This window comes from Komagataeibacter diospyri (assembly GCF_006538165.1).
Lineage (GTDB): Bacteria > Pseudomonadota > Alphaproteobacteria > Acetobacterales > Acetobacteraceae > Komagataeibacter > Komagataeibacter diospyri.
This window is the reverse complement of sequence record NZ_BDLU01000001.1, coordinates 1-94,218: the sequence shown is the minus strand read 5'-3', so window position 1 is coordinate 94,218 and position 94,218 is coordinate 1. Positions and strand designations below refer to the sequence as shown.

The following is a 94,218-nucleotide window of genomic DNA, read 5'->3' as shown; positions in this document are numbered from 1 at the left end:
GTGGCTCCATGCGTTGCAGACGGCGATGATCTCATCCTCGCACATTCCGTGCGGGGGCCGTCCACAACATCACCTCTGGCACCATGCGTGAAACAGGCACATATACATGACGTCCGAAGCATAGGGCCTTTCAATGCATCCGATATCACGGCATTTGTTATTTAATCTTATTATATATCCATGTGTTATGTAATGTAGGCCAACCAAGGGATTTTCAGGCCAGTCATAAATGCCCCGTATCCTGTTCCCATATATTGCCCAGCCACATCAGGAATTTCATTCACTTCCCATCGCTTTGGAAATGGCCCGGCTGTATCCGGAAATTAAGGTTCATATCGCCAGCCTGACGCCGGAACGCGATTCCCGCATCCGGAAACTATGCCGACTTTACCCGGAATCCCCGGTCAGTTTTGATATCCTGCATCTGCCTGCATGGCTCTGTAGTCACATAAGGCGCCACGGGCCGACTCCTCCAAGCAAAATAGCAGTGCTGTTTTTGAACAGGAATTATTTCAACAGGTTTCAGGCAGTCGTCGTTCCCGAGCGCACATCTCTCTACTTACGTAAAATGGGTGTTTTTCGTCCCCGCCTGATCTGGACCCGTCATGGCGCAGGTGACCGGGCGATCGGCTTTACCCATGACACGCGCCAGTTCGATTACATCCTGATGGCCGGACATAAAATAAAAGACCGCCTGAAGGATGCGGGCACCCTGCGTGATGGGCATTATATGACTGGTATATATGCAAAATTTGACATGGTCCGCCGACTGCATGCCAATAGCGCACCCCTGTTTTCCAATGCGCGGCCAACCATTCTCTACAATCCGCATTTCAGTGCCAGCCTGTCATCATGGCCCCGGTTTGGCATGGCTGTTCTGAAGTATTTTTCCCAACAGGAAAAATACAACCTGATCTTTGCCCCCCATTACCGGTTATTTGATACAGACCGCGCGAAAAGCCGCCGTATACTGGCACCTTATGCCGCATATCCGCATATGATCATTGACCCGGGCAGCGACCGGAGCGTGGATATGTCCTATACGCTGGCATCAGACCTGTATCTGGGTGATGTCAGTAGCCAGGTTGGAGAATTCCTTACAAAACCGCGCCCCTGCCTGTTCCTGAATGCGCACGGAATACAGTGGCGCGATAACCCGAATTATGTAAACTGGACACTGGGGCCGGTGACGGACAACGTAAGTGAACTGGACCATGCCCTTGACAGGGCATTCCTTACGCATGCAAATTTCCTTGATCGACAAAAAGAGTATATAAACGATACATTCGGGTTTGCGGCTCCGGAAGACACGGCGGCCAAAGGCGCGAAATCGATTATTGACTTTTTGAGGGTAATTGGTTGAACACCGCCCATTCGCCGTTTCAAGTTACGTCTGTGGAAGTCACATTACCGGAAATGATAAGCCTCCCGACCCCCTCCGATTCTGGTTTGCCTCGTCGTTACGGCGATTTTCCGACGTTCCCGGCGGCGCTGGATTATGCCGCCCGGGGCAAGAGCGGCTTCAACATCTACTCCGGCAAGGGCGTCCTGCTCGAAACGCTGCCTTACAGCACGTTGCGCGAACAGGCGATCGAAACGGCCAGACGCCTGCTGTCCCTTGGCCTGGAACCCGGTGACCGGGTTGCCATCGTGGCCGAGAGTGACGGCGATTTCGCCCGTATCTTCTTCGGTTGCCAGTATGCGGGCCTTGTTCCCGCCCCGCTGCCACTGCCCGTCGCATTTGGCGGCCGCGAAGGATATGTAGGGACGCTGCGTGGCATGATCGAGGGCGCGGCGGCATCCGCCGTGGTAATCGCTTCCATCATCTCGTCGTGGACGGATGAAATCACGTCGGGGCTGGACCTCAAATTCTCGGGCACGCCCTCTGAACTGCTGGAAACACCGATTACGGTCGAGGCCCTGCCCTCCGTCCAGCCAGATGACCTGTCCTACCTGCAGTTTTCGTCTGGCAGCACACGTTTCCCCATGGGAATCGCGGTAACCCAGCGTTCCGGCATGGCAAATGCGCACGCCATTGCCCTGAATGGCCTGAAGGTCCGTGAAACGGGCGATCGCTGCGTGTCCTGGCTTCCGCTTTATCATGACATGGGGCTGGTCGGTTTCTTCCTGACCCCCATGACGTGCCAGTTGAGCGTGGACATGCTGCCCACCCGTGAATTCGCGCGGCGGCCCCATGTGTGGCTGGACCTGATCAGTCGCAACCGTGGCACGATTTCCTACAGCCCGTCCTTCGGTTATGAGTTGTGCGCCCGACGCGCCACCTCGATCGAGCTGGACCTGTCGTCATGGCGCGTGGCCGGTATCGGTGGCGACATGATCCGTTATCATATCCTTGAGGATTTCGCACAGCGTTTTGCCTCCGCAGGCTTTGACAGCGGCGCCTTTACCGCCAGCTACGGTATGGCCGAAGCGACACTGGCCATCAGCTTTGCGCCACTTGGCTCGGGCATCCGGACGGATACGATCGACCTGCGTGCGCTTGAAACACGCGGCGAAGCCGTGCCGTCCAACGATCCCACCCGTGCGTTGCGCACGTTCGTCATCTGTGGAGAAGTCCTGCCGCACCACGAACTTGAAGTACGCGATCCGCAGGGGAACGTGTTGCGTGACCGTCAGGTCGGGGCCGTATTCGTGCGAGGTCCCAGCCTGATGCAGGGCTACTTCCGTCGGCCGCAGGAAACGGCGCGCGTTGTGGATGCCAATGGCTGGCTGAACACCGGCGATCTGGGGTACATGCTGGATGGACAGGTTGTCATAACCGGCCGCGCCAAGGACCTGATCATCATCAACGGTCGCAATATCTGGCCGCAGGATCTGGAATGGTCGGCCGAAACCGAAATCAGTAGCCTGCGCAGCCGCGATGTTGCCGTATTTTCGGTTGATGAGGATGAAGGCGAGAAGATCGTGGCACTCGTGCAGTGCCGCGCCTCCTCCCCAGAAGCACGTGAAACCCTGAAAACCGAAACGGCCAGCCTGTTCCGTCGACAGCACGGTGTGGATGTTTCCATCATCCTGGTGCCGCCCCATACCCTGCCCCAGACATCATCGGGCAAGCTGACACGCGCACGTGCGAAAGCCATGCTGCTGTCAGGTGCGTTTCAGCCGCTGGAAACATCATCTGTTTCCGTGGTCTGAGGAACCTGGGTCGCCCCTTTCGGGCCAGAATGTAAAGCAGGACTGGCCAAAAAACTGTTTTTCGATCATAAGACTTCCGATCAGGGGACCGATTGCAGTCCCCGCCCCGGTCGTTGATCGTGGGGCAGGCCATTCATGCTGATCCCCTGCCTGTAAGCAAGCAGGCGGGACATGCCATAAGGATGTAGGAATGAGTGAAACGGTAGCGAGCGTCTCCGCGCTGATCGTGAAGACGCTGCTGGCGAACCCCAAGGTTCCCCGTGATATCAATGGCAGCAGCAAGATCGTTGAAGATCTGGCCTTTGATTCACTGGCCGTCATGAATTTTGTCATGGAAATCGAGGATACGCTCGACGTTTCCGTGCCGCTTGACCGGCTGGCTGATATCCGCACCATTGATGATCTGGCCGCCTGCATCGTCTCCCTCAAGCAGGCATCCTGATACATCATGTCGATTTTCTCGAAATATGAAGGCCTTGCCTCTGCCCTGTCGGCTGTCACGGCCGGTGGGGGGCGCAACCCGTTCAACGTCGTCATCGAAAAGCCTATTTCCTCCACGGTCGGGCTGATCGAGGGACGTGAGACGCTTCTGTTCGGCACCAACAATTACCTTGGGTTGAGCCAGTCTCCCTCTGCTATCGAAGCGGCGGTTGAAGCCGCCAGGGCTTATGGTGTCGGCACGACCGGATCGCGTATCGCCAATGGTACGCAGGGCCTGCACCGCCAGCTGGAAGAACGGCTCTGCGCATTCTTCCGCCGTCGGCACGCCATGGTATTCTCCACCGGGTATCAGGCCAATCTGGGCACGATTTCCGCGCTGGCGGGCAAGGATGACTACCTGCTGCTTGATGCGGACAGTCATGCCAGCATCTATGACGGCAGCCGCCTTGGCCATGCACAGGTCATCCGCTTCCGTCATAACGACGCCGATGACCTGCACAAACGCCTGCGCCGCCTTGATGGCACGCCCGGGGCGAAACTGGTCGTGGTTGAAGGCATCTATTCCATGATGGGCGACGTCGTGCCCATGGCGGAATTCGCGGCCGTCAAGCGGGAAACAGGCGCATGGCTGCTGGCGGATGAAGCGCATTCCGTTGGTGTAATGGGCGAACATGGCCGTGGCGTGGCGGAAGCTGATGGCGTGGAAGACGATGTCGATTTTGTTGTCGGCACCTTTTCCAAAAGCCTTGGCACGGTTGGCGGCTACTGTGTTTCCAATCATGACGGGCTGGACCTGATCCGGCTTTGCTCGCGCCCTTACATGTTTACTGCGTCCCTGCCCCCTGAAGTCATTGCTGCAACCATGGCAGCACTGACCGAACTGGAAAACAGGCCGGAACTGCGCGTGCGGTTGATGGACAATGCCCGCAGGCTACATGCCGGGCTGCAGGCCGCCGGCCTGCGTACCGGTCCGCAGGCCAGTCCTGTCGTATCCGTCATTCTGGATGATGTGGCGGTTGCCGTGGCATTCTGGAACCGGCTGCTGGACCTGGGGGTTTACGTCAACCTCAGCCTGCCGCCCGCAACGCCTGACCAGCACCCCCTGCTGCGTACCTCCGTCATGGCGACACATACGCCGGAGCAGATAGACAGGGCCGTAGAAATCTTCGCCGTTGTGGCGGGCGAGATGGGTATCAACCGCGCCGCCTGAAAAAACCTGCCTGCCGTAATTTCCACAGAAGATACGGCAGGCAGACCAGTGGGTGCCGTTCCGAAAATGGCCCCAGCGGCAGTTCAATGCCGGAATGCCGCTTTATCTTCCATGCGATATAGCGTGCCCCACCTTCAAACGTGAAGGCGCCCTTGAGCAGGCGGCTGACATTCAGCACGCGCCCCAGTCGGCCACGCAGCCACCAGCCTTCGCGCATGTTCCGACGCAGTTCAGGTGTCAGCTGGGGTATCAGCTGATCTCCCTCATACCGGAACGGCAGGCCATCCGCGCGCCATACATCCGGTAGCAGGCTCCTGTATCGCCCTTCCTGTCCCTGCAGCAGGCTACGCGGCCTGCGACCGTTCTCGACACGCAGCTCCGCACCATAAGTATGGGCAAACAGGGCCAGCCAGTAGTCATCAGCCGTGCCCTGCGCCGGCCCCAGGGCTGCGGCCCAGCGACCTGCCTGTCCCACTGCACGGATAATGCAGGCCAGGATGGCATCAGCCGCCTCCGGCCCCCTGACCCATACCAGCCGCACGGGCTGACAGAAACGTGCCCAGACCGTGGTATCCAGCGTGGCGCGGCCCGTCATCCGCCGGAACTGCGCGATGGACAGGATGGCAACCTTGGCCCGGATGGTCCGTCCCTCGATGGGAATTTCATGATATTCCACATTGGGGGGCAGGATACGGTTGGCTTCGCGTGCCAGGTAGCCTGATGTCCAGTCGTCCAGACGCTCGACAATCACATAAAAATCCAGAATGCCCTCAGGATCGGGCACGCGCAGGGCGGAACCATAAAAAACCACACCCAGTGGCTGTGCCCCGCCCAGCAGGCGGGTGACAAACTGCGTGACGAAAGGGGCGACAGGCTGGACCAGATCATGCGCCAGCAGATGGGCGACCCGTCCGGCTGCGGCAGTACGGTCTGTGAGGCTGAACTGAGGCATGCTCGCCATTCCTTACGCGTGGATGAAATCTATCGGGGCGGTCGCCGACAGAATGATCCGACCGGTCGCACCGGGAGACATGACTTCCCCATCCAGCACGAAATCGGATTTCATCGTCATTTCGATACGGTCTTCGCACCCACTGCAATAATCCGGGTTATTCTGCAGCCATGTCGGATGCCGTCCCCGCAACAGTGCCCATGCCGCGGCGGCAAGGCGGGAAGGCTGTCCTGCCACATGCAGGAAATTGATGACGTCATCACGCGCCCCACATGCTGTCCAGAACGGCCATATGCCATAGGGCAGGTGCTGGAGTGTCGTGGACAGGAAAAGGAAACAGTTGCCCTGTCGCTGGATGGTCTTGCCAGCATGCATGACCATCTGGTCACCGCGCATCCAGTCCTGCCGGGAACGCTTTGTCAGCAGATGCGCCACCGAAGACAGGAAGGAGACGATAACAGCCATTTCATGGGAATAATTATTCAGGATCGCAGGCTGATGAGCCAGTTCGATCCCCCGTGTAAATGCGGCCGCCCCATGAAACATGCCCACAACCGGTGGCGGTCCGTCGGGTTCGGGCCATTCCACCACCAGACCGCAGCGCCTGCGTACATTGCGCCGCAGCAGGCCTGACGCGTCAAGCCGCTGCAGATGTTCCAGCGCCCTGATGCCACGCAGTCCGAAGCCGACATCCCCCGCAATCAGGTTGGTATTGCCAGACGGCAGGATGGCAAGGGCAGGCAGCCTGTCGGGCGCATAGTGGCGGTGAATGGCGGTCAGCACGTCACTGACGGTGCCATCACCACCATCTATGACGATACAATCCATGCCGCAGGATGCGAATTCCGCGATGTTGGCATCCAGACGGGAACGGTCAGCCGGATCAACGAAGTTTTCTCCCAGCAGATTCCGGGCCGTCTGGGCGTATGCACTCCTGTCCCCCATGTTCCGCCGGCTGCGCGGGTTGTAAACAAGCGCAAAACGTCCGGTCACTGAATATTCCATCCCTGTCTGAAATTTGACTTACAGGCCATAAGCAACCATCTGCCTTCTATTGCAAGGCACGAAAAGATGGAGCGTCCTTCCGCGCGGGCAGGCATAACACATGTCCCAACCGTTCCCGGCGGGCATGAGGCAAGGAAATGAGGTCAGCTTGAACACCGTCACCATTGCGCATCTGTCTGACCCCCACCTGCCCACTGAAATGGCGCCGCCCCGCATTGGGGAACGCCTGAACAAGCGCATGTTCAGCTATTTTTCGTGGAAAGGCCGCCGCCGCTTCCTGCATCGCCCCGAAATTCTGGCCCATGTCATGGCCGACATCGCCGCCAACAGGGTCAACATGATTGCCGTCACCGGGGATCTGACCAACATGGGCCTGCCGGGGGAATGCCGGCAGGCGATGCGCTGGCTGGAGCAGATGCCCGCGCCCTGTACAGTCATACCGGGGAATCATGACACCCTTGTGCATGACAGATGGCATCAGACCGTAGGTCTGTGGCAGCCGTGGATGGGGACACTTCCCTTTCCCTTTATCCGCAGGGTGGGAAATGTGGCGCTGATTGGCGTCAGTTCAGCCGTGCCGACACCATGGTTCCGTGCAACCGGGACGGTTGGCGCACGACAGGCCGTACGCCTGCGTGACATACTGCGTGAAACCGCGCGTCAGGGACTGTGCCGCATTGTCATGATCCATCACCCACCTGTTCCGGATCTGGCCATACGTCGTAAGGCACTGACGGATATACAGGCTTTCGCCACCTGTATCGCACAGGACGGTGCGGAGATGATCCTGCACGGGCATATCCATACCTCGACCCTGTCCTCCCTCCCCGGCCCGCAGGGGCCGGTGCCGGTAATGGGGATCGCATCGGCTTCAGCACGATCGTGTGATCCGTTGCGCGCGGCGGGATGGAACCATATTGCGATCACCCCGCATGCCACCGGTTACAGGCTGGGTGTCACGCGTCATTTTTTCATGGAAGATGCAACGACAGGCACCAGTCAGGAAACTATTTTTGACCTTCCCTCTCCATCAGGGTGTTTTTCCGGTGTAAGCACGCCTGCATGAGTCGCATGTCCTTTTCGCACCGGATAATGAGAAAGCTCGCTCCCAGCACAATGGATCGCTACCTGCTGCGTCAGGTTGTGCCGCCATTTTCCATTGCGCTGGGTGTGGTCATGGCCGCCCTGCTGCTGGAGCGGCTGCTGGTGCTGTTCGACATGCTGGCTACCAATGGCAGTTCGATGAAAACCTTTGTCGCGCTGCTCAGCGACCTTGTACCGCATTACCTGGGGCTGGCGTTGCCCGCAGCCATGTGCGTGAGTGTATTTTCCGTGATCCGGCGCATGAGCGCCAACCACGAAATCGACGCCCTGACCGCAAGCGGGGTCTCCATCTTCCGCATCTGCCAGCCCTTCGTCCTGACGGGCGCGGTATTCGGGCTGCTGGCCTTCTCGCTCTACGGGTTCATCCAGCCCTATGCACGTTATGATTACCGCTCGGCCTTCTATTTCGCCAGCCATGCGGGGTGGACGCCCCATCTGCAATCAAAGATGTTCGCGATTTCGGACAATATCGTGCTTACGGCGGAAACGGTCGATCATGCCGGGTCCCGCCTGTGGCATGTCTTCATACGCGACCAGTCGGACAAGACCCATACACGCTATATTTCCGCCCAGAAGGGCTATCTCTATAACCCCGCCGATGGATCGCAGATACGCCTTGACCTGATAGATGGCACCATCGTGACGGACAGCGGTGACAAACAGCCTTCCGTTACGGGGTTCACCCGTACCACCCGCATGATCTCGAGCAATGGCAAGCTGGATAATGAAGCCTATAACGGTCGTGGCGAGACCGAACGCGAACTGACGGTCCCTGAACTGTATTACGGTATACGACATGGCAACCCGTCCATCAGCCACTCCTACATGATTGCCGAACTGCATTTCCGCCTGGCCCGTACGGCGGCCATTCCGTTCATCCCCATCCTGGCCTGCGCGCTGGCAGGCGTGCGCAAACGGCAGCGGGGCAATCCCGGCCTGGCCATCGCCGCGATCACGCTGGTCGGTTTTGACCATACGCTGCAGATGGGGATGAGCTTTGTCGCCAACATGCATATGTCTCCGCTGCTGGTCATCTGGCTGCCGACCGTCGCCTTTGCCATGATATGTGTCGCCATGCTGATCCGTCAGGCAGGCGGGATCCGTATCCTCCTGACCCGTGGGCCGGCCCTTGCGCCACGCGAACTGTCAGCTGACGGCCTGCCCCGCCGTATCGTGGAAACCGGGACATGAAGCGGCGGTTATGCCTGGCCAGCGGTACGGTCCTGCTGGGCTATCTGTCGCGCGAGCTGCTGACCAAGGTATTTACGACCACCATCATCGTGGTGGCGCTCATGGAAATCCTGGCGCTGCTGGAGCAGGTGACGGAAATCATGCACCGCAAGCTGGGCCTGACGGGGGTGCTGTACTACGCTGTGCTGCATCTGCCGCTGCTGCTCGGTAACGCCATGCCCATCGCGGTGCTGATCGGTACGCTGCTGACCCTGCTGCAACTGACCACATCAAACGAGATCTCGATAATGCGCGCAGCCGGGCTGTCAACGCCCGGGCTGATCAAACTGCTGCTGCCGACCACCGTGGCACTGGGCTTGCTGTGCGGCATCGTGGATGACCAGATCACCCCCCGTACCGAACAGGCACTGGCACAATGGTGGAACGCCACCACGCCTCATGCCGCGAAAAACAGGCATAACTACTGGATCCGGTCGGGTAACGACCTGATAAACATCATTTATCTGAGTGCTGGCGGCACGATGCTGAATACGGTGACCGTTTATCACCGCGACCAGCGAAGCCTGCTGCAGAAAGTCACGACACTGGCGGATGTCCATTACATCCATGGCCACTGGTATGGCACCCCGACACATGTACTCAGCGTCATAAGCCCCACACGCGTGGACCTGCTTGATACCCCGCCCGACCAGAGCATTCGGCTGGACTGGCCCGCATCACTGACGCCGGGATATATCATTCAGTTGACGGTCAGCTTTACACAGTCCATCAACACAATGCTGGATGAACAGCGCGGCGCGCTGCCTTCCAGCCAGTCTCCGTCCTTTTTCCTGACGGAAATACTGGGACGCATCATGTTACCCGTGACGTTCACGGTAATGCTGTTACTGGCCGTGCCGGTGGTCTATATCCCACCGCGGGCCGGAACGCGCAGCTGGCTGCCAATCTGGTGTCTGGGCGCGGGCCTGCTATTTATCGTATTCCAGGGGCTATTGCGCGCACTGGGAAATGCGGGAACATTGCCCTCGCTTATGGCGATATTCGTCGGGATCCTTATTTTCATCCTCGGCGTCATCACCGTGCTACTGAGGATCGAAGAGCGATGATTACGAATACCCTCAAAAACAGTTCCATCCGAACAGGCCGCAGCTTTGACCTGGGCAAGATGAACCTATCCCAGCTCTGGATTGCCTATCTGACCTATCCCACCATCCTGCTGTATTTCGCACTGGCATTGGTCAGTTACGCGCTGATGGTATATAATTTCGCTTCCCTCGCACCGGTGGCGATCAGCATCATATCCGTCATGCTGGTCTATCCGCTGGTATGGTACTGCATTCACCGTTTCATCCTGCATGGACGCTTTCTCTATCGCATGAAATGGACCGCCACGCTGTGGAAGCGCATCCATTTCGATCACCACCAGGATCCTCACCTGCTGGATGTGCTGTTCGGCTCCCCGCTCAACACCATCCCGACCATTGCCATCGTCACCATTCCCATCGGTTACGCCATCGGCAACATAGCCGGCGCTGCGGCAGCTTTCGGTGCGGGTCTGACCATCACATGCATCTATGAATTCTTCCACTGCATCCAGCACCTGAACTACAAGCCGCGCATGGGCTGGATCCAGCGGATGAAACAGCGTCATGTGCTGCACCATTTCCATAACGAGAACGGTAATTACGGCATTACCAGCTTCGTGGCGGACCGCCTGTTCCGCAGCTATTACGTTGATGCCCGTGGCTGCCCGCGCAGCCCGACCGTGTTCAACCTTGGTTATGACGTGAACGAGGCCAAGCAGTACCCGTGGGTGATGGAGGAAACCGGTTCCCCCCCGCGTGACCGGCCCGATGGCGCGAACACCACCCGTAACGCGGCGTGACCGCACAGATGGGACTAAATGTTCTGATACTGGCGGGCAGCAGGCCGGGCCGTCCCGACCCGATGGCCCAGGCGGCGGGCATTTCGCACAAGGCCATCCTGCCGATATGCGGCGCCCCGATGATCAGCCGGGTCATCACGGCCCTGCAGGCGGTTGAAGGCATTGGCAAAATTGCCGTCTGTATCGAACAGCCCGATGTCCTTTCCGGCATCGTGCCCGACAATGTCACCTTCATTCCCCCTGCCGCCGGTCCTAGCGCCAGTGTCATGCGGGCGCTGGATACGCTGGGCACGCCCCTGCTGGTCACGACTGCCGATCATGCACTGCTGGAACCGGGCTGGATCCGTGACTTCGTACAGGGCGCGCGGGACAACGGATGTGATGTCGCCGCCGGCATCGCCATGGAGCCGGATATCCTGCGTGATGTGCCGGGTACCAAGCGCACCATGATCCGGCTGGCGGATGGTGCGTTTTCAGGCTGCAACATGTTCCTGTTCCGCACGCCCGCCGCCCGTGGCGTGATCCGGCTGTGGCAGAAACTGGAAGCCGACCGCAAGCACCCATTCAGGATGGCGCGCACACTTGGGCCGGGAGTCCTGCTGCGCTTTGTCCTGCGCCGCCTGACGCGCGCGGATGTCTGCCGCCGCATCGGGCAGTTGTCACATGCACGGGTAGCCCTGATTCCCCTGCCGAACGGACGCGCTGCAGTGGATGTGGACAAGCCTGCGGATCTTGAACTGGTGACCCGCCTGCTTTCCGCAACGCCTGCGACCTGATCGTCCTTATTCGCCCCATGTCCCGCCCGCCTGCACCGCAGATCCAGTCCGCAATCCGCACGGGCACAAGCCAGATGTGCAGGCTGCATGGCTGGGCGGTGCTGCATGAATTCACCCTGCCAGGGCGCAGGCGCGCGGATATCATGGCGCTTACGCCCAGGGGCCATTTCATCTGTATCGAAATCAAGTCCGGCCTGCCCGATTTCCGTGCTGACCAGAAATGGCAGGATTACGTACCGTGGTGCGACCAGATGTATTTTGCCGTCAACCAGGATTTTCCACAGGCTGTCCTGCCAGATACCACGGGCCTGATCCTGGCCGCGACGGGTTATGGTGTGGAAGGGGGCGCAGCCTGTGTTGACTGCGCGATCCTGCGTCCATCCCCACATACCGCACTGGCCCCCGCGCGACGGCGGCAGCTTACACTCCAGTTTGCCATGCAGGCCGCAGAGCGGTTAGGCAGGATGGAAATGCCACAGGTGGAGCACGCGGTGAAAACGGCGCTCCGTGTGGAATGATATTTTCTGACCCTGAAAAAAGGTTACCCGATGACACAGGCCATTCTGACCCGTTTTGAAGCCGCCCGTTCGGTCGTACGTGATGCAGCGGCCCTTGCCATGAAAATGCGTCCTGCCCCCGGCGGCCCAAAGGGCACGCAGAAAAGCGCGCAGGACTGGCTGACGGAAACCGATGGCGCGGTGGAAGCCTTCATTTCCGAACGAATCGGCACGCTGTTCCCTGAGGATGGCTTTCAGGGCGAGGAAGAAGGTCGCACCCGCACCGGCACCCTGCGCTGGGTGGTGGACCCGATTGACGGCACGTCCAACTATGCCCGCGGTCGCAACCGCTGGTGCATCTCGCTTGGGCTGTTGGATGGCGACACACCAGTTGCCGGCATTATCGAAGCGCCCGCACTGGGTGAAACCTATACGGCGGTACGTGGGCACGGGGCGTTCCTCAATGGTCAGCGCATCCATGCATCCCCCGTTACCGATACCGCGTCTTCCCTGATCGAGATGGGATGGAGCAATCGCGTGCCTGCCGGTGTATTCCAGCAGAAGATCGATGCGATCCTGAACCTTGGCGCCATGCCGCGTTCCGGTGGTTCGGGTGCCATTGCGCTTGCGGAAGTCGCCTGTGGCCGTCAGGACGGTTATCTGGAAATCTGCATCAACCTGTGGGATGTGGCCGCGGCCCTTGTCCTGCTGGATGAAGCCGGGGCGCGGGTGTCTCCCTTCCTGCGCGATGGTGGCCTGACCGGTGGCATCCACATCCTTGCTACCGCTCCGGGCATTGCCGATGCGCTGTCCGACGCGGTGGGCGTCTCCCTTAAATAACCGCAATATATGGCTGTATCGTGCCACACGGTCTTGCCTTATGGACCATGATTCAGCCATGAAAACGGACCACTCCAAGGCACGGGCCGTTTTGGTGGATCTGCCGTTACGAATCGGAAAGGGAGCATGGGTTTGCACAAGTTTCATCTCATCAGGACATCATTCGCCACCCTGGCCCTGATGATGCCGCTACATGCCGCCATGGCTGCCAGCATGGAAGAAGAACAGAGCCTGGTGGACCGCGCCACCCTGACCGTTCGTGACATGTTTTCCACCGCAACCGCAGGCAGCAAGGTGACCCGTTACCTGGCCGAAGCGCGTGGGGTCATTGTCTGTCCGTCCGTCTTTCGCATGTCGATCGCCTTCGGCGGCGGCGGCGGTGGCTGCGTGTTCCTGACACGGGATGCCCATGGGTCATGGTCCGACCCTGCGTTCTACCGCATGTCCTCGGCCAATTTCGGTCTCCAGCTTGGCATGCAGGATGTCGAGGTCATGCTGTTTGTCATGACCGACGATGGCGTGCAGTCCCTGCTGGACAGCCAGATGAAGCTGAGTGCGGATGTCGGCACGTCCTTTGCGTCCTCCGGGTCGGGACTGGAAACCGGCACGGCGGGTGAACACAACACGTCTATCCGGGGCGTGCAGAAATCCAAGGGACTGTTTGCCGGTGCGGCCCTTGGCGGCTCCAAGATGCGGGTAAACAGTGCCGCCAACCGTGCCTATTACAACCAGATTGTGGGACCGGAAGACATTGTGGTTTCCATGCGGGTCAACAATTCAGGCGCAGACCCGCTCCGCTCCGCCCTGAGCGAGGTCCTGACCGCAGCGCAGGCCCGCCCGGACAAGAACGGCAAAACCGGCACCACAAATACGGATACCACCACAACGCAGCAGCCGATGGCAACGGCCCCATCCGGATCGGTCAGCAGCCAGAGCCTGCCGCCACAGTAATCACCCCACCAGACATCACCGCTTTCCTCTATTTGGGGGAAGCGGCCTGTGCATGCTTCCCTGCGCGGAACGCGGACACGTTGCGGTTATGATCCCCCAGGGTCGTCGCAAAATCATGACCGCCATGCCCGTTCGCCACAAAATACAGCTGGTCACCCCGTGCCGGATGGGCGGCAGCCTCCAGTGCCGCGGCTCCCGGTGAACAGATCGGTCCCGGCGGAAGACCCGCTATCACATACGTATTATAGGCCGTAGGCTGCATGAGGTCGGCATGGGACAGGGCATGGCCCAGTGGCCCAGCGCCCTGATTCAATCCATAGACCACAGTCGGGTCGGACTGTAGCCGCATACCCTGTTGCAGGCGGTTGAGAAACACACGCGCCACCATGGGGCGTTCAGCCGGGTTGCCCGTCTCACGCTCGATCATGGATGCCAGAACCAGCAGATCATGACGGTTCATGATGGTGGGATCCACTTCCCGCCCTTCCCATGCCTGATCCAGCGCACGATCCATGGCACGTTGCATGCGGGCCAGCATCTGCGCGCGCGGCATACCCCATTCATAATCATAGGTCAGCGGCATGACCGCCCCTTCGGCGGGGAACGGAAAGCTGCCATCCATATACGGCGCATGTTCAAGCAGATTTGCAATCTGGATGGCGGACAGACCTTCGGGCACCGTCAGTTTATGCACTACTGGTTTGCCATGCCGCAGAACGAACAGCACCTGCTGTATGGATGCATGCGCCGGAAAAACCAGCTCGGCAGCATGAAATGCCCCATCCACACGGGTCAGGGCGGTTGCAGCTTCAAATACCTTCCGGGTCAGCAGATCAGGGTCAAGGACGCCTGCCTGCTGCAATGTCAGCAGCACCTGTTCCGCGCCACCATGCGGAATCACGACCGTGCGCTGTTCGGTCAGGGGACCGGGGGCTTCGTAATGCCGACCGCCGACGAACGCGATGCCCAGGGCAGACAGGACCAGCACCAGAAATAACAGTCCAAGTGCAGCCAGAACCCTGCGCACGCCTTCTCCTTACCCGGTTTCTGAAATGGAAAGGGCGCCCGCAGGCGCCCCGGTCTTACACGCCGCGCAGGATCACACTGGCATTGGTCCCGCCAAACCCGAAACTGTTGGACAGGATCGTATCAATCTTGCGCTCCTGTGCCGTGTGCGCGATCCGGTCGATCACGCTTTCACGCGACGGGTTGTCCAGATTGAGCGTGGGCGGTGCCACGTTATCGCGAATGGCAAGGATGGAATAGATCGCTTCCACCGCACCCGCCGCACCCAGCAGGTGTCCCGTGGCGGACTTGGTCGATGACATGGCCAGATTACGCGCATCATCACCGAACAGGCGTTCAACCGCATCCAGTTCCAGATCATCCGCCATGGTGGATGTGCCGTGGGCATTGACATACTGGATGTCAGCAGGGGTCAGACCCGCGCTGCGCATGGCGTTCTGCATGGCGCGGAATGCACCTTCGTGCCCGGCGGCGGGTGCCGTGATGTGATGTGCATCGCCCGACATGCCGTAGCCAATAACTTCAGCATAGATCCTGGCGCCACGGGCCTTGGCATGTTCATATTCTTCCAGCACCACGATCCCGGCGCCTTCACCCATCACGAAGCCGTCACGGTCACGGTCCCACGGACGGGATGCCTTTTCCGGTTCGTCGTTGAAATGGGTAGACAGGGCCTTGGCGGAACAGAACCCCGCGATGCCCAGCGGGCATACGGCGGCTTCAGCCCCACCGGCGACCATGACATCAGCATCACCCAGCATGATCATGCGGGCCGCGTCGCCAATGGCATGCACACCCGTAGCGCAGGCCGTAACCACCGAATGGTTCGGCCCCTTGAATCCGTATTTGATGGAGACATGCCCCGAGACCAGATTGATCAGGGCGGACGGGATGAAGAAGGGCGACAGGCGGCGTGCCCGTCCTTCCTTCACCGTCACCGATGCCTCGTAAATGGTCTGGAGGCCACCGATACCCGCACCAATCATGACACCGGTGCGGCAGCGGTCTTCTTCCGATTCCGGCTTCCAGCCCGAATCCTCGACCGCCTCGGTCGCCGCCACAAGACCAAGATGGATAAAGCGATCCATCTTTTTCTGGTCCTTGACGGGTATCCAGTCCGAAAGGGTCAGGCCGCCACTTTCCGTTGGCCCTGCGGGCACTTCACCCGCAACCTGTGCCGGCAGGTCGGACGCGTCGAACGAAGAAATGCGGCCAAAGCCGTTTTCCCCGGCCACGAGACGTGACCAGTTACGCTCCACACCCAGTCCCAGAGGGCTGACAATGCCCATACCGGTTACGACAACGCGCCGCTGTCCAGACGTTAATCCGGTAGACTGCATCAACCCGTCCTGCTCCTGAAAGTAACGATACCTGACTGAATTCGTGTAAATATGATCGGAAACAGACCGATCAGGCAGCTTTCTGCTTTTCGATGTAGTCGATCGCGTCCTTCACGGTCGTGATCTTCTCGGCTGCGTCTTCGGGGATCTCGACGCTGAAAGCTTCCTCGAACGCCATGACCAGTTCCACCGTGTCCAGGCTGTCGGCGCCCAGATCATCAATGAAAGAGGCGTCGGGAGTGACCTTGCTTTCGTCCACACCAAGGTGCTCGACTACGATCTTCTTAACCTTATCGGCGATTTCGCTCATCTGTCTCTGCTTCCTGTCTGCCCCTGAAAGAAACGGGCGGTTCGAAACGTGTTCGTCCTGTAACGTCCCTGCAAACCAGTGTTTCACACCAGCCCGCTTCGGACGAAGCTGCGGGCGATTAGCACGGTTTTGATGCGATCGCCAAGGCGGCGAATGCATTTCCTGTCTGCTCGCCCCGCAATTAAGGGGACAGCGCGGCCGTCAGGACTATCTTTTTTGTCACTTCCGGCCTGCTGTCCAGCAAAATATCACATCTGTCAGACCATCGCCATGCCGCCATTGACATGGATCGTGGCCCCGGTGACCCACCCGGCCTCATCAGAAGCAAGGTAAACCACGGCCGGGGCAATGTCCGCCGCCTGCCCCATGCGGCCAAGGGGAATGGATCCCACCAGCTTTTCCTTCTGTGCATCTGGCAGCACATCGGTCATGGCGGTCTGGACAAAACCCGGGGCCACGGTGTTGACGGTCACGCCACGGCTACCGGCTTCCTGCGCCAGCGACTTGCCCATGCCGATCATCCCGGCCTTGGCGGCGGCGTAATTGGCCTGCCCCGCATTGCCTGTCACCCCCACAACGGAGGCGATGTTGACAATCCGTCCCGCCCTGCGGCGCAGCATGCCCTTCAGGGCGGCGCGACACAGGCGGAAGGGGGCGGCCAGATCAACGTCCAGCACGCGGCTCCAGTCCTCGTCCTTCATCCGAATCGCAAGCGTGTCACGCGTCAGCCCGGCATTGTTGACCAGTATGGCCAGCGGGGCACCTGCCTTTTCCTCGGCGCTGGCGACCAGCGCGTCGGCTGCAGCAGCATCCGACAGGTCGGCGGGACAGACATGCAGCCGGTCCGCGCCACCTTCCGCGCCGATGGACGCCGCCACGTCCTCCAGCACCGCCTGCCGGGTGCCCGACAGCACCACGACCGCACCCTGCGCATGCAGCGCACGCGCGATCTCGCGCCCGATTCCACCTGATGCCCCGGTAACCAGAGCAACCTTTCCGTCCAGCCTGAACATGACCTGTCCGTTCCCTTCGGTATCCATCAATTCAACATGATCCCACGACTGAAGCCGTGGGACAGATGCCTGTTTCAGCGCGCGGCCAGGCAGGCCTCGATATCGGCCGGGGTCCCGACCGAACGGGTGGCCACGTCGCCATTGATCCGCTTAACCAGCCCGGCCAGCACCTTGCCCGAACCGATTTCCACAAAACTGTCGACACCCATGGCCACCATGGCGTCAACGCTTTCACGCCAGCGCACCGTGCCGGTCACCTGACGCACCAGCAGATCGCGGATCGTGGCCGGGTCGGTGACCTTGGCCGCCGTCACATTGGCCACCACGGGCACGACCGGGGCCTTGATGTCCGTGTCAGCAAGGGCCACACGCATTTCCTGGGCGGCAGGGGCCATCATCGAGCAATGGAACGGGGCAGAAACCGGCAGCCTGAGCGCCCGCTTGACGCCCTGCGCCCTGGCCAGGGCGATGACACGGTCAATGGCCGCCGTCTCGCCCGCCACGACCACCTGGCCGCCGCCATTGTCGTTAGCGACTTCAAGCACCTGCATGTGGGCCTTGCCCGCGTCGTCGGTAAAGGTCGCGGCTTCCGCGCACAGGCTGGCGGCGCGATCCATGTCCATGCCCACGCCAATCAGAGCGGCCATGCCTCCCTCGCCCGGCGGCACGGCCTTCTGCATGGCGTTGCCGCGCAGGCGCAGCAGGCGGGCCGTCTGGGCGATACCCAGCGCGCCTGCTGCCGCAAGGGCCGAATATTCACCCAGCGAATGTCCGGCCACCAGCGCTACGTCACGCTTCAGGTCCACGCCCCCATCACGTTCAAGTACCCGCAGCACCGCCAGCGAGACCGCCATCAGCGCGGGCTGGGCATTGTCGGTACGGGTCAGATCCTCCATCGGCCCTTCGAACATGAGCTTCGAGAGGTGCTGGCCCAGGGCATCATCCACTTCCTGGAACACTTCCCGCGCAGGGGCGAATGCCTCGGCCAGATCGCGTCCCATTCCAACAGACTGACTTCCCTGACCGGGGAAAACAAAAGCTTGCACAGGCATGACTTCCATCCACACTCATATTGTTTTTCGGTTCCACCGCGTGATGCGGGTTGCGACAGGCAGTGTCAATCACCATCCCGCCCTGCGCGCAGGCGGTACCATGCCAGCAGCAGCCCATCCCACGGCAGCGCCGCCCCTTCGCGCAGGCGCCAGAACCAGCGTCGTCCCAACCGCTGCGCGGCAGGCGCATCTGGCGGGGGCACACGCACCACCTGCCACCCCATCATCCGCATGAGCAGCAGGCAACGCGGCAGGTGATAGGCGCTGCTGGCCACGCCAACCGGCCCCACATATCCCCGTCGCCGCAATAGTCTTGTGCACCGGATGACGGAGGCCAGCGTATCGGGGGCCGTATCCTCCATCATGATGGCATCGGACGGGACGCCCCTGCCGCACAGCATATCAGCCATGACGGCCGCCTCCCGCCGCCCAGAGGGAAGCGAAGGGCCTCCGGTGGGCACATACACCACCTTGCCCCATTGCCCGCCAAAGGCATGGGCCGCCGCCACGCGCAGCCGCAGCGTACGCGTGGGCATGCCGTCAGGTTTCAGTTTCGCGCCGAATATGACGACCGGCAGGCCGTCGTCCCCCCACGCCTGTCCCGCCATGGTCAGTGCGGCGCGCGCAGCAGCACCCGGTTCAGCGATTCCAGCGTGGTGAAGACCTGCTCCCAGACCTTTGCGAACCGACCGGCGGACAGGCCACGCGTTTCCATGATCGCGGCGATCTCCCCCACCGTGCGCTCCCCATCGATCAGGGGCAGGATGCCGCGCGTCTGCGGCGGCACGGCGATGGCGACCTGCAACGTGCCAAAGGCGAAAGGCAGCCGGTCATCGCCACCAATCATGCGGGCCAGTTCGATACCGGGAATTTCCCGCATGATGGGCACGGCATCCGCCGCCATGGAATCTGCGCGGACTACGGGCTCGCTGATCCGGCGCACATAGGCGACATGGGTGGCCATGTTGCCTGCCACGTCCTCCGCCACGGCCTGGCGGGCACGTTCGGGCAGGGCCGCAATCCGTTCGCGCAGGCGCGGGTCGGGCAGCAGCAGGGCGGGGTCGTAACGGGCCGGTTCCATCAGGCACGCAGTCGCCAGCCCCGCGCGGTCCAGCAGGCCGTGGAAGGCAGTGATGTCATACGCCCGGTCACGCGGGTTGAGCAGCAGGTCATACAGCCCTGCATCCCCACCGGTCAGGTGATCGCCAAAATTGCCGTTCTGCCGCAGCCACGCTGTGGCCGGCAGATGCCGCATGACACGACGCGCCACGTCCAGCCGCTGCTTCGGCGCATCCGCCACCGGGGCCAGACGCTCCAGCGCGTCCTGCAGCATGTACACGCCCGTGCGCCCGTAAGGCGCATAGACCATGAGGCCCATTCCCCCACCGGGGGCCAGCACGCCCTCCAGTGCCGCAAGCCCGGCATCGGGGTCTGGCAGATGGTGCAGCACGCCACAGCAGTCAATATAGTCAAACGGTCCGGAAGCTACCGTAGCAAGGTCGGTCAGGTCACCGCGCAAGAAGCGCATGTTTTCCAGCCCCCGCACCTGTGCCCGCGCCCGCGCCGTTTCCAGCGCCACGGGGGAGCGGTCGAGGCAAAGCACCTCCCCTGCCCGTCCCGCGCGCGCCATGTGGGTGGCCAGCATGACCGCGCCATCGCCCGTGCCACATCCGGCCACCAGTACCCGCAACGGCAGTGATTGCGGCCGGGTGGCCCCGAAGACCCAGTAATCGATTTCACGCAGGTGACTGGGGCTGCCGATCAGCAGGCGGCTCTTTTCCTCACGCGGGTCGCGGGCGGGATAGGGATACTGCTCGTACTGGGCCTGTAGCCCGGCGTCACGCGCATCATGGGCGGGTGGGGCATCGGTTTCATGCTGGCTCATGACATGGGCCTCAGCGCGGCAGCAGCTTGCCGCGCTGCCAGGCCTCGGCGGCTTCGTCGGCGCTCATGCCATCAAAACGCATGGCGTGGTCCAGCGCGCTGACCACCTTGTTGCCCAGCGTCAGTTCATCCAGCTCATCCAGCAGATCCTGATCCATGTCGACCCGCACGGCGGAGCGTAGCAGGATACGCGCGTCCTGTTCGGCCCCGTACGCGCCCTTCGGGTCATCCAACTGCGCCAGCCGCTGCCCGTAATGCAGGAAGGAGGGCTGCCATGTCGGGATAATTTCGGGCAGGCCACCGGCGAGGATATGAGCCGCGTGGTCGTACGCTTCCGCATCGGGGCGGCTGGCGATGGTGTATCCCGCTTCCGTCAGGTTGTAGGCCGCGACAACCTGACGCACGCGGTCCAGGATGGAGTCCGGGGTCACGATCTCACGACCGATGGGGCAGCCCTCACCCGCCAGCTGGGCCACCGACGTGATTCCGGTCGCCGCCGCTTCGGGCACGCACCAGCCAAAGGCAGGGCGGTACAGCTGGCCAAATGCTTCCATGCCCAGGTCGGGGGCAAGGAAGGCGGCATCAACATCAGGCAGCCATGCGGACACGAACAGGTCCACATCGCCACGGCGCATGTGTTCCACCATTTCGGCGCGGGCGGCCACGACGTATTCGATTTCAAGTTCATAGGCTTCAAGCACGCGCGCCACGGCTGCCGCCGACGCCTGCTGCAGGGTATTGTCCAGATGACCCAGGGTCACGGTTGTCATGTAATCTCACTCCTTGATGGATGGGGCCGATCCGTCAGCCCTGCTGCTGGGGCACACGCAGGCGGCCGGTCTGGACCGGAACCTTGCGCTGGGGATGCGTGGAAGGAACGGCATAATCGAACACGAGGGTGCTGATGATGAAGGGGGCCGCGAATTTCTTGAAGGCTTCATGCGCGGGATCGAAATAGGCCGGATCGGTCACGACCGGACGGCCAACGTAGTAATTGCGATCCCCTTCGGAATTGAACGTGACGATAAAGGCCTGCTGCAATCCCTCATCCTGCCCTTCCCCGCTCATCTGCGCACCTGTCTCGATGGAGGCGACGACAGGGCTGCCATCGCTGCGCCGGGAAATCTGGCGCAGCGCCATGAAGCGACGAACGACCTCCGCGCGCTGGGCGTCGGTAATGACCGGCAGAAAGCGGAACATGACGATATGCCGCACCGTGCCCGGATGGAAACCGGGGGATGTAAAGGTCACCAGTCCCACCTGGGACGCGATCAGCCGTTCGGCATGGGCGGCGTCGCTGATCTGGGCTTCGGGCGGGGTATCCGTCCCTGCCGTGTCGGGGGCCGCTGGCGCATCCGCCCGCGCCGTGCCCGCCAGCACAAGGCAGCCTGCCGCCACAACGGCAAGATACCGCATCTTCATGTCCCGAACCTTCATTATGTCTGTCTTCATTCCTGTCTGTGGGTGGACGGCGGTCAGGCCGCCGCCATGACGCGCGCGAATTGGCGCTGGCGCATCATGATGAGGTGGTACACCCCCCTGGCAATCAGCGCATGCAGCCGTCCGTGCGGCGTCCACCCGATTGTCTTGAGGATCATGCCCGTCACCCGCACGGCATGCCGTGGCTGGTAAAAGCGCAGCGCGCGCGACATGTAGGCCGCGATGCAGCGTTTGTGGTCATAGGGCACGGTACTGGGTTCATTGGTGGTGTGGAAGGCGGAAGCCAGCTCATCATCCTCGCTTTCCGTCACCCGGCCCAGGGCAATGCGCGTGCGCTGCCATACCCCAAGGTGCTCGCGCCGCAGGTAGCGCCGCATGTGGTCATAGAACAGCTTGAAATGACGGTATTCATCCGCCGCGATCTGCCGGCATATCGCCTTGAGCACGGGTTCGTCCGTGGCGTCGGCCAGTGCGGTGTAGAATGAGGAGGTACCCGTTTCCACCATGCAGCGCGCGATCAGTTCCCCCGTGCGCGACCCACGGATGGAAGCATCCACATCCAGATCCAGCCGGTAGGACTGCCGATACCGGTCAAACGCCGCCATGTAGTCCCATGACGGGTCTGCCAGCATGGCCCACCGGCCCAGGGCATCGCCATGCTGCACCTCTTCCTGTGCCCAGTTATCCGCCGCCTGGCTGAAATCAGGATCATCGGCGAATACATTCTTCAGATAACAGGCATAATCCAGGCCATTCCGTTCAACGACCGAAGCGGCCTTGACCAATGGGACAATGTCAGGGTCCACACGTCGCGGATCGAAACGGTCCCAGTCCATCTGTTCAATGCGCCAGTGTTTCATCGCTACCTGTTCTTCTGCATTTTCTCCATGACGGCGCGCCGCGCGTGCCATTGCTGGAGACGACATGACACATGTTTCATGTTTACGCCAATCCCGCATCCATCCCACCCCTGTCATTCCGGGGCCATATCGTGCTAGGGGCGTAGCCCGACACCGCCAATAAGAACGACAGATTGGGTCGCCAAATGAATATTCACGAATATCAGGCAAAGGCGCTTCTGCGCTCCTACGGCATGCCCGTGCCTGAAGGACGTGCCGCCACCACCGCAGCGGAAGCCGTTGATGCCGCCCGCGCCCTGAATGCGCCGGTTACGGTGGTCAAGGCACAGATCCACGCGGGTGGGCGCGGCGCCGGGCATTTCGCGGGAAAACCCGAAGGCAAGGGCGGCGTACGTCTGGCCCGCGACACGGGCGAAGTCAGCGATGCCGCCACAGCCATGCTGGGTGAAGTGCTGGTCACCAAACAGACCGGCCTGATGGGCCGGCTTGTACGCACGCTATATATCGAATCCGGCTGCGATATTGCGCGTGAACTGTATTTTTCCATGCTGGTCGATCGCGGCACGGGCCAGATCGTCATTGTGGCATCCCCCGATGGCGGTATGGAAATCGAGGACGTGGCGGCCCGCACGCCTGAACGCATCCTCAAGGAATATGTCGACCCGGCCAAGGGGCTGTGTGATTACCAGTCGCGCGACCTTGCCGTGCGCCTCGGCCTGAAGGGGCGTGAGATCAGAGCGTTCCAGAACGTCGTGCGTTCCGCCTACAACGCCTTTACCGGCCTTGACGCCGCGATCGTGGAAATCAACCCGCTGGTCGTGACCGGTTCGGGCGACCTGCTGGCGCTGGACGCCAAGATGTCGTTCGATGAAAACGCGCTGTTCCGCCACCCCGAACTGGCGAAGCTGCGTGACGTGCACGAGGAAGACCCGCGTGAGCGCGAAGCCGCCGAATACGGGCTGGCCTATGTCGGACTGGATGGCAACATCGGCTGCATGGTCAATGGCGCGGGCCTGGCGATGGCGACGATGGACATCATCAAGATGGAAGGCGAGGAGCCTGCCAACTTCCTTGATGTCGGTGGTGGCGCATCCAAGGAACGGGTGGCGGCCGCCTTCCGCATCCTGATCGGCGATCCGAAGGTGCGCGGCATCCTTGTCAACATCTTCGGTGGCATCATGCGCTGCGACGTGATTGCGGAAGCCATCATCGCCGCATCGCACGAAACCGGGCTGAGCGTCCCGCTGGTCGTGCGCCTGGCGGGCACGAATGTCGAACGCGGCAAGGCGCTTCTGGCTGAATCCGGCCTGACGATCATCCCCGCCGATGACCTGGGCGATGCCGCCCGCAAGATCGTATCCGCCGTCCGTAATGCGGGAGCCTGAGTGAATGTCCATTCTTGTCAACCAGTCCACCAAGGTGATCACGCAGGGCTTTACCGGCGCGCAGGGCACCTTCCACACTGAACAGGCCATTGCCTATGGCACCCGCATGGTCGGTGGCGTCACACCGGGCAAGGGCGGCAGCCTGCACCTTGGCCTGCCGGTATTCGACACCGTAGCGCAGGCGCGTGAAGCGACCGGGGCCGATGCCTCCGTCATCTACGTGCCGCCCGCGGGCGCTGCGGATGCGATCCTTGAGGCAATTGCCGCCGGCATCCCGCTGATCGTATGCATTACCGAAGGCATCCCGGTGCAGGACATGGTGCGCGTGCGCGCGGCCCTCGAACGCTCCGACAGCCTGCTGATCGGCCCCAACTGCCCCGGCATCATCACGCCGGATGAATGCAAGATCGGCATCATGCCCGGCCCGATCCACCGCCGTGGCCATGTGGGCATCGTTTCACGCTCGGGCACCCTGACCTATGAGGCCGTAGCCCAGACATCGGCCATTGGCCAGGGGCAGAGCACCTGTGTCGGTATTGGCGGCGACCCGGTCAAGGGCATGGATTTTACCGATGTCCTTGAACGCATGATCGCGGACCCGGACACGCATTCCATCGTCATGATTGGTGAAATCGGCGGCACATCCGAAATCGATGGCGCCGAACTGATCCGCGCCAGTGGCACGCGCAAGCCGGTCGTGGGTTTCATCGCCGGCGCCACCGCACCGCCGGGCCGTCGCATGGGCCATGCGGGTGCCGTGATTACCGGCGGGCACGAGACCGCCAGCGCCAAGATCGAGGCCCTGCGTGAAGCGGGCATCCATGTCGCCCCCAGCCCTGCCGAGCTGGGCACGACACTGGCCCGCGTGCTGGGCTGACCCATACTTCCGGCGATGGCCCCATAACAATAAAAGTATGGTCATCGCCGGTTTTGTATGGCACAGCCGGAAAAGTTTTCCACTTCACCGCCAGAGGATCCAGACCGATGCCCGATGGGAGCAGCCCGGACACCCTGTCCATGCACGCCGGGGCCACCAGCCTGCCCCCCATAAGGACAGACTGGACGCGTGACGAAGTCGCAGCCCTTATGGCGCAGCCCTTCCCGGACCTGATCTACCGCGCACAGACGGTGCATCGTGCCCGTTTCGACCCCACGGAAATGCAGATTTCCACCCTGCTGTCGATCAAGACCGGCGGTTGCCCCGAAGACTGCGCCTATTGCCCGCAGAGCGCCGTGCATGAGGATGGCGGCGTGAAGGCCAGCCGCCTGATGGCCGTGGAAGAAGTGCTGAAGGAAGCCCGCGCCGCCAAGGCCGCAGGCGCGGCACGTTTCTGCATGGGTGCGGCGTGGCGCAGCCCCAAGGAACATGATCTTGAGACCGTGTGCGCCATGGTCGAGGGCGTGAAGGCGCTGGGACTGGAAAGCTGCGTGACACTGGGCATGCTCGATAACCGTCAGGCGCACAGGCTCAAGGATGCCGGGCTGGATTACTACAACCACAACATCGATACCTCGCCCGAATATTATGGCGACATCATTTCCACCCGCACCTTTCAGGACCGTCTTGACACGCTGGAAAACGTGCGCGATGCCGGGATCAATGTCTGCTGTGGCGGCATTGTCGGCATGGGGGAAGACATCACGGACCGTGCGGGCATGATCGCGACGCTCGCCAGCCTGCCCCGCCATCCCGAAAGCGTGCCGATCAACATGCTGGTGCGCGTGGAAGGCACCCCGCTGGCGGACAGGGCGGCAGCGGTTGACCCGATCGAATTCGTGCGCACCATCGCCGCCGCCCGCATCACCATGCCTGCCAGCCGCGTACGTCTTGCCGCAGGCCGCGAAGACATGAGTGATGAAGCCCAGACGCTGTGCTTCCTTGCTGGCGCCAATTCCATTTTTTATGGCGAACGCCTGCTGACAACGCCCAATCCGGCAGCCCTGCGTGACCGGCAGTTGCTTGACCGGCTGGGCATGCATACATCACACAAACAGGGCTGAACCCGACGCAGCCGGGCGCGGGACCGGCTGGGGCAGTTCCCACGCGTGGTGCCCTTTTTCCGGCCGCGTGCATTACGAAATCTGGAACATGTCCTATACCGTAAAGGAAATATTCCCCACCCTGCAGGGCGAGGGCGCGCAGGCGGGCCGTACGGCAGTATTCTGCCGGTTTACGGGGTGTAACCTGTGGTCGGGTCTGGAACGCGACCGGGACCGAGCCACCTGCCGGTTCTGTGATACGGATTTCATCGGCACCGACGGCCCCGGTGGCGGTCGCTTCGCGGATGCGGACCATCTGGCCGACGCCATTGCCGCACAATGGCCCGCACGGGACAGGAAAGGGGCCTTCGTTGTCCTGACCGGCGGTGAACCCCTGTTGCAGCTTGATGATGCGCTGATTGCGGCATTACATGCACGCGGCTTTGAAATCGCGGTGGAAACCAATGGCACCATGGCCGCACCGGACGGGATCGACTGGATATGCGTCAGCCCCAAGGCCGGTGCGGATCTGGTCCAGACGCATGGACATGAACTGAAGCTGGTCTATCCCCAGCCGGACCTGCTGCCCGATCAGGTGGCCGGGCTTGATTTCCAGCAGTTCTGGCTCCAGCCAATGGATAATGCCAATCGTGCCCGCAACACCACCGATGCGGTCACGTATTGCATGTATCACCCGCAATGGCGGTTGTCATTGCAGACCCACAAGCTGATCGGGATACCCTGATATGAGCGTTCCCCCTCCCCCATCCCATCCTGAAAATGAAGCTGCACTGGTCCTGTTTTCCGGCGGTCAGGATTCAGCCACCTGCCTTGCATGGGCACTGGCGCGTTTTGGCCGGGTGGAGACGCTTGGTTTCGATTACGGGCAGCGCCATGCGGTTGAACTGGAATGCCGCGCAGCCCTGCGCGACGGGATGGCGAGACAGAATGCCCGGTGGGCCGAGCGTCTGGGCGCGGACCATACACTCGACCTTGCCGCCCTTGGCACCGTATCGGACACGGCGCTGACGCGTGAAGCCAAGATCACAATGAGCGAAAACGGCCTGCCCAACACATTCGTACCCGGTCGCAACCTGATTTTCCTGACCTTTGCCGCGGCCCTGGCTGCACGCCGCAACATCCGCCATATCGTGACCGGCGTGTGCGAGACTGATTATTCCGGCTACCCTGACTGCCGCGATGACACGATCAAGTCCCTGCAGGTAACGCTCAACCTTGGCATGGACGCCCACTACGTGCTGCACACGCCATTGATGTGGATAGACAAGGCACAGACATGGGAACTGGCCCACCAGCTGGGTGGTGATGCGCTTGTCCACCTGATCAACCGCGAAAGCCATAGCTGCTACCTTGGCACACGTGGTACCCTTCATGCATGGGGACATGGCTGCGGCACCTGCCCTGCCTGCAGATTGCGCAAGGCGGGATGGGAGCAGTACATGGCGGCACGCCAGCATGTTTGAACTGGTTTTCACCCGGCGCTTTTCCATGGCGCACCGGCTGCTGGCGGGCGAAAGCGAACGCTGCGCCCTGCCCCATGGCCATAATGAATATATCCGCGTCCACCTGCGCGCCACGAACCCGACGGCACTGGACGGCCGCACCAACATGGTCATGCCCTTCCAGCGGGCGAAGGGTATCTGGCATGGCTTTATCGACAACCATGTCGACCATGCCCTGCAACTGTCGGAAGATGATCCCCTGCGCGCATGGTTTGCCCGGCACGAACCACAGCGTGCGCAGCGCATACTGGTCACACCCGGCGACCCCACGACCGAACTGCTGGCCTGCCTGCTTATGGCCAAGCTGAATGCCTTCCTTGCCGCCGATAACGGGACGCTGACCTGCGCCAGCATTGAAATCGAGGAAACACCCACCAACACGGTCCGTTACAGTGGCGACCCGCTGGCGGTCCTGCCCCAGCCGCGTCCCGCCCCGCACTGCTGGTGGCGGCGTGCGGACACGACCATTTCCGATACCTGATTACCCTTCTGCCCCGAAAGGCCCCGTTTTTTTCATGTCTGCACTCGCCCGTTACCGTCAGGAATGGTTCGGTAACATCACGCGCGACACACTGGCCGGTATGGTCGGCACGTTTGCGCTGATCCCCGAAGTCATTGCTTTTTCCTTTGTCGCGGGGGTCGATCCCGCAGTCGGGCTTTATGCGTCTTTTGTCATAAGCGTCGTGATCGCCTTTACCGGCGGCAGGCCGGGCATGATATCCGGGGCAGCCGGGTCCGTAGCCCTGGTGGCCGCAGCCCTGGTTCGCGCCCATGGGGTGCAGTATCTTCTGGCCGCGACCCTGCTATGTGGCCTGTTGCAGGTTGTGTTCGGTATCCTGCGGCTGCATGTGCTGATGCGCTATGTCTCGCGCCCGGTGCGGACCGGGTTTGTCAATGCGCTGGCCATCCTGATCTTTTCAGCGCAGGTCCCGCATATGCTGCATGTGACATGGCATACCTATGCCATGATCGCGCTGGGGCTGGTGATCATCTACACCCTGCCCCGACTTTTCTCCGCCATCCCGTCACCACTGATCTGCATTGTTGTGCTGACCGTAGTGTCGATGCTGTACCCCATGCCGCTGCATACGGTCGCCGACCTTGGCCGCCTGCCTGACAGCCTGCCGCATCTGGTCTGGCCTGATGTACCGTTCTCGCTTGATACACTCAACATCATTGCACCCTTTGCGCTGGCGATGGCCAGCGTAGGTGTGCTGGAATCCATGATGACGGCCCGCGTGGTGGATGACCTGACGGAAACCCACAGCAGCAAGCGGCAGGAATGCATGGGGCTGGGTATCGCCAATATCGCCGTCGGCCTGTTTGGTGGCATCGCGGGGTGTGGCATGATCGGACAGACCGTAGGTAACCTGCGTTATGGCGGGCGGGGACGGCTTTCCACTTTCGTGGCGGGCGCCTTCCTGCTGCTGCTTATGGTGGCGCTGCGCCCATGGGTGGCGCAGGTGCCGGTGGCAGCCCTTGTGGCAATCATGATCATGGTGTCGGCCAGCACGTTTTCATGGTCATCGCTACGTGACCTTGTCCATCATCCCCGCACCACCAGTGTCATCATGCTGGCGACGGTGGCAGTTGTCGTGGGCACGCATGACCTTGCTGCAGGTGTTGCCGTGGGCGTACTGCTGAACGGGCTGTTTTTTGCCTTTCAGGTATCCAGCATGCTGTCAGTCAGCAATACGCTTTCGGCTGATAACCAGACGCGGACCTATATCGTGAACGGGCAGGTCTTCTTTGCCTCATCCGACAGCTTTGCCGATGCATTCGACCTGCATGATACCGCCCGCCACATCACGATCGACCTGACCCATGCCCATTTATGGGACATGACGGCCGCCGGCATGCTGGAAGAGCTGATTGGCAAGATGGAGGCACAGGGCATGGATGTACAGCTGATCGGACTGAATGGCGCCAGTACCCGACTTCTGACCAGGCATACACGGCTGCAGCCGGCATAATGACAGGTATGGTGGGCTGGATGGGCCCACCCCATTAAGCTGTTGAAAATTTCCGGGAGTCACCTTTTTTAAAAAAGGCGGCACTCTTGCCTGATTACGAACCCGGCACACGCAACGGATGCCCTGCCGGGCAAAAGGCTGATCCCTATTTTTTCTTTGTCGTCGTCGCAGCGGCAGGCAGGGCAAAAGGATCTGCGACGGTGGTCGTGCCCGCCCGCTTTGCCCAGCGATCAGCCGCAGCCCTGTCACCCGCCTGTCGCGCGCTCTGGCTGGCACGGGCATAAAGCTGGGCCGCTACCTGCGTATTTCCCGCCTTGTCAGCCGCACGGGCGGCAACGCCAAGCGCACGGGCCATATCACGGTAATCCACCTGCGTCTGGCGAAGGGTCGCCGCCTGCATGGCGTCCTGCATGGCGGTCTGTGTGCTACCGCCTGTAGCCAGCAGGTTACGGGCTGCAATTTCCTTTGCATCCGCCGTCCAGCCTGTCGGTACCTTTCCGGTCAGGTTCGCGAAATAGGCATCGACGGATGCCAGCGTGGTCTGATCGTTGCTGTCATCGGCAATCAAGCCACGGATCAGTTGGGCTTTTTCCACAATATCCGGGTCCTGTGCCGCCGCAGCACGTGTAGCGGCATCTGCTGCTTCGGTAGCGCGCCCCAGTCGACGCAGGGCACCCGCCTGCACCAGATCCAGCCCGGCATCATCACCCGTCTGCCCCCGCATCGCCAGAGCCGAACGCGTCGCGGTTACCGTGGACAGCGCATCCTGCGCCTTGTCCTCATCCAGCTGGACAGTGGCAAGGTTATAGCCCGCATCACCTATGGCCGTGACATCATCACGCGCGATAGCCCGCTGGCCTGCGGCACGGTACTGCTGTTCCGCCACCGAAAGACGTTCGAGGCCCACGGCATCCTTCGCGGTATCCATATCCTGCAACAGGGTGGCGTCACCCGGCTGGGTAACTGCCTGGCCCCCACCACATCCTGCCAGCGCAAAGGCAAGGCCGAGGACTGCATATTCCTTCTTCATTCTCATGGCTGCACCTTCTGCGCCGGAAGGCGGGCATGGTTATGCTTCGCCGCCTTGTTGCCATTACCGCCCAGTATCCACAGACCGCGCATCTGATCGACCAGCTTCTGCAGGCTGCTGGCGGTTGTCTGCGCCTGAACCAGAAGCACCGGCAGCTGCTGGCTGGCATCCTGCAGGTTATGGGTAATGGCCGGTGTCGCGTTGCTCAGGTCGCCCGTGGCCTTCTGCACGTTGGTCATGCTGGCGCTCGCCTTGTCCATGACACCCGCAAGCTGTTTTTCGATCGGTGTCAGCTGTGCAATGGTGGCGTTAAGGCTGGTAATCATCTGTTCAGCCTGACGGATCAGGTCGTCATTGGTCATGAGACGCCCGATGGAGCCCTTGCCCGCATGCATGTCCGTAATGGTGGCGTCCAGCGTTGCCATCATGTGCTGGGCATTGTCCAGAACCGGGATGACACGGTCACGGATGTCACTGAAGGTCTGGGTAATGGTGTCAGCCGGGTTGGGCGCGTTGGTGGCGCTCAGCACAGCATAGCTCCAGTCCAGCTTGTCCCCCGTCCCGCGTGAAACATCGATGTAGCTGGCCCCGGCCACCACGAAGCGCTTGCGGATGATGGCCGTGCTGTCACGACGGATATAGGGTTCAATATCGGGATCGATCTCGGCAATGGCGTACATGCCCCCCGACGGATTGATCCGCACGCGCCGCACGGTGCCCGCATGGATGCCCATGACCTCCAGATCGTCACCAACCGACAGGCCACTGACACCGTTTTCGGGCAGCACGATCCGCAGCCTGCCCGCCGGCGTCAGCCAGTCACGCAGCACGCCGGCCTCGATCACCGCACCAAGCAGGATGACAAGGGCCACAAGGACCAGTATCCCCACCCATTCATCGGCGTAACGGACGCGCACAAGCTGCCGGATTCCGTCTGACTGTTGTTTCTGGACCATTACACCACCCGCATGGGAAAAAGACCTTCGTCAAGAAGGCGCATGTGGATATTCACCGCCTTGCGATATTCATGCCAGGCCGCCGCGGAACGGACGAACCATAACACGCCACAGCCACGATCCCGCGCCGTGGTCATCATTTCAAGAAACGGCAGGACATTCTCTTCTGGCAGCGTGTCGGATATATCCTCCAGCACCAGCAGGTCCGGCCGCCCCATGAAGGCACGTACACACGCCGCCCGAGCCAGATCCGCACCCGACAGCCGGTCGGGCGCGGACGTTGGCAGGCCGGGAAAACCAAACCGATGCCCCAGTTCAGTGGCATGCAGGACCACGTTATCAAACGGGTCCATGGTATGGTACAGGTGTGGCAGCATGATATTGAGATGCGTGCCAAACAGGTTGAGCCAGCTGCTGTTGCGCGAAATGCGGCCAATACGCCCACGCAGCGCATAGAGCTGCCGGTCGTGCAGGGCGCTCCAGTCCAGCCCCATGAACCTGATATTGCCCTGCGTCAGCGAAACCATGCCTGAACACAGGTCGGCAAACATGGCGGCCCGTTCAAAATCGCGACAATCGATCACCGCGCATTCACCGGGCATGATGCGCAGGTTGTATGGCGCAGGCATGAGGCCGGTTTCCTCGAACGACGGCACGACGTCACGCAGTTCCAGCAGGGGAGCGTTGGCTGTCATGTCAGAAATCCAGCATGAAGAGGATATTGACCACCAGCACCAGCATGATCCCGCGCGCAAATCCACGCGGCATGATGGTGGCCATCGTGTCATTGCTGCTGACGGTCAGGCCCGAAACACATGACCCCACCCCGACAAAGAAACCGACCAGCACGAATTTCAGCGGAATAATCAGGTAATCCCATGTCGTCATCGCAGCAAGGACATTGAAGAAGAATGTCCAGACCGAGGACGTGATGGCCCCCGTGGAATGGGCGACCACAAACCCCATCAGCAGCGATACAACGGCAAAGATCATGCCCAGCGTAAAGCCACCCAGCGTAAAGGCGAACGTACGCGGCATGATCAGCGCCAGAAACGGGTCAATACCGCGCGCCTGTAACGCCCGCACTTCTCCACCCAGCACCATCATGCCGATTTCGGTCAGCGACAGCATGCCGCTGCGCCCCATGATGATGATGCCAACAAGGATGGGGGAAATTTCACGCACCAGCACGGAAACAAGGATCGACCCCGTCATCTGCGCCATGCCTGCATAACCCAGCCAGTACGCAGCCTGTGACACCACCATAAGACCCGTCAGCGTCGCGGTGATCACGATACTAAGGAAACCGCCACTGACAACCTGCCGCAGGGTGGCGCGGAATTCATAGATAACCGGCCTGCGCCATGAATTGGACCGCATGCTTTCGCGCAGCACGCCCCACCCGGCGCCAATCACCAGCAGGGTGTAACGCACCTGATGCCGCGTCAGCCGCCCAAGGGCTGCAAGCCACGGCGCAAAACGCCGCAGCAGATGCACCAGACGACCGGCGTCATCCGGCTGGGGAACAGCCATGGGGCCTGTCTGTGGCGCCGCGCGCTCAGGGGCCTGGGTTGGCGTATCGGTCATCGCCGTCCGGCCAGCACATAAGTACGTGTCAGCCCCATGCCAGGAATGAAGAACCGGCCACGTTCACGAAACAGGAAGTACTGACGCAGGCGTTGGTAAACATTTTCCGATACCTGGATCGTGCCGACATCCGGCGCGCCCTGCGCCATCATCTCGGCCATGCCCATGGCATCCCCCCACAGGTTGAACGCCTGCGGGTTCTTGCCCAGCATGCCGCCAAATACCGGCCCGACATCAATACCGATGCGGAAGACCGGGTCCAGATCCGCTTTCGACAGCATGGCCAGCACGTTTTCACGCATCATGAGCGCAGCATTCGCCATGCGGAACACCGCCCCCTTGTCCGGCGTGCGCGAACACCCCGCTATACAGACGACGCGATGCCCCAGCATGCGGATGGAATACAGCCCGCACTGATGGGCAATATCCTGCAACGCAGCCGCCATGTCATCAATCAGCTTGATATTGGCGGCCGGATCATTCTGGGCCGTCATGATCATGTCAGACAGGCTGATGACCATGATGGTGACGGCGGGATAGAATCCTTCCATCTGGCTCAGGTCCGTAGCGTTCGGCTGTCCGTTTATGGACAACGCACCCGGGGCCAGCAGGAATCCCTGGCTGGGATCGTGAAGTTCCTCTGTGGCTGCGGGCTCCGTTTCCAGTTCCTCACGCGCGGCGGCCACCGCAGTATAATGCTGGGCGGAAAAACGGACCGCCGCCACACCTGCAACCATCTGCACGAAATGATAGACCATTTCCGCCTGCGGCGCATCTTCCAGCGTGATGACCCCGACCGGACCACCATTCCCCACGATCGGGCAGCAGACCAGGGATTTACTGCCAAAAGCACGCATGTACACACGGTAGAATGCTGTCGTGTGCTCATCCGTATCGGCAGCGGTCGTGGCCAGGCGGTCACCATGGAATACGGCGTCGAAAAAGCTTTTCAGGTCCGTGGTGGACATTTCAAAGCCGCCGGAATGCACGTCCTGCAATCGATCATAGGAATCGATGCACATGAGCGTATGGCCATCATGCAGGATCCGCCAGATGGCGGCCCTTCTGGCCTCGGACTGTTCAGCCAGCTTCTTGGTCAGAATCAGGGCATTGTCTTCGGGATTGAACAGTTCCTCGTATTGCGCGACCTCCTGCAGGGCATCACTTTCGTGACCGGCGACCCGCCTCATCCTGGCGATCAGGTTACGCAGGCCGTCACTGCGGCGCGCCTGCAGGAACAGCAGCAGCCCGAAGCCCAGCGCCATGATCACAACCAGAACGAAGAAGATCAGGTTCTGCTGTCCGCCCGCCATGGCGAAACGTGAGAAATCATCCTCGGGCGCCACCAGCAGCAGCACCCAGCTATCCTTGCCGACCGGCAGGTTGGCGGTAATGGTCACATACCGTCGACCATTCACCTTGATGGTACGTGCGCCATAACCATGGACGCGGTATTCATCAAATGCCTTGGTCATGACCGGATATTTCACGGGATCCAGCGTCATCTTGGCCGGATCACCCTGCGCCTTGGTCTGGGTTTCCTGCATACCGTGACCGGCGACAACATTCCCGCCCTGCTGAAGCAGGATCGCGTTACCACTTTCACCGATTTTCAGCGAATTGAGAAAATTGTTGAGGTGGTTGAGGGACATGTTGATGGCATAGACATACGTCTTGTCATTACTGCCCTTGTACGGAACCGCCGCCGTAATGGTGATCTGCCTGGTGACTTCCACAAGGTAGGGAGGGGTCCAGATTTCCTGCCCGGCCTTGACCGCATCGGTAAACCATGCATGCCCGCGGGGGTCATATGTACCTGCCGGGGTCTGCCACTGCTTCAGCAGCTTGCCATCGCCGTCACGCAGTTCATGCGTGAAGATCGCCTTGGGCGTACCCACATCATGCAGGGTTGTAAGTGCGGTCTGGCCGGGCTGTTCACCATGTTCCAGCGTACTGAAATTGCCGTCGCTGTCGGCAATGTAGAAGGACTGGATCTGCGGAACATTCCGCATCATGGTGCTGCTGTAGCCGTTGAATATCTTCTGTTCGACCGCTGGGGCACCATGCTCGAGCATGTCGCGCGCCACGATCGCCCCGGCGGAGGCGGGCATGAGGAAGGAACTGACTTCCTTGGCAATATACTCCTGCTGGCTGACCAGCAGGTCATGCGTCAGGGTCAGCGCGCCAGTGCGGACGGTCTGGTAGGAATGCCACCCCACCCCGGCAATGACGGCAATGACCGTAACCACACCGGCCACCGGAATGCCGATATGATAGAGAAAGCGCCGGAACTGGTCGGAAGGGGCAATCGTGGGATCGACAATCTCGTCCGTGGACAATGCTCTCTTCCTGTTTCAATACAATCAGGTACGGCTAACGGGCGCAGACTAACCCAAACGTACCACCGGGACCACTCCCTTTAGTTACATACCGCCCATTCAGCCCAGCCACAACGGTTCGGACAGGCGGCTGACAAAGGCCTGATGGGCTTCCAGTTCGGCGGTATCCGGCCTGACACGTACACAGACATGTCCCGCCGCCCGCACATAGGTATAGGTGGCAATGCCGCCGCCGCCTTCATCCACCGACAGGCTCAGCCCACGCTGGCGGCCCCCGGTCAGTTCCAGATACACCGCGGCCAGCAGCCTGCAGTCCAGCAGCGCGTTATGGGTTGTACGTTCCGACAGGTCGATGGAAAAGCGGCGGCACAGCGCATCAAGGCTGTTGGGCATGCCGGGAAAACGCTCACGCGCCATGTCCAGCGTATCGACCATGCGCCCCATATCCAGTTCAGGCAGCCGTGCCCGCGCCAGTTCTGCGTTCAGGAAGCCGAAATCGAAGCGGGCATTATGCGCGATCAGGGGATCTTTGCCTATGAATTCAAGGAATTCAGGGGCGACCTCCGCGAATTTCGGCTTTCCTTCAAGGTCCGCGCGGGTAAAGCCATGCACGCGCGATGCCTCTTCGGGCACATCACGCTCGGGATCGATCAGGACACGGAAACTGCGCCCGGTGGGCAGGTCACCAATCAGTTCAAGGGCCGCGATTTCAATGACCCTGTCCCCCTTCAGCGGATCAAGACCGGTGGTTTCCGTATCAAACAGGATGGTGCGTTTCATGCAGGCTTTCCTCCGGCCGCAGCCCATGCGGCTGGACTGCCTTCGCGCATCGCATACAGCAAACGCCTGACCTGGCGCACCGTTTCATGGCGCGACAGGCCGGTTTCGATAATCACATCGGCCTGTCGCCGCCGCGCGGCATCAGGCATCTGACGGGCAATGACAGCGTCAATCTGGGCCGGCGTCATCCGCCCCCGCCGCAATACACGCTGGCGCTGTATCGACGCGGGCGCGCTGACCACCACCACCCGGTCGCATATCCGCTCAGCCCCGGTTTCGAACAGAAGCGGGATATCCAGCACGACCCACCGGCAACCGTCGCGTCGCGCACGCTGCACAAACCGCTGTCGTGCCCGACGCACCAGCGGGTGGATGATGGCCTCCAGTCCCTGCATCACGGTTGGACTGGACAGCGCCGCCTGCCGCAGCACCGTCCGGTCCAGCACGCCATCACGCACCGAACCGGGGACCAGCCGTCCGATGGCAGGCAGGGCCGCACCATGCGGGGCCTGCAGCGCAGCGACGGTGGCGTCAGCATCAAACAGCCGTATGCCCGCGCGTTTGAGCAGGGCAGCCGTAGTGGACTTGCCCATGCCAATCCCGCCGGTCAGTCCCAGTATGCGCATGAAAGATCCCGTTCAGCCCGCATGTGCGCAATGCAGGTCGGCATCCAGCAGGGCTTCGACCGCAGGCCCGATCTCCGGCGCCGCACCAAACCATTTCTCAAACCCCAGACCGGCCTGATGAATCAGCATTCCCAGCCCGTCGACAGTGCGCAGCCCATGACTGGCCGCCTGCCGGAGTAGTGCTGTCTGCCGCGGCACATAGACAATATCGCATACGACCAGCCCTGCATCCGCCCGCCCCAGGTCCAGCGGGAAGGTGGCATCTGCCCCCCCGTCCATGCCAATGGACGTGGTGTTCACCAGAAACTGGCACGACGGCAGCACATCACCCGCCTGCGCCCAGTCAATGACCGCAATGCCCGAAAGCTGCGCGGCCAGCGCATCGGCCCGCGCACGGGTGCGGTTGGCCACAGCGACATCTACCCCCCGGTCCAGCAGGCTTGCGGCAATGGCGCGCGCCGCCCCCCCGGCGCCCAGCAGCAGGGCACGGCCGCTTTTGACGGGAATGCCATGCGCTTCCACATTGGCCACGAATCCGTCGCCATCGGTGGAATAGCCCTCGATCTGGCCATCAGGGGCGAAAACCAGCGTGTTGACCGAACCCGAACGCTGTGCCGAACGGTCCAGACGGCCGTGTTCCTCCACGATGCGATAGGCCGATTCCTTATGCGGGATGGTCACGTTCACGCCACGGAATCCTGCGGCCTGCAGCCCCCGGACCGCGACATCAAACGAACCCGGCACCACCGGCAGCGGCACGTAAGCCCCGTTTATCCCGCGTTGCTCCAGCCAGAAATTATGCATGAGCGGCGAGCGCGAATGCGCTACCGGCCAGCCGGTCACCCCGGCCAGCAGGGTATGGCCGTCAATGCGTAACCTGCGTTCCATTATCTTCAATCCATCTGATCCGGTGTGTTCGTCTTACACGGGCAGGAACGTTAGTGCCTGAAATCTTCCCACGCCTGCGGCAGGACGCGCGCAAGGCGGTCGGCCCATTCCGCCTGCCCCTGTTCTGTTGCGATCAGGTCCTGGCGGATCTCGATTTCCAGATAGGGCACGCCGCGCCCTTCGGCATGGACGGGGACGGTATAATCACTGACATCCGTCAGGGCATAGGGTTCGTTGCTGCCAACCACCAGCCCGCCCTCCGCCACCAGCAGGTCGCGCACCCGCAGGCCGAAAGCGGGATTGCGGTTATGCAGCACGCCCGTATGCCATGGCCGTGCCATGCCGTTCATGCGGTCGGTAAAGCTGTGCAGGGACACCAGCACCACGGGCAGTCCCCCTTCCAGCCGCGTCGAGATCTCCCGGCTGATCCGGTCATGATAGGGCAGGAAGATTTCTTCCACCCGCCTGCCTTCTTCCGCCGCCGTGATATCGATATTCGCCGGAACCCGCGTGCCATCACTTTCCCGCACGATGGATGTCGGATGCCCCGGCGCGCGGTTGCAGTCGATCACCAGGCGGGAATAGGCCTGTTCAATCAGCACGCAGTCCAGATTCCGCGCCAGCATCCGCCCGGTTTCGGCCATGCCCAGATCACAGGCGATATGACGCGCATGATCGGTGGCGCTGATCCCCATATTCCCCAGCGCGGATGGCAGGCTGCGCCCCGCATGGTCACTGACCAGCACGAATGGCAGGCCGGACGGTGGCATCACGCCATCAAGCGCGGATGTGCCGAACTGAATGACGGGAGCCGGGTCATCCTGCGTCAGCAACCGTAATGGCTCCTGCGCAAGGGCTGTATGCTGCATTGTGCGGGACATCCTGTGCCATGGGCGGGTAGGCGACCAATATTACAGATCCCCCCGCATGAGCGAAAGACCCCCCGCCGCACCCCACCCCGCCGCGTTGCCATACGAGGCTACCATACGGGACCGCCACCGGACACGGGAACGATTGTATCTGCAGCGGCAGATGGGTAGGGTGCGCGGCATGCGATGGCTTTATGCCGCGACGTATCAGACACAATCCTTTTCACACTTGGGGTAGCTGGAACACAGGATGCCGGGGAACGCAAAAACGCTGACGGATCAGGACGCGCAGAAGGCGAACGCGCAATGGGGCGGGCGCTTTGCCGGGGGGCCGGCGGCGATCATGCAGGACATCAACGCCTCGATCGGTTTTGACAAGGCCCTGTGGCGGCAGGACATCGCGGGATCGAAAGCCCATGCCGCCATGCTGGCGAAAACCGGCATCATTTCGAATGCTGATGCCAAAACCATTACCGAAGGGCTGGACCAGATCGGGCGGGAAATCGCGGCTGGCACCTTTGAATTCAGCACCGCACTTGAAGATATTCACATGAATATCGAAGCCCGCCTGTCCGACCGGATTGGCGAGGCGGGAAAACGCCTGCACACCGCGCGTTCGCGCAATGACCAGGTGGCAACCGATTTCCGCCTGTGGGTACGTGACGCGATCGACGGGCTGGACCAGCAGGCGGCGTCCCTCATGCGGGCACTTGCGCGGCGGGCGGCGGAACATGCCGACACCCCCATGCCCGGCTTTACCCACCTGCAGACCGCGCAGCCCGTGACCTTTGGCCACCACCTGATGGCGTATGTGGAGATGCTGGCCCGCGACCGGGGCAGGCTTGCGGATGCGCGGCGCAGGCTCAATGAATCCCCGCTGGGATCGGCAGCACTCGCGGGTACGTCCTTTCCCATCGACCGGAACATGACGGCGCATGCGCTGGGCTTCGACCGTCCTACCGCCAACTCGCTCGATGCCGTATCGGACCGTGATTTCGCTCTGGAATACCTGTCCGCGCTGTCCATCATCGCCGTCCACCTGTCGCGGCTGGCGGAAGAAATCGTGATCTGGTGTTCGGCCCCCTTCTCCTTCATCCGCCTGTCCGACGCGTTCACCACCGGCTCCTCCATCATGCCGCAGAAGCGCAACCCCGACGCGGCCGAGCTGGTCCGCGCCAAGGGTGGCCGCATTACCGGCGCGCTGGTCGGCCTGCTGACCGTGATGAAGGGCCTGCCGCTGGCCTATGCCAAGGACATGCAGGAAGACAAGGAACCGGTCTTCGCCGCGACGGATGCCGCGGCACTGAGCCTTGCTGCGATGGATGGCATGATCCGTGACCTCAGTGTCAATGCCGGGCAGATGCGCGCCTATGCCGGGTCCGGCTTTTCCACCGCCACCGACCTCGCGGACTGGCTGGTGCGGGTACTGAAGGTGCCCTTCCGCACCGCCCACCATGTCACGGGCCGTCTGGTCGGCAAGGCGGAGGCGAAGGGCGTGGGTCTGGCCGATCTTACGCTGGAGGACATGCAGGCGGAGGAACCGGGCATCACCGCCGACATCTTCACTGTGCTGGATGTCGATTCCTCCATCGCCTCACGCACCAGCCACGGCGGCACGGCGGCGAAAAACGTGCGCGCGCAGGCCGCGCGCTGGCTGGATACGCTCGGGACAGGAGAAAGCGGCAAATGAATATCCAACCCTCCCCGCGCGGGCGCGCCATCATGCTGCTGACGCTGGCGGGTCTGGTCATCGCCTCATCGCTGGGGGCGTGCGGGCGCATTGGCGCCCCACGCCAGCCTTCCAACTCCCACGCCTACTACACGACCTATCCCAGCCCCGATCGCTGACGGATCAGGTCAGGCTGTCCGGCCCGAAACTGTCGGGCAGCAGGTCCGCCAGCGTGCGGACCTGCAGGACCGCTCCCCCGGCTGAAACCATGGTGACAGGTGTCCCGGGGGACGCGAATTCCCTGATTTTCTGCCTGCATCCCCCACATGGCGTGCAGGCGGCATCCCCACCCCCGCATACCACCACGCGGCGGATATGACGCCCGCCCTGTGCCACCATGGCGGCGATTGCGCCAGCTTCGGCGCAGGTTCCTTCGGGATAGGCCGCGTTTTCGACATTGCATCCGGCAAATATCCGGCCGTCCGTTGCCTCGACCGCCGCACCGACCTGAAAGCGCGAATACGGCGCATATGCCCGCAGCCGCGCGTCAACGGCGGCCTGCACCAGGGGGTCATTGCTCATTCCGGTCTGTCCTTCGTGTTCTTTCATGCGTCAAGCACCTTGGAAGCGACAGGGCAAGGCGGTATCGTGCGCGCATCATGGCTGATGCTTTCCCTACCTGTCGTGGACAGGACCCATCCGTTGCCGATCTTCTGGCCGTCCGTCCGGCGCTGTCCATGCATGCCATGGACGGGCTTGTGCTGGAAGATGTCCCCCTTAACGCCATTGCCGACGCGCTTGGCACGCCCACATGGGTCATGAGCGCGGGTACCCTGCGCGCACGCTACCGCAGGCTTGCCACAGCCCTTGCCGCCACCGGCCGGCCAATTTCCATTCACTTCGCCGTCAAGGCCAATGACCATCTGGCCGTGCTGCGCGTGCTGGCAGCCGAAGGGGCCGGGGCGGACGTGGTCAGTGGCGGTGAACTGCGCCGCGCCATGATGGCGGGCATCCCGGCAGGGAAAATCGTCTTTTCAGGCGTGGGCAAGAGCCTTGAGGAAATGCGCCTCGCCCTGCAGGCGGGCATTGCACAGATCAATGTCGAAAGCGCGGAGGAACTTGAACTCATCTCCGCCGTGGCGGAAGCCGAAGGGCTGGAAGCCCGGGTGGCCCTGCGCATCAACCCGGATGTCGATGCAGGCACCCATGCCAAGATCACCACCGGCCTCGCCACCAACAAATTTGGCATTCCCTATGACCGCGCGGTTGAACTTTATGCGCGTGCTGCCACTTTACCAGGTATCCGGCCCGTCGGGCTGGCAATGCATATTGGCAGCCAGATCGTACGCATGCAGCCCTACCGTACCGCCTATGCCAGACTTGCCGACCTCGTGCGGGCCATCCGCGCGCGCGGGCTTGCGGTCGAGGTACTGGATTGCGGCGGCGGACTGGGCATTTCCTACCGTGATGAAACCGAAGGCGCGCCCGAAGCCCTTGCCGCCGCCATCCATGCCGAACTGGGCGATCTGGGTACGCGGCTGGCTGTTGAGCCAGGGCGCTGGCTGGCTGGCCCCGCGGGCGTGCTGCTATCCACCGTGATCCTGCGCAAGCAGGGCTATGACGACATGCCGCCATTCCTTGTGCTGGACGCCGCGATGAATGACCTCATGCGCCCCAGTCTGTATGACGCGTGGCATGGCATCATCCCCCTTTCCGCCGCGACGGCCACAGCGCCCGTCGAGCAGGTGCATGTGGTGGGACCGGTCTGTGAAAGCGGTGATACTTTCGGCCATGACCGTACCCTGCCACACATGGATGCGGGATCGCGCCTGGCGCTGCTGGACTGCGGGGCCTATGGCATGGTCATGAGTTCCACCTATAACGCCCGCCCGCTGGCAGCACAGGTGATGGTGGACGGCACCCGCTGGTCCGTCATCCGTGAACGCCAGCAGGTTGAAGACCTGTGGGCTGCCGACCGCATTCCCGACTGGGTGGAGAACACCCTTCTCCCTGCTGGCGGAGGCCTATGACAGCCGGGCAGGACATCACCCAGCCCGGCGGCAGCCTGCCGCAACGCCTGGCCCGTGCGCGCCAGCAGGCGCGCCGTGCCCTGTGGGTGGAACAGCTATGGCCGCTCATGCTGCCCACGCTTGACGCGGCCATGGGTATTGCGCTGCTGGGACTTGCGCGCCTGCCCCAATATATGCCCGACAGCCTGCATGCTGTCCTTCTGGCCGGGGTGGCAGGTAGTGCTGCCTATGCCACATGGCGGCAGTGGCGCGGCATCCATGCCCCCACCGCATCCGAAACCGATCGGCGGGTGGAACAGGCGTCCGGCCTGACCGGCCAGCCGCTGCGCACGCTACATGACAGGCCCGCCAATACCCCCACGCCTGAAATCATCTATCTGTGGCAGGTCCACCTGCACCGCACCACGGCGGCGCTGGGCCGTCTGCGGGGCGGGTGGCCACGACCATGCCTGCCCGACGGCATCACATGGTGGGCGCCCACCCCGGTCCTTGCCGTGCTGCTGGCTGGTGGCATGATGTGGACCGGCGATCATGCCGCAAGCCGGATTACGGCCGCCTTCCTGCCAGGCATGGATGATGCCGACACCCCTGCCCCGCAGGTCAATGCATGGATCACCATGCCTGATTACGCACCCGGCGCGCCGGTCTTCCTTGATGCGACGCACACCAGTGCAGCCATTCCCGCCGGTGCGCAGCTGACCGTCACGCTGAACGGGCTGAATGGCCATCCGGCCCTGCGCATGCATGCCAGAGGATCGCTACCCGCCATCGGCCCCCATGATTTCCGCGCCCTGGGCAACGCAAGCTGGAATGCGCAGGCTACCCTTCTGGCCAGTGGCACGCTGCGCCTGCGCGGCCGGGGCCGCACGCTGGGACAATGGAACCTGAACGTAACCCCCAACCCCGCGCCAGAGATCGCATGGGGCAAGGAGCCGGGCAGCCATGAAGGGGAATGGCGTACCCGCCTGCCCTATCACGTAGCCCAGCCATACGGCATCGCATCAATGCATGCGGAACTGGTCATGCCGGACAGTCCGCATGATATCGTAACCGTCCCGATCCCGCTGAACGGCCATCCGCGCGTAGCCGATGACGTAGCAACACCCGACCTGTCGCAAAATCCATGGGCGGGGGAAGACGTGACCGCGCGACTGGTTGCCACCAGCACCAGTGGCATGACCGCGACCTCCGCCCCCATCCGGCTGCGCATGGGCGCGCGGCCTTTCAACAACCCGTTGGCCAAGGCGGTACTGGATATCCGCAAGCGTGTTGCCCTGCACCGCGAAAACCGCGCGCAGGCGGCGCGCGAACTGCTGGCGCTGGGTCAGGCCGACACCATGCTGACCCACCATGCCGGCCTGCTGCTGGCATTGACCAGTGTGGCCGCCGTGCTGGGGGATGCAGATGACGTAACCGACGATTACGCCATTACGCAGGCTACCGGGCGGCTGTGGTTCCTTGCGCTGGATATCGAACATAACCGTCGGGACATAGATAACGAACAGGCTGATTTTGGCGTGCAGGCAGCACAGGACGCCGTGCGTGAACAGCTCGAACACATGCGCGAAATGGGAGCCAAGGGTCAGGGGCCGGAGCAGCAGGCCGAACTGCAGCACCGCATGCAGGCACTCAAGGACGCGATTTCGCGCAAGATGCAGGCGCTGGCGCAACAGGCCATGCGCGATCATTCCGCCATTCCCGCGATTCCCGAAATGACATCGCGTGGCGAACAGAACATGGCCCAGATGATGCAGCAGTTACAGGATGACGCCGCCAATGGCCGCGATGCCGATGCCATGCAGAAACTGCAGCAGATGGAGGACATGGCCAACGGCATCCGCAACGCCACCCCGCAGGACATGATGCAGCTGGCCCGGCAGATGCAGGCCCGCCAGCAGGCGAAGGAACTGCGCCGTGCGCTGCGCGATCTGGTCAGTCGTCAGTCGCAGTTGCTGGACCACGCCCAGTCACGCATGGACCAGACCCAGCGCCAGCAGGAACGTGATGCCGCCAGCCACCAGACTGACATGGATGAAGATGGCGGCGACCTGTCATCCATGTCCACCGCCGACCTGCTGCGCCAGCTGGGCATTACGCCGTCGGGCAGCGCGCCACAGCCACAGGCAGCGTCCCCTTCACCGCCGGAAAGCATGACGCCCGAAGCACACACGGCGCAACAGCATGCCGACCGGGCCGTGCAGCACGCCCTGTCGCGCGCCCTGCATGAATTGCAGCGCGAATTCAGGCAGGCCAGCGGCAAGGACATGCCTGCACTGGACAAGGCTCAGACGGATATGAAGGCCGTGCGCGCGGCCCTTGGCGCAGGCAAGGATCCCGATGCGGCTGCGGCTGAAAAGAAGGTTCTGGCCGACTTGCAGCAGGGTGACCAGCAGATGCGTCAGTCCATGCGCAGCCAGAGTGCGCATGGCGGCATGACCGTGTTCCTGCCCATGATGTCGCAGGATAATGGCAAGGGCAGCCATGGCAGTGGCGGCAATCATCCCGGCGGGCAGGATGACGATGACGACACCGACCAGCAGGCCGAAGGCAAAGGCGATCGTGACCCGCTGGGCCGCAAGACCGGTGGCACCCATGCGGGCATGGACAACGATACCCACGTACCTGACAATGCCAGCCGCGAACGCGCGCGCGAGATTGAACAGGAACTGCGCCGCCGCGACGCCGACCGTACCCGTCCGCCGGAAGAACTGGAATACCTCGACCGCCTGCTCCGTGCTTTCTAGGGCTGTAATGACGTTTCTGGCGTGAATTGAGGCACTGTTTGAAACAGTCCGGAAATCACAAAGAAGTTTCTGATGAAGCTTTTTTCAGAATGCGTCTGGAAACGCCACCTTCATGAAAGAAGCGGTCCCCATACCACAACCACCATCGCGCCCTGCATGGCAGCACTTGCTTGCACACAGCAGCAAGATAAGGCCCTGCAGGCCCCCAGTCGCCATTCCAAGGCAGGTACCTGAACTGCACCGGACCCGGCTGCATGCAGCAGCCATATAATCAGATGGATCGGTATCGTCCCAAAAGGTCAGGCGTCACTGACCTGACCATCCTGCCGGACGGGAATGGCGCGGGTAACGGGTGCCGTGGCAAGGTCGATGGCATCATATGATGGAGGACTTTGCGGTGCGCCTTCCCCATCCTGCGGTAGAAGCTGGGCATCGGGCAGTTCACCCTTGTTACGGGCCTGTGCCAGACGTTCAAGGTTTTCGCCAATACGGGGGTAATCTTCCACCAGTTTGCGGAAGTTGCGTGCGCTCATCGTCATGAAATGCCCGAACTGCAGCGAACGGCTGGTCGCGGTGACACGTTCATCCTTCAACGCTTCTTCCCCACCCAGAACAGCCCCTGCGCCAAAGCGCACGTCGTGCTTAGGGTAATGGGTCTCCGCCAGACCCGCGCTGATGAAATAGACCGTGCGTACCTTCTGTCCCTTGCGGTACAGCCGCTCCCCGGGAGAAGAGAAGTGGATGGACATTTTCATGGCGATGTCATGCAGCACGCCATCGGCCATCCCCTCAAACAGGGGGAATTTATGGATGCGGCTTTCGATCCCCGCACGGATATTGAATTTCAGCCTGAAATCCAGCTGTTCGCGCCGGTGTTCCACATCGCGGTGGAGTTCCCGGTGCAGTTCCTCGCTCAACAGCGATTCGGACATCAGGGTATCGTATTTTTCTTCTTCCAGCCTTAGTGCAATCTGGCGCAGCATACGGTTTTCCAGCGCCTCGGAATACCCATGGTAATGCAGTCGCAGGGTCTGCAATGCCTCATCCAGCAGCTTGCACTGCCGCCCCAGCACTTCACCCACGATTTCACTGATACGTGTCCCCAGCGTCGGCTCCATGCGCTGGCGCATGAAGCGGGTCAGTGACAGGGAAACGAAATAGCCGATCATCAGCATCTCGAACCGCTCCATCATGCAATACATGAGGGGGGTGTCGAAATTGAACCGATGGTGGATGACCTGCGCCACACGGAAACGCAGCGATGGGCGCAGGCGGCGGCGCAGGGCGCGGACATAGCCAAAACGTCCCTCCAGCCGTGCGCCATCCACCATTGCCTCGGCCGAACGCAGCAGCGTTTCCATCACGCGGCGCGACAACCCCTGTATGCGGAACAGGTCCAGCAGGATGGAGCGCTCCCGGTTGGCAACGACAATCAGCGCCAGCGTGACGCGCTGCCGGTCCCCCAGGGCGGTGTCAAAGGTATTGGCCTGTTCTTCCGAATGGACGCGGCGATCAATTACCTCCACCACCGTATTGGTGACGTTGGAGGAAAAGCCCAGTTCGCCCGCGACCTCCCGCGTCTGGTCTCGCACTTCCCCCAGCCCTATGGCAAGGATCTGGTGACGCAGCGCCTGATCAATCAGCGGCAGTTGGTCCAGCTTGAGGAACAGCACGAGATAGCGCAGCGACATCCCGTTCACGAACAGGGTAATCAGCACGAATCCCGTGGCGATAATACCGATGAAGTGGGCGATACTGCTGGAAACATGTTCGTTTTCCGTAACGGCCAGCGCCAGCGCCAGCGTAATGGCGCCACGCAGCCCCCCCCATACCATCGTGACCTTGAACGGGGTCGGCACGGGCGGCGACAGCTTGGTGGCGGCAAGAATGGGCAGCATGCCAAACACCACCGCTCCGCGCGCAAGCAGCCCCGCGCCTGCGGCCAGCAGGATCAGCACGCAGTCCCATTTGGTCATGCCCACCAGCAGGCGCGGCACCAGCATGGATGCCAGCACGAACACCAGCGACCCGGCCCAGAAGACAAGCTGCTGCCACAATTCGTTAAGGAATCGCCAGGTCTGTGGCCGGAAAGTGGACGGGCCGTAGATCGAAATCGTCAGGCCAGACGCAGCCGTGGCCACCACGCCGGAAAAACCCAGGAATTCGTCACATACGATATAGGACAGGTATGGCAGCGCCACCGTCAGCGTGACCTCCGCCGCGGGTACCGCCCCCAGAGCCGGAATGACCATAAGGGTCAGGCGGCCGAACACGATGCCGATAATCAGCGCGCCAATGAAGGAGACAAGGAACTCCAGCACCGCGCCACCCAGCATGATCTTGTGATGCGAGGTGATGGAGCCAAGCAGGATGGTGAAAATGGAAATGGCGGCCGCGTCATTCAGCAGCGCCTCCCCTTCCACCAGTCGCGTCAGGCGGCTTGCCGCACCGATTTCCTTGAAGATTCCTGCGACTGCCGAAGGGTCCGTCGTCGCGACAATGGAACCGAGCAGCAGACACACCGCCAGCGGCATACCCGCAAAGGGATATAGCGCGAATCCAATGGCTGCGGTCGAGACCGCCACCGCCACCACTGCCAGCAACAGCACGGTCGCGGTTTCATGCGCCAGCCTGCGCACATCAATGCCCAGCGCCCCCTGGAATACCAGTATGGGCAGGAAAATCAGCAGGAATGCTTCGCTGTTAAGGGGAAAATCCAGCAGCGTCTGCGCCGCGCCATTGAAGATTTCCAGATGGGAATTGCGCAGCACAAGGTCGGCGGCGCCACCGATCACGATACCCACAATGGCAAGCAGGACGGTTTCGGACAGTTCCAGACGGCGGGCAAGCGGCTGGACCGCGCTGACCACGACAAGCAGCACGGCAATTGCCATCAGAATTGCTGCCAGACCCGCTATCTCCATTCAAAATCCCCGATTTCCGGCCATATTGCGCTTACAGCCCGATCCTAATGGCTGACCATGAACAGATTATGTCCACCACGTTTCAGATCAACAGAATCCGGCTTACAAGACCAACATCTGGCCGTGAAAGACGTTCCTTCGCAGCCCCATATGCCAAGTATCAATAATGCCACACCAACGTTGCATCAACAACACATGATGCATCACATTATGTTCCAGAATTTCACACCCTGACCGCGTGGTCAGTGGCGGTCAGCCATGCCCTGACCTGTGCCTGCGGGTCCGGCATGCGGATGAAATTGGACACTGCCGATACGCAGTCGGCCCCCGCCGCAATACACAGCGGCGCGCGCGCAAGGGTAATCCCCCCGATGGCGACAAGCGGAATATCGCCAATGCGCTGCTTCCATATCGACAGTTTTTCCGTGCCCTGCGGTCCCCAGGGCATTTTCTTCAGTTTCGTGGGCCAGACCGGCCCCAGCGCCACGTAATCGGGGGCAACCGACAGCGCGCGTTCCAGTTCAGCATCACTATGGGTGCTGACCCCCAGCTTCAGTCCCGCCGCGCGAATGCCCGAAAGGTCCGCCGTATCCAGATCTTCCTGTCCCAGATGAATGAAATCCACCCCTTCCTCAATCGCAAGCTGCCAGTAATCATTCAGCACCAGGCACACATCATGCGCACGGGCCAGGCGGATACCTTCACGGATTTCACGGCGCAGATTGTCTTCCGCCATATCCTTGAGCCGCAACTGGATCAGTCGTGCGCCCGCCTGTCCCAGACTGCCAACCCAGTGCGCCGCGTCCACGACCGGATAGATGCGCGACGGGAGAGCGGTGTTCATAGTACGGCCTGCCCGATCACGGGGGTGGAGGGCACGGCCATGTCACGTTCCTCCATCGGGTCGGCAACATAGGCCATGCGGCCTGCTTCCACCGCCATGGCAAAGGCCCGCGCCATTTCCGCGGGGTTGCCTGCCTTGGCTACCGCCGTATTGATCAGCACCGCGTCATATCCCAGTTCCATCGCCTGTGCTGCGTGGGATGGTACGCCAATCCCGGCATCAACCACCATGGGCACATCGGGAAAATGTGCGCGCAGTGCGCGCAGCCCGAACAGGTTGTTCAGCCCCTTGCCTGACCCGATGGGCGCACCCCATGGCATAAGTACCTCACATCCCGCGCGCAGCAGGCGTTCCGCACCGACCAGATCCTCGGTCATGTAGGGAAAGACCTTGAACCCGTCTTCCGTCAGGATACGGGCAGCTTCGACCAGTGCAAACATATCGGGCTGCAGGGTATCGGATTCACCAATCACCTCCAGCTTGATCCAGTCCGTGCCGAACACTTCACGCGCCATCTGTGCCGTGGTCACCGCTTCACGCACGGTATGACAGCCCGCCGTATTGGGCAGGACGGGCACATCCAGTTCACGGATCAGCGCCCAGAACGCCTGTCCCGCGCGCGTCCCCGCCGCCTCGCGCCGCAGTGACACGGTGACCACTCCGGCCCCTGCGCGACGGACGGCATCAGCAAGTATTTCGGGGGACGGATACTGCGCCGTGCCCAGCATCAGGCGTGACGACAGTTCAGTGCCGTAAAAAAGGGTCATTGCGGTTATCCTCCCTGCATGGGGGCCAGAATTTCCACCCGCGCCCCATCATGCAGGGGATGGGCCGCACGCCTGCTGGCCGCAACAAAGCAGCCATCCACCGCAGTGGCGATACGGGCAGTGGCATCATAACCCAGTTCATCAAGCAACGCAGCCAGGCTTGCTGCCGTAACATCATGATGTTCGTCATTCACCAGAATCTGCATGTCCATTCCCCCTTCTGCCGGGTTCAGCCTTCACCCAACACGATATCAGCCGCCTCGGCCGCGCGAACAGGGGAAAGCAGGAAGCCATGGCGATACATGCCGTTGATATGGATATGCCGTCCCGACTGCCTGACGGCGGGCATGTTGTCGGGATAGGACGGGCGCAGGCCGGTGCCGGTTTCCAGTATCTCGGCCTCCCCGAATGCCGGGTGCAGGGCATAGACCGCCCCCAGCATCTCCACCATCGAACGCAGGGTCATGGGGCCTGCGTTCTCGCTTTCAATCATGGTTGCCCCTACCATATATACATGTCCCGCACGGGGCACGATGTAGATGGGAATACGTGGGTGCAACATGCGCACCGGGCGATGCAGCGTGACATCGGGACAGCGCAGCAGCAGCATTTCACCCCGCACCCCACGCATGTCCGCCATCTGGTCGCGCGCCGCTATACCGGTGCAGTCCACCACCCAGTCATAGCCTGCCGTACTGGTGTCAGGTGGCACATTGAACTGCAGGCTCCCCCCCAGTTCCACCAGCCTTACAGCCAGCGCCTGCAGGGCGTCGCGCGGATTGACATGTCCTTCGCCCGCGAAAAACAGCGCACGGGAAAAACGGTCGGCAAGGTCAGGTTCAAGCTGCGCGATCTCACCTTCGCCAATCGTGGAATAATGTGAGGTACGGCGCGCGAAACGCATGATTTCGCGCACGTCACGCGGCGGCGCCAGCACAAGGGTTCCATTGCGGTCCACGCCGGGCACATGTGCGTCCCACCAGTCAAGGGAAGCAAGGGACTGTGCGGTTACGTCCGGGGTGGCGGACTCGGCCTCGCACCATGGGGCCAGCATGCCGCCAGCCTTCCATGACGCCCCCCAGCCGACACGCCCGCCACATTCATGCACGCTGACCCGCGCGCCGCGTTCAGCCAGGGTCACGGCCGCCGTCAGACCCGACACGCCCGCACCGCGCACAAGGACAGACGGTCCTGCCCCATGGGGGATTGCCGTTTGTACTGCCATGTGCGTCATGCCCCTGTTCCGGTTGTATGTACTAGCGGTGATTGTGCCGGTTATGGCCCTTGTGTCTATTCAACAGTCACGGATTTGGCGAGGTTGCGCGGCTGGTCCACATCCGTGCCCTTCAGCAGGGCGACTTCATAGGCCAGGATCTGCACCGGGATGGTCTGCAGGATCGGGGCCACGAATTCATCTACTGTCGGGATCGCCACCACGCATTCCGCGATTTCACGTAGCCGCGGCGCCCCCGCCATGTCCGTGAACACCAGCAGGCGACCACCACGGGCCCTGGCTTCCTGCAGGTTGGACAGCGTTTTTTCAAACAGAGGCCCGGACGGCACGGTCGCCACCACTGGCACCGTACTGTCGATCAGTGAAATCGGGCCGTGCTTCATCTCGCCCGCGGCATAGGCTTCAGCGTGGATATACGTGATTTCCTTAAGCTTCAGCGCCCCTTCCAGCGCCACGGGGAACATTGCCCCACGACCAAGGTATAGCACGTCACGCGCATCCGCCACGATGGTGGCCATGCGGCGGATTTCGTCATGACGTTCGAATATCTCGGTCGCCTTGCTGGGCAGGTCCAGCAGGGCGGTCACCATGCCTTCTTCCTGCTGCGCGGTAATCAGCCCGCGCGCACGCCCCAGGGCGATGGTCAGGCACGCAAGGACGGAAAGCTGCGCGGTAAAGGCCTTGGTGCTGGCAACCGATATTTCCGGGCCCGCCACGGTGCCCAGCACGGCATCGCTTTCCCGTGCCATGCTGCTCTGTTCCACATTGAGAACCGAGACGATGTGCTGCCCCGCCGCCCGCATGCCACGCAGGGCCGCCAGCGTATCCGCCGTCTCGCCCGACTGGGAAATCAGCAGCCCAAGCCCGCCCGTGGCCAGTGGCGGGTTGCGGTAGCGCATCTCGCTCGCTACATCGATATCGACTGGCAGGCGCGCATACTGTTCGATCCAGTACCGCCCGATCATGCCAGCGTAAAAAGCCGACCCGCAGGCCGTCAGCACCACGCGCGGGATGGTGGCGAGGTCGAATGGCAGGTCCGGCATCACGACGCGCCGGGTGGCCGGGTCGATCAGGCGTTGCAATGTCTGCCCGATCACGACGGGATGTTCGTGCAGTTCCTTTTCCATATAATGCCGGTAGCCATCCTTGCCGACCGATGCCGCAATCAGCGCGGTCAGCCTGACCGGGCGTTCAACCGGATTCCCCGCCATGTCAAAGAACGCAGCGCCCGCGGGTGTCACCACGGTCCAGTCCCCATCATCCAGATAGGCGATGCGGCGTGTCAGCGGCGCAAGGGCCAGGCTGTCGGAACCAAGGAACATCTCGTTATCGCCAAAGCCCACCACCAGCGGCGCACCATGGCGCGCACCGATGACCATGCCATCATGACCCGCGAAAATCATGGCCAGCGCATAGGCTCCTTCAAGCCGCTTGAGACATTCATGCGCTGCCTCCCGTGGGGAAAGGCCGCGCTGCAGGTGGTAATCAACCAGCTGGGCGATCGTCTCGCTGTCCGTATCGGTTGAAAAGACCTGTCCGGCCGCCTCCAGTTCCTGGCGCAGTTCCTCGAAATTCTCGATAATGCCGTTATGGACGACCGATACGCGTTCCGTCCCATGGGGGTGGGCATTGTTTTCGGTGGGCGCCCCATGCGTGGCCCAGCGTGTATGGCCAATACCTGTCACACCCGGCAGCGGCATGCGCGCCAGAAGGGTGGCCAGATGGTCCAGCTTGCCTGCCGCGCGACGGCGTTCAACGTGACCTTCTTCCAGCGTGGCGATACCAGCGGAATCATAACCGCGATATTCCAGCCTGCGCAGGGCATCCAGAATAACCGGCGTGGCCTGACTGCTGCCGACAACCCCTACAATGCCACACATCAGCCCCGTTCCTTCCTGTTCTTCAGCCGTTCGCGAAACGATCCGGCATATCCCGCCTTGTTGGCCTGCCGTGCCCGACCAATGGCCATGGCGTCATCAGGCACGTCATGGGTAATCACGCTGCCAGCCGCCGTAATCACGCCCGCACCCAGTCTGACCGGGGCAACCAGCACGGAATCCGAGCCAATGAAGCTGCCCGCGCCAATTTCGGTCCGGTGCTTGAACACGCCATCATAATTGCAGGTGATGGTGCCCGCGCCGATATTGGCCCCGCTGCCCACCGTGGCATTGCCCAGATAGGTCAGGTGATTGGCCTTCGCACCCGCGCCCAGCGTCGTAGCCTTGATTTCAACGAAATTGCCAACCCGCGCCTTTGCCCCGACATCACTGCCAGGACGCAGGCGGGCATAGGGGCCGATCTGCGCATCCGGGCCGACAACGGCCCCTTCGATATGCGAAAAGGCATGGATTTCCGCACCACTTTTCACATGCACGCCGGGGCCGAACACCACGTTGGGATGCACCACCGTATCGGGTTCCAGTACGGTGTCGGCACACAGGAAAACCGTATCGGGGGCGACAAGCGTCGTGCCACCATCCATCACCGCCCGGCGCAGGCGGGCCTGCACGCAGGCTTCCGCCTGCGCCAGTTCGGCGCGTGAGTTGATGCCGCGCAGTTCGTCTTCCGCCGCAACGACGGCCCGCACGCTGCGACCATCCGCCACGGCCCGGGTCACCACGTCGCCCAGATAGTACTCGCCCTGTGCATTGTCGTTATTGATTTCGTCCAGCCAATGGCGGAAATCGACCGCGTCGGCACACAGCACGCCAGCATTGCACAGCCGGATTGCCCGCTCCGCCGGGGTGGCATCCGCCCATTCCACGATCCGCTCGACCCGCCCGTCATGCGCCACCACCCGGCCGTAACGCGCCGGATCGGCCGGTTCCATGGCCAGCAGGGCAAGGTCCGTATCACCACTACGGCGCTGCGCCAGAAGGCCGCGCATCGTATCGGGCGTAATCAGGGGATTATCGCCATACAGGACCGCGACATCACCATCGCCAAACAGAGTTTCCGCCTGTCGTGCTGCATGACCGGTGCCAAGGCGGTCTACCTGCACCACGACCTGATGCGGGGCGGCAAGAGCCGCCACATCGTCCATGTCCGGCCCCACGACTACCACGATGCGGTCAAAGACTTCAGCCGCATTATCCAGCAGGTAGCGCAGCATGGGTTGCCCCGCCAACGGATGCATGACCTTGGGACGCTGCGATTTCATGCGCGTGCCACGCCCCGCGGCCAGTATGACAGCGGTCGACAGGACGCGTGTGGGGGCGGATACTGCGGTATCGGTCTGGGTATTCATGGCAGTGTGCGGGTACTCCGCACCTGCGTACCCTGTCAAACCCTTATGCGTGCGCGATACCATCACTTAGAATTTCCGATTGCTACTTCATTCACACACTCAAAGGCGTTCATGATGAACTCTTTCCCACCCCGCCTGGCCGTTTTTGACATGGACGGCACGCTGATCGACAGCCTTCCCGATCTTGCGGCCTGCGCCAACCGGCTTCTGGCCCATTACGGCCTGCCCCCCATCGCAGTGGAACAGGTCCGTCCCATGATCGGCGATGGCGTGGCAGCCCTGGTCAGCCGCCTGCTGGTGCATGCAGGGGCCGCCGCCACCGGCATTGACGTGACGGATGCCACGACACGCTACATGGCCGATTACACGCCTCATTCAACCGACCTGTCCCGCCCCTTTCCCGGCACGGCAGGCATGCTGGAAGACATGCGGGCCGCCGGATGGCACATGGCCGTATGCACCAACAAACCCGTTGCCGCAGCACGCCACATCCTGCAGGTCCTTGATCTGGAAAAATGGTTCGTGGCCGTGGGCGGGGGCGACAGCTTCAGCGTACGCAAGCCCGACCCGCGCCACCTGCTGGGCACGATTGAAATGGCGCATGGCAGTCCAACGCGGACGATCATGACCGGCGACCATCACAACGACATGGCCACGGCCATCGGGGCGCATGTCCCCGCCATTTTCGCCCGCTGGGGATATGGCCGCCCCGAAATGGAAGCGGGTGCCACGGTCGGCGCCGATTCCATTTCCGAGATCCCTCATCTGGCTGCCGAACTGGTGCCGGCGTAACCGGTCAGACGTCGAGGTTGGCAACCTTCAGCGCGTTGCCAACAATGAAGTCACGGCGGGGTTCGACCACATCCCCCATAAGGGTGGAAAAGACCTGCGCCGCGTTTTCCACATCGCCAACCTTGACCTGCAGCAGGGTGCGCATGGCGGGGTCCAGCGTGGTTTCCCACAGCTGTTCGTCATTCATTTCCCCCAGCCCCTTGAAGCGGTTGATGGACAGCCCCTTGCGGCCCTGCGCCAGAATCCGTTCATACAGCGACGCCGGTCCGTTGAAGGGCTGGGGCTGCCCGTCAATCACCAGTTGCACCGGACCTGTAAAATCCGCCACCAGACGGTCATGACGGTCAGCAAGCCAGCGCACTTCCGCGCTGCGCAGCGCCAGGGCCTCAAGGCGGTAAACCTCGCCTACTCCACGCACACTGCGGGCCATTTCCAGGCCGCTGTCACTGACGGCGACCTTCCATCCGCGCTCGGTAGGGGGCGACACCGCATCCAGCCGTGCCTGCAGGTCGACCACCCGTTCCGGCACCGCCTGCGGGTCGGCCTGCAACACGCCCGCAATGGCGGCCTGTTCAAGAATCCAGACCGGCACCCGGGCCGACAGACGCGACAGCGCACGGGTCACGTCACGGATGAACGTCACGTCGGAACGCATGGCCTCACCTTCAACCTCCCGCCCGTCGGCATAACGCAGCGTGGCATTGGCCAGCGCCTTGTCCAGCAGGTAGGACTCCAGTGCGGCGTCATCTTTCAGGTACCGTTCATCGTTGCCACGCTTGGCGCGGTATAACGGCGGTTGGGCGATATACAGGTACCCGTTTTCAATCAGTTCGGGCATCTGCCGGAAGAAGAAGGTCAGCAGCAGCGTGCGGATATGCGATCCATCCACGTCAGCGTCAGTCATGATGACGATGCGGTGGTAACGCAGCTTTCCGATCGAAAAGCCACCATGTTCCACATCACCCCGGCCAATACCGGTGCCCAGCGCCGTAATCAGCGTTCCAATTTCAGCTGAACCCAGCATGCGGTCGAAACGCGCACGTTCAACATTCAGGATCTTGCCCTTCAGCGGCAGGATGGCCTGGAACCGCCGGTCACGTCCCTGCTTGGCGGTGCCCCCAGCCGAGTCACCCTCAACGATGAACAGTTCGGATTTTGCCGGATCACGTTCCTGGCAGTCGGCCAGCTTGCCCGGCAGGGAGGAGATGTCCAGAACGCCCTTGCGCCGCGTCAGTTCACGCGCGCGCCGCGCCGCCTCACGCGCGGCGGCGGCATCCATCACCTTCGCCACGATGTGTCGGGCTTCCTTGGGGTGGGTTTCAAACCAGTGGGAGATCATGTCGGCAGCAGCCGCATGCACCACCGGCTGCACCTCGGACGAGACCAGCTTGTCCTTGGTCTGTGACGAGAATTTGGGGTCCGGCACCTTGACCGACAGCACGGCGGTCAGACCTTCGCGCATGTCCTCGCCATTCAGGGCGTGGCTGTCCTTCTTGCTGGCGTTCGCTTCGGCATAGCGACCGACCACGCGGGTCAGCGCCTGACGGAAACCGGCCAGATGCGAACCGCCATCACGCTGGGGAATGTTGTTGGTGAAGCACAGCATGGTTTCATGGAAGCTGTCGTTCCATGTCAGGGCGAATTCGACCTTGATGCCGTTTTCTTCATTCTGCAGGCTGCCGGTGATCGGCGGTTCGACAATCGCGTTCTTGCCCTGGTCCAGCCATTCGACAAAGGCGCACAGGCCGCCCTCGTAATGGAATTTCTCATCTCGCGCCGGGGTATGGCGTTCGTCGCGCAGGACGATTTTCAGCCCGGAATTGAGGAAGGCCAGTTCACGCAGGCGCCGTTCGAGAATCGGGAATTCGAATTCCACCCTGGCGAACGTCTCGGCACTTGGCTTGAAGGTGACCTGCGTGCCGGTCGGATCACTGCTATCGCCCACCACGCGCAGCGGCTCATCCCGTTCGCCCGCGCGGAAGCGGATCACATGTTCCTTGCCATCACGCCAGATACGGACTTCCATCCATTCCGACAGTGCGTTGACCACGGCGGCACCCACGCCATGCAGGCCACCCGATACCTTGTAGGAATTCTGGTTGAACTTGCCACCCGCATGCAGCTTGGTCAGCACGACTTCGGCCGCACTCACCCCTTCTTCATGGTGCATGTCGGTCGGGATGCCGCGTCCGTCATCACGCACGCTGACGCTGCCATCTCCATTGAGGGTGACGATACAGGTGGTCGCAAATCCGGCCTGTGCTTCATCCACGGCGTTATCGATGATCTCGAACGCCATGTGGTGCAGGCCCGACCCGTCATCGGTATCACCGATATACATGCCGGGCCGCTTACGCACCGCGTCCAGCCCCCGCAGAACCGAGATGGATGCCGCATCATAGTCCGCGGCGGGTGTTACACCGCCCACGGCCTCGGCATCGTGTTTCTGATCGGGACTGGATTGATCGGACATGCCGGCAGATGCTCCACAGCGGATAACAACAAAATAACAGAATGCATTATAGCCTGAACCACCCCGCGTAACCAGCATTCCCCATCGAAATCATGCATGCGGCGCAAGATTACCCATACCCGGCGTCACGAATTCGGCAATCCGCTGCAACGGCGCAAACTGTTCATCGTCCGTTCCGGTCAGAAACACGCCGGTATCCATCCGTCCGATGGCCTGAAACAGGGCGTCGCGCCGCACATCATCCAGATGTACCAGTGGTTCATCCAGCAAAAGCATCGGCATCTGCCCCCGGCACGCGGCAAGGATGCGCGCATGTGACAGGACGATGCCCAGCAGCAGCGCCTTCTGCTGGCCGGTGCTGGACTGGCTGGCCGGGCGTCGGCTCAGCCGGTCGGCCATGCGCAGGTCGGTGCGGTGCGCGCCAAAGCGACTTCCCCCGCGCTGGCGGTCGATCATGCGCATCGCCGCGATCTGTTCCGCCAGCCAATCCTCCACCGCAAGGGCCGGCATTTCGCGCAACCGGCCGGCAATCGGACAATCCAGCTCCAGCCATGCCGCAGGAAAGCCGTCAGCTACCGCCTGTTCATCCGAATTCAGGCGGGCCACCATATCCACCCGGGCCGCAACCGTAGCGACGGCATGACGCGCCATGGTGCGTTCAAGGGCAGCCAGCCAGTCCTTATCCGCCCCATGCTGCGCCAGCAGGCGGCTGCGCTGCATCATTGCGCGGTCGTGAGCTGCCAGTTCACGCGCATGACCGGGTTCAAGCGCCAGCACCAGCCGGTCCAGAAAGCGGCGACGACCACCTGCCCCTTCCTGAAACAGCCGATCCATCTGTGGTGTCAGCCATACGGCAGAAAAATATTCACCTACGGCGTCACGATTGCGCAGGGCCTGCCCATCCACGCGAAACGCCCGCCGTTCGGGCCGGACGGGATCGGCCCCGGTGGCAATCTGGATGGACAGGGCATCATCACCCCACTGCGCCGCGACATCGGCTGCGACACCCCACAGGACCGCACCATGACGGGGCAGTTCGTCCATGCGCGCCCCCCGCAGGCCACGCCCTGGCACCAGCAGCGACACCGCCTCAAGCAGGTTGGTCTTGCCGCTGCCATTCGGACCGGTAATGACCGTGACCGGGCACGCCGGTTTCCATGAAAGATGGTGGTAATTACGGAAATCCGTAAGAACCAGCCGCGTTACGCAGGCCATGCGACCTGATGGCCGCGCGCGGTCACACGCGCATCGGCATCAGGACATACAGCGCGGACGGGCTGTCCACATCGCGTACGATGGTGGGGGCGGAGCTGTCGGAAAAGGCGAATTCCACTTCCCTTTCCACCTGATCGGTAATGTCGTTCAGATAGCGCGCCTGAAAGCCGATCTCGATGGGGGCGGCATCATAGGAGACATGGTTTTCGTCCAGTTCTTCCGTCGCGGTACCCTGGTCCTGGCTGGCGGCTGACAGTGTCAGCAGGTTATGCGCCATGCTCAGCTTGACCGGACGGGAGCGTTCCTGACTGATCGCGGCCACGCGGGACACGGCATCAGAAAAGATCTTCTTGCCCACGCGCAGGATGCGGTCATTCCCGTGTGGAATCACACGCTCATATTCAGGGAACGTGCCGTCAATCAGCTTCGACGTCAGCGTGATGTTGCCAATGGAAAACTGGATGCGGGTATCGGACAGGGCCACATCAACCTGCTCCGGTCCTTCGTCCAGCAGCTTGCGCAGTTCGGCCACCGTCTTGCGCGGCACGATCACGCCGGGCATGCCGGCGCTGCCCGCGGGCAGTTCGGTCTCGACCCGGGCCAGACGGTGCCCGTCCGTCGCCACCGCGCGCAGCACCTGTCCCGCATCGCCTTCGGCCACGTGCAGGAAGATACCGTTGAGGTAATAGCGCGTCTCCTCGGTGGAGATGGCAAACCGCGTGCGGTCGATCAGGCCACGCAGCACCTGTGCCGGAATGCTGAATTCATGTGGCAGGCTGCCTGCCATCATGGACGGGAAGTCATCCACGTCCAGGACGTTCAGGCTGGTCGCGAACCGGCCCGCCCGCAGGCCCAGCGGTGCATCGCCTCCGGCATGGTCCAGTTCGACATGCGCGCCATCGGGCAGTTTGCGCACGATTTCATACAGGACGGCCGCAGGTGCCGTGACCGCGCCATCACGCTGGGTTTCGGCCGCAACCCCTTCAACCACCGCGATTTCCATGTCGGTCGCCGTCAGTGTCATGGCGCCATCCACGACATTGATCAGCACGTTGGCCAGGATGGGGATGGTATTGCGCTTCTCGGCAACGCTCTGGATATGGGCCAGTGCCTTGAGCAGCGTTACGCGGTCGGCCTTCAACTTCATCGGTACGATATCCTCCACATCCCGTCACGTCAGGCACGTACAGACGGGGGGCGACCAGTCTAGCAGCGCGGGACGACGCTGGTAAAGAGGCCGTTAAATCCTAAATTCATTCAGCTTTCGAGCATGCGACGCAGCAGTTCCACATCCTCGGCAAAGGCCGGGTCCTGTTCCATCAGTTCCGTCACCCGCGTCACGGCATGCATGACCGTCGTATGATCACGATTGCCGAACTTGCGCCCGATTTCGGGCAGGGAGCGGCTGGTCAACTGCTTGGCCAGGTACATCGCCACCTGTCGCGGCCGCGCCACAGCGCGCGCACGCCGCGCCGAGGACATGTCGGTCAGGCGGATATTCCAGTGTTCAGCCACCTTGCGCTGGATTTCCTCGATGGTAACGCGGCGGTCATGGGCCTTGAGAATATCATGCAGCACATCCTGCGTCGCCTCCAGCGTGACCGGACGACCAAACAGGTTGGCATGCGCGATCAGGCGGTTCAGCGCGCCTTCAAGCTCACGCACGTTCGAGGTGATCTTGTGGGCAAGGAATTCCAGCACCTTGGCGGGCACCACCACGCCGGACGCGCTGGCCTTGGCTTCAAGGATGGAAATACGCAGCTCGAACGTGGTGGCATGGATATCCGCCACCATGCCACAGCCCAGGCGGGTGCGCAGCCTGTCCTCCAGCCCCGACAGGTCGGAAGGCGACTTGTCGGCCGACACCACGATCTGCCGCCCCGCGTCGACCAGTGCATTAAAGGTGTGGAAGAATTCTTCCTGCGTGTTGTCCTTGCCGATCAGGAACTGCAGGTCGTCGATCATCAGCACATCGACCGAGCGCAATTGTTCCTTGAATTCCATGGTGGACTGGGACCGGATGGCCGCGATGAAGCGGTACATGAACTTTTCCGCCGACATGTAGGCAACGGACACCCTGCCCTCGCGCAACAGTTCGGCCCCGATCGCGTGCATGAGATGCGTCTTGCCCAAACCCACGCCTCCATACAGGAACAGCGGGTTGAAACCGGGGCTGGACGGCCGTTCCGCAACCCGGCGGGCGCAGGCATAGGCAAATTCGTTGGGCTTACCCACGACAAAGGTATCGAAGGTGAAGCGCGGGTCCAGGGGGGCGGCAAGGTCGCTGCGCACTTCAGCGTGGCGCGGTTCTTCCGCGACCGGGGCGGGGACTGCCGGACGGGAAACCGCCTCCTCACGCGCCTCTGTCGTGGCGGCGGGGACGGTCACACCATCTGCGGGGGACGTTGCGGATGCGCTGCCGGGGCGTGCGACCTGCAGTTCAACGCGACGGATGGCGGGCACCTCGGCATTCCACAGCGTGCCCAGCCGGTCGCCATACTGTCCACGCACCCAGTCGCGCAGGAATCGGGTGGGCAGGTAGAGGGTAATCTCATCCTCATCCACCGGACCGACCGTGATCTGGCGCAGCCATGTGCGGTATTCGACTTCCCCGACCTCGGCCTTCAGCCGTTCGCAGATGCGCGACCAGTGAATGGCGAGCACACTTTTCTGCGCATTGGCTTCCGCAACCGCGTCATAGCCTTCCAGTCCGCCCGTCATATCCACTCCCGGCTACATGAGACACGAAACATGCACCCCCGCGCATGCATTCGTGCCCCCGCTCCATCCATAACTGTTACCGCCCGTCATCAGCCCTGCATGCAGCGGACAGGAAGCCAGCCGCGCACCTGTACACGACCTACAACCCGGCCCCCAGGCCCCAAGGCAACAGATGACGTTGGAATTATCCACATAAGGTAGAGCAGGGAATCGGCCGAAGCAACGGGAATCTGCCTCCAACCCATCAAAACCCGATCACACCACATGAATATGGCAAACAAAAAAGGCCGCTATCGCTACTAATGGCGATATACGACCTTTTTTATTACTTGCCTCATTCTTTCATATGAAAGAAATCAGCAGCCTTTTACGCAGCAGCAAGCGACTTGATACGTGCGGACAGGCGCGAAATACGACGGGCAACAGTGTTGGCGTGAAGAACGCCCTTGCCAACCGCACGCTGCAGTTCCGGCTGTGCCGCGCGCAGCGCAACGGCAGCGTCGTCCTTCTTGCCGGTCGCGATGGCGACCTCGACCTTCTTCACGAAGGTGCGGACGCGCGACAGGCGTGCCGTGTTACGGGCGTTGCGGCGTTCGTTCTGGCGGATGCGCTTGCGCGCTGATGCTGTATTGGCCATTGCTCTCAGTTCATCTGCATAAATCAGGTTACGGCGGTCCGCCACCCGATCGTTGCGGACATCCCATATCAGGCTGGCGATCTAGTCCACCCTGACCCCATTCGTCAAGACAAGTCTTTGCCTAAATCATTTTCCACCCCCTGCTGGCGGGGACAGAAAAAGCTTGAACGCCCGGACTGGGTGATCCGGACCACCCCGTCGCATGCCGGTGGACCGGGGCAGTCGGGGCACCCCTCCCCCTCCCGCCCGTACACGCGCCAGGCATGCTGGAAATAGCCCAACTCCCCATCCGGTTGCACGTAATCACGCAGGCTTGAGCCACCAGCGGCAATTGCCTCCTCCAGCACCGCACGGATTTCGGTGGCAAGGATGTCATACCGCGCCGCACTGATGTCACCTGCCGCCCGCGCGGGGTGGATACGCGCACGAAACAGGGCTTCGGACACATATATGTTGCCAAGCCCAGCCACCACGCGCTGGTCCAGCAGCAGGGCCTTGATGCTGGTACGCCGCCCGCGGGCACGCGCTGTCAGCCACGCGCCATCAAACCGGTTACCCAGCGGTTCCGGCCCCATACCCGCCAGCAGGCGGTGATTTTCCACATCTGCCGCCGCCACCAGATCAACCATGCCGAAACGCCGGGGGTCCACCAGCCCGCAGCGCGCGCCCTGCGCCGTCTCGATCACAAGATGTTCGTGCAATGCGGGCGGCAGGTCGCGCTCAGCCGCCATTGGGCGTGACAGCAGCACGCGGCCGGACATGCCCAGATGCAGCACCACAACCATCCCGCCCGAAAGCGTGATGAGGATATATTTTCCCCGCCGGGCGAATCCATCGACCCGCCGCCCCTGCAGCGCCGTCGCCAGACCAGTCGGAAAGGGCCATCGCAGGCCCGTATGGTGCGTGCTGGCGCGTGAAATAGTGTGACCTTCAAGATGCACTCGCATCCCGCGCATCACAGTTTCGACTTCAGGTAGTTCCGGCATGGCCTCATCTGGGTTTATACCTGTGCATCATGACCGACATTAGCCAGCCATACCATCCCTCCCCTTCCGCAGGCCGTCCCGATGACCGCCATGCGGATACCACCGATTTCGGCTTCCGCGACGTGCCGTTGCGCGAGAAGAAATCCCTGGTCCGGAATGTCTTTGACAGCGTGGCCTCCAAATACGACATCATGAACGACGTGATGTCGCTGGGCATCCACCGCGCGTGGAAGAAGATTTTCGTCAACGAACTCGCCCCCCACCCCGACCTGTCGCTGCTCGACCTTGCGGGCGGGACGGGTGATATCTCCTTCGGGTGGCTGCGTGGCGGTGGCGGCCCGGCCATCCTGTCCGACATCAATGTCAGCATGCTGACGGTGGGCCGCAACCGCGCGCTGGAGCGCGGGCTTGTCTCGGGCCTCAACTTTCTGGCTGTTGATGCCGAAGCCATTCCGCTGGCCAACAATTCGGTTGATCGCGTCTCCATCGCCTTCGGCCTGCGCAACTGCACGGACAAGCTGCAGGTGCTGCGCGAGGCCCATCGCATCCTGCGCCCGGGCGGGCGGTTCCTGTGTCTTGAATTCTCCCGCGTTCAGGTCGCGGCCTTCGCCCCGGTTTACGACGCCTGGTCCTTTCACGTGCTGCCACGCATGGGAGCCGCGATCGCGGGTGACCGTGAAAGCTACCAGTACCTGGCAGAAAGCATCCGCATGTTCCCTGATCAGGAAACGCTGGCGGACATGATGCGTGAAGCAGGGCTGGAACGGGTATCTTACCAGAACCTGTCCGGCGGGATTGCCGCGATCCATTCCGGCTGGAAAATCTGATGGGGGATGGGGCGACCCGTTCTGTCCTGCTGGTCGTGGGTGGGGGCATTGCCGCCTACAAGACGCTGGAACTGATTCGCAGGCTGCGCGAACACGGCCTGCGCGTACGCACCGTGCTGACGGATGCGGGGGCACGATTCGTCACCCCCATGTCCATTCAGGCGCTGAGTGGCGAACGTGTCTTCAGCGACCTGTTTTCCCTGACCGATGAAAGCGAGATGGGACATATCGCCCTGTCACGCAGCAGCAATCTGGTCGTGGTCTGCCCCGCTACCGCCGACCTGCTGGCCCGCATGGCCACCGGACTGGCCGGTGACCTGGCCACCACCGTGCTGCTGGCCACCGACACACCTGTGCTGGTCGCTCCCGCCATGAACGTACGCATGTGGACCCATGCGGCAACACAGGCGAATGTCGCCACGCTACGTGCGCGTGGCGTGGCCTTCGTGGGGCCGGAATCCGGTCTCATGGCATGTAACGAATCCGGACCGGGACGGCTGGCGGAAACGGATGCGATCCTTGCAGCCATCCTGCGCGGGCTGTCACCCGACCGGCCACTGGCGGGCCGCCGCGCGCTGGTGACCGCAGGCCCCACGCACGAACCGATTGACCCCGTGCGCTACATCGCCAACCGTTCCTCCGGCATGCAGGGATATGCCATTGCCGAAGCCCTTGCGGCGGCCGGGGCGGATGTAACACTGGTCAGTGGCCCGACCACCCTGCCCGATCCGGCAGGCATGCACACCGTGCGGGTGGAAACGGCACGTGACATGCTGGATGCCTGCCGCCATGCGTTGCCCTGCGACATTGCCGTATGCACCGCCGCCGTGGCGGACTGGCATGTTGCCCCGGCAACCCAGAAGATCAAGAAAACAGCAGATGCGGCGCCGCCCGCGCTGCAACTGCTTCCCAACCCCGACATCCTTGCGACGCTGAGCCAGCCTGGCCCGACAAGACCAGGACTGATTATCGGATTCGCGGCGGAAACCGAGCATGTGCTGGCGCATGCCACCACCAAGCGCGAACGCAAGGGCTGTGACTGGATCGTAGCCAATGATGTCAGCCCGGGCACCGGGATCATGGGCGGTACGGAAAACGAGGTCACCCTGATAGATGCTGCGGGCTGTGAACACTGGCCCCGACTGGACAAGACGCAGGTCGCGCACAGGCTGGTTGCGCGGATCGCCACATTCCTGCAAACGCCACACCCCAAACCTGAATAATCCGACGGACCCTGCCATGACTTCCTCCCCCCTGCCCATCCAAGTCCGCCGCCTGGCCCATGCCCATGGGCTGCCGCTGCCTGGTTACGCCACCGATGGCGCGGCCGGAATGGACCTGCTGGCAGCCGTGACCGAACCGGTGACCATAGGGGCCGGAAGCCGCGCGCTGGTACCCACGGGGCTGTGTGTCGCGCTGCCGCGTGGGTATGAAATGCAGATCCGCCCGCGGTCGGGCCTTGCCCTCAAACACGGCATCACCCTGCCCAACGCCCCCGGCACGATTGATGAGGATTACCGTGGGGAAATCGGCATCATCGTCATGAATACCGGTAGCGAACCCTTTGTGGTCGAGCGTGGCATGCGCATTGCACAGGCTGTGCTTGCCCCGGTCGTGCGCGGGACATGGGTTGAATATTCGGAACTGGAGGAAACGGATCGTGGCATGGGCGGCTTTGGCAGCACGGGCACCGCAGGGTGACAGACGGTAGCCTGCCGGGGAACCTGCGGGTCCGCCCCAATGTTCCAGACCTGCTTGGCCTGCTGGCGATCATGGCGGGGGCTGTTATTGTCGCCACCGCCGGGCGCCACATGCTGGTGCCCATTCCCGCCAGTGAGGCAGGGACCATCCACCTCAACCCCGCATGGTTGCCCGCCTACGCCGTGCGAACCACGCTGCGCATGTTCGCAGCCCTTGCCGCGTCGCTGGTCTTTACCTTCACCTATGCTGTCTGGGCCGCCAAGAGCAGGCGCGCGGGACAGGTGCTGATCCCGCTGCTGGATATCCTGCAATCGGTGCCGATCCTTGGCTTCCTGACGTTTACGGTGGTCTTCTTCCTCGGTCTGTTCCCCGGGCGGATGATGGGGGCGGAACTGGCCGCCATCTTCACCATTTTCACCAGTCAGGCATGGAACATGGCCTTTGCCATGTATCAGGCGCTGCGCACCGTACCCCCTGACCTGGAGGAAGCGGCCCTGTGCTTCGGCCTGACGCCGTGGCAGCGTTTCTGGCGGCTGGAAGTGCCATTCGCCATCCCGTCACTGGTATGGAACACCATGATTTCCATGTCCGGCGGATGGTTCATGGTCGTTTATTCCGAAACGATCACGGTCGGGAATACCGATATTGCCCTGCCGGGAATCGGGTCGTATGTGGGCGTTGCGATCGAACAGCGCAACATATGGGCGATCTTCTATGCCATTGCCGCCATGCTGGCGGTCATCCTGGCCTATGACCAGCTACTGTTCCGTCCGGTGGTTGCATGGTCGGCACGCTTCCAGACCGACGAGGGCACGACGCTTGCAGCACCCGACCCATGGGTGCTGACCCTGCTGCGGCGCACGCACCTGCTGCGTCAGGCCTGCCTGCGACTGGGTGGCATGATGACCCGCATCGGCTGGCTGCCACTGGGGCCGCGCCCATCCGCCCCGCGGCGACCGCTTGTCCCATCCCGCCTGCTGGACAGCGCATGGATCGCGGCACTGGCTGTCTGCGCCATCACCATCGGGTGGAAGACATGGGCATATGCCAGTACCCATTATACGGCGGGACAGATGCTGCATGTCACCATGCTGGGTGGTGTCACGCTGGCGCGCGTGATGGTGACGGTCATTGTGGCGTCACTGATATGGGTGCCGCTGGGAATATGGCTGGGCCTGTCACCACGACGGGCACGACGTGCACAGATGGCGGCGCAGTTCATGGCCGCCTTCCCTGCCAACCTGTTCTTTCCACTGGTGGTGGTGGTGATCGTGCGCTGGCACCTGAACAGCAATATCTGGCTGACGCCGCTCATGCTGCTGGGCACGCAGTGGTATATCCTGTTCAACATCGTGGCGGGGGCATCGTCCTATCCCGGTGACCTGCTGGAAGCGGCCAAGAACTTCCATGTCCGGGGCTGGCTGTGGTGGCGGCGCGTCATGCTGCCGGGCATCACGCCCTATTTCATTACCGGTGCGCTGACCGCATCGGGTGGCGCGTGGAACGCCGCCATCGCGACCGAGGTCGCAAGCTGGGGAGACACGACCCTGAGCGCTAACGGGCTGGGTGCCTATATCGCCCATGCCACCGTGGCGGGTGCGACCGACCAGGTGGGGCTGGGCATGGCGATCATGGCGGCGTTCGTGCTCCTGCTCAATCGCGCCCTGTGGCGTCCGTTATCCAATTATGCCGCGCGGCATTACACCTTTGACTGAGAGTTCATGATGCAGCAGCCTGACACCGCCCCTCCCCCACCCAAGTCCGGGACGGAGCTTGTCCGGATCATCAATTGTCGGCAGGCCTATCACAAGGAAAGTGCCACCGACCTGGTGGTGCTGGATGGCGTGAACCTGTCCATCCGCAGTGGGGAAATCGTGGGGCTGCTGGGCCGGTCGGGGTCGGGCAAATCCACGCTGCTGCGCATTATCGCGGGCCTGCTGCCGCCCACGGCGGGCGAAGTGATATGGAAAGGCAAGAAACTGGAAGGCCCGGCTGACGGCATTTCCATGGTGTTCCAGTCATTTGCGCTGTTCCCGTGGCTGACGGTACAGAAAAACGTGGAGCTGGGGCTGGAGGCGAAGGGCGTGCCCATGGCCGAGCGCCACAAGCTGGCCGAAGACGCGATCGGGCTGATCGGTCTGGGTGGGTATGAAAACGCCTATCCCAAGGAACTGTCGGGGGGCATGCGCCAGCGTGTGGGGCTGGCGCGGGCGCTGGTGGTACACCCTGACCTGTTGCTGATGGATGAGCCATTTTCGGCGCTGGATGTGCTGACGGCCGAAAACCTGCGCACCGACCTGGTGGAACTGTGGGCGGAAAAGAAGCTGCCCATACAGTCCATCCTGCTGGTGACGCATAATATCGAAGAAGCGGTGCTGATGTGCGACCGCATCCTGATCTTTTCGTCCAACCCCGGTCGGGTCGCCTATGAGCTGCAGGTGCCCTTTGAACATCCCCGCAATCGGGAGGACGCAGCCTTCCGGCAGTTCGTGGACCGGATTTACGCGCTCATGACCCGTCGTGCGCCCGTGGTATCAGAAGCGGACATGACCGACCCGGATATGAAGCATGTGCAGATTACGGCCGACGCCGTGGCCCTGCCCGCGCTGCCGATCAATACCATCGTGGGCATGATGGAAACGCTGGCGGCCGACCCGCTTCACGGACGCGCCGACCTGCCGCTGCTGGCCAGCCGCTTGCAGCTTGAGCTGGATGACCTGTTTCCGTTAGGCGAGTCGCTGCAACTGCTGGGCTTTGCCGAACTGGAGGACGGCGATATCATGCTCACCCCCGAAGGCATGCGCTTTGTCCAGAGCGAGCATGACACCCGCAAGAACATCCTGTGGCACAGCATGCTGCATAACATTCCCATGGTGCGCACCATCCGCGCCGTGCTGGATGAACGCCCCAATCACCGCGCCAGCGCCGAACGCTTCCGTGACGAACTGGAAGACAGCATGTCCCCCGATTATGCCCGTCAGACACTGCAGACGCTGATCGGCTGGGCACGCTATGCCGAACTGTTCGATTTTGATGAAGAAGCCGACCAGCTTTTCCTAGACGACGAAACCGAATAGACGGCCCTAGCCCGCCGTATCCACCAGCCGGTCACGAAACAGCCGACGCATCTTGGCGATCTTGGGCGGAATCACGGCGCTGCAATACGGATTGCCGGGATTACGGGCAAAATAATCCCGGTGATAATCCTCGGCTGGCCAGAAATGCGTCAGCGGCGCGATTTCGGTCACCAGCGGGTCCGGCCACACCTTTGCCTCCGCAATTTCGTTACGGATGGCATAGGCCGTCATTTCCTGTTCCGGTCCCTGCCAGAATATGGCGGAGCGATACTGCGTCCCCACGTCATTGCCCTGTCGGTTGAGGGTTGTGGGATCATGCATGACGAAGAAAATGCGCAGCAGGTCGGCGCATGACAGCTCAGCGGGATCGAACGTCACCCGCACGACCTCCGCATGGCCGGTGCGGCCCGAACAGACCTGTTCATAGGTAGGGCTGGCGGCATGCCCTCCGGCATAACCGGGTTCCAGCCCCTCCACGCCACGCAGTTCCTTCAGCGGCGCCTCAAGGCACCAGAAGCAGCCTCCACCCAGCACCAGTGTCTCCAATGCGTTTTTGGTCATGGTGGCTTCCTTCCCCAAGTTGCCGTGAAGAGAATATTCTGGAAGTTTCTGGTAACGCTTTCTTTCAAAAGACATTCAAAAAGTGCCGCCTTTTTAAGAACAGGCAGCACCCAGAAACTTTTATCCCCTTAAAACAAGCCGTTACGCAATCCGTGCAAGTGCCGCTTTCAGCCTTACGCGTTCCGCCTGGAACGTCTCAAGGCGTTCGCGGTTTTCAGCAACGACTTCAGGCTTGGCGCGGGCCACGAAATCGGCATTGCCCAGCTTGCGCTCGACCTTGGTAATTTCACCATCGACCTTAGCACATTCCTTTTCCAGCCGCTGGCGTTCAACCGCCAGGTCAATAATCCCGGCAAGGGGAATGACCAGTGTCGCTTCGTCCACCACCAGCTGGGCTGCACCCTGCGGCATTTCACCTTCCAGCGGCAGTACTTCGGATACGCGGGCCATGCGCCCGATCGCTTCCGACCATTTGGCGGCTCGCGCCACGGTTGCCGGGGACGCGTCACGCAGCAGGACCGGGGCCAGACGGGACGGCGGCACATTCATTTCGGAACGCACGGTGCGGATCGCGCTGATAAAGCGGATCAGCCACTCCATTTCCGCACGCGCTTCCGTTGCCCCTTCCAGATGTTCGGGCTGCGGCCACGGTGCGGTAATCAGCGACCCTTCCGGCCCGAAGCCAAAATGCTGCCACAGGCTGTCGGTCACGAACGGGGTGACGGGCTGCAGCAGCCGCATGATGGTACCCAGCACGTGGGCGGCAACCGCGCGGGTCTCGACCGCTTTCGCCGTGTCGCCTGCTGCAAAGACCGGCTTGGCCAGTTCAAGGAACCAGTCACAAAAACAGTTCCAGACAAAGCGGTAGCAGACGGCGGCGTATTCATCGAATCGGAAGGATTCCAGCGCCTTTGACGCATCTTCCACCGCTTGCGCCAGTTCCGCCAGTATCCAGCGGCCCAGCGGGGACTGCACGCTGGCGGGGCTGAAGCCCGCGACCGGGGCCACGCCGTTCATTTCGCAGAAGCGCGCGGCGTTCCAGATCTTGGTAATGAAGGAGCGGTATTCCTCCACCTTCCTGCGGCCCAGCTTCACATCACGGCCCAGACCGGTCAGCGAGCAGATGCAGAACCGCATGGCGTCCGCGCCATAACTGTCGATCATTTCCAGCGGGTCGATGCCATTGCCCTTGGACTTGGACATTTTCTGCCCGCGTTCATCACGCACCAGCCCATGGATGAATACCTGCCGGAAGGGCACGTCCTTCATGAAATGCAGGCCCATCATCATCATCCGGGCCACCCAGAAGAAGATGATGTCAAAGCCCGTGACCAGCACGTCGGTCGGGTAATAGCGGGCCAGTTCCGGCGTCTGCTGCGGCCAGCCCAGCGTGGAGAACGGCCACAGCGCGGAGGAAAACCACGTATCCAGCACGTCTTCATCACGCGTCAGCACCGTGTCCTGACCATAATGGGTCCGTGCCTGTTCCGCTGCGTCAGTTTCGTCATGGGCAACGAATACATGCCCATCCGGGCCATACCATGCCGGGATGCGGTGGCCCCACCACAACTGACGGCTGATACACCATGGCTGGATGTCCCGCATCCAGGCGTAGAAGGTGTTTTCCCACTGCCGGGGCACGAATTCGATCTTGCCGCTTTCCACCGCGTCAATCGCGGGACCGGCAAGCGTCTTGGCATCGCAGTACCACTGCGTGGTCAGGCGCGGCTCGACCACTGCGCCACTGCGTTCGGCATGGGGCACCTGATTGGTGTGCGGTTCGATCTTTTCCAGCCATTCCAGGCGCTCAAGTTCCGCCACCATGGCCTTGCGCGCTTCATCACGCGGCATGCCTTCCAGCGCACGGACGAAGGCGGGATCGGCCAGACCGTCCTCGGCGCGCAGTTCCGCCTTGATTTCGGCAAGGGTAATGCGGGCTTCCTCATCCAGCACGCTTGGCATATCCAGCTTGTGGCGGCGACCGACCTCAAAGTCATTGAAGTCATGGGCAGGCGTGATCTTGACCGCGCCACTACCCTTGGTCGGGTCCGAGTGTTCATCGGCCACGATGGGGATACGCCGGCCCGTCAGCGGCAGGATGACATTCTTGCCCACCAGGTCAGCAAAACGTTCATCTTCCGGGTGCACGGCCACGGCCATGTCACCCAGCATGGTTTCGGGACGGGTGGTGGCGACCGTGATGGTACGACCTGGCTGCCCTTCAACAGGGTAGCGGATATACCACAGGTTGCCACGCATTTCGCGGTTATCGACTTCCAGATCTGAAATGGCGGAGCGGAAGGCGGGGTCCCAGTTGACCAGCCGGCGGTCACGATAGATCAGCCCTTCGCGGTAGAGGGTGACAAACACCTCCTTCACCGCATCGGACAGGCCATCATCCATGGTAAAGCGTTCACGCGGCCAGTCCAGTGACCCGCCAAGGCGGCGCAACTGCTTTGTAATGCCGCCGCCGGATTCGGCCTTCCATTCCCATACGCGTTCAATGAAAGCATCACGGCCCATTTCCTGCCGGGATGTGCCTTCCTTCTGCAACATCCGTTCGACCACCAGCTGGGTCGCGATGCCCGCGTGATCAGTGCCCGGCTGCCACAGCGTATCGCGCCCCTGCATGCGCCGCCAGCGAATCAGCGTATCCTGCAGGGTCATGGTCAGGGCATGGCCAATATGCAGCGTGCCCGTGACGTTGGGGGGCGGAATCATGATGGTGTAGGGTCTGGCAGCACTGCTCGGCTGGGCGCTGAAAGCGCCACTGGCCTCCCACAGGGCATAGAGGGAAGTTTCTGTCCCGTCGGGGGAGAACGACTTGTCAAGCATCACGAAAAACCAGATCCACCATAATCAGACGCAGGGCAGGACAACGCGCCCGGCCAAGGGCAGATATACCCCAAACCGGCGCGAAGGGAACGGCGCGCATGCAATCTTTATCGGCCCCACGTCCACCCGCCCTGACCGGAACCACCTGCAATCATGCACAGGTCATGTCATCCGCTGCCGGATGTGATCGGCAATACATGCGTATCGCGTCAGCGCCCCGGCTGGCTGGTGGCGTAATCGCTGATCCCCCACAGCCGGTCATGCACGGCGCGGTAATAGGCCTGTTCATCATAAAGCGGGACATCAAGATTCAGGTCGCGCGCAGTCAGCCGCCCGATGGCCGCCGTGGCCTGATAGGAGGACTGTACAAGGTTGCCCGCGCTACGCACCAGCGCGATCTGCGCCTGAAGCAGGGTTTCCTGCTGCTGCAGTACCGCAAGGGTGGTGGTGGTACCCACAATGGCCTGACGCTGCATGCCGTGCAGGGCCGCGGCGTCGGCGGCGACGGCTTCACGGTTGCTGTCGATCGCCTCGCGGTTGGCCTGCATGCGCTGCCAGCTGGCTGCTGCCAGCTGGATCGCGGCACGGCGGCGCACGTCCACCGTACGGGCGGCCTCGGCCGCCTGCTGGCGGGCCATACGCACGGCGGCATATTCGCCCCCACCCTGATACAGTGGCATGGAGGCGCTGACGAGCGCATATTTGTTATCGCTCAGCGAACGGCCCTCTTCCTGATTGATGGCGTGCGAGTAGGCTGCCTCGGCATTGATTGTAGGCATCAGGGCGGCAAAGGCCACGCCTACGGCGTCCTTTTTCGCAGCCTCGTCAAACAGTGCGCCGATGACTTCGGGATTATTCTGCACCGCCTGCGTCATGGCGTCCTGTTCCGTATGCAGCGGCAGCACCAGCGGCTGGGGCGGCGTCAGGTCATCAGGCGCGTCACTGCCGACCACCTGCCGGTAAGTCGCGCGGTCAGCCTGCAACGTGCCTTCGGCCAGTTGACGGACCGCGCGCGCATTGGCCAGCGCACCCTGCGCCTGCGCAACGTCGGTATGGGTGATTTCACCGCCATGCGCGCGTAATTCGGTCGCATGCAGCTGGGCGGCATAAACCTGTTCGTTATTGATGTCGATGCTCAGGATCTGTTCATCTTCCACCACGTTGATGTAGGCGCTGACCACATCGGAAAAGACCTGCTGCTCCGCCTCGATCAGGCGCGCGCGCTCCGCCATGACGGCATGCCGCGCCTTGTGCGTATTCGCCGTCGTCCTGCCACCACTGTAGATTGGCTGCGAAATGCTGACCCCGCCGGAATAACCAGGACTGTCGTAACGACGCATATACCCGCCGGCTTCCCCCGCAGCCGGGGCCATGCGCATCAGTCCCGAATAATAGGACATGTTGGCGCTGCCGGTAATGGTGGGACGCCACCCACCCAGTGCCTGCGGGACCTGTTCATCCGTCGCCCGCAGGGTGGCACGTTCCTGCCGCAGCACGGGATTGGTCAGGTAAGCCATGGCCAGCGCGGCCTTGAGGGTATGGGGAGTATCCTGCTCCCCTCCCGCCTGGGGCATCGGCACGCGCGCCAGCGCCGTGCCACAGCACAGGATTGCCGCACTACCCGCCCCGATTGCCCAGTTTCCCCTCATGACCGTCCCTGCCCGCCTGAAATGCCATGCGGGAACGCATTGCGGCCCGCATGACATCCTTACGGACAGGATATTGCGCAGGGGTTAACCCGGCTGCCCGATCATGCCCCCTTCTTCAGAAGACAAAGGCAGGGGCCGGTTCAAGCTCCGGCAGCAGGGGAACCGCGACATCAAACAGCGGCTGAACCGCGCTGCCCTGTGCCGTGCGCACGATGCGACTGACGGATATCACCCCGGAATCAGCGCAGACCGGCGCGATCACACGCCCGTCCTGCGCCAGTTGCGCCAGTACCGCCGGGGGTATTTCGCGTACCGCCCCGTCAATCATGACAAGGTCATACGGCCCGTCATCCGGTGCGCCATGAACCAGCGCGCCATCACGCCAGTGCACATCGGGAGCCCATGTGAAACACAGCGCGCGACCGATATCCGCCAGCCGCCGTTCCGATTCGAGGGCGACAACTTCCAGCGACTCCCCCATGGTGGACAGCAATGCCGCGAGGTATCCGGTACCCGCACCCACCACCAGCACGCGTTCACCCCTGACGGCCTGCGCCACCTGCAGCATGCGCCCCGTCACGCGCGGCTCGGTCAGGTAGCGCCCTTCCCCCAACGGCAGGTTCTGGTCAGCATAGGCAAAGGCGCGCAGCGCATCAGGCACCGCCAGTTCGCGCGGCAACGCGCGCATGGCCGCGATCACATGGGGATTGCTGACCTGTGCGGGACGGATCTGGGCATCGACCATGCGCTGGCGGGCCGCGACAAAATCAAGAGGCACATAATCGGGGTCTGTCTTGTCCATAACGTTTCCTTGAAACACAATGCCCTGACGGGAAAGATCTCGGCCGCCCGGCCGGACGGGCAACATTTTCCCGGCTTTTTTTCTATTTATGCGCCGCTTTTACACCGAAACAACGCCCTTCCTGCACACAACGGCTTGACCTGAGGCACATTTCGGCAGATATAGCGCCAGAGCCGCTGAGGTCTGGTGGCAGAATGGTGATGCAGCGGACTGCAAATCCGCGTACGTGGGTTCGATTCCCGCCCAGACCTCCACTCGCTTCCCCTGAAATGCAGGACGTTCCAGATCTTCGCCTGAAGGCTGTTTTAAAAACCTGCAAACGATAAAGAAGTTTTGGGTGAAGTGTCTTTCATAAAGCTTCAGAAAACGCTGCCTTTAAAAAGTAAGGAAGCACCTGCAAGCATTTATCCATCCATAGTCTACATTCAGACAATTTTTCAGGTGCATGTGTAAACCTTGTCCAAGGGTTTATACCGGCCATATCATATCCAGATATATTCTAATTGCGATCATACAGCCGCCTGCGCCCGCCGGACCTGAACCATGATGCGCGTACGGCCCGATTTTCCCGCCTGCACCCGTCCGCCGAGAAGCCTGACCCGGCATGCCTGACGTCATCTCCTGCATAATATCCTTCCGTACCATCACCGCCCGGTTTCTTCCCTCGGCAGGTCATGTCATGTTCAGGGCATGAAACCGACCCTGCTCATCAGCGGCTGCCTGTCCGGCCAGCCCGTCCGGTATGATGGCACCGCGCGAACACTGATGCAGGACAGTCTGGCGCGCTGGCAGGCAGAGGGGCGGGTCATAGCCTTCTGCCCCGAAACCGCCGCAGGCCTGCCGACACCCCGGCCACCCGCTGAAATCATCCGGAGTCAGGACGGTGCCGCCGTTCTGGACGGATCAGGCCGCGTATGTGAAGCAGACGGCCATGATGTCTCCGCCCCCTTTCTGACCGGGGCCTACATGATGCTGGATCTGGCACGGCGCCATGACTGCCGGTTCGCCCTGCTGATGGACGGCAGCCCTTCCTGCGGCAGCAGCTTCATTTATGATGGTCGGTTCACTGGCACGCGCCATGCGGGACAGGGCGTTACGGCGGCACTGCTGCGCCGCAACGGAATTGCGGTCTATGCCCCGTCCCTGTTTGCCCGCCTTGAAGCCATGATGGACTGAACAATCCGTTGTTCAGAATTGAATTTAATAGGTATGCCAAAGGGCATTGTGGCCTGCTCCATGATACAAATCCCTATTTTTCTACACTCGACAGCGTGGCGCGATATAGGCTGGGCCAGTTCCCTAATGGCGCACTTCCTCCACAGGTCTCCTGAACGTTCATGCTCGTCAGTATGAAATGTGCCTGCCTCCAATACCATTCAGCCCGGGTTCCACAATCATTCCGGACGCATCCCATAACCAGTGTTACCAAGGCGCCGGTCGCCGGATCAAAGTCCGGGTTTGTAAGAACGGGACCATAAAGACCCGTATCTTTGTGGTGCGGGCGGGGTACGGGTAACCGCACGGGTGTCGGCCTGCCTTCCCCGTCGCGTGGCGCCCCAAACAGGATCGCATTCCCCTGATATGGCCCCATCTGGCAGCCGATCACGACAAGGGCATTATCCTGATCCAGCCCATACACGCCATTTTCCTGGAATTCCTGTATCCCACCTGTGGGCGGATCACAGGACTGGCTGCTGATGAAATGTGCCAGCATCTTTCGCGTCCGGGTCATCAGGCGATCCTGTTCGCCCCGTTCAAGCACGATATGCGGGTGAAAGACGGAAATGTATGGCAATGTCGGCGGAACAGGAACCGCACTGGTCGGGCGGTTTCCCCTGCGTATCAATGCGGTCGGGCCACTCACACGACCCTGCCGTTCATCAATCCGTGACTGGGCCGTGACAAACCCCATCAGTGGTATAATAGTCCTTATCTATCATCGGCAAAGCCTCTGGCCTCGCAGGACAGCCGATTATCACAGGCGACAAACCAGTTACCATACCTGTCGTAAGATGGTTCCGCCGCCCGTGCCGTCCCAACGAGCAGCAACAGCATTACAAACAGCCAGTTTTTCATTCAGGTGCCTTGCGCATCATGTTCCTGCCCGGTTCGTGCAGATTCATGCAAGACACCGGCAACGACACAGGTATCTGACAATAACCGCCGGCATCGTTTTCAATCGCAGGGATTACGCGAACAGCGGTGAGTTCAGCCACAATCCGGTCATTCCATCATGAATGCGGGACCTTTACGCCATCAGTCCGACGGCAGACGGCCTTTTTATTATTGTTGCCCCACGTCCTGCTGCAATACCTTTCCCGGTGTTGGCGCAGCCTGCACCAATGCCACGATGCCGGGGGTAATATCAGGCAACAGGTCACCCGCGGGCTGGGCGTGGCCGCGGACCGCAAGCATGGAAGCCGATGCGGCAGACTGTCCCTGCGCCGTTGCGACGACGGCTTCGGCGCGTTCACGCCAACTGGTTGCGGGACGATCCATGGCATCCAGCCCCGCCTGCGCCAGTTGCGCCAGCAGGGCGGATGCGGGCAGCACTTCCGCAACAGAGGGATCACGTTGTGCCAGCCGCCGCAGGCGGATGTCATTTCCCCGCCAGTTTTCCAGCCGGGCATGCAGGCTGGCAGCCAGATCCTTCTGCCCCGCAAGATAAGACAGCACATCATGGTAAAATAGGGTGGCCTGCGCATTGTCCGTCGCCGCGATGTCAGCGGCACGATCCAGCGGGCGCGGATCTGCGGTGGGGGTAACACGGCTGGGGCCAAATACATGGTTATGGGCGTAATTGCGCACCGGACTGGTTACGGACAGCAGGGTCGCCAGTGGCGTCACATCATCGGGGACCAGTCGCGCCATCATACGCGCACGGTCAGCCGTGGCGCGATTGCCCAGCAGTTCCAGTTCCGCCTGAACAACCGGCAGGCGGGCAGCAAGGCTGGCCTCATCACGCACACTGGCTGGCGACCAGAACCGTTCTGCCAGTGCGGCGGCCCGTGGCCACAGCCGGTTATCGAGCATTTCCTCCGTCACGATTTCCGTCCACAGGGCGGTTTCCGCCCCCATGACACGGGCATCCTGCGCCGGCGTCATACGAGCTGCAGGATCCAGTGCGAAGGGTTCAAGAAAAGGTGCATGGGCCTGCGCCACCTGATCGGGCGGCAGGCCGTTGCCCTGTGGGTCCAGTGGGTCAACCCGGTAATGCGCCACCGCAGGCAACAGCAGGTCGAGGTAATATCCCGACGACACCACAACCGGATGCCCCGCCTGCGTGGCCGCCGCCGTATACCGTGACCCTCGCCATGACTCGATCATGATGCTGGCGGGTATCGGGGCGTCCAGCAGTTCGTCCCAACCCATCATGATCTTGCCATCACGTGTCAGCATGTCATGCACATGTTGCGTATACATGGCCTGCAGGGCGGCGGTGGTATAGCCATGCTGCTGCATCCAGGCGTTTATACGTGGGTTTCCCGTCCATTCATCGGGCCGGACTTCATCACCACCCACATGGAAATAGGCATCGGGAAACAGTCCAGCCATTTCATGGTACAGCCGGGCGATAAAATCACGGGCCTGCGGACTGGTCGGGTCAATCGCGGCCCGGACCACCCGTTTGGGATCCATGGGGGCAGCCACGGGCTGGGCCGCATATTGCGGATAGGCCAGCAGCAATGCGTAGCTATGCCCCGGCGTATCGAATTCCGGCACGATGCGGATACCGCGCTGCGCCGCATAGGCCACCAGTTCGCGTATCTGCCGCTGCGTATAATACTGCCCGTGAGACGCCACCTGCTGCAGGCGGGGATACAGCCTGCTTTCCACCCGGAACCCCTGCCCGTCTGACAGATGCAGGTGCAGCACATTCAGTTTTGTCAGCTCCATCATGTCCAGTTGGCGCTCAAGCGCGGCAAGGGACATGAAATGCCGGCTGACATCCACCAGCAGGCCCCGCCATGCAAAACGCGGGGCGTCATCAATCCCGACCGCATCCAGCACCGGCCCGCCATCCCGCCGTTCCACCAGTTGCAGCAGCGTTGCCAGACCACGCAGCACGCCCGCCGGTCCATCCGCTTCCAGCGTCGCCCCCTGTGTATCGGTCCGCAGGGTGTAGTGTTCATGCATGTGAATGGACAGCATATCCGCATCCCGCGCCAGGCAATGGATACGCAAGGTCAGCCCCGGTCGCCCCACCGGTGCGGCGTCACGCCCGGACAGGGCGGCAAGGCGTTGCGTGAAACGTTCCACCGCATGGTCCAGCAAGGCGGATCGCATCCCCTGCCATTCCACCACCACCCCTCCGGTCAGCGGCATTGCGCCGGACTGAAGATGGTAAGCCCGTGGCTGCGGCATCAGTGCAGACCCTGCCACCGCCGCAGGCATATGCGCACATAGTCCCGCCATGAACACAAGCGGCAGGCCAGAACGGAAACGGCGGATATCGGGCATGGCGGCACTATTCCCCGTAAAGAAGCACTTCAGTATAAAGCATTGGAAAAGAATAAAAATTCCAAGTGCGCCCTTAATTTTCTGAAGAAGGCTTCACCAAAAAATTTCCTTATAATCTGCACGACATTGCACAGGCGCCCCGGTATGCTGCCCCATTATCGTCTGTCCCCCAAGTCCGGGTTCGACCGCCCCGCACGCTCCATCCACAGAGCATATCCGCCGATGATGCCATAGGCGAGCAGCATGATACCCATAAAGGAAGGCTTCATACCGACAACCGGGATCAGGCCAGCGAAAAGCTGCGGCATGAACGCCCCTCCTGAAAACGCCATAACCAGCAGTGCCGTAGCAAGATACTGCCCGTTGCCCGCCACCTGCAGGACAAGGGGAAACAGGATCGGCATCATCATGGCGTTGGCCAGCCCCAGCAGTGCCACGCACAGGACCGACCCGACACCCGGCATCATGGTCGCGGCAAAACACAGTACCATCCCCAGAACAGTGGATGACAGCAGATAGCGGACTGCCCCGCACAGGGCGGGTACCATGACCGTCCCGGCCGCATAACCCGCCAGCATGGCCCCCAGTGTAAGTGAGGTCAGGAACCGCGCCTGCCCCAGCGAAATTCCCATCCCCCGCCCATAAACGCCAATGGCATCCCCCGCCATGACTTCCACACCCACATATATGAACACCACGGCAATCCCCACCCATGCCCGGACGGGCATACGCCCGGAACGTGGCATGGTGTCATCGGTATCAACCAGCCGGATATCAGGCAGGCCCGCATGGCGCAGCCCAAGGGCTACCAGCAGCAGAACAACCGCCAGGCAGCGATAGGGCATCACCACGGCATGGGCGAATGTAGCCAGTACAGCCTCGCGCTGTTCCCTGTCCCCTGCATTGGCCAGATGGGTCATGACGTCGCCAATATCGTACATGACCAGAACAGAAAATATAATTGGTGCGATAATTCCTGATACCTTGTTGGCGATCCCCATGGTCGCGATACGGCGTGCCGCCCCCTGTGGCGGCCCCAGCATGGTAACATATGGATTGACCGTGACCTGCAGCAGCGTCAGCCCCGCCCCCAGCACGGACAGTCCCGCCAGCGCACCGGGATACCAGCGCCCACCCACGCATTCGCCGAATACCGACGTGCCTGCCGCCATGATGACAAGGGCCAGCACAATCCCGTCGCGCAGTCCCATCCGCCGCGCCAGTCCCATCGCGGGAAAGGCGCAAACAAGATAGGACAGGTAAAAACACATCGGCACCAGAAACGCCCCCACCGGGCCAAGGCCGAAAGCCACCTGCACGAAGGTAATCAATGGCCCGTTCAGCCATGTGACAAAGCCGATGATGAAAAACAGCCCGGCCATGACAGCCAGTGGGCGCATGCCATGGGCGCTGTCCATTCCCGCCATACGATGCTGGGCCAAGTCGTTTCCCTTCTGCCGGGGTGCAGTCTGTGCCGCGCCCTGATTGTAATGGATACGCAACATGATACATGGAAATGACGGCCGCAAACCTGCATATTTCGTGCCTGGACGCGACCTGCTATGCCGGACGTGACCCACAACAGGACAGGCTTGGCTCCCACATGCGCCTGCATTCCCCATGGCACCCGCACCTGCCACCCGGTGATGCGTCCCCCGCCGAACGTCTGGCGGACGCGCTGGCGGATGACATCCTGAGGGAAAAGCTGGATGCGGGTGACCGCCTGCCCGCGCATCGTGACCTGGCGTGGCGACTGGGCATAGGGGTGGGCAGCGTTACGCGCGCCTATGCCATGCTGGAACGTCGCGGACTGGTGCGCAGCGTGCGCGGGCGCGGCATGTTCGTGGCCTCCCGCCCCGGCGGGTCGGGGCATATGATCGACCTGTCGGCCAACATGCCGCCGCCCATGTTCGGCAATCGCGCCCTGGCCCGCACGCTGGACCGCCTTGCCCATACGGTCGATCCGGCACTGTTCAATGTCTATCCCCCCATCGCCGGGCATATCGAACACCGCCGGATCATGAGCCACTGGCTGACGGAACTGGGGGTGGATATGCCCCCCGACCGCCTGCTGCTGACCAGCGGGGCGCAGCAGGCCCTTGGCGTGGCCGTAAGCGTATGCCGCAGGGTCCGCACCATCGTCATAACCGAAGAACTGGCTTATCCCGGCATGCTGTCCCTGCTGCGACAGGCGGGGCTGCTGCCCCATGGCCTGCCCATGGACCGGCATGGCCTGTTGCCCGGACCGCTTGAGCGCATGCTGCGCGCCCACGGGACAGGCCGATGCGTGCTGTATGTGACCCCCACCATGCATAATCCCACCACCGCCACCATGGATCAGACCCGCAGGCATGATATCGCGCGGATATGCCGGGCGCATGATGCCCTGATTATCGAGGACGATGTCTATGACTGCGCGCGCGACGACCTTCTGCCGCCGCTGGTGACGCTGACACCGGAGCGGACGTTTTACGTCAACAGCCTGTCCAAGACCCTCAGCCCCGGATTGCGTATCGGAACACTTGCGCCCCCTGCCCGTTTCATGGCCGCGGCACAGGACGCCCTGTTGAATTCATCGCTTATGATCGCGCCATTGTCCTATGCCATGATGGCGCAGTGGATGCTGGATGGCACTGCGGCCTCCGTCCGGCGCGCATTACGGGGCGAGGCAGGACGACGGCGCGAACTGGCCCTGCGCCTTCTCGGCCCGGTCCTGACAGCGCCGTCCTATGACGCCTTTCACGCATGGATGCCCATGTCGGTGGAACAGGCTGCGGCGTTTGTCTGTGCCGCCGCACGTCAAGATGTGCGGGTCACCCCGGCACAGCCCTTCATGGCGGATCCGGATACCTGCACAAAGGGCGGCATACGGCTGTGCCTTGGCCCGGCTGGCCTGCCCGACCTGACGGAAGCCCTGCACCGCCTGCGTCACGTACATGAGAGGATGCAACAATAGTGTCACGTGACACTTTCTTCGTAGAAGAAAAGTGTCACAGCATCCTATCATCCGCGGACCAGACAGTAAGCCAAGGACAGTCCATGACAGAGCAGCCCATTACGGTCATCGCCACCATACGCGTCCGTCCCGACCATGAAAAAGTGGCAATCGCTGCCATCCATGACTGTGTGAAGGCATCCCGGCTGGAAAAAACCAACATCTCCTACCAATGCCATCGTGATATATCGGATCGTGAGGTTCTTGTGTTCGTGGAACGCTGGACCAGCCCTGAAGCGCTGGCCGAACATGAAACCACGCCACATTTTCAGGCAATGGCGGAAGTGTTCAAAACCGCGCTGGCCGAACCGCTGCATGTGCGCATTACACGTGAAATCTGATACCGGACCGCTGCGGCAGCTGGGCCGCCTCGCCATCGCGCTGTTCCTGTCCTACATGGCGGTGGCGCTACCGCTGGCGGCCCTGCCGGTCGCCATCCTGCACTGGTCGGGTTACGGCAACGGGCTGGCAGGACTGGCGGTGGGCATTGCATTCTTTTCCACCATCCTCAGCCGTAATCATGCCGGCGCCTTTGCCGACATCAAGGGGGGACGACCGTGCATGCGCGCGGGGCTGGCGCTGTATGTGGCGGCCAGCCTGATCTGCGTGCTGGCGGGAGTGACCGGCCTGCCCCATGGCGCACGCTATGCCATCGTAATCGCGGGACGGCTGCTGCTGGGGATCGGGGAAAGCCTGACCATAGTGGGCATGCTGGGCTGGGGTATCGGCCTTATGGGCCAGCAGCGCGCGGGACGGGTACTGGCATGGACGGGGGCGGCCATGTATGGGGCCTTTGCCGTGGGGGGACCGATCGGGCTTGCGATATACAACTACTGGGGGCTGGGTGTCCTTATGCTGGTATCCGCCCTGCTGCCGCTGGTGGGGCTGGCGCTGGTGCACAGCGTACCACCTTCCCGGCCGCATGCGGGGGGAAGGCCCCCGTTCTGGCGTATTCTGGGCACCATCCGCTGGCAGGGTATCGCGGTGGCGTTGCAGGGGGTGGGGTTTGCAGCCCTTGGTGCCTTCCTGCCACTGCGTTTCCTGCATGCACACTGGCCTTATGCCGGGCTGGGACTGACCTGTTTCGGGGTGGCGTTCGTAGCTGGCCGCGTCATATGCGGGCACCTGCCCGACCGTATTGGCGGGCTGAAGGTGGCGCTGTTTTCCCTGTTGATCGAGGCAGCGGGACAGTACCTGCTATGGTATGCGCCCACGCCACTGCTGGCGTTGGCGGGCGCGGTGCTGACCGGGGCCGGATGTTCCATGGTCTATCCCTCCCTTGGGGTGGAGGTCGTGCGACTGGTCGCCCCGCACATGCGCGGCACGGCGCTGGGTGGATTTGCCGCGTTTCAGGATCTGGCCTATGGCGCGACCGGGCCACTGGCCGGGCTTCTGGCGGACCGTTACGGATATGGCGTCGTCTTTCTGGTGGGGGGGCTGTGCGCTACGGGCGGTGCAGCCATCATCCTTGGCCTGCTCAATGGCTGGCATGAGGAAAAACCAGCATGACGGCGCGTCCCGTCTATATCCTTGGCACCTGTGACACCAAACATGCGGAACTGGTCTATATCCGCCAATGCCTGCATGCACGTGGGGTTACGGGACTGATCGTGGATGTCAGCACGCGCGGTACGCCTGCGGATGCGGATGTCAGCGCACGCACGGTGGCGGCCTTCCACCCCGATGGCGAAAGCGCCGTATTCCGTGGCGAACGCGGGCGTTCCATCGGCGCAATGGCTGTTGCCCTGCGCCATTACCTGCTGGCGCGCACCGACATGACGGGCGTGATCGCCGTTGGCGGGTCCGGTGGCACGGCGCTGGTGGCGCCTGCGTTGCAGGCGCTGCGGCTGGGGCTGCCCAAGCTTGTGGTTTCCACCGTGGCGTCAGGCAATACCGCGCCCTATGTCGGGGGATCGGACATTGCCATGCTGTATTCCGTAACCGACATGGAAGGGCTGAACCGCCTGTCGCGCGTTATCCTGTGCAACGCCGCCAATGCCATGGCGGGTATGGTGCTGGCCCCATGCCATATTCCCCCAGATCCCCGTCCCGCCATTGGCCTGACCATGTTTGGCGTGACCACGCCATGTGTTGATCATATCGTCCATGACCTGTCGGGACAGTTTGACTGCCTGGTATTCCATGCCACCGGCACTGGCGGACAGGCGATGGAACGACTGGCGGATGACGGGGTCATGCGCGGTTTCATTGATGTGACACTGACCGAGTTCTGCGATCTGGTGGCAGGCGGCATTTTCCCGTGCGATACGGACCGCCTTGGTGCCGTCATCCGCACGCAATACCCGTATGTGGGCAGTTGCGGTGGGCTGGACATGGTCAATTTCGGCGCGCGCGCCAGTGTGCCCGAACGCTACCGTGACCGCGTGTTTGTCGAACACAATCCCCAGATCACCCTTATGCGCACCAGCCCGGCAGAGTGCCGCGCCATGGGTCATATGATCGGCCACCAGTTGAACCGGTGCGAAGGGGAGGTCCGCTTCCTTTACCCCGAGGGCGGTTTTTCCCTGCTGGACCAGCCGGGCGCGCCGTTTCACGATCCGGTGGCGGATGAAGCCTTTTACAACGCCCTGTCCGAAACACTGGACCAGACCCCGCGCCGAAAGCTGATCCGCCTGCCCCATGCGATCAACGACCCGGCCTTTGCCGATGCGCTTTCGCATGAATTTTCCCGTATTTTCATGAAGGACACAGATAATGCCCAGCATTCCCCGCAGTGAGATCCTTGCCAAATTCCGTACCATGATCGCCACGCGCAAGCCCATCGTGGGTGGTGGCGCTGGTACCGGCCTGTCTGCCAAATGCGAGGCGGCAGGCGGGATCGACCTGATCGTGATCTATAATTCCGGCCGTTACCGCATGGCGGGCCGGGGGTCGCTGGCGGGGCTGCTGGCCTACGGCAACGCCAACCAGATCGTCATGGAAATGGCACGTGAAGTCCTGCCCGTCGTGCCCAATACGCCGGTACTGGCGGGAGTGAATGGCACCGATCCGTTCGTGGATTTTGATGTCTTCCTTGACGACGTCAAGCGCGTCGGCTTCTCGGGCATCCAGAACTTTCCCACCGTGGGACTGATTGACGGCAATTTCCGCAAGAACCTTGAGGAAACCGGCATGAGCTACAGCATGGAGGTGGACGTCGTCGCCCGCGCCAACCACAAAGACCTGCTGACCACGCCCTATGTCTTTGACCCCGCCAATGCCGTGGATATGGCAAAAGCGGGCGCTGACGTGCTGGTGGCCCATATGGGGCTGACGACTGGCGGCGCGATCGGGGCGGAAACCGCCTTTACGCTGGATGACTGCATTGAACGCATCAATGCGATTACCGATGCCGCGCGCAGCGTGCGCCCTGACATCATCGCCCTGTGCCATGGCGGCCCGATTGCCATGCCGGCTGATGCGCAGAAAGTCCTGTCCGCCTGCCCGGACTGCCATGGCTTTTACGGTGCCTCCAGCATGGAACGCCTGCCGGTTGAACTCGCCCTGACCGAACAGACCCGCAACTTCAAGTCCCTGACCCGCTAAAAGGAATTTGAAATATTAAACGTTTTGGGTGCCGCTTTTTTTAAAGCTTGACCAGAAACTTCTGTTTATTGCCGTTCCGGTCCTGCCTGCCATGGCTGCTGTTCCAGCATGGGCGGCATGCCGGACGGGGCGCACAGGCTACGACCGAAAGCCTGCCTCAGCGCGCCTTTGCGCAGCGGTAGCACAAGGGTCGCAGGCATGATGCAGTAACCCGGATCAAACGCATTGCCTGACACCCAGCGCAGGGCTGTCCTGACCTGCCCGCCCGGGCGCAGCACGCTGTCTGGCATGGCTACGGCCTGCTGCCACCGGACCGGAATGGCGCGATGGTGCTCGTCCTCAAACAGCAGCGGGCCGAATGATGCCAGCGAACAGGCCCGTGGACCCGTGTTGCGTAATACAAGCCACATGCCACCATGCATCATGCCATCAAACACACCCTGTCCATCATCCAGCATCATGACCGTGTGACGGAATGTGCAGTCACGCACGGAACGGGCATGGCCGCATAACGGCAGGAGGAACAGACCAAGAGCCATGGCTGTCGCCAGCCACCGCATCATGACCCCCGGCGCTGCCGTGCCGCCGGATTTACGTCAAAATGCACGACATGGCCGGTAGCTGGGTCAAGATGACAGGCCCATGTAAACGCCACCCAGCGCATCGGACCTGTGGCTGGCATGTACTGGCCGCGCCCTTCTATCAGGGCCGGACTGAGCACGACCTGACTACCGGGACGATCGTCCTGCAGGAAGAAGCGATGTGGCAGCGCCACCCCTGCGCACCAGCACCGAGCGCGCAACGTCCTGACACAGGAAGGTGGTCATCTGCCACGCCATGTCCTGTCCCATGATACCGGGACGCTCCCGCGCGGGCAGTGCGGTGATGCGCTGTGTGATGATCCGCTGTGCCACGGGCGAAGGGGACACATTTTCCGTCGCCCGCGCGTCGGCAAACGGTCCCACGCAGACAGCCGCCAGGCACAGCCCGCTTGTGGCCATGGCGCGCCCCACGCGGCCAGATGGCGTGGAGACATGAAAAATGGCGGGATCCATGGTCATGATGATGTTTTTCCGTCCATCGATGGTCCGGGTATATCAGGCTGATATCCCGCGCGGACCTGCCGTAGTGTCACGCCCGCCATTGAACGTGCTGTGTACCGCTTGGGCACTGCGATGCGTTGCGCCAGATAGATCCCTGAATGCCCCGAACAGACATAAGCCACGAAACAGCCCGTAGCGAAATAGACGATATCCGCCGCGCCAAACAGTTCAACCCCCATAAGCGTACAGGCCAGTGGCGTATTGGCCGCACCGGCGAACACGGCCACGAACCCCACTGCCGCCAGCAGGTCCACCGGCGCATGCAGGATACCGGACAGTGTATTGCCCAATCCGGCCCCGATAAAAAACAGGGGCGTAACCTCCCCGCCCTTGAAGCCCGCTGCCAGTACCGCAACGGTAAAGACCAGCTTCCACGCCCATGCCAGTGGATAGTGCCCCGGGCCGAAGAAATCGAGGATCGACGCGCCCCCATCCTCCGGGGCGATAATTCCCAGCCCCAGATAATCCCGTGACCCGCATATCCATACCAGCGCAATGGTCAGCACCCCGCCAATGCCGGGCCGTAGCCACGGCATTGGGCAGGCACGCCGCAACAGGGCGGCAACCCGGTGTACGGATTCAGCAAACAACAGGCTGGCCAGGCCAAACGCCACACCCGCCACCATCACCTTGGCCAGCAGGATGATGTCCGCATGGAAAAATCGCCCATCCCGCCCGGCATAACCATGGAAGCCAAGGGTATAGGGCACGTGTTCGATCCCCCATGCATGACAGACCCAGTCGGCCACCGTGGCGGCAAGGATAACGGGAACCAGCGCGCCATATTCAATGCGCCCCACCCGCAGCACTTCCATACCGAACACGGCCCCCGCCACCGGCGTGCCGAATACGGCGGCAAAACCTGCGGCAATGCCGGACATGAGCAGGATGCGGATTTCATGCACGTCACGCAGGCGGCACAGGCGCCCGATCGCACTGGCGATGCTGCCGCCCATCTGCACCGCCGTGCCCTCGCGCCCGACCGATGCGCCAAACAGGTGGCTGACAACCGTCCCCACCAGCACCAGTGGCGCCATGCGCAGGGGCACGCCGCCGCCGGGTTCGTGAATCTGGTCCACGATCAGGTTATTGCCCCCCTCCGCCGTGCGACCGAACCAGTGATAGAGCAGACCGATCGCAATCCCGGCCGCCGGCAGGCCATACAGCAGCCATGGGTGGGACACCCGTGTCCCTGCCGCCTGATCCAGCAACCACAGGAACACGGCGCACGCACTGCCGACACACGCTGACAGCCCGACAAGAAGACACGCCCATTTCAGCAACATGACCGCCACACGGCAGCCATCGCGCATTATTACGTCAATATTCATTGATATTCGCCAGACCCGGCAATTTTTTCATGGAATAGCAGGCAGTTCCGGCCTGCACGCGGACATGATGTCTATGACCCTACACGGATTCCTCCCCTTGTTGCCGTAATGGCATTGGGTAGGAATCATCAGCTCCCACTGGCAGGGAGCGGTTCGACCAACATGGTCCGGCAGAGTCCATTGCCGTCCATCCTTAAAAGCCCGGATCGCGACTATGGTCAAGCATGATCACATGACCGCAACACTGTTCCTGCCCGGGCTACGGTCATGCATCATTCCTGACAGACAGCACGCATCATGGATGCGTGCCGCATACCATCAGGATCCCGAACGTGTGCGGGACAGTTTCAAACGCTACCAGGGAAATTTTTTAATGAAGCTTTTTTCCAAAAAGACATCAGGGGGGAACCCCTTTTTCAAAAAGAGGGTGCAAAAGAAACCTTGTTATTTTTTATCAATACGTTGTTTTGAAGAAATCCCTGACAGATCAGTATCCCCGACCGGGGTCGCATAGCAGCGCGGGACGCTCGTTGCGTTCCATCTGGCCGATGACATCCACGACATAACGCACCTGTGCCTCCCGCGAGGCTTCGGATGCCACATGCGGCGTGACCGTGATCCGTTCATGGCTCCATAACGGGTCCCCTGCCGGCAGCGGTTCGGGCACGGTCACATCCAGCACGGCCCCGCCCAGCACGCCTTCATCCAGCGCGCGGATAAGGTCCGCCTGCACCACATGATTGCCCCGGCCCACATTGATCAGCCCCGCCCCGCGCGGCAGTTGCGCAAGCAGGTCATAATTGATCATGCCGCGCGTCTGGGTCGTGCTGGGCAGCAGGTTGACCAGAATATCCACGTCACGCAGGAATCCGGGCAGTGCTTCATCACCAGCGAATACGCGGATCCCCGGCACATCCCGGGGCGAACGTCGCCAGCCCGACACCATGAAACCGACATGGTGCAGGTGACGCGCCACATACGCACCCAGGTGCCCCATGCCCATGATGCCTACCCGCGTCTCGGTGCTGGTGCGCGACACGCGGTTATTGCGCCATACTTCCACCGCCTGCTGCAGCGCCCATGTCCGGGCATCGCGCAGCAACCCCAGCGCCGCCCATAATACATAATCAGCCATCAGGCCCGCCGTCTGGTCCCCGCCCATGCGGACCAGCGGGACATGGACGGGAAAGGCAGGGTCATCCAGCAGGTGGTTGACACCTGCCCCGGTGCAGATAATCGCACGCAATCCCTTCATGCGGGCCAGATCAGTGGAGGACGGTGTCCAGACCAGCGCGTAATCATCCGCCTGCGGCTCCAGACCGGGGTCATACCATGAACAGGTTTCCAGATCCGGGGCGACATGATGGAAGACGGCGCGCCATCCTGCCACGGCACCGGGTCCATCCGCGCTGATAATAAGCCGTGCCATCCACTCTCTCTCCCTTAATGGCCTGCCGTTCCTGCGCCATGGCCTACTTTCCTGACGGCGGCAGGCATGATTGCCGTGACCTGGTTTTACGAATACGCGCTGTTTCCCGTCGCATCCATTTTCAGCCAACATGCACAATGGACAGAACGGACAATTTTTACAATACTGACTGTATAATTCATTCAGGAATTGACAAAATTATTAAATAAAACAAACAAAATATAAGTAAATACTACAAAACCACACTCAATACAATACACAAAACCAGTTCATTTCATACACGGCATGAGTATGCCGACGCATGCCAATGGAAACGTTACGATAGTGGGTAGGCACTCCCCTGCAAAATATCAATAATACGTAGTTTACTTTAAATTCATGCAAACCATCCCTATCCGTCCCGGCCCTCTCGATAGGCACCAGGGGTCACGCCGGTCCATGAACGGAAGGCACGGTGAAAGCCGGACACTTCTGTATAGCCAAGCGAAAAGCCGATTTCCTTGATGGAACGGTCACTGTCGCGCAGCATGGCCTGCGCCAGACGGGCCATATGTTCGTTGACAAGATCCTGGAAGCGCACCCCCTCCAGCGCCAGCATGCGGCGCAGGGTCCGCGCGCCCATGCCCAGATCGGCGGCGACGACCTCCAGCGTGGGACGTGCGGCATTTGGCGGCGCGCGGAACTGGGCGCTTATGCTCTGTCGGACGCGTTCGACAATGCTCAGGCTCTGGTTGATCCGCGCCAACATGTTTTCACAGTAATCCGCCATCATGTTGGCTGCGATATCATTCGCCATTTCGGGCATGCTGCCCAGATGGCTGCGGCAGATGCGGATTGCATTTTCCGCGCATGAAAAACGCACCGGACAGGAAAAATACCGCATGTACAGCGCTGCATGATCCGGTCGAGGCACCACCAGACGGATTTCCGCCAGGTCCAGCCCACTGGTTTCCAGCCACGCGCTCCAGTTACCCAGCCATTCTTCCACCAGATACAGCAGGGTACGCGCGGGCAGTTCGGGCAGGACACGCGCGCCGATCACGGCATGGCGGGCATCTTCGACCAGATTCTGCCGGATGCGGATGCCATAGCCCAGCAGGGCCTGATAACGGATGAAGCGGCTTATGGCTTCCCGCCATGTCGGCGCGCTGATGCAGGCATAGCCCACCACCCCGAAATCGGCTGCGTTGATATGCCGCCCGGCCAGAAAACCCAGCCCCGGTACCGTGACTTCCGTCAGGATACAGTCCAGCAGGCGCACATAATCCCCGTACAGGATATGCGATCCCCCCAGCCGCAGGCCGGAGCGGTCAAGCCCGAAACGGGTCAGGATATGGGCAACGGATACACCACGCGATTCCAGCACCTGCAACAGCTTGTTCAGGTGCATGCCCGGTATCTGCAACGCGAACTGCCCCAGTTCCGGACTGCCCGCGGGGGGGGCATCCATCTGGGAGGAGGCCGTATCAGGACCGGCTGGCGTCATCTGCATCCCCTGCCGCCCCGTTGCTGGCCGACTGCCGACACAAACAGAACCCGCACCAGCCCCTGCACATAACCACAGCTGCGTCCCATTCCCTTATCCGTGTTACTCCTGTCCCTGCGCTTCATGGGGCATGAATAACACCAACCCGCCCCTCCTGCCTATCTCCGCGTGTCGGGCATTGCGTGACAGCACGACATTTCCGGACATGAAAGTGGCGTCACGCGCCATGGGCATGAAAAAGGGGCGGAAAAAGCCCGCCCCATCCATATGAACCGACACGGAGCAACCGCCCTAGTCATTCCCGCCAAAGGCCGGACGGGTAGCTTCGAACAGGAACCATGTCCGGCGTTCGGTCTCATCAATCCATGTTTCCAGCAGGCTGGCGGTGGCAACGTCATGACCCTCGTCACACACACCATGGACCGCACGCAGGCGTGCCGTCAGGGCCAGGTTATCTTCCCGCAGTTCAGCCAGCATGTCCTCCGGCGTGACATATTCCGCATCATTGTCCGCAACCTTTGTCAGCCGCCCGATTTCCCCTACCGAATGCAGTGTCGTGCCCCCGATCTTGCGCGCCCGTTCGGCCAGCGGATCGGTCATGGCGAATATCTGTTCCCCCTGTTCATCCAGCAGCAGGTGATAATCACGGAAATGGCGGCCACTCATGTGCCAGTGAAAATTCTTGGTCTTGATATACAGCGCGAAAACATCCGCCAGCACCGCCTTCAGGCCTGTAGCGATTTCATGCACTGCTGCCTGCTTAAGGCCCGTTGGCGTACCAAGATAGGTCCGGACATGGGCCGCGCCTGCCTGTGCCATCCTGTCTGTCATCATCATTTCCCCTGTTCTGGTGCAGCACCCGCCATGGCCGGGCGCAAACGTGGTGGCTGCCCCCCTTAACGCCGGGCGATGGGCGCGGTTCGTGGTGGACGGGCATGCATGGGTGGTATCGTTTTCACCCCGTGATTTTGTATTGCAATTGATATTCGTTTGCAATAAGACCAAGGCACTCACGGCACGATCAGGCAGTTTTCCCAACCGTCGATTTCCCAGCACACCGCCGTGAAAACTCCTGCGGCATCGCACGAATGCGATGCCGCACTCCTTTTTTTCATGCAGGGACCATGTCAATCATGAGTGAAACCACAGGATGCACGGCCGACTGGCACCTTGAACATTCCTCACCGGGCCTGTTTCTTCACTATCTTGATCCCCGGCGCCCTTTCGCCCGGCAGATCAACATGCTGACGGCCCGGTTCCGTGACATACAGGCCCTGTGCAACGATGGCGCCGTCTCCCCCGCCCTGACCCGGCTGCGCAATGCGCTGGCGTTCCACATGGTCAGGATGTCACGGTGGTGGCGGTTTGATTTCTGCCCCCGTGGCGTGACCGGCGTGCGCAATCCGCTTTTCCTGACCTATGTAAAGGCGCATGCTGAACGCTCGGCTGACGATGATGCCCTGTTCGACCTGTTTACCCTGCAACGCCACATGCATGCGGGTGACGGGGGGCATATCCTTGTCGTGGGGCAGGATCCGTTAACGGACCCATCCGTCTCCATCCTGTATGGTGTGGACGGGCAACGTAATTTCCGCTTCGCCACCGGTTCACGTGGTGTCGAACCGCTATGGAACGGACAGGCCTATCCCGATTTTGCGTCCGCATGGCTTGCCGCGCGTGCGGTACATGCCCTGATCCGGGATGACAGCACGGACATACATGAATATGAAACTGCCCACCGCGAACATATATGGGCACGGTCATGGCACCACCGGCATTTCCACCGTAGTGGCAAGCTTCCGGTCATCCGTCTGTATGCGCAGGCCAATGCACAATTAATGAACTGCCAGTCGGCCTTTGGCCGCGCGGAAATGAAAACGGTGGTGGAGCGTATCGCCTTTGACATTGCCCGCACCGCGTTCCAGCGGCACATGACGGTTGCGGACCTGATTGAAGAAAGTGACGCGCTTTCCATCAGCCTCCGCTCGGCCAATACCATAAAGCAGCGCGCACGCGCCTATGTGGCGACCTGCATCGACCCGATTGCCCGGCCCGAAATGGATACGCTGCTGGACCGGGTCGTGTCCTATGTCCCGCGTCGCTGTCCGTAAACAGGCAGCCGCGTCCCGGCATTGACCACGGGGCGCGGATACCTGCTTCGTTCAAATGAATACGGACTGCATTACTGTGCGGTATAGCCACCATCAATGACCAGTTCGCTGCCGGTCATGAATTTTGATTCATCGGATGCCAGGAATACGATGCCATAGGCAATATCATCCGGCTCCCCCAGATGACCCAGCGGATGCAGGTCAATCAGCTTCTGCCGGGCTGCGGCCTGGTCCGGGGTTTCCTGGGTAAAGCCCTGCACCATCGGGGTCCAGATGTAGCCGGGATGGATGGAATTGACCCGGATCCTGTAACCCTGTTTCGCACAATGCAGTGCGGCTGATTTGGTGAACAGCCTGACACCGCCCTTGCTGGCGTTATAGGCGGCAAGCGTGGGGTCACCAACCAGCCCCTCGATGGAGGACAGGTTTATGATCGATCCCCCACCATGTGGCTTCATGGCTTCCACGGCGTAACGCGTGCCCAGAAATACCCCGTCCAGATTGACCGACTGCACACGCCGCCAGTCAGCAAGACTGGTTGTCTCGACAGAACCGGCATAGAGGATGCCAGCATTATTGACTGCTATATCCAGCCGCCCGAACTTCGCGGCAATGGCGGCCATCGCCTGCTTCCAGTCATCTTCAGCCGTAACGTTAAGCGGGACGAACAGCGCCTCACCCCCTGCTTGCGTAATTTCGGAGACGACGGCCCGACCTTCATCCGCCTTCAGGTCGGCCACAACCACTTTCGCCCCTTCACGCGCCAGCAGCAGGGCTGTCGCCCTGCCGATCCCGCATGATGCGCCGGTAACAAGCGCCACCTTTCCCGATACGCGTCCCATGTTTTTATACTCCTGAATAAGTAACCTTCTTTAAAATATAAGGAAATTCTCATTCAGGGCATTGACGCCACACAGAACATTCATAATTTTATGACACGTTTTCGTGATTCTTCTGCCCTGACCTCAGGTCAGGAAACAGCCTGCAGTCATAAAGACGTTTTTGTTGAAGCTTTTTTTCAGGGCCTGTTGGGAATTATCTTGAATTGATGATTGCGCCAACGAGATAGATCATGGTTTCGAATGATCTGTCTGTTTTTTCGCTGCGCATGGCGATGCGCTTGAACTCCTTGAGCTTGCAGAAGAAGTTCTC

85 protein-coding genes, 1 tRNA gene and 1 riboswitch are annotated in these 94,218 nt (G+C 61.7%); of the genes, 37 read left to right on the top strand and 49 right to left on the bottom strand.

Features of this window, described 5'->3' with window-relative positions; all coding sequences use genetic code 11:
* Positions 1–229 precede the first annotated feature (229 nt).
* The 4 genes from MSKU9_RS00430 to spt all read left to right on the top strand — a co-directional run bounded on the left by MSKU9_RS00430 (position 230) and on the right by spt (position 4,807).
* Entirely contained in the window at positions 230–1,363 is a 1,134-nt protein-coding gene (locus MSKU9_RS00430; RefSeq protein WP_141259390.1) for a sensor domain-containing protein, read from the top strand.
* A gap of 53 nt (positions 1,364–1,416) precedes the next feature.
* Positions 1,417–3,156 (top strand): fatty acyl-AMP ligase, encoded by a 1,740-nt coding sequence (locus tag MSKU9_RS00425; protein WP_193557597.1) that lies wholly within the window; start codon positions 1,417–1,419, stop codon positions 3,154–3,156.
* Positions 3,157–3,346: 190 nt separating this feature from the next.
* Positions 3,347–3,598, top strand: coding sequence for an acyl carrier protein (locus tag MSKU9_RS00420; protein ID WP_007400085.1), 252 nt, complete (start codon positions 3,347–3,349; stop codon positions 3,596–3,598).
* A gap of 6 nt (positions 3,599–3,604) precedes the next feature.
* On the top strand, positions 3,605–4,807 hold the full coding sequence (gene spt / locus MSKU9_RS00415) for a serine palmitoyltransferase (protein ID WP_141259388.1): 1,203 nt from the start codon (positions 3,605–3,607) through the stop codon (positions 4,805–4,807).
* Here spt and MSKU9_RS00410 read toward each other — a convergent pair.
* On the bottom strand, positions 4,791–5,759 hold the full coding sequence (locus MSKU9_RS00410; RefSeq protein ID WP_141259387.1) for a protein-tyrosine phosphatase family protein: 969 nt from the start codon (positions 5,757–5,759) through the stop codon (positions 4,791–4,793). The genes spt and MSKU9_RS00410 overlap by 17 nt on opposite strands.
* Positions 5,760–5,771: 12 nt before the next feature.
* The gene (locus MSKU9_RS00405; RefSeq protein WP_141259386.1) at positions 5,772–6,752 is read right to left on the bottom strand and encodes a diacylglycerol/lipid kinase family protein; all 981 of its coding nucleotides are present in this window, start codon (positions 6,750–6,752) and stop codon (positions 5,772–5,774) included.
* A gap of 160 nt (positions 6,753–6,912) precedes the next feature.
* Here MSKU9_RS00405 and MSKU9_RS00400 point away from each other — a divergent pair, with 160 nt between their 5' ends.
* From MSKU9_RS00400 to MSKU9_RS00365, 8 genes are all read left to right on the top strand, one after another.
* Positions 6,913–7,830, top strand: coding sequence for a metallophosphoesterase family protein (locus MSKU9_RS00400; RefSeq protein ID WP_141259385.1), 918 nt, complete (start codon positions 6,913–6,915; stop codon positions 7,828–7,830).
* Between the two features lie 50 nt (positions 7,831–7,880).
* The gene (locus MSKU9_RS00395) at positions 7,881–9,059 is read left to right on the top strand and encodes an LptF/LptG family permease (protein ID WP_141259400.1); all 1,179 of its coding nucleotides are present in this window, start codon (positions 7,881–7,883) and stop codon (positions 9,057–9,059) included.
* Entirely contained in the window at positions 9,056–10,165 is a 1,110-nt protein-coding gene (locus MSKU9_RS00390) for an LptF/LptG family permease (protein ID WP_141259384.1), read from the top strand. The genes MSKU9_RS00395 and MSKU9_RS00390 overlap by 4 nt, the downstream gene beginning before the upstream one ends.
* Entirely contained in the window at positions 10,162–10,944 is a 783-nt protein-coding gene (locus MSKU9_RS00385; RefSeq protein WP_141259383.1) for a sterol desaturase family protein, read from the top strand. Before MSKU9_RS00390 ends, MSKU9_RS00385 begins: the two co-directional genes overlap by 4 nt.
* 8 nt (positions 10,945–10,952) lie before the next feature.
* A complete protein-coding gene (locus tag MSKU9_RS00380; RefSeq protein ID WP_141259382.1) occupies positions 10,953–11,720 on the top strand; it encodes a nucleotidyltransferase family protein in 768 nt (255 codons plus the stop codon).
* Between the two features lie 17 nt (positions 11,721–11,737).
* Positions 11,738–12,238 (top strand): MmcB family DNA repair protein, encoded by a 501-nt coding sequence (locus MSKU9_RS00375; protein ID WP_141259381.1) that lies wholly within the window; start codon positions 11,738–11,740, stop codon positions 12,236–12,238.
* Positions 12,239–12,268: 30 nt separating this feature from the next.
* Positions 12,269–13,057, top strand: coding sequence for an inositol monophosphatase family protein (locus MSKU9_RS00370; protein WP_141259380.1), 789 nt, complete (start codon positions 12,269–12,271; stop codon positions 13,055–13,057).
* Between the two features lie 126 nt (positions 13,058–13,183).
* On the top strand, positions 13,184–14,008 hold the full coding sequence (locus MSKU9_RS00365; protein WP_193557596.1) for a lipid-binding SYLF domain-containing protein: 825 nt from the start codon (positions 13,184–13,186) through the stop codon (positions 14,006–14,008).
* A gap of 28 nt (positions 14,009–14,036) precedes the next feature.
* Here MSKU9_RS00365 and mltG read toward each other — a convergent pair whose 3' ends face one another.
* The 10 genes from mltG to MSKU9_RS00315 all read right to left on the bottom strand — a co-directional run bounded on the left by mltG (position 14,037) and on the right by MSKU9_RS00315 (position 22,933).
* A complete protein-coding gene (gene mltG / locus MSKU9_RS00360) occupies positions 14,037–15,035 on the bottom strand; it encodes an endolytic transglycosylase MltG (protein ID WP_141259379.1) in 999 nt (332 codons plus the stop codon).
* Between the two features lie 55 nt (positions 15,036–15,090).
* Positions 15,091–16,374, bottom strand: a complete 1,284-nt coding sequence (gene fabF / locus MSKU9_RS00355; RefSeq protein WP_141259378.1) for a beta-ketoacyl-ACP synthase II — start codon at positions 16,372–16,374, stop codon at positions 15,091–15,093.
* 70 nt (positions 16,375–16,444) lie between these two features.
* Positions 16,445–16,684, bottom strand: a complete 240-nt coding sequence (locus tag MSKU9_RS00350) for an acyl carrier protein (RefSeq protein WP_003618476.1) — start codon at positions 16,682–16,684, stop codon at positions 16,445–16,447.
* 257 nt (positions 16,685–16,941) lie between these two features.
* Positions 16,942–17,697 (bottom strand): 3-oxoacyl-[acyl-carrier-protein] reductase, encoded by a 756-nt coding sequence (fabG, locus tag MSKU9_RS00345; protein ID WP_141259398.1) that lies wholly within the window; start codon positions 17,695–17,697, stop codon positions 16,942–16,944.
* 74 nt (positions 17,698–17,771) lie between these two features.
* Entirely contained in the window at positions 17,772–18,749 is a 978-nt protein-coding gene (fabD, locus tag MSKU9_RS00340) for an ACP S-malonyltransferase (protein ID WP_141259377.1), read from the bottom strand.
* A gap of 65 nt (positions 18,750–18,814) precedes the next feature.
* Complete coding sequence (locus MSKU9_RS00335; protein WP_141259376.1) at positions 18,815–19,357, bottom strand: YdcF family protein; 543 nt, start codon at positions 19,355–19,357, stop codon at positions 18,815–18,817.
* 2 nt (positions 19,358–19,359) lie between these two features.
* Positions 19,360–20,634 carry a class I SAM-dependent methyltransferase gene (locus tag MSKU9_RS00330; protein WP_141259375.1) on the bottom strand — a complete coding sequence of 425 codons (1,275 nt, stop codon included), beginning with the start codon at positions 20,632–20,634 and terminating at the stop codon, positions 19,360–19,362.
* Positions 20,635–20,644: 10 nt separating this feature from the next.
* Complete coding sequence (locus MSKU9_RS00325; protein WP_141259374.1) at positions 20,645–21,403, bottom strand: glycine betaine ABC transporter substrate-binding protein; 759 nt, start codon at positions 21,401–21,403, stop codon at positions 20,645–20,647.
* A 34-nt stretch (positions 21,404–21,437) separates the two neighbouring features.
* Complete coding sequence (locus MSKU9_RS00320; protein ID WP_141259373.1) at positions 21,438–22,055, bottom strand: Dabb family protein; 618 nt, start codon at positions 22,053–22,055, stop codon at positions 21,438–21,440.
* A gap of 53 nt (positions 22,056–22,108) precedes the next feature.
* Positions 22,109–22,933, bottom strand: a complete 825-nt coding sequence (locus MSKU9_RS00315) for an acyl-ACP desaturase (RefSeq protein WP_141259397.1) — start codon at positions 22,931–22,933, stop codon at positions 22,109–22,111.
* Between the two features lie 185 nt (positions 22,934–23,118).
* On the opposite strand from MSKU9_RS00315, the gene sucC reads away from it, so the two are divergent.
* From sucC to MSKU9_RS00280, 7 genes are all read left to right on the top strand, one after another.
* Positions 23,119–24,318, top strand: a complete 1,200-nt coding sequence (sucC, locus tag MSKU9_RS00310) for an ADP-forming succinate--CoA ligase subunit beta (protein WP_141259372.1) — start codon at positions 23,119–23,121, stop codon at positions 24,316–24,318.
* A gap of 4 nt (positions 24,319–24,322) precedes the next feature.
* A complete protein-coding gene (gene sucD / locus MSKU9_RS00305) occupies positions 24,323–25,195 on the top strand; it encodes a succinate--CoA ligase subunit alpha (protein ID WP_141259371.1) in 873 nt (290 codons plus the stop codon).
* 107 nt (positions 25,196–25,302) lie between these two features.
* On the top strand, positions 25,303–26,319 hold the full coding sequence (gene bioB, locus MSKU9_RS00300; RefSeq protein WP_141259370.1) for a biotin synthase BioB: 1,017 nt from the start codon (positions 25,303–25,305) through the stop codon (positions 26,317–26,319).
* 88 nt (positions 26,320–26,407) lie between these two features.
* Positions 26,408–27,043 (top strand): 7-carboxy-7-deazaguanine synthase, encoded by a 636-nt coding sequence (gene queE, locus MSKU9_RS00295; RefSeq protein ID WP_141259369.1) that lies wholly within the window; start codon positions 26,408–26,410, stop codon positions 27,041–27,043.
* 1 nt (position 27,044) lies between these two features.
* A complete protein-coding gene (queC, locus tag MSKU9_RS00290; protein ID WP_141259368.1) occupies positions 27,045–27,782 on the top strand; it encodes a 7-cyano-7-deazaguanine synthase QueC in 738 nt (245 codons plus the stop codon).
* The gene (locus tag MSKU9_RS00285; protein ID WP_141259367.1) at positions 27,775–28,302 is read left to right on the top strand and encodes a 6-pyruvoyl trahydropterin synthase family protein; all 528 of its coding nucleotides are present in this window, start codon (positions 27,775–27,777) and stop codon (positions 28,300–28,302) included. The genes queC and MSKU9_RS00285 overlap by 8 nt, the downstream gene beginning before the upstream one ends.
* Positions 28,303–28,336: 34 nt before the next feature.
* Positions 28,337–29,794 (top strand): SulP family inorganic anion transporter, encoded by a 1,458-nt coding sequence (locus MSKU9_RS00280; RefSeq protein WP_141259366.1) that lies wholly within the window; start codon positions 28,337–28,339, stop codon positions 29,792–29,794.
* 145 nt (positions 29,795–29,939) lie between these two features.
* Here MSKU9_RS00280 and MSKU9_RS00275 read toward each other — a convergent pair whose 3' ends face one another.
* The 9 genes from MSKU9_RS00275 to MSKU9_RS00235 form a co-directional block, all read right to left on the bottom strand.
* On the bottom strand, positions 29,940–30,830 hold the full coding sequence (locus MSKU9_RS00275) for a hypothetical protein (RefSeq protein WP_141259365.1): 891 nt from the start codon (positions 30,828–30,830) through the stop codon (positions 29,940–29,942).
* The gene (locus MSKU9_RS00270; protein WP_141259364.1) at positions 30,827–31,780 is read right to left on the bottom strand and encodes an MlaD family protein; all 954 of its coding nucleotides are present in this window, start codon (positions 31,778–31,780) and stop codon (positions 30,827–30,829) included. The genes MSKU9_RS00275 and MSKU9_RS00270 overlap by 4 nt, the downstream gene beginning before the upstream one ends.
* The gene (locus MSKU9_RS00265) at positions 31,780–32,475 is read right to left on the bottom strand and encodes a P-loop NTPase family protein (protein WP_141259363.1); all 696 of its coding nucleotides are present in this window, start codon (positions 32,473–32,475) and stop codon (positions 31,780–31,782) included. The genes MSKU9_RS00270 and MSKU9_RS00265 overlap by 1 nt, the downstream gene beginning before the upstream one ends.
* A 1-nt stretch (position 32,476) precedes the next feature.
* On the bottom strand, positions 32,477–33,367 hold the full coding sequence (locus MSKU9_RS00260; RefSeq protein WP_141259362.1) for an MlaE family ABC transporter permease: 891 nt from the start codon (positions 33,365–33,367) through the stop codon (positions 32,477–32,479).
* A complete protein-coding gene (locus MSKU9_RS00255) occupies positions 33,364–35,706 on the bottom strand; it encodes an adenylate/guanylate cyclase domain-containing protein (RefSeq protein WP_141259361.1) in 2,343 nt (780 codons plus the stop codon). Before MSKU9_RS00255 ends, MSKU9_RS00260 begins: the two co-directional genes overlap by 4 nt.
* Positions 35,707–35,805: 99 nt before the next feature.
* Entirely contained in the window at positions 35,806–36,486 is a 681-nt protein-coding gene (dnaQ, locus tag MSKU9_RS00250) for a DNA polymerase III subunit epsilon (RefSeq protein ID WP_141259360.1), read from the bottom strand.
* Entirely contained in the window at positions 36,483–37,112 is a 630-nt protein-coding gene (coaE, locus tag MSKU9_RS00245; protein ID WP_141259359.1) for a dephospho-CoA kinase, read from the bottom strand. Before coaE ends, dnaQ begins: the two co-directional genes overlap by 4 nt.
* Positions 37,113–37,124: 12 nt before the next feature.
* Positions 37,125–38,000 carry a shikimate dehydrogenase gene (locus tag MSKU9_RS00240; RefSeq protein ID WP_141259358.1) on the bottom strand — a complete coding sequence of 292 codons (876 nt, stop codon included), beginning with the start codon at positions 37,998–38,000 and terminating at the stop codon, positions 37,125–37,127.
* A gap of 50 nt (positions 38,001–38,050) precedes the next feature.
* The gene (locus MSKU9_RS00235) at positions 38,051–38,869 is read right to left on the bottom strand and encodes an N-formylglutamate amidohydrolase (protein ID WP_141259357.1); all 819 of its coding nucleotides are present in this window, start codon (positions 38,867–38,869) and stop codon (positions 38,051–38,053) included.
* A gap of 250 nt (positions 38,870–39,119) precedes the next feature.
* Here MSKU9_RS00235 and argH point away from each other — a divergent pair, with 250 nt between their 5' ends.
* Together argH and MSKU9_RS18185 are read left to right on the top strand one after the other, a co-directional pair.
* Positions 39,120–40,559: an argininosuccinate lyase gene (gene argH, locus MSKU9_RS00230; protein ID WP_141259356.1), complete on the top strand. Its 1,440-nt coding sequence runs from the start codon at positions 39,120–39,122 to the stop codon at positions 40,557–40,559.
* Positions 40,556–40,717, top strand: a complete 162-nt coding sequence (locus MSKU9_RS18185) for a hypothetical protein (RefSeq protein ID WP_162851894.1) — start codon at positions 40,556–40,558, stop codon at positions 40,715–40,717. The genes argH and MSKU9_RS18185 overlap by 4 nt, the downstream gene beginning before the upstream one ends.
* A 4-nt stretch (positions 40,718–40,721) precedes the next feature.
* On the opposite strand, the gene MSKU9_RS00225 is transcribed toward MSKU9_RS18185, so the two are convergent.
* Complete coding sequence (locus MSKU9_RS00225) at positions 40,722–41,120, bottom strand: cytidine deaminase (protein ID WP_141259355.1); 399 nt, start codon at positions 41,118–41,120, stop codon at positions 40,722–40,724.
* A 77-nt stretch (positions 41,121–41,197) separates the two neighbouring features.
* Here MSKU9_RS00225 and lysA point away from each other — a divergent pair, with 77 nt between their 5' ends.
* Positions 41,198–42,568 carry a diaminopimelate decarboxylase gene (gene lysA / locus MSKU9_RS00220; RefSeq protein ID WP_141259354.1) on the top strand — a complete coding sequence of 457 codons (1,371 nt, stop codon included), beginning with the start codon at positions 41,198–41,200 and terminating at the stop codon, positions 42,566–42,568.
* Positions 42,565–45,312: a DUF4175 domain-containing protein gene (locus tag MSKU9_RS00215; RefSeq protein WP_141259353.1), complete on the top strand. Its 2,748-nt coding sequence runs from the start codon at positions 42,565–42,567 to the stop codon at positions 45,310–45,312. The genes lysA and MSKU9_RS00215 overlap by 4 nt, the downstream gene beginning before the upstream one ends.
* A gap of 299 nt (positions 45,313–45,611) precedes the next feature.
* Here MSKU9_RS00215 and MSKU9_RS00210 read toward each other — a convergent pair whose 3' ends face one another.
* From MSKU9_RS00210 to glmU, 7 genes are all read right to left on the bottom strand, one after another.
* Positions 45,612–48,236 (bottom strand): cation:proton antiporter, encoded by a 2,625-nt coding sequence (locus MSKU9_RS00210; protein ID WP_141259352.1) that lies wholly within the window; start codon positions 48,234–48,236, stop codon positions 45,612–45,614.
* Between the two features lie 223 nt (positions 48,237–48,459).
* Entirely contained in the window at positions 48,460–49,080 is a 621-nt protein-coding gene (locus MSKU9_RS00205; RefSeq protein WP_141259351.1) for a thiamine phosphate synthase, read from the bottom strand.
* On the bottom strand, positions 49,077–49,847 hold the full coding sequence (locus tag MSKU9_RS00200) for a thiazole synthase (RefSeq protein ID WP_141259350.1): 771 nt from the start codon (positions 49,845–49,847) through the stop codon (positions 49,077–49,079). Before MSKU9_RS00200 ends, MSKU9_RS00205 begins: the two co-directional genes overlap by 4 nt.
* Before the next feature lie 5 nt (positions 49,848–49,852).
* Positions 49,853–50,053: a sulfur carrier protein ThiS gene (gene thiS / locus MSKU9_RS00195; RefSeq protein WP_141259396.1), complete on the bottom strand. Its 201-nt coding sequence runs from the start codon at positions 50,051–50,053 to the stop codon at positions 49,853–49,855.
* Between the two features lie 23 nt (positions 50,054–50,076).
* A complete protein-coding gene (gene thiO, locus MSKU9_RS00190) occupies positions 50,077–51,072 on the bottom strand; it encodes a glycine oxidase ThiO (protein WP_141259395.1) in 996 nt (331 codons plus the stop codon).
* Positions 51,073–51,137: 65 nt separating this feature from the next.
* A complete protein-coding gene (glmS, locus tag MSKU9_RS00185; RefSeq protein WP_141259349.1) occupies positions 51,138–52,961 on the bottom strand; it encodes a glutamine--fructose-6-phosphate transaminase (isomerizing) in 1,824 nt (607 codons plus the stop codon).
* Positions 52,961–54,328 (bottom strand): bifunctional UDP-N-acetylglucosamine diphosphorylase/glucosamine-1-phosphate N-acetyltransferase GlmU, encoded by a 1,368-nt coding sequence (glmU, locus tag MSKU9_RS00180; protein WP_141259348.1) that lies wholly within the window; start codon positions 54,326–54,328, stop codon positions 52,961–52,963. Before glmU ends, glmS begins: the two co-directional genes overlap by 1 nt.
* A gap of 111 nt (positions 54,329–54,439) precedes the next feature.
* Here glmU and gph point away from each other — a divergent pair, with 111 nt between their 5' ends.
* Entirely contained in the window at positions 54,440–55,120 is a 681-nt protein-coding gene (gene gph, locus MSKU9_RS00175; protein WP_141259347.1) for a phosphoglycolate phosphatase, read from the top strand.
* Positions 55,121–55,124: 4 nt separating this feature from the next.
* Here the strand turns inward: gph and gyrB are convergent, their stop codons facing one another.
* The 6 genes from gyrB to mutM all read right to left on the bottom strand — a co-directional run bounded on the left by gyrB (position 55,125) and on the right by mutM (position 63,152).
* Positions 55,125–57,593 carry a DNA topoisomerase (ATP-hydrolyzing) subunit B gene (gyrB, locus tag MSKU9_RS00170; RefSeq protein ID WP_193557595.1) on the bottom strand — a complete coding sequence of 823 codons (2,469 nt, stop codon included), beginning with the start codon at positions 57,591–57,593 and terminating at the stop codon, positions 55,125–55,127.
* Positions 57,594–57,683: 90 nt separating this feature from the next.
* Positions 57,684–58,808: a DNA replication/repair protein RecF gene (recF, locus tag MSKU9_RS00165; RefSeq protein ID WP_141259345.1), complete on the bottom strand. Its 1,125-nt coding sequence runs from the start codon at positions 58,806–58,808 to the stop codon at positions 57,684–57,686.
* A gap of 22 nt (positions 58,809–58,830) precedes the next feature.
* Positions 58,831–59,955: a DNA polymerase III subunit beta gene (gene dnaN, locus MSKU9_RS00160; protein WP_141259344.1), complete on the bottom strand. Its 1,125-nt coding sequence runs from the start codon at positions 59,953–59,955 to the stop codon at positions 58,831–58,833.
* A gap of 110 nt (positions 59,956–60,065) precedes the next feature.
* A complete protein-coding gene (gene dnaA / locus MSKU9_RS00155) occupies positions 60,066–61,529 on the bottom strand; it encodes a chromosomal replication initiator protein DnaA (RefSeq protein WP_141259343.1) in 1,464 nt (487 codons plus the stop codon).
* 367 nt (positions 61,530–61,896) lie between these two features.
* Entirely contained in the window at positions 61,897–62,166 is a 270-nt protein-coding gene (rpsT, locus tag MSKU9_RS00150; protein WP_141259342.1) for a 30S ribosomal protein S20, read from the bottom strand.
* Between the two features lie 104 nt (positions 62,167–62,270).
* Positions 62,271–63,152, bottom strand: coding sequence for a bifunctional DNA-formamidopyrimidine glycosylase/DNA-(apurinic or apyrimidinic site) lyase (mutM, locus tag MSKU9_RS00145; protein ID WP_141259341.1), 882 nt, complete (start codon positions 63,150–63,152; stop codon positions 62,271–62,273).
* A 29-nt stretch (positions 63,153–63,181) separates the two neighbouring features.
* Here mutM and MSKU9_RS00140 point away from each other — a divergent pair, with 29 nt between their 5' ends.
* Genes MSKU9_RS00140 through MSKU9_RS00120 form a run of 5 tightly spaced genes read left to right on the top strand, consistent with a single transcriptional unit; the run spans position 63,182 to position 68,757 of the window.
* On the top strand, positions 63,182–63,979 hold the full coding sequence (locus tag MSKU9_RS00140; RefSeq protein ID WP_141259340.1) for a class I SAM-dependent methyltransferase: 798 nt from the start codon (positions 63,182–63,184) through the stop codon (positions 63,977–63,979).
* On the top strand, positions 63,979–65,202 hold the full coding sequence (gene coaBC / locus MSKU9_RS00135; protein WP_141259339.1) for a bifunctional phosphopantothenoylcysteine decarboxylase/phosphopantothenate--cysteine ligase CoaBC: 1,224 nt from the start codon (positions 63,979–63,981) through the stop codon (positions 65,200–65,202). Before MSKU9_RS00140 ends, coaBC begins: the two co-directional genes overlap by 1 nt.
* A 16-nt stretch (positions 65,203–65,218) precedes the next feature.
* A complete protein-coding gene (dut, locus tag MSKU9_RS00130; RefSeq protein WP_141259338.1) occupies positions 65,219–65,680 on the top strand; it encodes a dUTP diphosphatase in 462 nt (153 codons plus the stop codon).
* Positions 65,677–67,395 carry an ABC transporter permease gene (locus MSKU9_RS00125; protein ID WP_141259337.1) on the top strand — a complete coding sequence of 573 codons (1,719 nt, stop codon included), beginning with the start codon at positions 65,677–65,679 and terminating at the stop codon, positions 67,393–67,395. Before dut ends, MSKU9_RS00125 begins: the two co-directional genes overlap by 4 nt.
* Before the next feature lie 9 nt (positions 67,396–67,404).
* Positions 67,405–68,757 (top strand): ABC transporter ATP-binding protein, encoded by a 1,353-nt coding sequence (locus MSKU9_RS00120; protein WP_141259394.1) that lies wholly within the window; start codon positions 67,405–67,407, stop codon positions 68,755–68,757.
* Positions 68,758–68,763: 6 nt separating this feature from the next.
* On the opposite strand, the gene msrA is transcribed toward MSKU9_RS00120, so the two are convergent.
* From msrA to MSKU9_RS00100, 4 genes are all read right to left on the bottom strand, one after another.
* Complete coding sequence (msrA, locus tag MSKU9_RS00115) at positions 68,764–69,318, bottom strand: peptide-methionine (S)-S-oxide reductase MsrA (RefSeq protein ID WP_141259336.1); 555 nt, start codon at positions 69,316–69,318, stop codon at positions 68,764–68,766.
* 141 nt (positions 69,319–69,459) lie between these two features.
* Positions 69,460–72,153, bottom strand: a complete 2,694-nt coding sequence (locus tag MSKU9_RS00110) for a valine--tRNA ligase (protein WP_141259393.1) — start codon at positions 72,151–72,153, stop codon at positions 69,460–69,462.
* 209 nt (positions 72,154–72,362) lie between these two features.
* The gene (locus MSKU9_RS00105; RefSeq protein WP_141259335.1) at positions 72,363–73,802 is read right to left on the bottom strand and encodes a TolC family outer membrane protein; all 1,440 of its coding nucleotides are present in this window, start codon (positions 73,800–73,802) and stop codon (positions 72,363–72,365) included.
* A gap of 115 nt (positions 73,803–73,917) precedes the next feature.
* On the bottom strand, positions 73,918–74,604 hold the full coding sequence (locus MSKU9_RS00100) for a protein-L-isoaspartate O-methyltransferase family protein (protein ID WP_141259334.1): 687 nt from the start codon (positions 74,602–74,604) through the stop codon (positions 73,918–73,920).
* 180 nt (positions 74,605–74,784) lie between these two features.
* Between MSKU9_RS00100 and MSKU9_RS00095 the strand changes: the two genes are divergently transcribed.
* Positions 74,785–74,858: transfer RNA gene (locus MSKU9_RS00095), tRNA-Cys, on the top strand.
* Positions 74,859–75,294: 436 nt separating this feature from the next.
* The gene (locus MSKU9_RS00090; protein ID WP_141259333.1) at positions 75,295–75,780 is read left to right on the top strand and encodes a DUF523 domain-containing protein; all 486 of its coding nucleotides are present in this window, start codon (positions 75,295–75,297) and stop codon (positions 75,778–75,780) included.
* 73 nt (positions 75,781–75,853) lie between these two features.
* Here the strand turns inward: MSKU9_RS00090 and MSKU9_RS18870 are convergent, their stop codons facing one another.
* From MSKU9_RS18870 to MSKU9_RS00075, 3 genes are all read right to left on the bottom strand, one after another.
* The gene (locus MSKU9_RS18870; RefSeq protein WP_141259332.1) at positions 75,854–76,516 is read right to left on the bottom strand and encodes a DUF1176 domain-containing protein; all 663 of its coding nucleotides are present in this window, start codon (positions 76,514–76,516) and stop codon (positions 75,854–75,856) included.
* A 371-nt stretch (positions 76,517–76,887) separates the two neighbouring features.
* On the bottom strand, positions 76,888–79,065 hold the full coding sequence (locus MSKU9_RS00080) for a beta-N-acetylhexosaminidase (RefSeq protein ID WP_141259331.1): 2,178 nt from the start codon (positions 79,063–79,065) through the stop codon (positions 76,888–76,890).
* Between the two features lie 155 nt (positions 79,066–79,220).
* Entirely contained in the window at positions 79,221–80,507 is a 1,287-nt protein-coding gene (locus MSKU9_RS00075) for an MFS transporter (RefSeq protein ID WP_227002281.1), read from the bottom strand.
* 74 nt (positions 80,508–80,581) lie between these two features.
* Between MSKU9_RS00075 and MSKU9_RS00070 the strand changes: the two genes are divergently transcribed.
* The 5 genes from MSKU9_RS00070 to MSKU9_RS00050 all read left to right on the top strand — a co-directional run bounded on the left by MSKU9_RS00070 (position 80,582) and on the right by MSKU9_RS00050 (position 85,606).
* The gene (locus MSKU9_RS00070; protein WP_227002280.1) at positions 80,582–82,021 is read left to right on the top strand and encodes an aminotransferase-like domain-containing protein; all 1,440 of its coding nucleotides are present in this window, start codon (positions 80,582–80,584) and stop codon (positions 82,019–82,021) included.
* A gap of 83 nt (positions 82,022–82,104) precedes the next feature.
* Positions 82,105–82,401, top strand: a complete 297-nt coding sequence (locus tag MSKU9_RS00065; protein WP_141259330.1) for a putative quinol monooxygenase — start codon at positions 82,105–82,107, stop codon at positions 82,399–82,401.
* Positions 82,376–83,569 carry an arabinose transporter gene (locus MSKU9_RS00060; protein WP_141259329.1) on the top strand — a complete coding sequence of 398 codons (1,194 nt, stop codon included), beginning with the start codon at positions 82,376–82,378 and terminating at the stop codon, positions 83,567–83,569. Before MSKU9_RS00065 ends, MSKU9_RS00060 begins: the two co-directional genes overlap by 26 nt.
* Positions 83,566–84,798, top strand: coding sequence for a Tm-1-like ATP-binding domain-containing protein (locus MSKU9_RS00055; RefSeq protein WP_141259328.1), 1,233 nt, complete (start codon positions 83,566–83,568; stop codon positions 84,796–84,798). Before MSKU9_RS00060 ends, MSKU9_RS00055 begins: the two co-directional genes overlap by 4 nt.
* Positions 84,776–85,606 carry a phosphoenolpyruvate hydrolase family protein gene (locus MSKU9_RS00050; protein WP_141259327.1) on the top strand — a complete coding sequence of 277 codons (831 nt, stop codon included), beginning with the start codon at positions 84,776–84,778 and terminating at the stop codon, positions 85,604–85,606. The genes MSKU9_RS00055 and MSKU9_RS00050 overlap by 23 nt, the downstream gene beginning before the upstream one ends.
* Positions 85,607–85,671: 65 nt before the next feature.
* On the opposite strand, the gene MSKU9_RS00045 is transcribed toward MSKU9_RS00050, so the two are convergent.
* The 6 genes from MSKU9_RS00045 to MSKU9_RS00020 form a co-directional block, all read right to left on the bottom strand.
* Complete coding sequence (locus MSKU9_RS00045) at positions 85,672–86,169, bottom strand: DUF4232 domain-containing protein (protein ID WP_141259326.1); 498 nt, start codon at positions 86,167–86,169, stop codon at positions 85,672–85,674.
* Positions 86,170–86,334: 165 nt separating this feature from the next.
* Complete coding sequence (locus MSKU9_RS00040) at positions 86,335–86,667, bottom strand: hypothetical protein (protein WP_227002279.1); 333 nt, start codon at positions 86,665–86,667, stop codon at positions 86,335–86,337.
* The gene (locus MSKU9_RS00035; RefSeq protein ID WP_141259325.1) at positions 86,664–88,040 is read right to left on the bottom strand and encodes a voltage-gated chloride channel family protein; all 1,377 of its coding nucleotides are present in this window, start codon (positions 88,038–88,040) and stop codon (positions 86,664–86,666) included. The genes MSKU9_RS00040 and MSKU9_RS00035 overlap by 4 nt, the downstream gene beginning before the upstream one ends.
* 112 nt (positions 88,041–88,152) lie before the next feature.
* Positions 88,153–88,234, bottom strand: a riboswitch (Fluoride riboswitch).
* A 293-nt stretch (positions 88,235–88,527) separates the two neighbouring features.
* Positions 88,528–89,469 carry a 2-hydroxyacid dehydrogenase gene (locus tag MSKU9_RS00030; RefSeq protein WP_141259324.1) on the bottom strand — a complete coding sequence of 314 codons (942 nt, stop codon included), beginning with the start codon at positions 89,467–89,469 and terminating at the stop codon, positions 88,528–88,530.
* Positions 89,470–89,860: 391 nt separating this feature from the next.
* A complete protein-coding gene (locus MSKU9_RS00025) occupies positions 89,861–90,955 on the bottom strand; it encodes an AraC family transcriptional regulator (RefSeq protein ID WP_227002278.1) in 1,095 nt (364 codons plus the stop codon).
* A gap of 291 nt (positions 90,956–91,246) precedes the next feature.
* Positions 91,247–91,789: a Dps family protein gene (locus MSKU9_RS00020; protein WP_193557594.1), complete on the bottom strand. Its 543-nt coding sequence runs from the start codon at positions 91,787–91,789 to the stop codon at positions 91,247–91,249.
* 299 nt (positions 91,790–92,088) lie between these two features.
* Here MSKU9_RS00020 and MSKU9_RS00015 point away from each other — a divergent pair, with 299 nt between their 5' ends.
* Entirely contained in the window at positions 92,089–93,066 is a 978-nt protein-coding gene (locus MSKU9_RS00015) for a hypothetical protein (RefSeq protein ID WP_141259321.1), read from the top strand.
* A gap of 71 nt (positions 93,067–93,137) precedes the next feature.
* Here MSKU9_RS00015 and MSKU9_RS00010 read toward each other — a convergent pair whose 3' ends face one another.
* Positions 93,138–93,908, bottom strand: coding sequence for an SDR family oxidoreductase (locus tag MSKU9_RS00010; protein WP_141259320.1), 771 nt, complete (start codon positions 93,906–93,908; stop codon positions 93,138–93,140).
* Positions 93,909–94,218: the final 310 nt, after the last annotated feature.

Excerpts from the sequence above, each read along its gene's own strand:
- MSKU9_RS00065 (WP_141259330.1), top strand. The coding sequence starts at position 82,105 with ATGACAGAGCAGCCCATTACGGTCATCGCCACCATACGCGTCCGTCCC.
- sucD (WP_141259371.1), top strand. The coding sequence starts at position 24,323 with ATGTCCATTCTTGTCAACCAGTCCACCAAGGTGATCACGCAGGGCTTT.
- dnaN (WP_141259344.1), bottom strand. The coding sequence starts at position 59,955 with ATGAAGTTGAAGGCCGACCGCGTAACGCTGCTCAAGGCACTGGCCCAT.
- MSKU9_RS00020 (WP_193557594.1), bottom strand. The coding sequence starts at position 91,789 with ATGATGACAGACAGGATGGCACAGGCAGGCGCGGCCCATGTCCGGACC.
- MSKU9_RS00015 (WP_141259321.1), top strand. The coding sequence starts at position 92,089 with ATGAGTGAAACCACAGGATGCACGGCCGACTGGCACCTTGAACATTCC.
- argH (WP_141259356.1), top strand. The coding sequence starts at position 39,120 with ATGCCGGGGAACGCAAAAACGCTGACGGATCAGGACGCGCAGAAGGCG.
- MSKU9_RS00025 (WP_227002278.1), bottom strand. The coding sequence starts at position 90,955 with ATGACGCCAGCCGGTCCTGATACGGCCTCCTCCCAGATGGATGCCCCC.
- lysA (WP_141259354.1), top strand. The coding sequence starts at position 41,198 with ATGGCTGATGCTTTCCCTACCTGTCGTGGACAGGACCCATCCGTTGCC.
- MSKU9_RS00380 (WP_141259382.1), top strand. The coding sequence starts at position 10,953 with ATGGGACTAAATGTTCTGATACTGGCGGGCAGCAGGCCGGGCCGTCCC.
- MSKU9_RS00335 (WP_141259376.1), bottom strand. The coding sequence starts at position 19,357 with ATGGCGGGACAGGCGTGGGGGGACGACGGCCTGCCGGTCGTCATATTC.
- MSKU9_RS00275 (WP_141259365.1), bottom strand. The coding sequence starts at position 30,830 with ATGAGAATGAAGAAGGAATATGCAGTCCTCGGCCTTGCCTTTGCGCTG.
- MSKU9_RS00060 (WP_141259329.1), top strand. The coding sequence starts at position 82,376 with ATGTGCGCATTACACGTGAAATCTGATACCGGACCGCTGCGGCAGCTG.
- MSKU9_RS00225 (WP_141259355.1), bottom strand. The coding sequence starts at position 41,120 with ATGAGCAATGACCCCCTGGTGCAGGCCGCCGTTGACGCGCGGCTGCGG.
- fabD (WP_141259377.1), bottom strand. The coding sequence starts at position 18,749 with ATGCCTGTGCAAGCTTTTGTTTTCCCCGGTCAGGGAAGTCAGTCTGTT.
- MSKU9_RS00140 (WP_141259340.1), top strand. The coding sequence starts at position 63,182 with ATGACCGACATTAGCCAGCCATACCATCCCTCCCCTTCCGCAGGCCGT.
- MSKU9_RS00395 (WP_141259400.1), top strand. The coding sequence starts at position 7,881 with ATGGATCGCTACCTGCTGCGTCAGGTTGTGCCGCCATTTTCCATTGCG.
- MSKU9_RS00410 (WP_141259387.1), bottom strand. The coding sequence starts at position 5,759 with ATGCCTCAGTTCAGCCTCACAGACCGTACTGCCGCAGCCGGACGGGTC.
- MSKU9_RS00200 (WP_141259350.1), bottom strand. The coding sequence starts at position 49,847 with ATGACCCTTTTTTACGGCACTGAACTGTCGTCACGCCTGATGCTGGGC.
- MSKU9_RS18870 (WP_141259332.1), bottom strand. The coding sequence starts at position 76,516 with ATGGGGTTTGTCACGGCCCAGTCACGGATTGATGAACGGCAGGGTCGT.
- MSKU9_RS00430 (WP_141259390.1), top strand. The coding sequence starts at position 230 with ATGCCCCGTATCCTGTTCCCATATATTGCCCAGCCACATCAGGAATTT.
- bioB (WP_141259370.1), top strand. The coding sequence starts at position 25,303 with ATGCCCGATGGGAGCAGCCCGGACACCCTGTCCATGCACGCCGGGGCC.
- glmS (WP_141259349.1), bottom strand. The coding sequence starts at position 52,961 with ATGTGTGGCATTGTAGGGGTTGTCGGCAGCAGTCAGGCCACGCCGGTT.
- MSKU9_RS00370 (WP_141259380.1), top strand. The coding sequence starts at position 12,269 with ATGACACAGGCCATTCTGACCCGTTTTGAAGCCGCCCGTTCGGTCGTA.
- MSKU9_RS00420 (WP_007400085.1), top strand. The coding sequence starts at position 3,347 with ATGAGTGAAACGGTAGCGAGCGTCTCCGCGCTGATCGTGAAGACGCTG.
- gyrB (WP_193557595.1), bottom strand. The coding sequence starts at position 57,593 with ATGTCCGATCAATCCAGTCCCGATCAGAAACACGATGCCGAGGCCGTG.
- dut (WP_141259338.1), top strand. The coding sequence starts at position 65,219 with ATGACTTCCTCCCCCCTGCCCATCCAAGTCCGCCGCCTGGCCCATGCC.
- MSKU9_RS18185 (WP_162851894.1), top strand. The coding sequence starts at position 40,556 with ATGAATATCCAACCCTCCCCGCGCGGGCGCGCCATCATGCTGCTGACG.
- MSKU9_RS00080 (WP_141259331.1), bottom strand. The coding sequence starts at position 79,065 with ATGCCCGATATCCGCCGTTTCCGTTCTGGCCTGCCGCTTGTGTTCATG.
- MSKU9_RS00010 (WP_141259320.1), bottom strand. The coding sequence starts at position 93,908 with ATGGGACGCGTATCGGGAAAGGTGGCGCTTGTTACCGGCGCATCATGC.
- gph (WP_141259347.1), top strand. The coding sequence starts at position 54,440 with ATGATGAACTCTTTCCCACCCCGCCTGGCCGTTTTTGACATGGACGGC.
- MSKU9_RS00110 (WP_141259393.1), bottom strand. The coding sequence starts at position 72,153 with ATGCTTGACAAGTCGTTCTCCCCCGACGGGACAGAAACTTCCCTCTAT.
- coaE (WP_141259359.1), bottom strand. The coding sequence starts at position 37,112 with ATGCGCATACTGGGACTGACCGGCGGGATTGGCATGGGCAAGTCCACT.
- MSKU9_RS00425 (WP_193557597.1), top strand. The coding sequence starts at position 1,417 with ATGATAAGCCTCCCGACCCCCTCCGATTCTGGTTTGCCTCGTCGTTAC.
- MSKU9_RS00070 (WP_227002280.1), top strand. The coding sequence starts at position 80,582 with ATGACGGCCGCAAACCTGCATATTTCGTGCCTGGACGCGACCTGCTAT.
- MSKU9_RS00030 (WP_141259324.1), bottom strand. The coding sequence starts at position 89,469 with ATGGCACGGCTTATTATCAGCGCGGATGGACCCGGTGCCGTGGCAGGA.
- rpsT (WP_141259342.1), bottom strand. The coding sequence starts at position 62,166 with ATGGCCAATACAGCATCAGCGCGCAAGCGCATCCGCCAGAACGAACGC.
- dnaA (WP_141259343.1), bottom strand. The coding sequence starts at position 61,529 with ATGACGGGCGGACTGGAAGGCTATGACGCGGTTGCGGAAGCCAATGCG.
- glmU (WP_141259348.1), bottom strand. The coding sequence starts at position 54,328 with ATGAATACCCAGACCGATACCGCAGTATCCGCCCCCACACGCGTCCTG.
- MSKU9_RS00390 (WP_141259384.1), top strand. The coding sequence starts at position 9,056 with ATGAAGCGGCGGTTATGCCTGGCCAGCGGTACGGTCCTGCTGGGCTAT.
- msrA (WP_141259336.1), bottom strand. The coding sequence starts at position 69,318 with ATGACCAAAAACGCATTGGAGACACTGGTGCTGGGTGGAGGCTGCTTC.
- MSKU9_RS00285 (WP_141259367.1), top strand. The coding sequence starts at position 27,775 with ATGTTTGAACTGGTTTTCACCCGGCGCTTTTCCATGGCGCACCGGCTG.
- MSKU9_RS00325 (WP_141259374.1), bottom strand. The coding sequence starts at position 21,403 with ATGACAACCGTGACCCTGGGTCATCTGGACAATACCCTGCAGCAGGCG.
- MSKU9_RS00350 (WP_003618476.1), bottom strand. The coding sequence starts at position 16,684 with ATGAGCGAAATCGCCGATAAGGTTAAGAAGATCGTAGTCGAGCACCTT.
- MSKU9_RS00055 (WP_141259328.1), top strand. The coding sequence starts at position 83,566 with ATGACGGCGCGTCCCGTCTATATCCTTGGCACCTGTGACACCAAACAT.
- dnaQ (WP_141259360.1), bottom strand. The coding sequence starts at position 36,486 with ATGAAACGCACCATCCTGTTTGATACGGAAACCACCGGTCTTGATCCG.
- MSKU9_RS00265 (WP_141259363.1), bottom strand. The coding sequence starts at position 32,475 with ATGACAGCCAACGCTCCCCTGCTGGAACTGCGTGACGTCGTGCCGTCG.
- MSKU9_RS00260 (WP_141259362.1), bottom strand. The coding sequence starts at position 33,367 with ATGACCGATACGCCAACCCAGGCCCCTGAGCGCGCGGCGCCACAGACA.
- MSKU9_RS00365 (WP_193557596.1), top strand. The coding sequence starts at position 13,184 with ATGGGTTTGCACAAGTTTCATCTCATCAGGACATCATTCGCCACCCTG.
- MSKU9_RS00205 (WP_141259351.1), bottom strand. The coding sequence starts at position 49,080 with ATGAACACCGCTCTCCCGTCGCGCATCTATCCGGTCGTGGACGCGGCG.
- MSKU9_RS00050 (WP_141259327.1), top strand. The coding sequence starts at position 84,776 with ATGCCCAGCATTCCCCGCAGTGAGATCCTTGCCAAATTCCGTACCATG.
- fabF (WP_141259378.1), bottom strand. The coding sequence starts at position 16,374 with ATGCAGTCTACCGGATTAACGTCTGGACAGCGGCGCGTTGTCGTAACC.
- thiS (WP_141259396.1), bottom strand. The coding sequence starts at position 50,053 with ATGCAGATTCTGGTGAATGACGAACATCATGATGTTACGGCAGCAAGC.
- MSKU9_RS00090 (WP_141259333.1), top strand. The coding sequence starts at position 75,295 with ATGAAACCGACCCTGCTCATCAGCGGCTGCCTGTCCGGCCAGCCCGTC.
- MSKU9_RS00100 (WP_141259334.1), bottom strand. The coding sequence starts at position 74,604 with ATGGACAAGACAGACCCCGATTATGTGCCTCTTGATTTTGTCGCGGCC.
- MSKU9_RS00385 (WP_141259383.1), top strand. The coding sequence starts at position 10,162 with ATGATTACGAATACCCTCAAAAACAGTTCCATCCGAACAGGCCGCAGC.
- thiO (WP_141259395.1), bottom strand. The coding sequence starts at position 51,072 with ATGGCAGTACAAACGGCAATCCCCCATGGGGCAGGACCGTCTGTCCTT.
- MSKU9_RS00035 (WP_141259325.1), bottom strand. The coding sequence starts at position 88,040 with ATGAATATTGACGTAATAATGCGCGATGGCTGCCGTGTGGCGGTCATG.
- MSKU9_RS00330 (WP_141259375.1), bottom strand. The coding sequence starts at position 20,634 with ATGAGCCAGCATGAAACCGATGCCCCACCCGCCCATGATGCGCGTGAC.
- MSKU9_RS00270 (WP_141259364.1), bottom strand. The coding sequence starts at position 31,780 with ATGGTCCAGAAACAACAGTCAGACGGAATCCGGCAGCTTGTGCGCGTC.
- MSKU9_RS00315 (WP_141259397.1), bottom strand. The coding sequence starts at position 22,933 with ATGAAACACTGGCGCATTGAACAGATGGACTGGGACCGTTTCGATCCG.
- spt (WP_141259388.1), top strand. The coding sequence starts at position 3,605 with ATGTCGATTTTCTCGAAATATGAAGGCCTTGCCTCTGCCCTGTCGGCT.
- MSKU9_RS00105 (WP_141259335.1), bottom strand. The coding sequence starts at position 73,802 with ATGAGGGGAAACTGGGCAATCGGGGCGGGTAGTGCGGCAATCCTGTGC.
- MSKU9_RS00235 (WP_141259357.1), bottom strand. The coding sequence starts at position 38,869 with ATGCAGCATACAGCCCTTGCGCAGGAGCCATTACGGTTGCTGACGCAG.
- fabG (WP_141259398.1), bottom strand. The coding sequence starts at position 17,697 with ATGTTCAGGCTGGACGGAAAGGTTGCTCTGGTTACCGGGGCATCAGGT.
- MSKU9_RS00240 (WP_141259358.1), bottom strand. The coding sequence starts at position 38,000 with ATGGAACGCAGGTTACGCATTGACGGCCATACCCTGCTGGCCGGGGTG.
- sucC (WP_141259372.1), top strand. The coding sequence starts at position 23,119 with ATGAATATTCACGAATATCAGGCAAAGGCGCTTCTGCGCTCCTACGGC.
- MSKU9_RS00320 (WP_141259373.1), bottom strand. The coding sequence starts at position 22,055 with ATGAAGATGCGGTATCTTGCCGTTGTGGCGGCAGGCTGCCTTGTGCTG.
- MSKU9_RS00280 (WP_141259366.1), top strand. The coding sequence starts at position 28,337 with ATGTCTGCACTCGCCCGTTACCGTCAGGAATGGTTCGGTAACATCACG.
- coaBC (WP_141259339.1), top strand. The coding sequence starts at position 63,979 with ATGGGGGATGGGGCGACCCGTTCTGTCCTGCTGGTCGTGGGTGGGGGC.
- queC (WP_141259368.1), top strand. The coding sequence starts at position 27,045 with ATGAGCGTTCCCCCTCCCCCATCCCATCCTGAAAATGAAGCTGCACTG.
- recF (WP_141259345.1), bottom strand. The coding sequence starts at position 58,808 with ATGGCCTGCGTAACGCGGCTGGTTCTTACGGATTTCCGTAATTACCAC.
- mutM (WP_141259341.1), bottom strand. The coding sequence starts at position 63,152 with ATGCCGGAACTACCTGAAGTCGAAACTGTGATGCGCGGGATGCGAGTG.
- MSKU9_RS00215 (WP_141259353.1), top strand. The coding sequence starts at position 42,565 with ATGACAGCCGGGCAGGACATCACCCAGCCCGGCGGCAGCCTGCCGCAA.
- MSKU9_RS00210 (WP_141259352.1), bottom strand. The coding sequence starts at position 48,236 with ATGGAGATAGCGGGTCTGGCAGCAATTCTGATGGCAATTGCCGTGCTG.
- MSKU9_RS00040 (WP_227002279.1), bottom strand. The coding sequence starts at position 86,667 with ATGACCATGGATCCCGCCATTTTTCATGTCTCCACGCCATCTGGCCGC.
- MSKU9_RS00375 (WP_141259381.1), top strand. The coding sequence starts at position 11,738 with ATGTCCCGCCCGCCTGCACCGCAGATCCAGTCCGCAATCCGCACGGGC.
- MSKU9_RS00045 (WP_141259326.1), bottom strand. The coding sequence starts at position 86,169 with ATGATGCGGTGGCTGGCGACAGCCATGGCTCTTGGTCTGTTCCTCCTG.
- queE (WP_141259369.1), top strand. The coding sequence starts at position 26,408 with ATGTCCTATACCGTAAAGGAAATATTCCCCACCCTGCAGGGCGAGGGC.
- MSKU9_RS00120 (WP_141259394.1), top strand. The coding sequence starts at position 67,405 with ATGCAGCAGCCTGACACCGCCCCTCCCCCACCCAAGTCCGGGACGGAG.